Below are 113149 nucleotides of genomic sequence, written 5' to 3' on the forward strand. Positions count from 1 at the left end.
GCTGCGGCTGCGCCACCAGCTAAGACCGGGAACCGACGGTCTGCAGATCAGAGAGGAGAACAGTGCATGTTCATCGCCATGAACCGCTTCCAGGTCATCCGGGGAGAGGAAGAGGCTTTCGAGGCGGTCTGGAAGACCCGCGAAAGCTATCTGGATGAAGTGCCCGGGTTCGTGGAGTTTCACCTCCTGCGCGGGCCGGAGGCGGAAGATCATACGCTGTTTGCCTCGCACACCGTCTGGCGTTCCAAGGCCGATTTCGAGGCGTGGACCACGTCGGAAGCGTTCCGCAAGGCCCATGCCGGGGCCGGGGACCGCAAGCCGCTCTATATCGGCCCGCCCCGGTTCGAAGGCTTTGAAGTGATCCAGACCGTCGGCGCATCGGCTCCGGCTGGTTGACGCGGGGCATGGCAACACCTGCCGGATGCGCCGCAGCGGCGCGGGCCTTTCGCTATTTCGTGACGTATTCGGGCGTCGATCTGCCGTTCAGGCTGACCGGGCCGATCGGCGAAGACCAGGTGGCTAATCGCAACACGTTTATCCGGGCCTGGTACGATAGGGACGAACGGCTGGCGGGTTTCGACAAGCTGGTCTACGGCGAAGTGGAACTGTCGCACCGCTATGACTACGGAGGCGACGGCAGGCTGGTGCGGGCGCTGATCACGATGAGCGATGAAGAGCCGGTCGAACTGACTTTCGAGGACGTGCCTTCCGAATGAGCGATACCGATGTGAGCATGTTTGAGCGGATCGGCGGTACCCACACCATCGACCGGCTTGTCGAATCTTTCTATCACCGGATGGATACCCTGCCCGAAGCGCGCGGTATCCGCGCCATGCACGATCCCGATCTGGAGCCGGTGAAGCGGGTGCTGAAACGCTATTTCACCGAATGGCTGGGCGGTCCCAAACTCTACTCGTCCGAACGCGGTCATCCGCGCCTGCGCCAGCGGCACATGGGCTTTCCCATCGGCAATGCCGCGCGCGACGAGTGGATGCTGTGCATGGACGGCGCGCTCGCCGAAACCATCGCGGACGAGGAGGCGCGGCAGAACATCCGCCAGTCCATCGCCAAGCTGGCCGACTGGATGCGCAACCGGCAGGACGGGGAGGAGGGCTGAGCCTCCTCCCGTAACCCGGCTCAGTCCGAGGTGATCATCACTTCGGGATGCGCATCCGGCTCGTCGATGTGCATGCCGTCCTCGTCGGTCAGCGTATCGTCGATAATGCAGATGTCGCCATCGTCGATGATCAGGTCGATCGGCTTGAGGCTCTGGCCCTTGGCCGGGCCGATGAAGCACTTGCCGTCATCGAGATCGAACAAGTCGCCGTGAACGCTGCACTTGAGGAAATTGCCTTCCTCGTCGAGAAATTCGCCGGTGCCGGTGTCGAGCCGCTCGCCGCCATGGGGGCAGGCGTTCTCGAAGGCGAGGAACTTGCTGCCCCGGCGCGTGACGAAGATGGGCCAGGGCTCCATTTTCCCGTCGATCATGCGGGCCAGCACGAAGCTGCGCACGTCCTCTTCCTGCACTTCCAGCGTTTCGCAGATGACGAACAGTTCACTCATGGTAGTCCTCCATTTCAGAGGTTTGGGAAATCGGTGAGGGGTATCAAGCCGCCTTGCCCAGCTTGCCGGGATCGTATCCTTCCTCGCGCAGCACGCGGTAGACGGCATCGCGGCCCAGCATGAGCCGGTAGTGATCGAGCAGGCGCGGCGGCAGCGGCACGTCGGTCATGTCCGCCCAGAACTCGACGTAGAACAGGATCGGATCGGCAACGCTGAAGGCGCCCAGCGCATAGCCTTCGGGATCGAGCATCAGCGCGGCCTCGCTCAGCATCTTGCCGGCGATACGGCGGCCTTCCGACATCGTCTGCGCCGCCTCTTCAGGATCGTAACTATAGGCTTCGGGCACGAAGATCCGGGAAAAGCCCTGTCCATGGACGTTCCCGACGACATGCCGCATGATGTTGCGGGCCCGATCCTGCAACACCGGATCGGCGGGCCAGTAGCGGCCGCGGCGGCAATTGCGGCCCAGCCATTCGGCGATGGAGATCAGGTCCGTCAGCACGCTGCCGTCCTTCAGGCGCAGGCTGGGGATCGTGCCGTTCGGATTGATCGCGAGATATTCGGGCCTGCGATTTTCGCCTGCGGGGATGTTGATCACCGCGACTTCGAACACCTCTTCCACTTCCTCCAGGATGATATTCGCGGCAGTGGAACAGGAGCCCGGGGCCATGAAGAGACACATGTGCGCCATCACGCTGCCCCCGCGCTGGCATCATCGCCATGGCTGCCGAGCAGCAGCAGATTGGCATCCTGCGAAAATTCCACCCAGGCGGCTGCGACATCGCGCAGCATAGCATTCACATAGTCTCGCGGCGGTTTGTGTTCGTCCGGGAAGTTGGAGAGCGCGCAGGAGGCCGCGTTGAATTCCAGGACTTCACCCAGAAGCCCGTCCAGGAAGGGCTTGAACGGGGCCTGCACGGCCGGGAGCAGGCTGGAGCGGCCCTCGATAACGGAGGCCCCGGTCCCGTCGAAGGTCAGCCCGCCAAGCGCCGTTAGCGCCTTGGCGAAGACCTCTTCCGCTGCCGCCAGCAGGGCGCGCTGGGTAAGCTGTTCGCGTTCCTGCCGCATCAGGCTGCGGGACAGGGTGGCGCGGTAGGTGGAGAAACCTGTCGTGCGCTGTTCAGCCATCCACTGGCCGAAGCTTTCGAGCGCGGCGGCATTGGCGGGGCGGGCCAGCAGGTCCTCGCGCTCGTGCGCTTCACGGATAGCTCGTGCGACACGGTGCGCGGAATCGAGGGCGCCTTCCAGATAACCGGGATCGTGCGCGGCGGTTTCAGCTCCGGCAAAGTAGAGCTTCTCCCCCCAATGCGCGCCGCGCAGAACGCTGTCCGCGATGGGAGGGTGATCGTCGGGCTCTTGCGCGAGATCGGCCGGCGCGCAGGTGTATCCTTCGCTGGCCCAGTCTTGGTAGTATGACGCGCGCGCTTCCAGTTCGGGGCCGTAAAGTTGGGTCAACTGGCTTTCGATTAGTATCGGCAGCCCTTCCGCGAAGTCCCGCCGCAGCGCGGGAGACAGGCTTAGGAACCCGCCGAGCCCGGCGCGATCGCCCGTGGCGTCGCAGGCGTCCCAGGTCTCGGCCAGAACGGCCTGTTCGTGGGTGACGAAGGCGGAACCGGACAGGCCCTTGTCCCGCCAGACCGGGCTGGAACAGGTCGTGCCTGCTTTCGCGGAGGTGGCCATCCATGTCTGGGTATGTTGCAGAGCCGACAGGGTTGCCCAGTCCAGAGCGGGAGAAAATGTCAGGGACCCGACAAGGCGTGGGGGCAGGGCCATGACACAATGGCGGGCCAGAACCTCGCCATCGCCCTGATCGGAGCACCATGTCAGACGCACATGAGGGCCTTCGTCGGACACTGCCTGAATGACATGACCCAACCGCACTTCGGTGCGGGACAGGCGTGTGGCAAGGGCTTTCGTCAGTTGTGCCATGCCTCCGATCAGCCTGTGCGCGTTGTCGTGAAGGGATATCGGCGGGGTTTGCTGCGGTTCCTTGCCTGCATCGGCCAGAGACAGGTTCTCGCCCTCATCCCTCTGCGAAAACGAGGGAATTTCAAGGTGTTGGGTAAGCGCGGCCATCAATGGCTGGCGGTGCGGCCAGAACCACGTGGGGCCGAGATCGACAGCGAGCCCGCTATCGGGATCGATCTCGGTGAGCACGCGGCCGCCCAGCCGCCCGCGCGCTTCCAGAATGAGGACCGACAGTCCCTGGGCTTCCAGTATCTCGGCAAGGGCAAGCCCGCTCAGGCCCGCCCCGGCAATGGCGACATCGTACATGGCTTACTCCCCGGCGCTTTTCGTGTCGGAGCACGCCAAGCAAGAACCGGGCAATTTGCCGCCGTGGCATGAAACTTGTTTGCAAAAACATATTTGGACGGCCCGTTTTCAGGAGGCGAAGCGCTTATGCTCGATGTCGCGGTGGGGGATTTTCAGGCACGGGCAGAGGCGGTTCTAGCCTATCACCGCCGGACCAAGCACCGGCAGGACGGCTATGCGGCAGGGCCGGAAACGCTCGACTGGGATGCCCAGCCTTCGCCCTACCGGCACTACACGGGGGCGCCCATTTCGCTGCTGCCGCTGGTATCCGATGCCATTGATACGCCTTACGCGGCTTTGACCAGCCAGCATGATGTGCCGCCGGTTACGCCTGATATCCGCAGCATCGGGGCTTTACTGGAACTGTCTCTCGGTCTGGCCGCGATCAAGGAATATGGGCCGGACAGTTGGGCGCTGCGGTGCAATCCTTCCAGCGGAAACCTGCACCCGACCGAGGCCTACCTCATTGCGCGCGGCATCAACGGCATCTCTGATGGCATGCATCACTACCGGCCCGGAGATCACGGACTGGAACTGCGCTGTTCGTCGATCCTTGAACGGCCTGGGCTCTGGATCGGCCTGAGTTCGATCCTGTGGCGCGAGGCCTGGAAATATGGCGAACGGGCGTTCCGCTACTGCCAACTTGATACCGGGCACGCTATCGGCGCGATTTCGGCAGCGTGCAGTGTGCTGGGCTGGCGTGCCCAAGTGGTGCCGGGGATCGGCACGGACGGGATCGCCCACTTGCTGGGGCTGGACCGGATGCAAGACTTCGGCCGCGCGGAGCGGGAGGCGCCGGAAGTCTTGCTCCACATTGAAACCGGCGCGCCGGAAGACGTTGCCGGTGTCCCGGTTCCGGTTTGCGTGGGTGAAGAACGCTGGTCGGGCACTGCAAGTCTGCTCGATCCCCGTCCGATGTACCGCTGGCCGGTGATCGGCGCGGTGGCCGAAGCCAGCGAAGGGATGGTGGAGGGCCTGGGGGTTTACGGAAAGGCCCCGGCATCGCCGCCTCCACAGGTGCGCGCGGCGGATGCCATTCTCACCCGGCGAAGCGCCCAGCGCTATGCCCGCGATCATGTTCTGCCTGTGGGTGTCTTTTCCCGGGTGCTCGATTCCGTTTCGCAATTGCTGCGCGAAAGCAGTCTTCATCTGCTGGCCTTCGTGCACAATGTGGAAGGGCTGGAACGGGGGCTCTATGCTTTGCTGCGCGATGCAGAGGATGAGCCTCGTCTGTGTGCGGCGATGGATGGGGATCTTCTTTGGCAGGATGTCCCCGAGGTTCCGCGCATTCCCGCCTTCAGGCTGCTAGCCAAGGGGGATTTCCGGAAGCTGGTGCGCGCGCTCTGCTGCCACCAGCCGATCGCCGCGGATTCCTGCGTCACGTTCTGCATGCTGGCCGAGTTTGGCGAGGCGGTGGAGGCTGATCCCTGGCGCTATCGCCAGTTGCACTGGCAGGCCGGTTTGATTGGCCACCGCCTCTATCTGGAGGCCGAAGCCTCGGGTCATGCGGGAACCGGGATCGGCTGCTTTCTCGACGACGAGATCCATCGCGTTCTGGGCCTCTCCGGAGAGACGTTCCAGGCACTCTATCACTTCGCGATGGGGCGGGCGCTGACCGATGAACGCATCAGTTCCACGCCCGCTTATCCTGGCCGCTTCCGTCTGGAAGCGCGGTTGTAGAAAGGTTCAGGGCTGCTTGCGGCCCTTCATGCTCAACCGCCAGTCGGGCGGGAACTGCCGGTCGTTGTCCTTCACCGCGTTGGCGAGGCCTTTTTCGAAGGTTTCGGCATCGACGCCGATCCCGGTGTCCGGATCGGGCTGCACCATCGGCAGCATCGATTCCAGCCAGCCGGACATGATCGATCCCATGTATTCGCCCTGCTGCTGCTTGAAGACCTCGAAGAACATCTTCTGCATCACCACGGTATCGACTGGCCGGTTGCGGGCGCAGGCGAGGGCGTATTTCATCGTCTCCTCCTCCAGCTTTTCGCGCGGAACGACGGAATTGACGAAGTGCAGTTCCTTCATTTCCTGCGCCGTGAAAGGGCGGCCGGTGAAGACCATCTCCATGAAGGGTCTGAGCCCCATCATCAGCGCCCACTGCCACATGCGGGCAGCCCAGCCGACGTAGCGGAAGGCCGAATGGCCGAACAGCGCATCGTCAGCCGAGACGATGATGTCCGCATCGGCGCACTGGTAGAAGTGCCAGCCGTAGCAATAGCCCTTGCACTCGACGATCGAGATCTTCTTGAAATCCTGCAGGCTGCGCAGGCCCGCGTTGGAATTGGCGTAAAGATTGGTGATGTTGGCGAGATAACGGAACGAGCCCTTGGGCGGGTAATTCACGCCTTCGTCCTCGCCTATGCGGAATTCGGGCAGGCAGGAATAGTCGGGATCGTCGTTCCACATCCCATCCATCTCGGGCAGGTCCGCCCCGCTGCCCAGGTGATTGCCCACGCCGCGCACGATCAGCACTTTCACATCGTCATCGACATTGGCCCGCATGACGAGATCGGCGAAACGCTGGCGTGCGGCAATGGTCGGCGCGTTGAGGGCATCGGGCCGGTTCAGCGTGATTGTGGCGATCTTGGTTGCCGGGTCTTTCTCGTAAAGAACGATGTCCTGCGCCGGGGGGCGTTTCGGTGTTTCTGTTCCCATCGGCGCAATCTCCTTGATCTTTTATGTCGGTGCGGGAGCTAAAACATGGCGCCTTGCATCGCAAATGCGATTGTCTGGAACGAACCTCAGTTTTGTTCGGCGCGGCCATTGCCCTTGCATGGAAACGGACAAGGGCACAAAATCTCATTCATCGCGCCGCGTTCCGGGCATCCGGAAACAAAAATACAGGTTGCGGCGAGGAGGAGAGAACTGGCCAATGGCAACCCCGATTGCAACGGCAGCGGCAAGCGTTCCGGTGTCCATACCCGTCATATTCGATCCGTGCCAGCCGGTCGCGCGCATGGCGGCGCCCGGCGGCCGGGTGCGCACGCCCGGTTACAACCAGCGCCAGCGCCGTTCGACCATTCTCGCCACGATCCGGCGCCTGCTGATGGAGGACGGGCTGGAAGGCGTAACGGTGCGGCGCATCGCGGAACAGTCCGGCCATGCGGTGCAGACGATCTACAACCTTGTCGGGCCCCGCGATCATGCGATCGGGGAAGCAATCAACGAATATGCGATTTACGTGAACCTGACGGCCACGCCCGACCCCTTCGATCCGGAAGTGCCCGCCGCGATGCTGGACCGGGAACTGGCCTCGATCCGCATCAACCCCGAATTCAGCCGGAACGTGTGCCGGATCTATTTTTCGGACGCACGGCAGATTTTCTATGATTTCCGCGAACAGCAGATCAAAACGATGCACCGTTTCCTGATGCAGCAGCAGCGCTCGGGCGTGGTACGCAGCGATATCAGCGCACGGTTCCTGGCCGAGCAGCTCATGCTGTTTCTGGGGGCGACATGCGTGGAATGGGCCGATCGCGGGCTGGATTTCGAAGAACTGCGCGAACGGCTCTGCGGCGGTTACGAAACGATCATGGCAAGCGCCCTGTGCCGGGGCGATCTGCGCTTTGGGCGCGGCGATGCCGGAGCATTGCCGACGGTGCCTGACAGCCGTTACGCCTGATCAGGCTGGAACAAGCGGCGGGAACGTTCTTGCATTGGCCTGAGCATCCCCGGGGGCGCGGTTGAGCCGTTTTGCAAGCGGGTGATACGCGAAAGGCCATGCCCATTCGCAAGGAAGCCTGATGCTGCCTGTTCCTCCGATCCGATGCCGCAGTGACATCCGCGCATGAATGCTCCTTTGCGCTTCGATGGCCGGGTGGCCGTGGTGACGGGGGCGGGCGGCAATCCCAGTCTGGGCCGGGCTCATGCGCTGCTGCTGGCCGCGCGCGGCGCCAGTGTCGTCGTCAACGATATCGGCCATGATCCTGGCGTGCCAGGCTATACCCGCCGTGCTGACGCGCAGGCGGTTGCCCGCGAAATTCGAGAGACTGGGGGCAGGGCGGTTGCCAGCACGGATTCGGTCACCAGCGCGGAGGAGGCCGCCGCGATCATCGATACCGCGCTGGATGCCTTCGGGCGTATCGACATTCTGGTGAACAATGCCGGGATCTCGATCGGCGCGCCGTTCGAGGTCATGACTGCACGTGATTTCGAGCGGCATATCGCGGTCAATCTGATGGGAACCTATTATTGCTGCCACGCGGCATGGCCGCACATGAAGGCGCAAGGGTACGGGCGGATCGTGAACACGGCATCGTCCTCGATGACCGGCTTTGCCAATCAGGCCGCCTATGCGGCCAGCAAGGGCGGGGTGTGGTCGCTGACCCGCGCGCTGGCAGCGGAAGGGGCGGCGCTGGGCGTTCATGTTAATGCGCTGAGCCCGGGCGGATATACGCGCATGGTGCAGGCCATGCTGCAGGAAGATTCGCCGATGCTCCAGCATTCGCGCACGAACCTGCCGCCGGAGCTGTGCTCTCCTGCGCTTGGCTGGCTGTGCCATGAAGATTGCGAGGCAAACGGTGAGTGCATCGATGCCGTGGGCGGCACCGTGCAGCGGACTTTCATGTGCCGCACGCGCGGCATCGCCATGCCCGCACTGACCATCGAGGACGTGGCGGCGCAGTGGGATGCCATTGTCGCCGAAGAGGGGGCGCAGACTTTGGGCGTGGCCCTGCTCGATACTTCTGAGTGGAAGATCCGGCCCTATGCAGCGGAGAGAGACAATGCCTGATATCGCTGAAGCCCCTGCCACAGGGACGGAGAGCCGGCTCGATCCGGCGATCCGCAACAACCCTTTTCCGTTTTATGCGGCGCTGCGTGAGGAGCGGCCGGTCTATTATGATCCCGGCCTCGATGTCTATCTGGTCACACGGTACGATGACGCCAGGCAAGTGCTGGGTGACGCAGAAACCTTCTCGCTCGAACACGGTTATCAGGACCGGTACGCCAATGGGCATGTGGAGGAGTTCGCGGAGATCCTCGACCGTGAAGGCGGCGGGTTCATACGCGATCTGGCCATTGATCCGCCCGCGCATACCCGGCTGCGGCGGCTGACCGAAAAGGCCTTTACCGCGCACCGCGTGAAGGATCTGGAGCCGCGCATTCGCCAGATCGTCGCTGATCTGATCGAGCAGGTTGCGGACAAGGGTGCATGCGATGGCATGCGCGATATCGGTGCGCCGCTGACCGCGCATCTGATCTGCGAACAGCTCGGGCTCGATTTCGCGAAGATCGGGACCGAAAAGATCGCCTGGTGGACCACGGCGATCCTTGCGCAGATCGGCCGGATGCAGACGCGTGAGGAGATGGTGGTCAATGCCCGCACCATCTGCGATCTGCAGAACACGATCATTGCCGAAGTCCGCGACCGGCAGGCCAACCCGCGCGAGGACATGATCTCCGATCTCGTCAATGCCCAGCTTGCCGACGAGGACAATCCCCGGCTCTCGTTCACGGAACTGGTGGCGACCGTGCGGGCCTTCCTGATCGCCGGGAACGATACGACGGCGGCCGGAATTACCAATGTGCTGCACGTATTGGCCACGCATGAAGGGCTGGCCGGGGAACTCTATCCGCAAGTCGATGACGACAGGGTGATGAGCCGTTTCGTGGAGGAAGTGCTGCGCTTGCAGCCGCCGGTCCACGGACTGTTCCGCACCGCGATGAAAGACGTTGAAGTTGGCGGTACGGTGATCCCGGCGATGTCTCAGGTCTGCGTGATGTTTGCGTCCGCCAACTATGATGAGAACCGTTTTCCCGATGCCGCCCATCTCGACATCGCGCGGCCCAATGTCGGGGCGAACCTGACGTTCGGGGCGGGCATTCACAAGTGCGTCGGCATCGCGCTGGCCCGGATGGAAGTGAAAGTCGCCGCGCAGGAATTCATTCGCCGTCTTACGGACATCCGGCTTGCCATACCCGAAAGCGAGCTGACTTATCTGCCGACGCTGGCGACGCATACGCTGGAGCGCCTGCCGCTGACGTTCCGGCGGCGGCAGGCTTAGGCCATGTTTGGTACGGCGCATGGCACCGTTCTAAGTTTGCCTGTGTCTGCCATGGCCGTGCCGCAGCCTGCAGCATAGGCTCCCTGCATGACGATCACATTCACCAATGCGCGGGTGTTTGACGGCACATCGATGCTGCCGGAAACGCAAACCGTTTCGCTCGATGGCGATCGCATCGTCTCGATTGCTGCGGGCCATGCTGTACCGGGAGCCGAGGTGATCGACCTGGGCGGCATGACGCTGATGCCCGGCCTCATCACCTGCCATTTCCATCCCGACTTCTACCGCTTCACGCTGGCGCAGGGGCTGGCTGGCGATCCGCTGGGCAAGGAGTTCCCGCCCGGCGTAATGATGGCCATGGCCATCCGCAATGGACGCGTGCTGCTGGACAGCGGCTTTACCGGCTACATCGGTGCAAGCTGCAGCAACGATGTTGACGCGCAGCTCAAGATCGCGATTGCGGAGGGCATCGTCGAAGGACCGCGCCTGCGTGCCTGCAGCCCGCACATCGGCACCACCGGCGATCTCAACGACAGCAAGCTGTGGTGGCGCAAGCAGGTAACGCCGGGCACGGACGTGTTCTTCGACGGGCCGGACGCGATGCGCAGGATCGTGCGCGAATACATCCGGCGCGGATCGCAGACGATCAAGATTTTCGCCAGCCAGGGACACGGCTTCCCGAGCCGCGTATCGCGCAACATGGACCGGGATGAGATCGCGGCCATTGCGCAAGCGGCGCACGGCCGGGGCGCCAAGGTGCGTGCGCACGTTGCCGACAAGGCGATGATCATGGAGTGCATCGAACTGGGCGTCGATATCCTTGACCACGGGGATGAAATCGATGCCGAGGCGATTGCCGCCATGGCCGAAAAGGGCACCTTCTGGGTACCGAGCCTGATCTATCCGAAATGCCTGCTGCAACTGGGGTGGGGCAATGCGGATATGCAGCGCCTTTACGATCACGTGCGCGATACCCTGCCTGCGGCACAGGCCGCCGGTGTGCGCATTCTGGCGGGCGATGATTACTCGGGCGTCTTTCGCGAAGTGATCGAGGACGATCCGCTGGATCATCAGGTGGGCAACTATGGGCGCGAGTTTGGCTACTACGCCGCCATTCCCGGCCTGAATGCGGCTCAGGTTCTGAGCTGGGGCACGAAGAACGCGGGCGAGGCATTGCTTGACGGGGAAGACCGGCTTGGAGTGATCGCGTCCGGGGTGCTGGCAGACCTGATCGTCATCGATGGCGATCCGGTCGCCGACCCCGCCATTCTGGCTCATCCGCAGCAGGCGTTGAAGGCCGTCATACAGAGCGGGGCTTTCACCATCGACCGTTTGCCTCCCGGCGCGCGGCGGACTGCCGGGACGGGACAGGGAATGCGTGCAGCATGATCGCTCCTTCGGATCGTAACAAGGATATCATGCAGCTGTGCTGGGTCGTGCCCGATCTGGAAGCCGCGGTCGATCATTGGGTCCGGACCGCAGGCGCGGGGCCGTTCTTCCTGTTCGAGGATGTGCATTTCGAGGATGGGGTCTATCGCGGCACACCATCCGATATCGCCCCGCACCGGGCCGCGATCGGCCAATGCGGCGCCACCCAGATCGAACTGGTGCAGCCGCTGGACGGCCGTCCCGGCGTGTGGAGCGACGTGGTGCCGTTCGGCAAGGCAGGCTTCCACCATGCCGGGTTCTATTGCGAGGACTACGCCGCCGAGCGGGAAGCCTACCTTTCCAGTGGTGCCGCGATGGCTTTCGAAGGCCTGATGATGGGCGCGCGCACTTGCTACATCGATACCGTTCCGCAGCTTGGCTACCTGACCGAGTTGATCACGGCCAATCCCATTGCCGCGCAAGTCTTCGGTGCCTTTCGGGCCGCCGCCGAGGGCTGGGACGGCAACGAACCGATCCGCACGCTCGGTTGAACAAGGACACAACCATCATGGCTACCACAGTGCACATGGCGCCTTGCCGCACGATCACGCCGGAAGAAGTGGCGCATTATCAGGAAAAGGGTTGGGTGCTGCTCAAGCGCTTCATCGATCCCGATACGATCGCGACGCTGCTGCGCAAGGCGCAGGGTATCATGGGCGAGGATGGTGACAGCAATCCGCCCTACGGGATCGACCAGCCCTATTTCAATGCACAGGCCGCGAGCGGTTACCACGATCCGCAAGTGCGGCCGATGCTGCACGGGATCGGGGATGCAGCAAAAGCGCTGATGGCGCGCAAGGCGAATGTCCCGGTGCGCCTGTTCAACGACTTCTTCGCGCCGAAACTGCCTGCCGCCAGAAAGACGCGCAACCAGGGCAATGGCGCGACCAGCTTCCATCAGGACTTCATCACTTTTGCCGTGGACCGCACCGGCGGGATGACGTTCTGGATTCCGCTGGAGGGATATGGCCCGGACGCGGGAACGATGTCCTTCATCGAAGGATCGCACAAGCTGGGCGTTCTGGGAAATTACACAAGCTACGACGGCAAGGATATCCGCGAGGTCTATCCCGAACTCGAAGACCTGCCGATGACCGAGCAGGTTACATACGAGCCGGGCGATGTCACCGCGCACAGCCATCTTACCGTGCACGGCGCGGGGCAGAACAGCCTCGATCGGCCACGCTGGGCCTATCTGGTGCTGCCGCAACCGGCCGACGCCCGTTGGAACGGTGCACCTCCGGAGGCCTTCGTACCCGATGCGCATGGCATGGTGCCTTACGGAATGTTTCCGGATGCGGCTTTTCCGATCATCGCCGAATAGAACAGCCTCCGGGGAGAGAAGACCGACATGAGTGAAGCCGATGGGCGCAAGGTTGCCTTTGTCACAGGGGCAGCATCGGGTATTGGCCGGGCGACCGCCGAAGCGTTCGTCAAGGCAGGCTATGCCGTGGCATTGGCAGACAGGGATCCCGTTGCAGGCGCCCGGGCGCAAAGCGATCTCGAAGCATTCGGAGCCTGCCGTTTTATCGCCTGCGATGTGACGGACGACGCTTCTGTTGCAGCCGCCGTGGGTGCAGCATTGTCCGGCTTCGGGGGGCTCGATGCGGCCTTCAATGCGGCGGGTATTGACGGAGAACATGGCAAGCGCACGGCCGAATGCACGCTGGAAAACTGGAACCGGGTGCTGAGCGTCGATCTGACCGGCACGTTCCATTGTATGCGCCACCAGATTCCCGCGATGCTGGAATCGGGGGGCGGGGCCGTGGTCAATTGCGCTTCAGTGGCCGGACTGGTTGGCGCGGCGACATTCGCGGCTTACACCGCCGCCAAGCATGGCGTGGTGGGGCTCACGAAAACCGCCGCGCTCGAATATGCGCGCGCAGGGATTACTGTGAATGCGATCTGCCCGGGCACGATCAATACACAGATGAACCAGAACCTGCCGCAGGATCTGCTGAAAGGGCTGCTGGATGCCAGCCCGATGGGGCGGCTTGGCGAACCGTCGGAAATCGCCGCCACGGCGCTGTTCCTGTGCAGTGAGGGCGGGCGGTTCCTCAACGGCCAGGCCATCGCGGTCGATGGCGGCTGGACGACACAATAGCACATTAGGGAGATACCGGATGACACGCATACCCGCGCTCGATCCCGCAGCATTCAGCGAAGAGCAGAAAGCCCTTGTGGGCGAATGGACGCATCTCGAATTCAGCAGGGTGCTGATCAACAGCCCGCGCATGTACGGCACTTTCGTGCCCTGGCTGAAGGAGCTGATAGCCGGGACGGCCTTGCCCGCGCGGGACCGCCAGATCGTTTGCCTGCGGATGCTGGAGCTGTGCGGGGAGGTCTACGAAAAGACGCACCATGCCGTCATCTCGCGCAAGTGCGGGCTGAACGATGAAGAGATCAACGCGTTCATCTGCGGGGAGGGCGATGCGCTGACCGCCGATGATCGTGATGTGCTGACCGCTTGCGACGAGCTTTACCGGGATCAGCGCATCGGCGATGCAACATGGGCGCGCCTGTCCCGCCGCTATTCGCAGGAACAGATGATGGAGATCGTGTTCCTTGCGGGCTGCTATCAGACCATGGCTCTGCTGACGAAAAGCTTCGGCATCCAGCTCGAACCCGATCTTGAAAGTTTCAATGCCTTGCGCGACTACGCCGATCAGGCCTGATCGGCGGCGAAGAGGCCGGCAAGCTGATCCAGCTTGAGCTTGCCGGTCGCCGTGCGCGGAATGTCCGTTTCCCGCACGAACGCGAAGCGGCGCGGCACTTTGTAGCTGGAAAGGCTTTTGCGCAGCATCTTGCGCAGCATTTCCGCATCGGGTTCGATACCTTCCGCAAGAACCACTGCTGCCGCGACAATCTGGCCATATTCCGCATCGGGCAATCCGGTTACGGCGCAATTGGCGACGCCGGGCAATTCACGCAGCGCCGCTTCCACTTCCAGACGGGAGACATTGGCCGCGCGGGTCTTGATCATGTCGTTGCGGCGCGCGACGAAGGTGAGATAGCCGTCGGCATCGATCCGCACGAGATCGCCAGTTGGGTAATAGCCGTCTGGCGTAAAGACCTCGCAGCGGCGTTTGCCATAGAAGCCAGTCATCAGCGCGCCGCCCCGCAATTGCAGTTCGCCGATTTCCCCGGCCGCAACCAGAGCGCCTGTATCGGGATCGGCCACGCGGCGTTCGTAATTGTTGACGGTCCGGCCCGAGGCGCCCTGTTTGTCATCTGGCAGGCGGACATTGATCGGTTCGGCGCTGTGCGGGGCGAAAGTCTCGCTCATGCCGAGCATGTTCGATTGCAGGTGGGGCGGGATCAGCTCTCCGGCAGCATCGCGAAACGGGCCGAGACCAACGATGGCATCGGTATCGATGCCGTGATCCTGCGCCAGCGCGCGCAGCCGCAACAAGCCATCTCCCCAGCCGTTGACCCGGTTGACGCGGCACCGCTGGATCGTCTCAAGTATGGCTGCGGTATCGGGGGAAGGGGGATAGACCAGCGTAGCGCCTTGGCTGATTACCTGCATCGCCATGGCCATGCCGCCAAGCCAGAACGCAGGCAGCATCGGCAGCATCCGGTCTCCGGGCTTCACGAGAAACAGTTTGGCCAGTTCGGGGGGATGGCGCGTTACGTTCCATTGCGAGTGCACGACCGCTTTCGGCAGCGAGGTGCTGCCCGACGTGTAGACGATCACGGCATCGTCGGAGGGCGAAACCTGGGTTTCTGCTGCGGCCAGCAGCTCGGGTGAGGGGGCCTCCGGTTCGGCAGCGAGTGCCAGCAGGCTTTCAACAGGCTCGCACCATCCCAGCCCTTCCGCATCGTCCATCCAGACATGCCGCAGGTATGGCGCACTGGTTATCCGGAGCCTGCCGGGTTCCATCGCGCCAAGGTCCGGGAAAGCTGCTTGCAGCTTTTCGCCATAGTCGTGGCCAAGAAACCGGCGCGCGGCGAGCAGATACTGCACGTCGCTGTTGCGCAGCATATGGCCCAGTTCCTTCGGGCTGGCGAGCGTGCTGACGCATGTGAGCAAAGCGCCGATGCGCAGGCTTGCGAGAAAGGCCGTGACCCAGAAAATGCCGTCCGGAGCGAGCAATGCAATGCGGGAGCCCTTGCCCGCGCCTGCTGCGAGCAAAGCCCGGGCGAGCCGCGCACTGCGCTCATCCAGCTCACGATAGCTGACGGTTTCAGAGACCGTGGCAATGGCATCGGCATCCCCCCGGCGGGCAACGGCTGACGCAAGCATAGCCGGTATCGTGGAGGGCAATTCCCCGGGAGATGTAGCGGCAGCAGAGATATTCGTTTCAGGCATGCGCTATCCTTGCCTTGGCAGGCCGGGCCGGTCACCGGCGTTGCGTGGAACAGCCAGTGACTTCGTTCCAAGCAGGCGCTGTGCAGTGCGGAAACGACAGCGGGCGGATCCCGTTACCCAGGCCCGCCCGCTTCCCCCCGTTGCCCCGCGTTCTGCCTACTGGAACAGGCCCATCGGGCGCAGCGTCAGTTTCAGGAACACGCTCCGGCCGGGCTCGACCACGCAGGCGACATCGTCGATCTTGCCGGTCGGGTTGGCGGCCTGGCCGGTCACTTGCGCGAAGCGGCTGAATACGGTCGTGTTCTGCAGGTCGGTGTTGGCGCAATACCCGGCGCGCAGAACGTCGTTCAGGTTGTTTCCGATCAGCGAGAGTTCCCAGCGCTCATTCGCATCCTTCAGTGTGATATAGGCATTGAGCTTGGTGTATCCGCGCTGCCAGTAATCGTCGCGGTTGCCGATGACGGCCTTGTATTTGGACGAGACTTGCGCCGAACCGCCGAAAATCAGGTCCATGCCTTCGGCTATCGAGGTGTCGTAGTCGAAACCGCCGATTGCTTGCCAGACTGGGGCCTTTTCCAGCGGTTCGCCGCTGGCATCGGATGCCGTGAATGTTTGCGGATCGGAACCCGGGATTTCGGATTCGTTGCAGCCCAGGGCGATTGTCTGGCCGCCGTAGCAAGGCACGCCGTGCAGGCTCAGGAACTTGGCCCTGTTCCAGTTGATCGAGAGATTGAGCGCCAGCCCCGGGATTGCGTCAGGGCGGTAATTCGCATCGAAATCGATACCGTAAGTGCGCGATGATCCCGCGTTGAGCGTCCGCAGTTCCGGGATGCCGTTTTCCGCCGCCGGTTGCGAGACGCCGACCTGCAGGCCCTTGTACTTGTAATAGTAAAACGCTGCGTTGAGGTTCAGGGCGCGGTCCGCGGTCCGCGCCTTGATGCCGATCTCGCCGCCTTGCACCTTTTCATCGCCGAACGAGTTGTCCTTGTCGGGACTGGCAGGCGTGGTGATCGAGAACGAGCCCGATTTGTATCCCTGCTTGAGCGCGCCGAATACGGTGAAGTTGTCCGTGGGGGTATATGTGACGGTCAGTTCCGGCGACCAGTTCTTCGAATTGATCTTGGGGGTGATCAGATCGACTGGAGAATAGGTATTGGTGGCGGCGCTGGACAAGGTCGTGGCCGCATCCTTGCGGGTCTCGTCGGTCCAGCGCACACCCGCTGCGATTTCGAGCACATCCACCGGTTTCCAGCGTAGCTGGCCGAAGAGCGATGCGGATTTGATGTCTACGTCATGCGTGCCCGCGGTGAGCGTGGCGGGCAGGCCCAGCGCGGCGTTACTCCCGACGTAGATGCGGTTCGTCATCCGCGCGTCCTGATAATAGCCGCCCGCAAGGAAGTTCAGCGACGAACCGGAAAAGTCGGATTCAAGACGCAATTCCTGCGTGGTGTCGCGCCTGGTGAAATGGTTGTCCGCAAAGATGGTAGGTCCTGCGGCGCCGGAATAGACGCCGTTCGCCATCGTATCGGTGGTGTTGTGGTAGTACGTGGTGGTTGAGGTCAGCGCGATGTCCGGCGTGACGTTGTAGTCCATTTCCAGCACGCCGAAATGCTGCTTGATGTCGGTAAAAGGCACGCCGCCGTTGCGAAGGGCTGGCGAACCGTCCGGGAACACGCCCCCGAAATAGGCCGGGTCCATGCCGACGTATTCCACCTCGCCGTCCTCGCGGCAGGGATGGGTGCCGCCGATGAACTGAATTCCCAAGGCGCCCGGCCCGGTTCCGCTGGGGCAGGATACCCCTTGCAGCGCGGTGGGGCTGTCGCTGTTGTCGCGTGTGATGTTGGCTTTCAGGCGCGCCTTGAAGTCATCGCTGGGCTGCCAGACGAGCGTACCCCGGACGATCCAGTTCTCGTTGGCTCCATTGCGGCCGCCAAGCGTTACACCGCCCAGACCGGGAAGCGCGGTCGCCGTATTCTTGAAGTATCCCTTGCGGTCCGACCATGTCCCGGCAAGGCGCGCGCCCAGTGTGCCGGAAAGCGGGCCGGACAGGATGAGTTCAGTGCGCGGCTCACGCGCTTCGAATTCGTAGCTGGCGCGGGCGATCACTTCGACTTCGTTGCCCGGGTCCGCAGTCGTCAGGGCAATCACGCCGCCGGGGCTGTTCTTGCCGAAGAACAGCGCCTGCGGGCCTTTGAGCACTTCGGCCTGCGCCAGATCGAACAGGCCGCTCTTGAACGTCAGGCCCTGGCTGAACTGCTGCCCGTCGATGTTGAGCGACACCGACTGATCGATGCCTGCATCGAGCGCGCTGGTACCCACGCCGCGCAGCGAGATCTGCGATCCGATGGCCAGCACCGAGGTGCCGACGAAAAGCCCGGGCACTTTGCTGGTGACGGCCTGCATGTCGGTGATCTGCGATTGCTGCAGAACCTCGGAATCGATAACGCTTTCGATCACCGGCACCTTGAGGATCGATTCCTGACGCTTGCGCGCGGTAACGATGATCTCACGTGCGTCGATATCGCCGATGCGGCTGTCCGCCTGTTCGTCTGCGGTTTGCGCCAGCGCAGCGGACCACGGCCCGGCCAAGACAAGCGCGCTTGCCGCCAGCAAGGGAATCTTCCTGTTCATTGTTGCCCTCTCCCCATAGGGGACAGGCACCCTGGCTCAGGGCACCGGTCCGCTGATGCCCCGATACACATGGGGTCATCAGTCCATGTTCTCCCATCCGGCTATGGATGCCGGTTTGCACGGTGACATTAGACGGCGTGCAAGGCGCCTCAATTGGCCGTCCACCGCAATGCTGGAACAGAAGATGGCATCGTTCTCGTCATTCCGCGGCCTGTCCGGGAAAGAGGGGAGAACCGGTCTCCGGGCATTTTACGCGATAGTGAACAAGGAGGCGGTCAGAGACGGGCGATACAGCCTGCGGTATCGTGATCCAGCATCGCCATGGCCGAGCGTACGGCGTTGACGGTGTTCACCGCTTCGGCCTGATAGTGGGATTCGGTCGAGGCCCAGATGAAGTACCCGTAGAGCTGGAAGACGGCGTATTGATGCATGGCTTCGTCGAAGCCCGGAGCAGGGGCCCCGGCGCGTGCCAGTTCGTCCAGGTAGTGGCGAACGAGAGCACCTTCCCACCTCGGCCTGTCAGCAACGTCGATCGATCCCGAAATGTGATAGGCGACTTCGAGCATGCCCGGACCACGGCTCGCGAGCGTGTCGAGGAAACCTGGAGTGCCGTCCGGCTCGATGTAGAGATTGCCCAGGTGGATGTCTCCGTGCAGCACGCAGTGCGGCAGGTCCGCTGCATAAGCCAGCATCCGGGGCCACGCGCTCACCAACCATTCGCGGTCCTGGAACTGCTGCGGAGTGGCGGCCCCGCGCGGGGCCGCCATGAAACGCGCCCAGTTTTCCGGAGAGCTTTTTTCATCGAAGAAGTGCTGCATCACGGGGAAGAATTCGGGCAGGGCGCCCCAGCGCTCTCCGGGAGCGAGTTCGGGGCTGGCCCACGTCGCGGCGTGGAAGCGGGCGAGGTATTCCAGACGGCGGGCAACCTGTTCATGTGTATGGGGCCGCGTCGCGTGACAGAAGGCCACGTCTTTCGTGACGAGGTCCTCCATGACGATGATCCCCTGCTTTTCCTCGTCGTCGTATTCCGCGAAGTAACAGGCGGGGTGGGGAAGCGGCACATGCGGGTACACGTCGCGATAGCCGCGCACTTCGCGTTCGTGCATCTGGTGATAGAGCCGTCCGTGTTCCTCGAATCCTCCTTTTACGATGATCCGTTCGGGTATCCCCGCGGCGATGGCGGTCTCGTCGCGTTTCAGTTGCAGGCGTATCTTGCTGCAAGTGGAGAACACCGTGTCGACCACTTCGCAGGCCCGGATCGTTACGCCGGGGGTCCGGGTCCGCAAAGCGGCGGTCAGCCAGGCGGCCGTGACGTCTTCGACTTTGACAGGCAGCGGGAACGGGCTGATTCCGGGCATGATCTCTCCATCTGGCAGCCGCGGCGCGGTCTGTTTTGCTGCGCCGATTAGAGCGCGAAAACATCGCGATGCGACCCGTCAGCCTTAGGACAAAGGCGCGCGCCGTTCTTCACTTGCAGGTTGCGCTTGGTAGTCTGACGGGTTTGTGACAGACTGCCCCCCGGCTTGATCGCCATCGTCGGCAACAGTAGCCGGACCGCAAGGTTCGGCGGACAAATCCGGGGGTGTTACTGTCATGCGCAAAGGGTTATTCCGGACGACGTTGCCGGGCCTTGGCGAGTGTGCGCGGGTCGATATGAGTGCGGGCGATGCCGCCCCCTATCTTGAGCGTGACATGTATGTTCTGTTGGGCTTCCAGCCCGGGTTCGAGCAGCTTCCCGAACAGACGCAGGAACGTGCGCAGGCGTCGCGGCCATTGTGGCCGGAGTGGCGCTGATCCCGACTGGTAAGTGTCCGGTCAGGCAGCCCAGCGTTGGGTGCGCACAGTGGCGGCATAAGCGGCGAACAGATCCTGGAAATGCTCTTCCATTGAACGCGCGCGCGCTGACGGGCGTGGCCGGGTGATTGCGATTTCGCGGATGGCCTGTGCCGCCGAGACCGGATCGCAAGCGGTATAAGTCCGCCCGGCGCCGTCCTGCGCATGATCCAGAGCGCCGCCTGCATCGGGCACGATCACCGGCACACCGCTGGCCCGGGCTTCCGCTGCGACCATGCAGAAGGTTTCAGCTTCGCAGCCGTGAACGAGCGCATCGGCGCTGGCCAGAATGCGGGCGAAGACCTGCCGGTTGCGTTCCGGAGCTAGCAGGCGGATGTGCGGATTTCCTGCGATGTGGCGCAGGATCGTGCGCTGCTCGCGCCCTTCGCCGAGCATGACCAGCCCGATCGGCACATTCCGGCTCGCTGCATTGACGGCCTCGATCACCATCGGCCAGCGCTTTTCCGGCGCAAGGCGCCCAACGGCAAGCAGCAGGGTGGCGCTTTCCGGCATTTCGCAGGCTTCCAGCAGGCGTGCGCGCAGGGCCGGGTCGCGGTGAGCGGGCGAAAAATAGCCCGGCTCCACCCCCATCGGGATCGTGATCGTGTTGGCGACGCCGCCTTCCCGGAGCCGCCGGGACAAGTCTCCGTTCGCGCACACGACATGATCGAACATCCGGCTGTTGCGGCGCAGGTGTTCCCAGAACATGGAGAACTGCCAGTCGATGGTCTGGCGCGGGAAGATTGAGCCGAACCAGCGGTAGGCATAGGCGGAAAGGGGATCCGCGTGCATCACCAGGCTGCGCGGCGCAGGGCCTTTCCATTCAGCGACGAGGCTTGCGCTGCGCCATGGCGATGTGGCTTCCACGAAGTCCGGCGCTTCGGCATCCAGCACTGCATGAAGCCGCTCGGGCTCGTTGAAATACCAGTATTTGCGGTCCAGCGGAAAGCGCGGGCTGCGGACAAAGACGATGCGGGCGCCAGGGCCGCGTTCTATCACGGCATCCTCATCGCCAGGGGCAACGATCACGATCTCGTGGCCGAGTTTCGGCCCGGTCTTGAGCTTCTGCTCGACATATGTGCGGACACCACCGCCATGCGGGGAATAGAAGGCGCAGACGTCGACGATCTTCATCGGTTCACTTCTTCCGTTTCAGCGGCGCCACGCCCAGGCCGTGGCGGTAGTTGAGAACGATGGTTATCGGCGTCAGCCCGGCCCCTGCTTTCGCGCTCGCCTTGCGGGCCTTGGGCTTGCCCCAGCCCAGCTTCGGGTTGCCCGCAAAGCCGATGCCGTCGATCGTCCAGTTGAACTTGCGGTCTTCGTTGCGGTCATGGAGCAGGCTGACGGCATAAGTGCCGGGGCCGGGCAGGCGCACGCAAAGCTGCGGCGTGCCGGAAGCCGGGACCGGCACTTCCACGCGGCGGAAGGTTTTCCCGGCGTTGATGAGGACGTTGTCGTCCTCCAGGAAGTCATCATTGTTGTCCGGATAGACTTCCAGCTTGAGGTTCCCTTGCCGGTCCTTGAGACCATCGACCGTAACGAGAAAGGCTGGCCCCTTTTCATTCGGGCGGCATTGGCCTTCGGCCTTTCCGAGATCTGGCGTGGAAGGGATTGTCGCCGCGGTCAGCAGCGGCAGGACCAGAAGGGCAGGAACGGCAGTGGCAGCGATGGGCGCGGGGGCGGTCATCCACGTTTCTCCGGATTGACGAGGTCGTTGATGGCAATGGCGGCGCCCAGAACGAGGTGCGTTGCGAGGATCAGCCCGGCCATCAGCGTCATCAGCGCGCCGATGTCGCGTTCGTGGCCCAGCACGACGACGGCAATGCCAGCGAACAGCAAGTCCTTGTTGGGCATCAGCGGCAGGCGTGAGACCAGCAGACGCAAGGTCGAAAGATAGAGCCACCAGGTGAGCGGCACTTGCGGCAAGGCCAAATGCCACAGCACCGCCAGGAACACCGTGGACAGGACAATGCGGGCCAGATGGACCTGGGTAATCATGCCCAGTTCACCGCGCGCCAGCGAAAACACCCGGCGCCGGAACACCATCGCGAACAGGGAAATCGCCAGGATCACGCCCAGCGAGAGCGTGAGCATGCGGGTGTCGAGGCCGAGCTGGGTCGCGCCCAGCATCGGGAAGGCCACGATCAGCAGGGCCATGGTAACGGCATTGCCCGTCATCGCGGAGAGGATCGCCACGTCCTTCACGGCACCGAACGGGGCCGCTTCGAGTGAGACGCGGCGGCGGGCCCAGGTGTAGAAATAGGCCTCGCCGAGGTAGCCGAGCAGAAGCTCGTTATAGACCTTCTTGCGCAGCAGCGCGAGAAAACCGGCGGGAGGGATCTGCCAGAGGCGGCGGAAGATATACCACTCGCTGGCAGGCGTTATCAGGTAGTACCCCGCGAAAACCATCCAGAACGCCGGATTGGCCGGAACCATGGCGGCGAGGCGGGGAATATTCACGCCGCCCATTTCCAGGACGACTGCGGTGATCACGGCCAGCGAAAGCAGGATCGAAAAGATCGCATTGCGCCGCCGGTGTGCGGGCCGGTCCTGCGGGATCAGTTCGATGGCGGGGGCCCCGTTCATGACCGGCATCTCTGAAGCCAGGGCTGCTAAGGGTTTTGACACGATGTTCTCCGGAAGGCTTCGCGGATCAGCGCAAGGGATGGCGGCCGGCGCGCGGAGACATGACGTCGAGGGCACGCTGATGGTGGGTTTCGTGGCGGCGGCTGCGGCTGAGTTCGCGCATCATATCGAGGTAGCGGTGGGCGGCGTTCTCGACCTCGTAAGTCGCCGCGATGGCGCGGGCCCGCCCGTGGTCTGGCTGGAACTGGCGGATGCGAACGAGCCCTTCCGCAAATTGGTCTTCGTTTGCGCGCTCCACGAGAAGGCCGGTGCGGCCCCGGTCCAGCAGGCACGGCATGCTGACGCAGCAATCGGTGGCGAGCACCGGCAGTCCTGCCGCCAGCGCTTCCACGATCACGCCGGGCAAGCCTTCGTAGTCCGAACTCAGCACGAAGGCGTCCGCTTCGGCCAGCAGCGGGTCTATGCTGGCGAGATGGCCGGGAAACCGCACGCGACCGGCAATGCCCAGCGTCGCGGCAAGTTCTTCCAGCGCGGGCCGCTCGGCGCCTTCGCCTGCAATCGTCAGCGTGTCGTGAGGGCGGGCAACGCGCGCGAAGGCCCGCAGCAGCATGGGAAAGTTCTTCTGAGGCGCCAGGCGCCCGGCCGCGAGATAGCTGGTGCTCCACGCTGCCTTCGGCCTGGGTTCGAGCTTGGCCAGGTTGCGCAATCTCTTGCGGGTGATCACGGGATTGGCGATGACCGGCACTTGCTGGGGACGGGCCAGAGTGGTGCGGCAGATCTCCTGCCGCATCGGTTCGGACAGGCTTACGAGGCGGTCGAACAGGGCGCCTTGTATCCGCAGCCAGCGGGAATAGCCGCGCCGCATGACGGGGGCCATGTCCGGCCGGTCGAGCGCATTGCTGACCTTGAGAACCATCGGCGGCGCATGTTCGCCCAGCAGGACTTTCATGGCCGCGGCGACAACGGCATAAGTATTGCCCGGGCAGAACAGAACGTCGCTGCCGTTCTTCAACAGGTAGCTGAACAGGCAGTGGATCATCCAGGGCGTTTCCCAGGATGCGGTCGGAAAGCGGGTGGGAATGCGCCAGTAGTCGAGCGCCGGGGCGCTGCACAAGTTGGGGCTGCCCGAACGCCCCAGAACCACAGTTACCTCGTGTCCGGCCCGGTCCCATTCGGACGCGAGCCCGAGCGCGACGCGTTCGACGCCGCCGGGATCGAGACTATGGATCGGGATTGTGATCCTGAGTGGTCCTTGCATGATCGATCAGACGTCGCCGCCCCTGGCTATCCGCAGTATGCGAAAGGAAGTTTTTTGATGTTCGCGGCCGGGCTCTATGGATCGTGCATGTCGGGTTCGTGACGGCGGCCTTGCCTGTCATCCAGGTGACGTGCCCGCGCCTTCAAAGTGCCATTATTGGCGCCAGGTTATTGAATTTCCGCGTACTTCGATGGCGTGTGAGAGGCCGCGAAGCGGCGCAGCGTCCTATCGATGCTGGAAAGCAAGGACTCTTTCGTGACATCGCCGGGGTGAACAGCGATGCGAACGGTGCGGGTGAGGGGCAGCGTCTGCCGGGCCAGCGCGGCGAAAGCGAGCGAAGAGGCCGTGCGCATCGGCGAGCGGCTGGCCCAGGTGATCACCGGGCCTTTGGCCAGCGTGTTTCCGGTTGCCGCGTTCCAGACTTTCCAGTGATCTTCGGCCAGCGCGAACCCGGCCTTTGCAAGCGCCGAACGCGCGCCCTCGCCATAGAGCCAGGCCGGGGCGATGAACCCGGCGGTTTCGCGGCCGGTGATGTCTTCGATCAGTGCCTTGCCATCGCGCATGCGCTGCAAGGCGGTGGCTTCGTCAAGGCCGAGGAACTCGCCTTCGCCCGCGGTCATGTGGCGGGCCTTGAACTGTGCCGTGCCGCTGCTGTGCGTGGCGCTGTCGCGGTGGAACCAGCCATGCACGAACATTTCGATCCCGGCATCGGCCCAGCCGCGCAGCCTGGCCTGGAACGCCGGATTGGCGCGCAGCGGATGCTGGCCCCAGTGATCCGGCACGACCAGCATGGCGAACCGCGGTCCGCCCAGCCGCGCTTCCAGCAGGCCGTAAAGCTGCTCGACCTGCCGTTCCGAACCCGGACCGACATCGTGAATGGACGCAAGAAGGCGTTTACGGACGGAAGGCTGGGAGGCAGGCTGGGACATGGCACGCATCTAGAGTTGAACGATGACGACGCCGCGACACGACTCCCTCCGCAGTGCCTTATGCAGAATTTTCAGCCGCCCATGACCGCTTCCAGCGCCTCGCTGGCGTCGAGCCAGGCCAGTTCGGCCTCTTCCAGACTGGCGGTCGTCTCCGCGTGGCGCTTGCCGATCTCACCGATGGCGAGGTCTTTGAGATCGCCCTTGGCCGCGGCCGGATCGAGCAGTGCGGCATCGAGCGCTGCGATCTGCTGTTGCAGCCGGGTCATCCGGGTTTCTGCTTCGGTGACTTTGCGGCGCAGGGCCTTCAGTTCCTCGCGGGAGAGCGTGGGTGTTTTGCGGGCGGGTTTGTCTTCGCGCTTGCCGGGCTTGTCCTCGGCCTTGGGCTGGTTGCGGCCCAGAACGAAATCGACGTAATCGGCCATCGATCCGTCATAGGGCTTTGCCGTGCCCTGATCGACGAGGACCAGACGGTCTGCGGCCAGTTCCACCATGTGCCGGTCGTGGCTGACGAGGATGACTGCGCCTTCGAAGGCATTGAGCGCCTGCACCAGAGCTTCGCGCGCATCGACATCGAGGTGGTTGGTCGGCTCGTCGAGGATGAGCATGTGCGGGGCATCGCGCGTAACCAGCGCCAGCGCCAGCCGCGCCCGCTCGCCGCCGGACAATGTGCGGGTTTCGGCGGTGGCCCGGTCGCCCGAAAAGCCGAAGCGGCCAAGCTGGCCGCGCACGGCGACCGGCGGCTTGCCCGGCATGGCCCGCGTCATCAGTTCCAGCGGCGTGGAATCGGCAGGCAGTTCCTCCACCTGATACTGCGTGAAATAGCCGATGCGGATCTTGGGCGAGAAGCTGAGCGATCCTTCCATCGGCTCCATCTGGCGGGCCAGAAGCCGGGCCAGCGTCGTCTTGCCGTTGCCGTTGCGGCCGAGCAGGGCGATGCGGTCTTCCGGATCGATGCGCAAGTTCAGCCGCCGCAGCACGGGCTCTCCGGGGGTGTAGCCAACGGCGGCGAGGTCCATCGTGACGAGCGGCGGGCGCAACTCGTCCGGACTGGGAAAATCGAAGCTCATCGAGGGATCTTCGCTCATCGCCGCGATCGGCTGCATTCTTGCCAGCATCTTGGCGCGCGACTGTGCCTGTTTGGCGGTGGAGGCGCGCGCCGAATTGCGGGCCACATAGTCCGCCAGCTTTTTGCGCTGCGCGTCCTGATTGGCGCGGGCAGCGGCGGCCTGTGCGGCGCGTTCGGCGCGCAGGCGCTCGAAACTGTCGTAAGAACCGGGATAGAGCGTCAGCTTGCCGCCCTGCAGGTGCAGGATGTGATCGGCCACGGTGTTGAGCAGGTCGCGCTCGTGGCTGATGATCAGCAAGGTGCCGGGATAGCTTTGCAGGAAGTTTTCCAGCCACAGTGTTGCTTCGAGGTCGAGGTGGTTGGACGGTTCGTCCAGCAGCAGCACGTCGGGCTGGGAAAACAGCAGCGCGGCCAGCGCCACGCGCATCTTCCACCCGCCGGAAAAGCTGTCCAGCGGCTGCGCCTGCATCGCCTCATCGAAACCCAGGCCAACGAGAATGCGCGCGGCGCGGGCGGGCGCGGCATAGGCATCGATCGCGATCAGCCGCTCGTGGACGTCGCCCAGGCGGTTGGGGTCGGTGCAGGTCTCGGACTCCGCCAGCAGGGCGGTGCGCTCTGCGTCCGCTTCCAGCACCGCCTCGAACGGGGTGCGGGTGCCGCTGGGCGCTTCCTGCGCGATATAGCCCAGGCGCGCGCGCTTGGGCATCTCGATGGCGCCGCCGTCGGGCTCCAGTTCGCCGATGATCGTCTTGACCAGAGTCGACTTGCCCGCGCCGTTCCGGCCGATGAGGCCGGTCTTGCCGGATTGGGGCAGCGTTGCGCTGGCTCCGTCCAGGATGGTTCGTCCGCCCAGCCGCACTGTGATATCTCTGATCGTCAACATGCCGGGGCGCCTAGCAGGCCATGCGTGGAAAGCAAAACGGCCTTGCGTTTGCCCGTGTTTGGATTGATCTGCTGCAATGCAGTGACATGATGGTGTAAGCACAAGCCGTCAGGTAATCCCCCCGGCCCGGCGAAGGAGTGCCGATGAAAAAATCCGTGATCGGCGCCGCCTTGCTGGCGGTGCTTGTTGGCGCCACAGCGATCTGGCTGGTGTCACGCAGTGGCCGCGATGCCAATACGCTGGTCCTGCAAGGCAATGTCGATTTGCGCCAGGTTTCGCTCGCCTTCGATGGCAACGGCCGCATCGAGGCGCTCCATGCCGAAGAGGGGGACAGGGTCAAGGCAGGGGCCTTGCTCGCCGAACTCGATACGCAAACGCTCTCGCTTCAGGCGGAGCAGGCGAAGGCGAAAATGGCGGCCGACCGGCAGACCTTGCTGCGCATGGAGCACGGTTCCCGTCCCGAGGAAATCACTCAGGCCCGCGATCGTCTTGATGCCGCCGAAGCCGATGCGGCGCGGGCCGCAGCCGATCTTTCCCGTTTGCGGCAGGTTGCCGCGAGCACGGGCGGGAAAGGCGTCAGCGCACAGGAAATCGACCGCGCCGCCGCCGCGGCCAAGGCTTCTGAGGCGCAGGCGGGGCAAGCGGGGGAAGCCTTGCAGCTTGCGATCAAAGGGCCGCGTGCGGAAGATATCGAAGCGGCAAAGGCGCAGCTCAAGGCAGCGCAGGCCGCCTTCGCGCTCTATCGCCACCGGATCGATCAGGGCGAATTGCACGCACCGGAAGATGCCGTGGTGCGCTCGCGCCTCGCGGAAGTGGGAGATATGGCCTCGCCGCAGCGGCCCGTGTTCGAACTGGCGCTGACCAGCCCGAAATGGGTCCGCGTCTATGTCAACGAAGCCGATCTCGGCCGGGTCAAGCCGGGCATGGCGGCTGAAGTCACGACCGATACCGCTCCGGACAAGCCGGTTCCTGGCACGGTCGGCTATATTTCCTCGGTCGCCGAATTCACGCCCAAGGCGGTCGAGACCGAAGATCTGCGCACGGCGCTGGTCTATGAAGTGCGGGTGAGGGTGAAGGACAAGGACGGGGCCCTGCGCCTTGGCCAGCCGGTCACAGTCAAGCTGCAGACCGGGCCGGAGGCGTGAGCGATACGCCGCCCAGCGTTGTCATCGAAGGGTTGAGTAAGCGGTTTGACGGCCCCGATGGCAAACCTTTTGAGGCGATCGGCGGTATCTCGCTGTCGATCCGTCCGGGCACGCTGACGGCTTTCGTCGGCCCCGACGGGGCGGGCAAGACGACGCTGATGCGGATGATGGCCGGCTTGCTGAGGCCGGACGGGGGGCGGCTGCAGGTGCTGGGAATAGACCTGTCTGTCGATCCGCAGGAAGTGCAGAACCGGATCAGCTACATGCCGCAGCGCTTCGGTCTGTATGAAGATCTTTCGGTGCAGGAAAACCTCGATCTCTATGCGGATCTGCATGGCGTGGCTGCGGATGTGCGCAAGGAGCGTTTTGCCCGCTTGCTGGCGATGACCGATCTGGCGCGGTTCACCGGGCGCCCGGCGGGCAAGCTTTCGGGTGGCATGAAGCAGAAGCTGGGGCTGGCCTGCACGCTGGTGCGAGTTCCGGACCTGCTCCTCCTCGATGAACCCAGCGTTGGTGTCGATCCGTTGTCCCGGCGGGACTTGTGGGAGATCATTGACCAGATCATCGCGGCCGAAGGGCTCAGCGTGATCGTGAGCACGGCCTATATGGATGAGGCGGAGCACTGCGGCCACGTGTTCGTGCTCAATCAGGGCAAGCTGCTCGCGGAAGGGAGCCCAGCGGAGCTTCGGGATAGAGCCAAGGGGCTGACCCATGTCGTCACGCCCGAACCCGGTGTCCCTGCGCGCGATCTTCAGGCGCGCATGATCGATGCGCCAGATCTTGTCGCCGATGCCGTGCCCAGCGGCGGGCAAGTGCGTTTCATCTGCCAGCCCGGGTGCGACACGGCCGCCTTGAAGAGCTTGCTGCACGGTTGCGATTGCCAGCCGCGCAAGGAGGAGCTGGAAGATGCTTTCATGCTCCTGCTTCACCAGAACAAGGGATCAGAAGAGGGCGGCGCAGCTTCTCCGCCGCCGTTGGCATCGGAAGCGCCTGTCACCGAGATCAATGGCAACGGCGATGGCCCGGTGATCGCGGTGCGGGATCTCGTGCGCCGGTTTGGCGATTTTACCGCTGTCGCCAACACCAGTTTCGAGGTGAAGCGGGGGGAGATCTTCGGCCTTCTCGGACCCAACGGTGCGGGCAAGACCACAACGTTCCGGATGCTCTGCGGCCTGCTGCCCGCCACTAGCGGAGAGCTGCAGGTGGCGGGTGTCAATTTGCGCAAGGCGCGGGCTGCCGCGCGGGCGCGCATCGGCTATGTCGCGCAGAAGTTTTCGCTCTATTCGAACCTTTCGGTTTACGAGAACCTGGATTTCTTCGGGGGCGCCTATGGGCTGCGGGGCAAGGCGCGGCAGGACCGCGTGAACGAAATCATTCGCCAGTTCGATCTCGATCCCGATGCGCAGAGCGGCAATCTGCCGCTGGGTTACAAGCAGCGCCTCGCCATGGCGGCCGGGCTGCTGCACGAGCCGGAAATCCTGTTTCTGGACGAACCCACCAGCGGCATCGATCCGCTGGCCCGCCGTGCGTTCTGGCGCACCATCACGGCCCTGTCTCAGGCAGGCGTGACGGTGGTGGTGACGACGCACTTCATGGAAGAAGCGGAATATTGCGACCGCATCGCGATCCAGGATGCCGGACGCCTGCTGGCACTCGGCACGCCGCGCGAAGTGCGTGAGCGCTCCGGCATCACCGAAGGGAATATGAACGAGGCTTTCATCGCGATTGTCGAACAGGCGCGCGCCGCTGGAACGAATGGGCGCGAGGCGGCATGAGCGGGGCGGCGTTCAAGATCCGGCTCGCCGCTCTGGTGCGAAAGGAGGCGCGGCAGATGCTGCGCGACCGCGCCAATCTTTTGGTCGGCCTGCTCTTGCCCGTCGTTCTTATCCTGCTGTTCGGTTACGGTCTTTCGTTCGATGTGAAGAATGCACCAGTGGCATTGGTCATGGACAGCAATTCGGCTGCCGCGCGGGAAGCCGTCTCGGGGATTGGCGGATCGCGCTATCTGGTGCCGGTGCGGGTGGGCAGCATGGCGCAGGCCGAGACGCTGATGCGTGCGGGCAAGGTCGATGCGATCGTGCGGGTTCCGATCGATTTCGCCGAGCAGCAGGCGCGCGGCCACGCGCAAATCCAGCTCATCCTGAACGGCATCGATTCGACGACGGCAACGACACTGGAAGCCTATATCGGCGGTGCCTTGGGGACCGTCGCGCTGCGCCGGATTGATCGCGGCACGGGTGGTGCTGACGGTGCGGGCGGCGTGTCGGTGGTGCAGCGGACGTGGTTCAATGAAGCCGGGATCAGCGCATGGTATCTCGTGCCCGGCCTCGTCGCGCTGATCATGACTTTGGTGGGGGCGTTCCTCACTTCTCTTCTGATCGCGCGCGAATGGGAACGCGGCACGCTGGAGGCTCTGTTTGTCACGCCGGTGCGGCCGCTCGAACTCGTGCTGGCCAAGGTTGCGCCGTACCTTGTCATCGGTCTGATCGATCTGGTCATGTGTATCGTCGCAGCCCGTATCCTGTTCGAAGTGCCGATACGCGGTTCGCTGCTGGCTATCCTGCTCTCGTCGATGGCCTATCTGATCGTCTCTCTGCTCCTGGGGCTGTTCATCTCCGGCGTGACCCGCAACCAGTTCGCGGCCAGCCAGATGGCGTTGCTGACCAGCTTCATGCCCGCCATGATGCTGTCCGGCTTCGTGTTCGATCTGCGCAATGTTCCGCTGGCCGTAAAGGTGGTCAGCCAGATCGTGCCTGCAACGCATTTCATGGGCGTGATCAAGAGCCTGTTCCTGGCCGGAACCGATTGGGGCATGGTGCTGCGGGGATGCGCGATCATGATGGGCTATTCGCTGGTGCTTCTGGCCCTGACCTGGCGCACCGTGCGCAAGAAACTGGATTAGGGCCATGGACCATCTGATCAGCACTCTTGCCCAGATCCTGGCGCTTTGCCGCAAGGAAATCCTCGCGATCGTCAAGGACCCGGCGAACCGGGTGATCCTGATCGGGCCGGCGCTGATCCAGACGATGCTGTTCGGCTATGCAGCAACTTTCGATCTCAAACACGTTCCCTATGCGGTGTTCGATCAAAGCCACAGCGCGGCATCGACCGAACTTCTTGCCCGTCTGGACGGCACGGGGATCTTCGAACGCGAAGCAACGCTGACCAGTACCGCGCAGATAGCCGGAGTGATCGAAGGCGGCAGCGCGCTGATGGCCGTCACCATTCCTGCCGATTTCGCCACACGCCTTGCCGATGGTAGGCAGGCCCCGGTGCAGGTCATATTCGATGGCCGCAATTCAACGACGGCAGGGGCAGCGGCCGGTTATGTCAATTCGGTGGTGACCGGTTACAACCGGGCGCGTGAGGGGCTGCCGCCGATTACGGTCGTGCGGCGGGCCTGGTTCAATCCCAATCTCGATTCCCGCTGGCAGATCCTGCCCGCCATGATCGCGACGCTGTCCATGCTGCAGACGATGTTGCTGGCCGCCCTGTCGGTTGCGCGCGAGCGCGAACAGGGCACGTTCGATCAATTGCTGGTCACGCCATTGACGCCGCTGCAGATCCTGATCGGCAAGGCCGTGCCGTCGGTGCTGGTCGGCATCATGCAGTCCACAATAGTTCTGCTGATCACGCTGTTCTGGTTCCAGATTCCCATGACCGGTTCGCCGTGGCTGCTCTATCTCGGCCTGGCCGGGTTCACGGGGGCTTCGGTGGGGATCGGCATGTCGATCTCCGCGCTGGCGCTGAACATGCAGCAGGCGATGCTCTATACCTTCCTGCTTATCATGCCGCTCACGCTGCTGTCCGGCCTGGTTACGCCGATCCGGAACATGCCTGAAGTGCTTCAGATCCTGACGCATGCCAACCCGCTGCGTTTCGGTGTCGATCTGGTGCGGCGTGTCTATCTCGAAGGGGCCGGCCTGTCCGATATCGCTTTCGACTTTTTGCCCTTGTTCGTGGTGGCGAGCATCACGATGCCGTTGTCCGCCTGGCTGTTCCGCAACCGCCTGGCCTGATGAAGATGGATACCCTGACATGAAATCCGCCCGCATCCTTCCGCTTCTTGCCCTCGGTCTTGCCGTTGCGCCGCTTGCCGGATGCGTGGTTGGTCCCGACTTCAAAGCACCGCAGGCGGGGGCTCCGGGCGACTGGTCGAGCTGGCGCAGCGGCGATCCCTCGCTGATTTCGCCGGAAGCGGCAGGCGATCCGATCCCGGCAGATTGGTGGACGCTGTTCGGCGATCCCGTGCTGAACCGCCTCGAACAAGAGGCCCTGTCCGCCAGTCCGGACATTGAGACCGCAGCATTGCACTATGCCCAGGCGCGCGTTCAATTGCAGGGGGCCGGGGCAGGCGGGCGCCCGCAGGTAAACGCTGGCGCGAGCGTGGGCCGCAACCGCCAGAGCGAATACGGTGCCTCGACGCGGCTGTTCGATGTCATCGGCACAGACCGGGATACGCTCGCCAAGTTTCTGGCTGAGCCTTTTACGCTCTACCAGGGCGGGTTTGATGCCGTCTGGGAACTGGATCTGTGGGGCAAGGTCCGTCGGCAGGTCGAACAGGCAGGTGCCAGAGCCTCGCAACAGGAAGCGCTGCTTGATCTCACGCGGCTCAGCATCGTCAGCGAAGTGGCGCAGGCCTACTTCGACATGCGCACCACGCAGCGGCAGATCGCCATTGCGCAGGACGACATTGCCTTGCTGCAAGAGCGGGTTTCGATCGTTTCCGCCCGGGTGAAAGGCGGCTTGGAGGATCATCGAAGCCTTGAGCAGGAGCAGGCCCAGCTCAGTGCGCTGCGGGCATCGCTGCCTGCGTTGAGAGCGGGCGAGGCCATGCAGATCAATCGCATTGCCCTGTTGCTGGGCAAGCACCCGGGAGAACTGAACGGAGACCTGCAGGCGCGGGGCAGCTCTCCTGCTGGACACCTGCCGGACCTGTCGCTCGGTATGCCGTCGCAAGTGGCGCTGCGCCGTCCCGATGTTCGGGCTGCCGTTGCTCAGCTCCATGCCGCCACGGCCGGGATCGGTGTGGCGACGGCGGATCTCTATCCCAGCATTCGCCTTGGCGGGAGCTTCAATCTCGAATCCTATCGCAGCCAGAACCTGTTCGACTGGGCCAGCCGGACGTGGTCGATCGGCCCTAGCCTGGATCTGCCCCTGTTCGACGGCGGACGCCGCCGCACGGTGGTGAAGCTGCGCAAGCTCGAAACGCGCGAGGCGGCAGTCGGGTACGAGAAGACCGTCTTGAAAGCCTGGCAGGAAATCGATGACGCGTTGAGCGGCTATACGGCAGACCGCCAGCGGGACCGCACGCTGGCAGCGCGCGAAACCCATACGGCTAATGCGCTGGGACTGGTGGAAGCGCGCTACCGGGCCGGGACAGTCAATTATTTGCCCGTGATCGATGCGAAGCGGGCGCGCCTGCAAGTCCAGCGCGAGCGGACGGATCTGGATGGCCAGCTGAAAGTGCGTTTTGTCGCGCTCAACAAGGCGATCGGAAACGCCCCTCCGGGCAAGTTCTAGCGGGGAAATGGCCCCTGGAAAAAGTTATCAACACTTATCGTTCCCTGGATGCGGCGGAGCGAATGGCGCGTTAATGGGCCAAAGTGGTGCAAACCGCTAAGGAATTTGGCTTGCAAGGCCGAATCACTTGTGATTCTATCGTTTCCATGAGGACCATGCGGCAAGATCCGGGCATCGTGAAAGAAAGACTCGTTCAGGGGCTGGCGCTCGCCGTGCTGCTTCTGATGGGGCTTTATGCCGTTGCGGGGCCGAGCGGGCTGATCGCGTGGGGCGAAAACCAGCGCCTTCTCGAACAGCGGCAGGAAAAGCTGGCCGTGATGAAGAGCGAGCGGAAACGCTGGCAGAACCGCGTGAAACTGGTCGATCCCAAGAACGTCGATCCCGACCTTGCCGGGGAATTGCTGCGCAGCAATCTCAACGTCGCCCGGTCCGACGAGATGGTGATGCTGCTGCACTGATAGCCTTGCGCGGTGCGATAATATTTTCTGCAATGTGAGCAATTTCCTGTCACGCTGCTTCCGCTTTGCGCCCGGCTTCCCTATATCGCGCGTGAATCGATCGCACCAACGATTGGGAGCACGCTTTGCCCAAAGCCAAGAATGCCGCAGACAGCGGTAATGAACCTGCCGTAGCCGCTGAGGAAGGCGAAGATTTCGCGCTTCGCAGCCTCCAGCAAGCCCATGCAGCCGATCGCCGTTACAAGGCGAGTAAGGAAGAATTGCTGCACTTCTATGAGCAGATGCTGCTGATCCGGCGCTTCGAAGAGAAGGCCGGCCAGCTTTACGGCCTCGGGCTGATCGGTGGTTTCTGCCATCTCTATATCGGTCAGGAAGCCGTCGCCGTCGGTCTGCAGTCTTCGCTCAAGGGCGGTCTCGACTCGGTCATTACCGGCTACCGCGATCACGGGCACATGCTGGCCTATGGTATCGACCCCAAGGTTATCATGGCCGAACTGACCGGCCGCCATTCGGGCATCTCGAAAGGCAAGGGCGGATCGATGCATATGTTCAGCGTCGATCACAAGTTCTACGGCGGCCACGGCATCGTCGGCGCTCAAGTGCCGCTCGGCACCGGTCTCGCCTTCTCGCACAAGTACAACGAGGACGGCGGCGTGACCGTGGCCTACTTCGGTGACGGCGCGGCCAACCAGGGCCAGGTCTACGAGAGCTTCAACATGGCCTCGCTGTGGAACCTGCCGATCGTGTTCGTGGTGGAAAACAACCAGTACGCCATGGGCACTGCCGTCAAGCGCGGTTCGGCCGAGACGCACTTCTACCGCCGCGGCACCGCGTTCCGCATCCCCGGCATGCAGGTGGACGGGATGGACGTTCTCGAAGTGCGCAAGGCGGCCGAGATCGCGCTGGAGCATGTACGCGGCGGCAACGGGCCGGTTCTCATGGAGCTGAGCACTTATCGCTATCGCGGGCACTCGATGTCCGACCCGGCCAAATACCGCAGCCGTGAGGAAGTGCAGGACGTGCGCCAGAAGCGCGATCCGATTGAGCATGCCAAGGCCGAACTTATGGAAATGGGTGTGAGCGAAGCCAGCCTGAAGGACATCGACAAGCGCATGCGCGCGCTGGTGACGGAGGCGGCGGATTTCGCGGAAAGCTCGCCCGAACCCGAAATGTCCGAACTCTATACTGACGTGCTGGTGGAGCGCTACTGATGGCGATCGAACTCAAGATGCCCGCGCTCTCTCCGACGATGGAAGAGGGCAAACTGGCCAAGTGGCTGGTCAAGGAAGGCGACGAAGTCACCTCCGGCGACATCCTGGCCGAAATCGAAACCGACAAGGCAACGATGGAATTCGAGGCCGTCGATGAAGGCACGGTCGGCAAGATCGTCGTCCCCGAAGGCACCGAAGGCGTGAAAGTTGGCACTGTCATTGCGATGCTGGCTGGCGAGGGCGAGGATGCCTCCGCGGTAGAGGCGCCGCAGCCGGTTGTCGAAGCCCAGCAGGTCAAATCCGACGTGACGCAGGAAACTCCGGCCGAGAGCGGCACGGCGCAGCTTGCCAGCGAAGCCCGGCCGAAGGTTTCCGATCCAGAGGTCCCGCATGGCACCAACATGAAGACCTCGACCGTGCGCGAAGCCCTGCGCGATGCCATGGCCGAGGAAATGCGCCGTGACGAACGCGTCTTCGTGATGGGTGAGGAAGTCGCCGAATATCAGGGCGCCTACAAGGTCACGCAGGGACTGCTTGAAGAATTCGGCGCCAAGCGGGTGATCGATACGCCGATCACCGAGTATGGCTTTGCCGGTATCGGCACCGGCGCCGCGATGGGCGGCCTGCGCCCGATCGTCGAATTCATGACGTTCAACTTCGCCATGCAGGCGATTGACCACATCATCAACTCGGCGGCCAAGACCAACTACATGTCCGGCGGCCAGATGCGCTGCCCGGTGGTGTTCCGCGGCCCGAACGGTGCAGCCTCGCGTGTCGGCGCGCAGCACTCGCAGAACTACGGCCCCTGGTATGCCCAGGTGCCGGGTCTGGTGGTGATCGCGCCGTATGACGCTTCGGATGCCAAGGGCCTGCTCAAGGCGGCCATCCGCTGCGAGGATCCGGTCGTCTTCCTCGAAAACGAGCTGGTCTATGGCCGCACGTTCGAACTGCCCGAACTTGACGATCACGTCCTGCCGATCGGCAAGGCGCGGATCATGCGTGAGGGCAAGGACGTGACCATCGTGTCCTACTCGATCGGCGTGGGCGTTGCGCTGGAAGCGGCCGAAGCGCTCGCGGCCGAAGGCATCGATGCCGAAGTGATCGACCTGCGCACGCTGCGCCCGCTCGACAAGGAAACGGTGCTCGAAAGTCTGGCCAAGACCAATCGCATGGTCGTGGCCGAGGAAGGCTTCCCGGTCTGTTCGATCGCCTCGGAAATCGCGGCGATCTGCATGGAAGAAGGCTTCGACGATCTCGACGCCCCGGTCGTGCGCGTCTGCAACGAAGACGTGCCGCTGCCTTACGCCGCCAATCTCGAAAAGGCGGCGCTGATCGACGCGCCGCGCGTGATCGAGGCGGTGAAGAAGGTCTGCTACCGCTGATACGGGCGAGGGCCGGGCACCAGTGCGGCCCGGCCCTCGCGCTGTCTCCCGGCCGTTGATAGTGGCACGGATTTGGAAGCGATCGCGGGGCACCCGCCGGTAGACTGAGAGTATAGTGCGGCTGCGGCAATGCTTGCATGCCCGCGTTTGCTCCCTAGAGAGGCGCTGTGTCTGACAATATTCCTTCCGTCAAAGTGGCCGCAGATGGGCACGAGGATGCCCTAATCCAGTCGCTGCCTGCCGTTTCGCGTCTGGCACTGGCCTATGCACCGGCTTCCGCCCGGCTTCCCACACTGGCGCTGTTCGCGCTGGACACCCGGCTTGCCGGGCTGCTGCGCCATTCGCGCGAGCCGATGCTGGCACAGCTGCGGCTGTCCTGGTGGCGGGAATCGCTGGGCCGGGAGCATAACGAATGGCCCGAAGGCGAACCTCTGCTGGCCGCGTTGCGCAGCTGGAACGGCAAGCACAAGGCCCTGACGGCGCTGGTCGATGGCTGGGAGGCCCTGACGGGGCCTGCTCCGCTGCCCGGCGATGCGCTGCGAACGATGGCGCAAGGGCGGGCGGAAGCGTTTGCCGGGCTTGCCCATGCGCTGGATCGCGAAAAGGAATCGCGCGCCGCCTACCGTCTGGGGCAGCAATGGGGGCTTGCCGATCTCGCCGTGCGTCTGGGCAATGCGCAGGAACGCGAAGCCGCTCTGACCCTGGCAGGCGCGGAAAACAGCGGGGGACGCCCGCGCGTATCGCGTGCCTTGCGGCCCTTGCTGGTCCTTCAGGGACTGGCCCGGCGCCGTCTGGACAAGGGCAGTGAAGCGGCCGCGTTGTCACCGGCGGCCATGCTCAAGGCCTTGCGGCTCGGGCTGCTTGGCGTCTGACCGGCTCTGGTGAAAGATATGTAATTTCAGCCCCATGATGCCGGCGGCCTATCCAGCCAGCGGTTAACGGGGATCTTTCATGAATCGCTTCCTGCTTGGCGGCCTTGCCGCGCTTGTTATGGCCGGTGTCGGCCTGTTCTGGTGGCAGGGCAGGGCCGAAGTGGAAAAGGCCGCGCCGCCGCCCGAAGCGATGGCGTCGTTCGATCCGGAAGAGCTGCCCAGCGCGGACCCCGGCGAGATCATGGGGCCGGAGCCTCCGGCGGCCACGAAACTGACGCGCGAGCAGCGCCGTTTTGGACGTTACGACCGGAACAGTGACGGGCGCATCAGCCGCAACGAGATGCTCTCGACGCGCACCGCCGCGTTCCGCAAGCTCGACAAGGACGGCAACAACTTGCTCTCGTTCGAGGAGTGGGCCGTCACCACCGTCGACAAGTTCGATCACGCCGACGTTAATCGCGACGATGAGTTGACGCCGGAGGAGTTTGCCCGCACCGCGCCGCCGCCCCGGCGAAAGCCGAAGTGCGGCTGCTGATCAGGCGGCGGTTGATCAGGCCGCGGGAGCCAGTGTGGCCAGCCAGCCGCCGATGTCTTCCTTGGCGCGGGAGGTGTAGGCCTCCTTGCGCTGTTTCTTCTTCACGTCGTGAAGCGGCGGGAACAGTCCGAAATTGACGTTCATCGGCTGATAGCTCTCGGCCTCGGCATCGCCGGTGATGTGCGCAAGCAGGGCGCCCAGTGCCGTTGTGCGGGGCGGGGCCTGCCAGTCGCGCCCTGCCAGCTCTGCCGCTGTCATCAGGCCGGTCATCAGCCCCACGGCCGCGCTTTCGACATAGCCCTCGCAGCCGGTGATCTGCCCCGCAAATCGCACGTGCGGCGCGCTCTTGAGCCGCAATTGCCGGTCGAGCAGGACTGGCGAATTGAGGAACGTGTTGCGGTGCAGGCCGCCAAGGCGCGCGAATTCGGCCTTTTCCAGCCCCGGAATCGTGCGGAACAGGCGGACCTGCTCGGCATGCTTCAGCTTGGTCTGGAAGCCGACCATGTTCCACAGCGTGCCCAGCTTGTTGTCCTGCCGCAGCTGCACCACTGCATAAGGCCAGCGGCCATTGGGGTGTTCGGGCGTCGCCCAATGGGGGTTGTCGAGCCCCACCGGCTTCATCGGCCCGAAACGCAGCGTTTCGACGCCGCGTTCGGCCATGACCTCGATCGGCATGCAGCCGTCGAAATAGGGGGTGTTCGCCTCCCACTCCTTGAACGCGGTTTTCTCGCCATCGATCAGGCCCTGATGGAAGGCCAGGTACTGGTCCTTGTCCATCGGGCAATTGATGTAGTCCTTGGCCTCGCCGCCGAACTTTGACGGTTTGTCCCAGCGCGAGGCCATCCAGCAGATGTCCATGTCGATTGTCTCGCGGTAGACAATGGGCGCGATGGCATCGAAGAAAGCCAGCGAATCCGCGCCTGTCGCCTGCGCGATCGATCCGGCCAGCGCTTGCGCGGTGAGCGGGCCGGTCGCTACGACCGTCATGCCGCTGCCGGGCAGGGTATCGACCCGTTCCCGCACGATTTCGACATTGGGCAGGGCGCCCAGCCGCGCTTCGACTTCGGCGGAAAAGACATCCCGGTCGACGGCGAGCGCCGATCCGGCAGGCACTTGCGCCTTGGCGGCCGCGCCCATGATCAGCGAATCGCAGAGCCGCATTTCGTGGTGCAGCAGGCCGACGGCGTTCTTCTCGTCGTCGTCCGAACGGAAGGAGTTCGAACAGACGAGCTCGGCCAGCCCGTCGGTCTGGTGCGCGGGGGAGCGCTCTCCGGTTCCGCGCATTTCGGACAGGCGAACCTTGAAACCGCGGCGGCCGAGCTGCCAGGCGGTCTCGCTGCCTGCCAGGCCGCCGCCGATAATGTGGACATCGTAATGCATGCCCGCGCGCCTAGCTTGTCTCGGCTCGACGGGAAAGGGCAAGTGCTGCCATAGGGGCTTGGCACGTGCATTATGCAGAAGGATTTGGCCGGATCATGCCCAGGCGAGCTCTCATCGAACGCAGGCCATGGCTTCTGACCAGCATCCTGCTCGCGCTGGCTGTTGTGTGGCTGCAGGACAGCCGCCTGCCCGGCGTTTATCTCATGACACTGAAAGCCGCACCGCTGGCGCTGCTCGCGGTCTATGCCATGCTGCGCCACAAGGGGCGCGATAGCCAGTTGCTGGCGGCGATGCTGGTGTTTCAGGGCGTGGGAGCGGCCTTGTCCGGTCTGGCTGAAACGCTTGCTGCCGTGATGGTGGCAGTGGGCTTCACGCTGGGCATCGGTCTGTTCCTGATGCACCGGAGGGAGCGCCTTTCTGTCAGCCAGATGAGCCTTGCCGTGACGTTGCTGCTTCTTACGCCCGTGATTTGCCAACTGGCCGTGCAACCGGCGGTAGGAGCCGGATGGGCGCCGGTGTACTTTGGCGCGGCACTGGGCGGAATGGCGGCCTGTGCATGGACAAGCCGATTCCCGCGCTACCGCGTGGGATTGGGGGCACTGGTGATTGTTGCAGGCAATATCGCCGCGCTGTCATCGCTGCATGTGATCAATGGGCCGGGGCTTGGTGAAACCCTGGGATGGCCGCTGTTCTATCTTGGAAACCTCATCCTGGCGACAGGCGTAACCGGCGAACTTCGGGCCCGTGCGGCGGCTTGGCGGCAGGGTTTCTAAGCGGCAGGAAGCGCTAAATCGCCGCTCTCGTCATAAGCGACAGGGCCATGCGCCAAGACGGCCGATAGCGGCAGTTCGGCGTAGATATGCGGAAACAACGCGCCGCCGCGTGAGACTTCCCACTTCACCGCATCGCCGAGCCGGGTCAGATCGACGGCAGCGATATGCAGATCGCTTTGCCCGGCGAAGTGCTTTTCCAGCGTTTCCTGCGTCTGTCCTGCGGTGGACATATGGATGTACCCGTCGGCCAGATCGATCGGGGCACCTTGAAATGTCCCGGCGGAGAGCAACTGCTGCAGCTGCTCTCCGGTTAGGATCTTGTACGCAACCGGGCCGGGCTGGCTCACGCTTCGCCTTCCGGTGCTTCGCTTTCGGGTGTTTTGGGCGCAGGTGCATCACCGGCGGCTTCCGCCTCGATGACTTCCTCTTCGGCCTCTTCGTCGAGGCGCACGGCGCTGACTACGTGTTCGTCCGCCGATACGTTGAACAGGCGCACACCGGCCGAACCGCGCCCGATGACGCGCAGGCTCTCCAGCGGCAGGCGGATCAGTTTGGCCTGATCGGTCACCAGCAGCAGTTGCTGGGCCTGCGTCGCGGGGAAGCTGGCGACAACCGGGCCGTTACGCTCGATGTTGTCGATATTGGTGATCCCCTGTCCGCCGCGTCCGGTGCGCCGGTACTCGTAGGCCGAGGACATCTTGCCGTAGCCGTTGGCGCAAACGGTAAGAATGAACTGCTCGCTCTCGGTCAGTTCGGCCATGCGTTCGGGAGACAGCGAGGGGGCGCCTTCCTTTTCGCCCTTCCAGGGCGCGAACTTGAGATAAGCCTCGCGTTCCTCCGGCGTGGTGCCGACACGGTGAAGGATCGAAAGCGAGATCACCTCGTCCATCTCGCCCTTGTCGTTGGTTTTCAGGTTCATGCCGCGCACGCCGGTGGAGGTGCGGCTTGTGAACTCGCGCACATCGTCACCTGCAAAGCGGATTGCCTTGCCCTGACGGCTTGCCAGCAGCACGTCGTCGGTAGATTCGAGCAGGGCGACGCCGATCAGGTGGTCGTCCGAGCCTTCGTCGAACTTCATCGCGAACTTGCCGTTGGAAGGGATGTTCGCGAAGGCGTCCATGGCGTTGCGGCGCACATTGCCCCTGGCCGTGGCGAAGACGACCGAGAGCTTGCTCCATTCGGTCTCGTCTTCGGGCAGGGCGAGCACGGTCTGGATCGTCTCGTCCTTGTCCAGGGCGGGCAGGAGATTGACGATCGGACGGCCGCGCGTGGTGGGGCCGCCTTCGGGCAGCTTGTAGACCTTGAGGCGGTAGACCTTTCCGGCGGTCGAGAAGAACAGCACCGGGTTGTGCGTGGAGGTGACGAACATCGTCGTCACGGCATCCTCTTCCTTCGTCGCCATACCGGCGCGGCCCTTGCCGCCGCGGGCCTGGGCACGGAAGGTGGAGAGGGCGGTGCGCTTGATGTAGCCGTCCATGGTGACAGTCACCACCATGTCCTCGCGCTCGATCAGGTCTTCGTCCTCGATGCCGTCGAAGGCGGCGGTAATCTCGGACATGCGCGGCGTGGCATAAAGATCGCGCACGGCCTGCAGTTCCTCGCGCATGACGCCGTAGAGCTTCACGCGGTCGGCCAGGATCGCCAGATATTCCTCGATGGCGACCGCGAGCTCCTTGAGCTCATCACCGATCTCGTCGCGGCCCAGTGCGGTCAGGCGGTGGAGACGCAGATCCAGAATGGCCTTAACCTGCGCTTCGGAAAGCCGGTAGGTGCCGCCGGTTTCTTCGGCCGTGGGCTCGATCGCCTCGACCAGACGGATATAGGGCGCAATTTCGCCGATCGGCCACTCCTTGGCGAGCAGCTTGGCGCGGGCGTCGGCCGGGTTCGAGGAACCGCGGATGATCGTCACGACTTCGTCCATGTTGGACACTGCGACCACGAGGCCAAGCAGGATATGGGCCCGGTCGCGCGCCTTGTTCAGTTCGAACTTGGTGCGGCGGGTGATGACCTCTTCGCGGAACTGGATGAACGACTGGAGAATGTCGCGCAGCGACAGGATTTCCGGCCGCCCGCCGCGGATCGCCAGCATGTTGGCCGGGAAGTTAGACTGCGCGGGCGTGTTGCGCCAGAGCTGGTTGAGCACGACTTCCGGCGAGGCGTCGCGCTTGAGGTCGATGACCACCCGCACGCCTTCGCGGTTGGATTCGTCGCGGATGTCGGAGACACCCTCGATCCGCTTGTCCTTGGCGGCTTCGGCGATTTTCTCGACGAGGCCGGACTTGCCGACCTGATAGGGCATCGAGGTTAGGACGATCGAGCGGCGGTCGCCCCGGCCTTCCTCGATCTCGTGACGGCAGCGCTGGACGATCGAGCCGCGCCCCTGTGTATAGGCCGCGCGCGAACCGCTGGAGCCCAGGATCAGCGGTGCGGTCGGGAAATCCGGGCCCGGAATGATCTCGAACAGTTCCTCCGAGGAGATCCCCGGATTGTCCATCATCGCAAAGCAACCGTCGATCACTTCGCCCAGATTGTGCGGCGGAATGTTGGTCGCCATGCCGACCGCGATGCCGCCCGCGCCGTTGACCAGCAGGTTCGGGAAGCGTGCGGGCAGGACGGTCGGCTCCTGCCGCGAACCGTCGTAGTTGTCGGCGAAATCGACGGTGTTCTTGTCGAGATCGTCCATCAGCGAGTTGGCAACGCGGGCCAGACGCGCTTCGGTGTAACGCATGGAGGCCGGGGGGTCCGGGTCCATCGAGCCGAAGTTGCCCTGACCGTCGATCAGCGGCAGCCGCATCGACCAGTCCTGCGTCATGCGCGCCAGGGCATCGTAGATCGCGCTGTCACCGTGCGGGTGATAATTACCCATCACGTCGCCGACGATCTTCGCCGATTTGCGGTAGGGCCGTCCGGCGACGAAGCCGCCTTCCTGGCTGGCGAAGAGAATACGCCGGTGGACGGGTTTCAAGCCGTCGCGCACGTCGGGAAGCGCGCGGCTCACGATCACGCTCATCGCGTAATCGAGATAGCTCGTCTTCATCTCATCGACGATGTCGACGCGCGTGTATTCGCCTTCGGGGCCGGTGTGCTCGTTGTTCTCGGTGTCGTCGCTCACGCGGTTCTATCGCTGTTGTTGCGGAAAAAGGGTGATGAACTGCCCTAGGACAAGCGCCGGACGATTGCCACAGCAAGGGGCACCCAGCCGGGGAAAACATCGCTGCGTTTTCCACACTTAAGAGCGCTTTTGCGGGCAATCGGGCCCTGGCGCTGTCATCGCGGGCCCATATCTGCGGCAAACTGCATTCAATAAGCGTTCAGTGGCGCGCGGGTAACAGGAGCGAAAGGTTGCCAAGCCGCCAATTCGGCGGCACACCGGCGCCGGTGAGTTACAGGTGCCCGTTTCCGGGCATGTATTGTTTTGTCTTGAGAGGAGTGGCCTTGATGGCTCGCAAATTCCTGGTTTCCCGTTTTGCTCTCGCGCTCGCGCTGTCGAGTGGCATGGCCGTGGCGGTGGCGCCTCCGGCGATGGCCAAGAAGAAGGAAAAGGAAAAGGCGCCCGCCGCCAATTTCTCCGACGATTTCCGCAAGGCAGCAGGCCCGATCGAAAAGGCGATGACCGAGGCGACGTCGAAACTGCCTGCCGGTGCCGGTCCGGCCGACTTTGCAGCGGCCAAGACGCAGATCGATGCGGCGCTGGGCGGTGACGGCAAGGCGGCTTTCGAGGCCGCGATCCCGACCGCGACCACGCCGGACGACAAGCATGCCTTGGGTTCGATGCTCCGCAACTACGGCATCCTGTCCAAGGATTTGGCCTTCAAGCAGAAGGGTACGCTCCTTATGCTCGACAGCGGCAAGCTGGCGGCGGACAAAGTGGGCCAGATGGACTACGATGCCGGCGTAACGGCCTATCAGCTCAAGGACTGGACCAGCGCGGCGACCTACCTCAAGGCCGCGAAGGACGCTGGTTTTCAGGATCCGAACAACCAGCTCGAACTGATCCTTGCCGATGCCTACAAGCGCAGCGGCAACACCGAAGCCGTGCTGCAGATGGCCAAGGAGGATATTGCCGCCGCCGAGGCCAATGGCACGGCTCCGGCCGAAACCTCGCTGCGCACCGTGCTGCAGCAGACGTATTCGGCCAAGCAGCTTGGGCCGTCGACCGAATACGCGGCCCTGCTGGGGCAGTACTATCCGAAGTCCTGGAACATCGCGATCTCGGTCGTCGGCCAGCTCGCCGCGCTCCCGCGTGAGCAGGATGTGGACTTGATGCGCCTGAAGTTCCTGACCAATTCGATGACGGAAAAGCGCGACTACTTCACGTATCTGGAAGATGTCGATCCGCGCGCCTATCCGGGCGAAGCGATGAAGGTGATCAATGACGGTCTTGCCAAGGGCAAGCTGACCGAAGCTGAAATCGCCGCGGACAAGTCCAATACGCAATCGCGCGTCGCCAGCGACAAGGCATCGCTGCCGTCGGTGGCAAGCGATGCCATGAAGCCCGGCGCCAAGGCAGGCACTGTGGTCGGCGCCGGCGACGTTTTCCTGAGCTATGATCAGCCTGCCAAGGCGGAAACCTTCTACGCCAAGGCGCTCGGAATGCCAGGTGTCGATGCGGACAAGGTCGCGCTGCGTCTCGGCATGACCCAGGCGTTGCAGGGCAAGTACGCCGATGCGGAGAGCAACTTCGCCAAGGTGAACGGGCCGCGCGCCACTGTTGCGAAAATGTGGAGCGCTTACGCCAAGGGCAAGGCGGCTTCCCCCGCCAGCTGACGGAAATCTGCGCTAGGCGCGAAAGAAAAAGGGCGGTGGGACTATCCCGCCGCCCTTTTTCGTTTGCCCTGGCGGGCGCCGCTGTCCAGCGATGGACAGGCTGTTTGTCCCTCAGGTCACAGGTGCGAATTCACCGCTGGAATCTTCCATCAGATGGAGGACACCGTCGGAGATCGCGAAGAACGCGCCGCGCAGCCGCAGGTCGCCATCGCGCACCTTGCGGCGAATGCAAGGGAACGTCATCAGGTTCTCAAGGCTGACTTTGACGGCGGCCTGTTCCATCTGGCGTTCCGCCGGGCGGCCTTCGGTGCCGTATTGCGCCGCGACTGGTTCGCGCGCATCGTCAAGCAGCGCGATCCAGTCGGCAATGAAGCCGCCTTCGCCCGGTTCCGTGCCGTGCAGTTCCTGTGTCAGCGCAGCCTTGCAGCCGCCGCACATGCCATGGCCCATGACCACGATTTCCTTCACCTTCAGCACCTGAACCGCGAATTCGAGCGCGGCGGAGACGCCGTGATGGCCGGGCGCGGTCTCAAACGGCGGCACCAGCGCGGCGACATTGCGCACGACGAATATCTCGCCTGGATCGGTATCGAAAATCTGTGTGGGATCGACGCGGCTGTCAGAGCAGGCGATGATCATCACTTCGGGCTGCTGCCCTTCCTGCAGGTGGGCCCAGCGCTCGCGGTGCGGGGTCCATCCCGTGTCACGAAAACGGCGATAACCGTCGAGGAGGTGATCCAGGGCGTTGCTTCCGTTTTCCGGCATTGTGAGAGCACTCCATAAGGGGGATTGAGGCCGTGGCCCGTCCTTAACCGGGATATTCGTACTGGCAAGGGCGCAAGCATATGACTATCTGGGCCCCATGAACGATCTTTCCTCTGCACCGAGCCCCGAGAACAAACCGGAACGTCAGCGCAAACCGGACTGGATCCGCGTAAAGGCGCCAACAACCAAGGGATACGGCGAGACGCGCAAGCTTATGCGCGATCTCAAGCTCAATACGGTGTGCGAAGAGGCGGCTTGCCCGAACATCGGCGAGTGCTGGACGAAGAAGCACGCCACGGTGATGATTCTCGGCGACACCTGCACGCGCGCCTGCGCTTTTTGCAATGTGAAGACCGGGATGCCCGGCCGGGTGGATGCGGACGAGCCTGCCCATGTGGCGGAAGCCGCTGCCCAGATGGGGCTGGAGCACATTGTTATCACTTCGGTGGACCGCGACGATCTGCCCGATGGCGGTGCGAGTCAGTTCGTGAAGGTGATCGAGGAACTGCGCCGCAACGCGCCGCAGACCACGATCGAGATTCTCACTCCCGACTTCCGTGGCAAGATGCGCGCGGCGATCGAGGCGATCGCCGCTGCCCGGCCCGATGTCTACAATCACAATCTGGAAACGGTTCCGCGGCTTTACCCAACGATCCGCCCCGGTGCGCGCTACTATGCCTCCCTGCGGCTGCTGGAGGAGGTAAAGGCTCACGATCCTTCCATTTTCACCAAGTCCGGGGTCATGCTCGGGCTGGGGGAAGAGCGGCTCGAAGTGCATCAGGTGATGGACGACATGCGCTGTGCGGACATCGATTTCCTGACCATGGGCCAGTATCTGCGCCCGACGCCCAAGCATACCGAGGTCAAGGAGTTCGTGACGCCTCAGGCTTTCGCGGCCTACGGCGCGATTGCCCGCGCGAAGGGCTTCCTGCAGGTGGCTTCGACGCCGCTGACCCGCTCAAGCTATCACGCGGGCGAGGATTTCGCGGAAATGCGCGCGGCTCGCGAAGCCAAGCTGGCGCGGGGGCAGCGTTGATGTCCACCGGTGTACATTACATGGCCCGCAAGCCGGTGAAACAGGCCTGAACATGACGGGAATCCACGAAGTCCACCGCTTGCCCTACAGCGCCGAACAAATGTTCGACCTGGTGGCTGATGTCGGCCGTTATCAGGAGTTTCTGCCCTGGGTCGTGGCCACGCGCGTGAAGTCCGACAACGGGCACGAGATGATCGCGGACATGCTCGTCGGCTTCAAGGCGCTGCGGGAAAAGTTCACCTCGCGCGTTGAGAGGCAGCGCCCGCGTGAAATCCGGGTTCACTATGTCGATGGACCGATGCGCGACCTTGATAACGTCTGGACGTTTCACCCGGTCAGCAGCACGGCCTGCGATGTCGAATTCGACGTGCAGTTCTCCTTTCGCAATGTGCTGTTCGAAAAGCTGGCAGGGCAGTATTTCGACAAGGCCTTCCGCAAAATGGTCGCGGCTTTCGAAACGCGCGCTGCGGAGCTTTACGGCGTTCAGCAAGAGCCTTGAGATGTGATAGTAACATTATGCAACCTAATCGAGTTACATAATGTAATCTGGAAGGCGTGGCGCGTGCGGTAAGCTCGCCTAAAAGTTACCTTTTTATACCTCGCGGTGTTCTGTGGTGTAAAAAGGTAACCTTCATTCGATATACACTTGATTTACATCACTTATTCTGCGTCGAGGCGCAAAAGCTCCAAGGCGGCGAGGGCGGCTTGATGCCGGATTTCGGCGCGGTTCGCGCCGTCGATCTGCCTCTGCTCGGCGTTCACCTCGTCGTCGCCGCGGATGGCCAGGGCGAACACGACTGTGCCTACGGGCTTCATCTCGGTTCCGCCTTCGGGGCCTGCGATGCCGCTTACCGCCACGGCCACATCGGCGTTGCTGTTCCGGATTGCGCCTTGTGCCATAGCCCAGGCGGTTGCCGGAGATACCGCGCCGAAAGCGTCGAGCAGGTCTTGCGGAACCCCGAGAAGTTCCTGTTTCGCTTCGTTCGAATATGTCACGAACCCGCGGTCGAGCACGGCCGATGATCCGGGAATCTCGGTAAGCGCGGCGCAGACAAGGCCGCCGGTGCAACTCTCAGCCAGAGCAATCTTGCGGCCGGCAATCTTGTTGTCGGCAATTACCCGCTCTGCGAGTGAAACAAGGTCTTCGGGAAAAAACAATGTCTTGGCCATGACGATCCTTGAGGATTCAATCCTTGCAAAGGGCGATCTTGCCCACTTTCGGCTCGGCTTTGCTCGCGGCTTCCATGGTAAGCGCGATCAGCCCAGCCGTGTTCTCCGGAGGCAAGGGAGACAGCAGATCGATCGCAATGTCCAGCTTGGTGCAGGATTTGAGGGCGATCTGCTGCGAAACGAAGCCTTCGACGAACGTGTCCGCAAGCTGCCGGGCAGTATCGTCGGGCAGGTTGCCGACAGTGCTCGCCGCATCCGGGCCGAGTGCTTTCATGAAGGCTGGTTTGGCATCGGGCCAGTACTTGGCCTTTTGCGTGGCGTAGCGCGCGGCGAGGGCGCCGCCATGCTGACGCAGAAATGCAGACGCGGGCAAGACAGGAGCGCAGCGCTTGACGGTTCCATTGATCGCTTCTGGCAGGGCATAGGCGACCAGAGAAGTTGCCTCCGTGCGGCTCAGGCAAACCGGTTCCGCCGCTGCGGCCAGCCCGGGAGCAAGAGCGAGCAGGCAGGAAGCCGCTCCGATCAATCCTTTCATGCCGGTAACTCCTGATTCTTAGAGTCTAAATTCGGACAAGGCTGACGGCTGCCTGCGCGGCAATGCCTTCGCCCCGTCCGGTAAAACCCAGTTTCTCGGTCGTTGTTGCCTTCACGCTGATGGCTGAAACGTCAGCCTGGAGAATTTCCGCCAGCCGCGCGCGCATGGCATCACGATGCGGGCCGATCTTCGGCCGTTCGCATATGATCGTCACGTCCGCATTGCCAAGAACGTAACCGGCCTCTTGCACAAGTGTTCCGGCGTGGGAGAGAAACTGATGGGAAGCCGCGCCTTTCCATTGCGGATCGCTGGGTGGAAAATGCTGCCCGATGTCGCCTGCGCCGATGGCGCCAAGCAGCGCATCGACCAGTGCATGGATGGCAACGTCTGCGTCGCTATGTCCGGCAAGACCGTGCGTGTGTTCGATCCGGACGCCGCAAAGCCAGAGTTCCCCGCCTTCGGACAACCGGTGGACATCGTACCCTGTCCCGACGCGGACAGCGGGAAGCGCAGCGGCAAAATCGGATGCAAATGTCAGCTTGTGCAGGGCTTCGTCCCCCTCGACCATGGCGATTTCCATTCCCCGGGCTTGCGCGACCTGGGCATCGTCTCCGGCATTCATGTCACCTGGCCAGCTTCGGTGCGCGGCGAGAATGTCCGCAAAATGAAAAGCCTGCGGCGTCTGTACCCGGCGCAGGCTCTCGCGCCGTGCGGCCGGGCCCATGACGTCGCCGGATGGCCTGTGTGCGGCGTGGGCCAGGCTATCGACCATTGGCAGAACCGGGATGGCCCCCTGAAACTGCGTCAGGGCGTTGAGCAGCCGAGCGATTACGGTTTGCGGCAGAACCGGCCGGGCAGCGTCGTGAATCAGCACATAGCCGGGCCCGGCATCCATCAGGGCTTCGAGCCCGAGGCGGACCGACTCCTGCCGCGTCTTGCCGCCATCCACAAAGCGCAGGCCGGGAATGCCGCTGAGGGCCTCGCCCACGATCGTTTCGGCGCCTGGCGGGATCATGACCGCGATGGGCGCAATTCCGGCACTGGCCAGTGCCTCGACCGAATGCCTGACCACCGGTTTACCACGCCATCGCGCGAATTGCTTGGGAAGCGGCTGTCCGGCCCGCAGCCCCTGGCCCGCGGCGACCACCACGGCGGCAGCCGGGGGGGCGCCAAAGCCAGTGCCGGGCGTGCCTTGCTCTTGTGCTGATACGATACACGACATTACCGCCGCCGGTAATCGCTTGCCGGAGCGAGGGCAATCCACTATGCGCTGCCTGTTTTTTAGGCAACGTTGCACATATTATGATCGAACTGCCCGCTCCTCCCGCGCTAAAGCCCATTCATGTCGGTCCGGTGACGATCGACTGCCCGGTCGTGCTCGCACCGATGACGGGCGTTTCGGATTTGCCGTTCCGCCGGATGGTGCGCAGCTTCGGTTCCGGCCTGAACGTTACCGAAATGATCGCAAGCCCGGCGGCGATCCGCGAAACCCGCGTTTCGCTGCAGAAAGCGATGTGGGACCAGATCGAGGATCCGGTCTCCATGCAGCTTGTGGGCTGCGAGCCCGATCAGATGGCCGAGGCGGCCAAGCTGGTGGAAGACCGCGGCGCGGCGATCATCGACATCAATATGGGGTGCCCGGTCCGCAAGGTCGTCAATGGCGATGCCGGTTCGGCATTGATGCGCGATGTTCCGCTGGCGACGCAATTGATCGAGGCAACGGTCAAGGCCGTGAACGTGCCCGTCACTGTGAAAATGCGCATGGGCTGGTGCCATGACAGCCTTAATGCACCGGAACTGGCGCGCATCGCCGAAGATCTGGGCGCCAGGATGATCACGGTCCATGGCCGCACCCGCAACCAGATGTACAAGGGAGAAGCTGATTGGAGCTTCGTCCGCAAGGTTAAAGATGCGGTTTCGATCCCCGTTATCGTCAATGGCGATATCTGCGGCATTGACGACGCGGCGAAAGCTTTGGAGCAGTCTGGCGCGGACGGGCTGATGATCGGGCGCGGCGCTTACGGCAAGCCCTGGATTCTCGCGCAAGTCATGCGCTGGTGGCGCGGCGGCGGGCTGATGGCCGATCCCGGCTTCGGTGAGCAGTACGAGATCATCCGCGAACACTACGAAGCCATGCTCTCGCACTATGGGCGCGAAACCGGCGTGAAGATGGCGCGCAAGCACCTGGGCTGGTACGTCAAGGGGCTGAAGGGCTCGGCCGAATTCCGTAACCGCGTGAACTTCATCGACGATGCGGACGAAGTGCTGCGCTCGCTCGCGGAGTTCTATGCGCCTTACCGGTCCACCGGTGGACAGTTACGGGCCGCATGAGCATCGCGGTCCGGACTGCTCTTCCCGAAGCCCACCGGCTGCTGGCTAGCCTGCCCCATGCCGTTGTCCTTCTGGAATCGGGCTTGCTGATCGCTTCCGTCAATCCGGCGGGCGAACAGTTTTTCGGACAATCGCTGCGCCGTCTGGCTGGGTGCCGCCTGGCCGATGTCATGAGTTTCCCCGATCAGCGCCTGCTCGAACGTCTGCAGGACTATGAAACGCCGGTTTCCGCGCGCGAAGTGGCGGTTTCGCTCAAGGGGAAAGGCGCAAGACGCATCGATATCAACATTGCCCCGGTCGCCGATACGCCGGGCTGGCAGGTTCTCACGATCCACGACAACAGCGCCGCCGAAGCATTGGGCGACGATTCCGGCGGCGCGGATACCGCCGTGCTGCGCGGTCCGGAGATCATGGCGCATGAGATCAAGAACCCGCTTGCCGGGATTCGCGGCGCGGCGCAGCTTCTCGCCCGCAAGATCGATGAGCGGGACCGGCCGCTGACCGATCTGATTACGTCGGAAGTCGATCGTATCGCCGGGCTTATTGAACGCATGCAGAAACTGAGCGGCCGCACTGCGCCTCCGGTGGAGCCCTGCAATCTCCATGAAGCTGCACGCCGGGCGATCGACGTGATCAAGGCCGCCAATGCCGATGGTTCCGCAGCGCGCAGCTACCGGCTGCAGGAAGAGTTCGATCCGTCGCTGCCGCCGGTGCTGGGCAGTCCGGACGGGCTGGTGCAGGTGATCATCAATCTGCTGTCGAACGCGATCGAGGCCAGTCAGGAGGCCGAAGAGCCGCGGGTGGTGATCCGCACGCGCTTTGCCAGCGGCCTGCAACTGCATACCACCGATTCCGGCAAGCCCGTGCGTCTGCCCATTGAATTGCGCATCAGCGACAATGGGCAGGGTGTAGACCCGGCCATGCGCGAACACATTTTCGAACCGTTCGTCACGACCAAGAAGTCCGGACAGGGGCTGGGATTGCCGCTCGTCCGCAAGCTGGTGCGTGATATGAACGGGCGCATCACGCACGAGCGCGACGAGGAAGCGGGCCTTACCCACTTTCGTATCCATCTTCCCCTTGCGAAGGAAACGCGGGGAAGGGGGCTTCTCAGAAGGAAGCTGTTCTCATGAGCGTTCTTCTTGTCGAAGACGACATGTCGATCGCCATCGTCATCACCGCGGCGCTGGAGGACGAGGGATTTTCGGTCGTGCACTGCCAGACCATCGCCGAGCGTGACGGCCTGCTGGGTGAGCGCTGCTTCCAGGCGCTGGTGACCGACGTGATGCTGCCCGACGGCGACGGCATCGAGACGCTGGACCGCGCCCGGGCGCTCCATCCCGACATGCCGATCATTATCCTGTCGGCGCAGAACACGCTCGATACGGCCGTTCGCGCCACGGATACCGGCGCGTTCGAGTACTTCCCCAAGCCTTTCGACATCGACGAACTGGCACGCACCGTCCGGCAGGCCGCCGGGAACGCGCAGGGCAACGTGCTGCGCGGGGATGAGCCGCTTGGCGATGGCCTGCCGCTGGTCGGCCGCAGTCCGGCGATGCAGTCCGTGTTCCGCATGATCACGCGCGTGCTGCGCAACGATCTGACCGTATTGATCCTGGGGGAATCCGGAACCGGCAAGGAACTGGTGGCGGAAGCCATTCACCAGCTTGGCAATCGGCGCAGCGGGCCGTTCGTTGCCGTCAACACCGCCGCGATCCCGGCGGAGCTTATCGAAAGCGAACTGTTCGGGCACGAAAAGGGCGCCTTTACCGGCGCCGTGGCGCGCCATGCCGGCAAGTTCGAGCAAGCAGCGGGCGGCACTTTGTTCCTCGATGAAATCGGCGATATGCCGATGCAGGCGCAAACCCGGCTGCTGCGCGCGCTGCAGTCCGGCACGGTCCGCCGTGTGGGCGGCAACGAGGAAATCCGGCTCGACACGCGCATTATCGCGGCGACCAACAAGGATCTTGAGCCTGAAATCGCTGCAGGCCGGTTTCGCGAGGATCTCTATTATCGCCTCAACGTGGTGCCGATCCACATGCCGCCGCTGCGCGACCGCAGCGACGACATCGAGGTGCTGGCAAAGCACTTTCTTCAGCATGCCGCTAACGAGGGCTTGCCGCGCCGCCAGCTTACTCATGAAGCGGCGGCGCTGCTGAGCCGCCAGCCCTGGCGCGGCAATGTGCGGGAACTGAAGAACTTCGTCTATCGCATGGCACTTCTGGCACGCGAGGACACGATCGATGCGGACAGCATTCAGCCGCTGTTGGCGCAGGAACCTGTCGGCGCACCGCAGCCGGCCAAGGGCGAGGCGTGTGACATTGCCGGTGCCGTGACCCGCTGGCTCACGGCGGAACGGCCTGCCACCGGGACCATCTACGAAAGTGCCATCGCGGCGTTCGAACGCCCGCTGTTCGCGGAAGTGCTGCGCGAAACCGGAGGCAACCAATTGCGTGCGGCCCAGGCGCTGGGGATCAATCGCAACACCTTGCGCAAACGGCTGAGCGAGCTTGCGCTGGATCCGGAAGAATTCGTTCGTCGATCGTGACGCGGGTTTTGTGGAATTCTTCTTGCAAGGCAGCAACAGTGCTGTTGTAACAAGGCAACGATGACGAACGTTTTGACCCATAAGCGCAGCTGGCCGCGCTGGTGGCGGCGCATGCAGGTGGCCGCGCGCCGGGCGAATTTCTTTGCCGTCATCGAAGTACTTTCGGTCCTTGCCTTCCTCGCCATGACGGTGACGACGTGGATCGCGCTCAACAGCGGTGGCGGCAAGGGCGACCTGTTGCCTTCCGACCTCACCGCGACGCTGCTGGTGGGCACGCTTGTGCCGGCAATGACTATTCTCGTCCTGTTCGGGCGGCGGATGGCTTTGCGCCGGGCGGCAGAGAACATTGGCGGAACCGGGCGGATGCACGTGCGCCTGGTGTTCATCTTCTCGCTGATTTCCGCCATTCCGACATTGCTGGTGGTGGTTTTCGCATCGTGGCTGTTTCAGTCCGGCGTGGAGTTCTGGTTTTCGGACAGTTCGCGTGGATTGCTGGAGAACGCCAACAAGCTGGCGCGCGGGTACTATGAGCAGACCTTGCGCGATGTCGGGTATGAATCGGTGGCGATGGCGCAGGATTCGCGGGTGCCGCTGGCCGAATATCCCGTCGCCAGTCCCGAGTTTCAGGCGTTTCTGGCGGATCAGGTGCTGCGCCGGAACCTGAGTGTTGCTGCGATCATCCAGATCGATGCAAACGGAGATCAGCGCACGCCGATCATTGTCGATCCCGACAACAAGTTCGAGAATAACCGGATTTCCAAGGAGTCTCTGGAAAAGCTCAGCAAGGGCGAGCCTTACGATGTAACCTCGCGGGCGGATCGTATTGTCGCCGCAGCGCCTATCGAACGGTCCGCCGGAGTCTATCTGCTGGTGGCGCGAAGTAACGACCTGCTCTCGCTCAGTCAGGGGCAGAGCGCGGAGAACATCGTCAAAGCCTATGAAGTCCTGACGAACCGTGCCCGCGTTCTGCAATTGCGGTTCAATGTTGCCCTGTTCGTGGCTTCACTCGTGCTGGTGGGCACCTCGGTCTGGCTGGCCCTGCGGTTTGCGGACCGTCAGGTGAAGCCGCTCTATGAACTCGTGGATGCTGCGCGGCGCGTCGGTGCGGGTAACTATGCGCTGCGGATCGAAGGGCGCACCGGTGCCGACGAAATCGGGCTCCTCAACCGCGCCTTCAATCGCATGACCGGGCAGATCGACAAGCAGACGCAAGCCTTGCTGGGCGCCAACCGCCAGCTCCATGAGCGACGCCTGTTCATCGAGGCGGTGCTGGAATCGGTTACGTCCGGAATTATTTCGCTCGACGAGAACGGGCACATCCTGCTGATGAACAACACAGCCCAGCACTTGCTGAGCGAACGCGGCAGTGAGCTTCCCGAAGATCTGACGATCGGCGAATTGGCCCCATCGATCGCGGCGCTGGTTGAGCAGGGGACGGCAAGCGGCATTGTCCAGTACAGCCGCGGCGGGGAACTGCTGACCCTTGCCGTCAAGGCCAGCCGCGATGCTACAGGGCACGTCATCACGTTTGAGGACATTACCCGCCAGCTCCTCGATCAGCGCACGGCGGCGTGGTCCGATGTCGCGCGGCGCATTGCGCATGAAATCAAGAATCCGCTGACGCCGATACAGCTGGCGACCGAGCGCCTGAGCCGCCGCTACCGCAAGCAGATCACCGACAATCCCGAACTGTTCGAGGATCTGACGCGGACTATCATTCGCCAGGTCGGCGATCTGCGCAAGATGGTGGACGAATTCTCCTCCTTCGCGCGTCTGCCCAAGCCGGTATTCCGGGCGGAAGACCCGGTGGCGCTGACCCGCCAGGCTCTGTTCCTGCAGGAAGTGGCACGGCCGGACATTGATTTCAGTTTCTCGGCCGATACCGGCATCGCCAGCATAGATTGCGACCGGCACCAGTTCGGGCAGGCCATGACTAACGTGCTCAAGAATGCGGTGGAGGCAATAGAGAGCCGCGCCAAGGATGCCGATGAGGCGGCTTACAAGGGCGCTGTTGCGGTCGAGGTCGCCGATGAGGAAGACGCCATCATCGTGCGGATCACCGACAACGGCATCGGCCTCTCGCAGGATCGCGAGCGCATTGTCGAACCCTACGTCACGACGCGCGAAAAGGGCACCGGGCTCGGCCTCGCGATCGTCAACAAGATCGTTGAGGAGCACGGCGGTGAAATGATGTTCACACCTGCGCCCGGCGGCGGCACGACCGTATCGATGCGTTTTGCGCGCGATCCTCTGGCGCAAGGACGAAAGTCCGAGGCAGCCGAATAGCCCGACATGATGATGACCAAGATATTCTCCCCCCTTGATCTGCAAGCGAAGAAGACACTGCCATGGCTCTCGAAATCCTGATCGTTGACGACGAACGCGATATCCGCGAACTGGTCGCTGGCGTCCTGAGCGACGAGGGCTATGAGTGCCGAACCGCAGGCGATAGCGAAGCCGCGCTGGCTGCTATCGACGCGCGCCGTCCCTCGCTGGTTTTGCTCGACGTGTGGTTGCATGGCAGCCCGATGGACGGGCTCGAAGTGCTCGATGCGATCAAGGCGCGCGAGCCCGAACTGCCCGTCATCATTTTCTCAGGGCACGGCAATATCGACACTGCAGTCGCTGCCATCAGCCGGGGCGCGGTCGATTTCATCGAAAAGCCGTTCGAGGCCGAGAAGCTGCTCCACCTCGTCGGCCGGGCGACGGAAACCGAGCGACTGCGGCGTGAGAATGCGCAGCTCAAGCAGGATTTTACTACGGGCGAGGAATTCACCGGTTCGAGCGGTGCAATCAACCAGGTTCGCGCCACGCTCAAGCGTGTGGCCAATACCGGCAGCCGCCTGCTGATCACCGGGCCCGCCGGTTCGGGCAAGGAGGTGGCGGCGAGGCTGCTCCACGCCTGGAGCCCGCGGGCCGGAAATGCTTTCGTCAGCGTCAATTCGGCGCGCATTACGCCCGAGCGTTTCGAACAGGAACTGTTTGGTGAGGAAGCGGAAGGGGCTTTGGTCCGTCCCGGGCTTCTCGAAATGGCGGATGGCGGCACGCTCTACTTCGATGAAGTGGCAGACATGCCGATCTCGACCCAGGCGCGCATCCTGCGGGTGCTGACCGATCAGGCTTTCGTGCGCGTGGGCGGCACCCGGCAGATCCGTGTCGATGTACGCGTGGTGTCTTCCACGTCGCGCGATCTGGAAAAGGAAATCGCCGAGCGGCGTTTCCGCGAGGATCTGTTCTATCGCCTCAATGTGGTGCCGGTTTCAATTCCCGCGCTGCGCGAACGGCGCGAGGACATTCCCGCGCTCGTCGATCACTTTTTCGCCCGCTATGCGAATGAGCAGGGGGTGCAGCCGCCGCATGTGGGCAATGAAGCCATGACCGCGCTTCAGGCCTACGAATGGCCGGGCAATGTCCGCCAGCTCCGCAACGTCGTGGAACGCACGGTGATCATGGCCCCGCGCGAAAAGCTGGGCAAAATCGAAGCCGACATGCTGCCTCCGGAAATCTTCAACAGCCAGGGGGAGGGTGAGGCTGGCGTTTCGGTGATGATGAGCGCGCCCTTGCGGGAAGCGCGCGAAAGCTTCGAACGCGAATATCTGCGCATCCAGATCCGGCGGTTTTCCGGAAACATTTCCAAGACCGCAGCCTTTATCGGCATGGAACGCTCTGCCTTGCACCGTAAACTCAAGCTGCTGGGGATGTCTGAACGGCGTGAGGGCGAAGAGAGCGAATAGCCCGGCTTTCCAGCGATTACAGCTACTCGAAAGCCCTGATTTCTGCGCCTTGCAGTGCCTGATCGGGCTTTGTTGCGCACCCGCTGCAATTCTCGTGTTTACTGCAATGCAGCAAGCGGATAGATTTTGATTCGAGAACGGCACCGGAAACAGTCCAGTGCCAGATCGCGGACCGCAATCACGGCCGCCAAAAAGAAGGAGCATTGTATGGCTGGTCGAACGCTTTCAGCGCGACCGAAACCCGCAGCCGAACCGGAAACTGCCGCTGCGCCGTCACCGGAAGCACCACCGGTCAATTCCGGGAATTCAGCGGGGAAGGGGCAGAACCTTCAGGATCAGTTTCTCAATCTCCTGCGCAAGAACAAGACTCCTGTCACCATGTTCCTGGTCAAGGGCGTGAAGTTGCAGGGCATTGTTACCTGGTTTGACAATTTTTCCATCCTGCTGCGCCGTGATGGCCAGTCGCAGCTTGTCTACAAGCATGCGATTTCCACCATCATGCCTTCGACCCCGGTCGATGCGCGCCAGTTCGCCAATGGTTCGGATTCGAACAAGAAAACGCGGCTGCTGCAAGACGTGTTCCTTTCCAGCATCCGCAATGCCGGCGTGCAGGTGACGATGTTCCTGATCAACGGCGTCATGCTGCAGGGCCGCGTTGCTGCCTATGACCTGTTCTGCATGCTGCTGGAACGCGAAGGCTATGTGCAGCTGGCCTACAAGCATGCGGTTTCGACGATTCAGCCCGTGACTCCGGTCGATCTGCAGGCGCATGAAGAAACCGGCGACTGAGTCGAAACGGACCTGACTTGAACGAAGAACTGAAGGGCGAGGTCACGCGCGGTGCGCGTGCCCTCGTCGTCTATCCGCAAATGCGCGGGAGAGGTGATCTCGATACCGGCGCACGCCTCGAAGAGGCAAAAGGCCTTGCCTTGGCGATCGGCCTTGAGGTGGCGGACGCCATAGCGATCCCGATCCGCGAACCGCGTGCCGGCACGCTGTTCGGCGAAGGCCAGATCCAGAATATCGGCGTCGCCTGCGAGCTGAACGAGGCTGAGCTTGTCGTTGTTGATGGTTCGCTTTCGGCAATCCAGCAGCGCAACCTGGAAGAAAAGCTCAAGCGCAAGGTCATCGACCGCACCGGGCTGATTCTCGAAATCTTTGGCGAGCGCGCCGCGACGGCGGAAGGCCGCTTGCAGGTGGAACTGGCCCATCTCGATTATCAGGCTGGGCGTCTGGTGCGCAGCTGGACTCACCTCGAACGGCAGCGCGGCGGTTTCGGCTTCCTCGGTGGCCCGGGTGAAACGCAGATCGAGGCCGACCGCCGGATGATCCGCGACCGCATGGCCAAGATCCGCCGCGAACTGGAGCAGGTGCGGCGAACCCGCGGGCTCCACCGGGAGCGCCGGGAAAAGGCGCCATGGCCGATCGTTGCGCTGGTGGGGTATACGAACGCGGGCAAGTCCACGCTGTTCAACCGGCTGACGGGCGCGGACGTGATGGCGCAGGATCTGCTGTTCGCCACGCTCGATCCCACCATGCGGGCGATCCGCTTGCCCGGCGTCGAAAAGGCCATCCTGTCGGACACGGTGGGCTTCATTTCGGACTTGCCGACGCAGCTTGTCGCCGCTTTCCGCGCAACGCTGGAAGAGGTCACGGCGGCGGATGTGATCGTGCATGTGCGCGATATCGCCAATCCGGATACCGAATCCCAGAAGCGCCAGGTTCTCGAAGTGCTCTCTGGTCTTGGCGTGCTCACTGGCGATGAGGAGAGTGACGAGGACCGTCTTGCCATTCCCATCGTCGAAGTCTGGAACAAGTGGGATCTTCTCGGCACCGCTCATGCGGCCGAACTGCGCGAAGCCATTGCGCACCGCGAAGGTGAGACAATCGTGCCGCTTTCCGCCATGACCGGCATGGACTGTGACGGTCTGCTCGAAGCTGTTGGCAGCAAACTGACAGAGGATTCGAAGCTCTACACGTTCATCATCCCCGCTGCGGATGGTCAGCGGATCGCTTTCCTGCATGCGCGCGGCGATGTGGTGAGCGAAGAGGATGCCGGGGAAGGGGCTGGCGGGCCGCAACTGCGGCTGCAAGTGCGCCTGACCGGCCGCGAGCTAGGCCGTTTCTCCGCGCTCTGACGCCTTGACCGCTTGCCAGTAACTCTCCTGCTCGTCGAGCGGGAGAGCCGCAAAATCTTTGCCATTGCTCGATGCGAATTCTTCCATGGTGCGGAAACGGCGCTCGAACTTCGCATTGGCCGCTCGCAAGGCGTCTTCCGGAGCAATGCCGTTCAGGCGCACGAGGTTGACGGCCGCGAAGAGCAGATCGCCTGCTTCCTCCAACCTGCCGGCGTCATCCGCCTCGGCCAGTTCGGTCATCTCTTCCTCAACCTTGTCCGCCGCGCCGGACGGATCGGGCCAGTCGAAGCCGACGCGCGCGGCGCGTTTCTGCAGCTTTTCGGCCCGCATCAGCGCGGGCAGCGACAAGGCAACACCGTCGATGGCGCTCGTGGCGCCCTTGGCAGCCCGTTCTTTCGCTTTGAGTTTTTCCCAGCGTTCGGTCTGCGCATCGCCCGAGGTATCCTCACCGAAGATATGAGGGTGACGGGCCTCCAGCTTGTCGGAAATCGAGGCGGCGACATCGGCGAAGGCGAAGTGCCCGGCTTCCTCGGCCATGCGGGCATGGAAAACGACTTGCAGCAGCAGATCGCCGAGTTCGTCGCGCAGCGCATCCATGTCTTCGCGTTCGATCGCATCGGCCACTTCATAGGCCTCTTCGATCGTATAGGGCGCGATCGTCGCGAAATTCTGCGCGCGGTCCCATTCGCAGCCGTTCTGCGGGTCGCGCAGGCGCGCCATGATCGCGAGAATGCGGTCGATCTGCTGGTGACGGTGATCGGTCATGTCCGGGGCTTTCACCATGATCGGAAGAGGACGGGCTTACGCGTCGATCAGATCGCGGTCGATCTCGCCGGCCCGGTTCTGGATGAATTCGAAACGGTGCTCGGGATTGCGGCCCATCAGGCGGTCGACGAGCCCTTTCACCGCGGCGCGGTCTTCGTATTCGGGCGGCAGGGTGATGCGGATCAGCGAGCGGGTGGCCGGGGCCATCGTCGTTTCGCGCAATTGCTGCGGGTTCATTTCACCAAGGCCCTTGAAGCGGCCGACTTCCACCTTCTTGCCCTTGAAGCGGGTGGCTTCCAGTTCAGCACGGTGTTCATCGTCGCGCGCATAGGCGGAAGTGGAACCCGAAGTCAGGCGGTAAAGCGGCGGCTGCGCAAGATAGAGATGGCCGCGCCGCACGATGTCCGGCATTTCCTGAAAGAAGAAGGTCATCAGCAGCGTTGCGATATGGGCGCCATCCACATCGGCATCGGTCATGATGATGATGCGGTCATAGCGCAGCGCGTCCGCATTGCAGTCCTTGCGGGTGCCGCAGCCGAGCGCGAGGCCGAGGTCGGCGATTTCCGCGTTGCTGCGGATCTTGTCCGCCGTGGCGCTGGCGACGTTGAGGATCTTGCCGCGGATCGGCAGGATCGCCTGCGTCTTGCGGTCGCGCGCCTGCTTGGCCGAGCCGCCCGCGCTATCGCCTTCGACGATGAACAGTTCGGTCTCGCCGTCGCCTTCGCCAGAACAATCGGTGAGCTTGCCGGGCAGGCGCAGCTTCTTGGCATTGGTCGCGGTCTTGCGCTTGACGTCGCGCTCGGCCTTGCGGCGCAGGCGCTCGTCCATGCGCTCCATGATCGAGCCGAGCAGGGCCTTGCCGCGTTCGAGATTGTCGGTGAGGAAGTGATCGAAGTGATCGCGCACTGCGTTTTCGACCAGACGCGCCGCTTCCGGGCTGGTGAGGCGGTCCTTGGTCTGGCTCTGGAACTGCGGATCGCGGACGAAGACCGAAAGCATCACTTCCGAACCCGTCACCACGTCGTCCGGGGTGATGTCCTTGGCCTTCTTCTGCTGCCCCACCAGTTCGGCGAAAGCGCGGATGCCCTTGGTCAGCGCGGCGCGCAGGCCCTGTTCGTGGGTGCCGCCATCGGGCGTCGGGATCGTGTTGCAGTACCAGGAATAGGAACCGTCCGAGTAAAGCGGCCAGGCAATCGCCCATTCGACGCGGCCCTGTTCGGAACCGTCTTCTCCCGCTGGAAACTCCTGCGAGCCGGAGAAGAACTGGCTGGTCACGCATTCGCGGGTGCCGATCTGCTCGCCGAGGTGATCGGCAAGGCCGCCGGGGAACTGGAAGGTGGCTTCGGCAGGCACCTCTTCGCTGGCAAGTGCAGGCGAACACTTCCAGCGGATTTCGACGCCCGCGAAAAGATAGGCCTTGGACCGCACCAGCTTGAACAGCCGCGCGGGCTTGAATTTCTGATCGCCGAAGATTTCGGTGTCCGGCGTGAACGTCACGGCAGTGCCGCGCCGGTTGGGCGCCGCGCCGACTTTCTGGATCGGGCCCAGCGTCACGCCGCGCGAGAATTCCTGCGCGTAGAGTTCCTTGTTGCGCGCCACTTCCACGCGCGTCTTCACCGAAAGCGCATTGACCACCGAAATGCCCACGCCGTGCAGGCCGCCCGATGTCGCATAGGCCTTGCCCGAGAACTTGCCGCCCGAGTGCAGCGTGGAAAGGATCACTTCGAGCGCGGATTTGCCCGGATATTTCGGGTGCTCGTCAACCGGGATGCCGCGCCCGTTGTCGGTGATCGTGATCCGCCCGGCCGTGCCCGGTTCCTCTTCGAGCGTGACTTCGATGCGGTTGGCGTGGCCCGCCACCGCTTCGTCCATCGCGTTGTCCAGCACTTCGGCGGCGAGGTGGTGCAGCGCGCGCTCGTCGGTGCCACCGATGTACATGCCGGGGCGCCGCCGGACGGGCTCCAGCCCCTCCAGCACCTCGATCGCGGAGCCATCGTAGGTTTCCCCGCCCGCAGCGGGAAGCTTGTCGAACAGGTCATCGGACATGGCCGCGACTATAGGCAGCGCCTGAATCCGCGATCAAGCACGCTTTTCCGCTTATCCGCAGGCATGAGCGCCGCGAAACCGGGTAAAACGGATCAGCCGCCGAACTTCGCCGGCGCCGGGCTGACCACCTTGACCGCGCCGGGCTGCACCTCGCGCACTTCCAGTGCCCGTTCCACAACGCCGCCACGGGTGAAACGGAAAGGTCCGTCGAGCCCCAGGAATCCTCCGCTTTCCATCATCTGTGCCGTCGGGAAGTTCTTGCCCACCTTCCAGTCACGCGAGACGCGCAGGGTCAGGAGAACGGCGTCATACCCCAGCGTGGCAATCCGGAACGGCGCGGCACCGAAGCGTGAGCGGTAACTCTTCGAGAACTGGCCGAACCGCTGGTCGGAAACCGTCGAGTACCAGGCACCGGCCAGGGCAGGAGTGCGGGACAGTTCGCGTTCTCCTCCCCACAGTTCGGTCCCGAGCAGGCGAACCTTGCTATCGTCGTTTCCGGTGCGGAAAGTGGTTGCCGCGCGGGCCGACAGGCTGCCGCTATCGGCAATGAGCAGAGCGCCGTAGCCGGTCTTGTTCTTGATCCGCGTGGCGGCTGCGCTGATCGAGGCGGCTGTGCGGTCGTAAGGCTCCATGGCAATCACGGCGCCGCCATTGGCCCGGACCGACGAGAGCAGGGCGTCGCTTGCGCGGTCTCCGTACTCACCGCGCGGGATCAGGGCGGCAAACGCGGAAATGCCCTGCGCACGGGCATATTTCACCGTGCGGGAAATCGACTGTCCGGGCAGATTGCCCATGATGAAGACATCCTTGCCCGCTGCCGCTTCGTCGTTCGAGAAGGAGATCAGCGGCACGTTTGCCGGGCGGGCAACGGACGCGACGGCCGGGATGTTATCCGACAGCAGCGGGCCGAGAATCAGGCGGTTGCCGTCCGCCAGGGCGCGCCGGGCGGCATCGGCGGGGTTGGTGGCGGTGTCGTAAGCCGTTACGCGCAGGTTCTTTGCCCCGGTGTCGAGCAGTGCCATGTTCGCGGCATTGGCAATCGATTGGCCGACAGCAGCGTTCTTGCCGGTAACGGGCACCAGCAGAGCGATCCGGTGGTGCTCGGTGTCGCTCGGAATGACGCTTTCCGAGGGCTTGGGAGTGGGGGCCGGGCCTGACGGCGCGGGCGCCTTAGGCACCACGGCGCAACCGGCGAGCAGCGCCATGGCGCCCGCGGTCACGAAGTTTCTCCGGTCTATCCGTGAAATAATGCGGAAATTCAGTGGCTTGTCATTCATCTCTTGCCGCTCCCAAGGTCCTTGGCCATGAGTTCCGCGATGGAACACTCTCTTGCGCCGGGGCTCTATATAGTCGCCACTCCGATTGGCAACCTGAGCGATATAACGTTGCGGGCTGTCGATGTGTTGCGTGGTGTCGATGCCGTTGCCTGCGAGGACACGCGCGTCACGGGAAAACTGCTGCATCATCTGGGGCTCAAGAAGAAGCTGATCCGGTATAACGATCATGCCGGGGAAAACGATCGCGAGCGGCTGCTGGCGCTGATGGAGAGCCAGCCCGTGGCGCTGGTCAGCGATGCGGGAACGCCGCTGATCTCCGATCCCGGCTATCGTCTTGTGCGCACGGCGCGCGAGCGGGGCATTGCCGTTACCAGCCTGCCGGGACCGAGTGCCGCTGTCGTTGCCATGACGCTTTCGGGCTTGCCCAATGACCGCTTTCTGTTCGCGGGCTTTCTGCCGAACAAGGCCAAGGCCCGGCAGGAGATGCTGGCCGAACTCGGCGCGGTGCCAGCCACGCTGATATTCTACGAGACCGCACCGCGCCTCGATGCATCGTTGCAGGCGATCGGCGCGGTACTGCCCGACCGCGAGGTGGCGGTCGCGCGCGAGCTTACCAAGAAGTTCGAGGAATGCCGCAGCGGAACGCCCGATGATCTCATTGCACACTATGCTGCACATCCGCCCAAGGGCGAGATCGTGCTGCTGGTAGCGCCGCCTTCGGACGAGCCCGATGCCGATATCGATGTGGATGCCTTGCTGCGCCAGGAACTCGCCGAAGCCAAGCCTTCGCAAGCGGCGGCCAAAGTCGCCAAGGCCACCGGGCTGGACCGCAAGGAACTCTATGCGCGGGCCATGGAACTGAAGTGACCCGGAACCGCGCCGGAGCCGAAAAAGCGGGACGGCGCGGCGAGGGCCTTGCCGCACTTTACCTTAGGCTCGGCGGATGGCGTATTCTTGCCCGCAGGGTGCGCACGGCGCGAGGCGAAGTCGACATTGTCGCCCGGCGAGGCCGGACCTTGTGTTTTGTCGAAGTGAAGTGGCGTGCCTCGGGGAGCGCACTGGATCATGCGGTGACGGTGGCGAATTTGCGGCGCATCGCGGCTGCGGCCGAGACGATTGCGCCGCGTTTCGCCAGGCCGGGTGACAGCCAGAGGATCGACGTTTTGCTGATGGCGCCGGGCCGCTGGCCGCGCCGTCTGGTGAATGTCTGGCAGCCGGGCGCTTGAAACGGAGCGCGCCGGGCCCCAATACGGGCTAGGCCGTGCTCGGCGGCTATCAGACAGGACTTTATTTCATGGCCTTACGCATCGCCGTCCAGATGGACCCGCTCGAAAGCATCAACATCGCCGGGGACTCGTCGTTCGCGCTGATGCTGGCGGCGCAGGCGCGCGGACACACATTGTTTCATTACGATGTGCGCACGCTGGCCTACGATACGTCCGAAGGCGCGGGCGGGCGGCTCACCTGCTGGGGCGCGCCGGTCACGGTGCAGCCCGTGGAAGGCGCGCACTTCACGCGCGGGGAATACCGGCTGATCGATCTCGTCGCGGATATCGACGTGGTGCTGATGCGCCAGGATCCGCCGTTCGATCTCGGCTATATCACCGCGACGCACTTGCTGGAGCGGCTTGCGGGGCAAACGCTGGTGGTCAACGATCCGGCTTCGGTTCGCAATGCGCCGGAAAAGGTCTTCGTTCTGGATTTTGCCCGCTTCATGCCGCCCACGTTCATTGCCCGCCGGATCGAGGATGTGAAGGCGTTCCAGCAGCGGATGGCCGGGCGCGGTCTGGCAGGTGATCTTGTCGTCAAGCCGCTTCACGGCAATGGCGGCAAGGCGGTGTTCCGCGTGCCTGCGGACGGCAGCAATCTGGGCGCGCTGGTCGAGATGTTCCAGAACGCGTGGGTGGAACCCTTCATGGTGCAGCCGTTCCTTCCCGATGTCTCTTCGGGCGACAAGCGAATCGTGCTGGTGGACGGCGAATTCGCAGGCGCCATCAACCGCAAGCCGGGCGAGGGGGAGTTCCGTTCCAACCTCGCCGTGGGCGGTTCGGCCGAGGCCAGCGGGCTGACGGTCGCCGAAGAGGAAATCTGCGCGGCGCTAGGGCCCGAACTGAAAGCCCGGGGACTGGTCTTCGTGGGGATCGATGTGATCGGCGGCAAGTGGCTGACCGAGATCAACGTTACGTCCCCCACCGGTATCGTTGCGATCGACCGGTTCAATGGAACCGATACGAGCGCGAAGATCTGGGATGCGATCGAGGTCCGCCACGCCGCCATGTAAGCGGGCGATGCGGCGCTTGCCGTTCCGGATATCACCACGGAAAACTGTGTGCACAGTTGCACATAATGCGCCTCGGGTTAGTTTACCTCGCTTAACCTGAGGGAGTGGTGATATGGGAAGGAAGCTTGCGGCCGAACTGTTCGGAACGTTCTGGCTGGTGTTCGGTGGTTGCGGATCGGCGGTGCTGGCCGCGGCGTTTCCCGAGCTTGGCATTGGCTTTGCCGGTGTCGCGCTGGCGTTTGGCCTTACCGTTCTGACCATGGCCTATGCGGTGGGCGGCATTTCGGGCGGGCATTTCAATCCTGCTGTCTCGCTGGGACTGGCGGTTGGCGGCCGGTTTTCGTGGAAGGATCTGGTGCCGTACTGGGTTGCCCAGGTGATCGGTGCCGTGGTGGCGGCCTCCGCGCTCTATGCCATCGCTTCGGGCAAGGCCGGGTTCACGCCCGGCGGCTTTGCGTCGAACGGCTATGGCGACTTGTCGCCCGGCGGTTATTCGATGCAGGCTGCACTGCTGATCGAAGTGATCCTGACCGCAGGTTTCCTGATCGTGATTCTGGGATCGACATCGAAGCTGGTGCCCGCCGGTTTCGCGCCGGTTGCGATTGGCCTTGCGCTTACTCTGATCCATTTGGTTGCCATTCCGGTGACCAACACGTCGGTGAACCCGGCCCGTTCCACGGGCGTGGCGTTGTTCGCGGAGACGGCAGCGCTCGGCCAGCTCTGGCTGTTCTGGGCGGCGCCGCTGGCGGGCGGGGCGCTTGGCGGCCTGATCTGGAAATATCTGCTGGCAGGCGAAGATACCGAGGGCTGAGGCGGATCAATCGCGTTCGCGCGGGTGGGCGCTGCGATAGACATCCAGCAAGGTCGCCGCGTCCACTTTGGTATAGATCTGGGTCGAGCCAAGCGAGGCATGGCCCAGCAGTTCCTGCAGCGATCGTAAATCGGCCCCGGCGCCCAACAGGTGCGTGGCAAAGCTGTGCCGCAGCGCGTGCGGGGTTGCCGTCGCGGGCAGCCCCAGCGCGATGCGGGCGCGGGCCATGGCCTTTTGCACCATGCCCTGCGACAGCGGCCCGCCCTTGGCGCCCCGGAACAGGGCGCTGCCGCGTTCGAGCGGCCAGGGGCATTTGGCGATATAGTCGGCAACGCCTTCGCGGATGATGGGCAGGAGCGGAACGACGCGCTGCTTATTGCCCTTGCCCGTGACGGTAAGCGTTTCGCCCAAGGGGATACAAGCGCCCGTTAATGACAGCGCCTCGGCAATGCGCAGCCCGGCGCCGTAGAGCAGCAGGAGCACTGCGCGGTCGCGCGCGCCGATCCACGGCTCGGCGGCATCTTCTTCCACACCGGCGGCAAGGTTCACGGCCTCGTCGGGCGTGACGGGGCGGGGCAGGCCTTTCTTGATGCGCGGCCCCCGCAGTCGGGGCGGCATGGCATCGGCTATCCCCGCCTGTTCGCGCGCGAAGGCAAGGAAGCCCTTGAGCGCGGACAGTTCGCGCGCGGCGGAGACATTGCCGATCCCGTCCTGCCGCCGCGATGCCAGTTGCCGGCGCAAGTCCTGCGCTTCCAGACGGGCCAGGGCATTCCAGTCGGTCTCGCCCAGACTATCGAGCAGGCGGGCGGCCGTGGCGATATAGGCGCGCACGGTATGCGGGCTGCGGCGGCGCCCCTGCGCCAGATGCGAGCCCCAGGCTTCGAGGATATCGGCCCGGGTCATCCGTCCACAAGCGCGGCGGGGACCAGCTCCGAAAGCAGGCCGTCGAGCAGCGGCATGCCTTCGCCGGTTACGCCAAGGCATGCGCCCTGCCGCCAGACAAGACCCTGATTTTCGTAGAAACGGGCCTTGTTCTCGTCCAGCAAATCGGCGGGGTCGAGCGCAAAGCGGGCGGCAAGACCAGCCAGATCGACACCCTCGCGCAGGCGCAAGCCCATCAGCATGGCCTCGCTCGCCTGTTCGCGTGGAGGCAGCGGGCGCACTTCGCAGATGCCGTTGCCGGAGCGGTCCAGCGCTTCCAGCCAGTTTTCCGGCTTGCGGTGGCGCACGGTTGCCACGCCCATGCGCCGTCCATGCGCGCCGGGGCCGATCCCACAATAGTCCTGATAGCGCCAATAGGTGAGGTTATGGCGGCTTTCCTCACCGGGGCGGGCATGGTTGCTGACTTCGTAGGCGGGCAGCCCCACCGTGGCCGTCATCTCGCGGGTGAGGGCGAACATGTCGGCGCAGGCGTCTTCGTCCAGCGGTTCGAACTGCCCTTTGCGCACCATCGTTTCGAACCGCGTGCCCGGTTCTATGGTAAGCTGATAGAGCGAGAGGTGCCCCGTGCCGAACGACAGGGCCCGTGACAGTTCGGCCTGCCATTGCTCCGGCGTCTGGCCGGGCCGGGCATAGATCAGATCGAAACTGACACGCGTGAAATTCCGCTGCGCGACATTCAGTGCGGCGAGACCTTCCGCAGCATTGTGAAGCCGTCCCAGAAACCGCAGCGTTTCATCGTCCAGCGCCTGAAGGCCAAGCGATACCCGGTTCACCCCGGCCTGTGCCAGCGCCGCGTAATTGGCTGCTTCCACCGAGGAGGGATTGCCCTCTAGCGTCACCTCGATGCCGGGAGTGAAGCCCCACAGATCTTCTGCTTCGCGCAGCAGCCGTTCTACCAGCGCGGGCGGCATCAGGGAGGGCGTGCCACCGCCGAAAAATATGCTCTCCAGCGGCTCGTCGCTCACCATCACGCGCTCGTGGCGCATTTCCGTAAGCAGCGCCTGTTCCCAGCGGGCATGGTCCACTGTCTCGCGGACATGGCTGTTGAAGTCGCAATAGGGGCACTTTGCGAGGCAGAACGGCCAGTGGATGTAGAGCGCGCGGGCCATGTTGACAGCTTAGCTGCCGAACTGCTCCGCGACCAGCTTGGCGAATGCATCCGCGCGATGGCTGATCTTGTGCTTCTCTTCCGGATCGAGCTGGGCGAACGTCACGTCACGGTCTTCGGGCACGAACACGGGATCATAGCCGAAGCCCATCGTCCCGCGTGGCGGCCACGAAAATGCGCCGTTGGCCCGTCCCTCGTAGACGGCCTCTTCGCCATCGGGCCAGGCGAGCGCGAGCGTGCAGGAGAACCAGCAGGACCGGTCCACGTCTGGCCCCTGTTCGCACAGCAGGCCTTCGACTTTGCCCATGGCCATGAACCAGTCGCGGCCCGGTTCGCCTTCGAACCACTGCCGCTCGGCCCAGTCGGCGGTATAGACCCCGGGCTTGCCGCCCAGCGCCGTCACCGAAAGGCCGCTGTCGTCGGCCAGCGCGGGAAGCTGCGCGGCCTTGGCGGCGGCATGGGCCTTGATCAGCGCGTTCTCGGCGAACGTCGTGCCGGTCTCTTCCGGTTCGGGCAGGCCGAGCTGTCCGGCGGAGAGGCACTCGATCCCGAAAGGCGCGAGCAAGGCGGAGATTTCGCGCAGTTTGCCTGCATTGTGCGTGGCGATGACGAGGCGCTTGCTGTCGAGTTTGCGGGTCATCTCACGATCCTCACGCTGGATTTAGTAAAATTAAGTTACCATGAATCTCCGGGTGAAAATTCATGGTAACTTAAAGTGATTTCTGGTCAGCGGCCGACGGCTTCGGCCTGTGCCGCATAGATGCGGTCGCAGCCGATGCGGGCAAGGCGCAGCAGGCGCAGCAGGCCTTCCTCGTCATAAGTCGCGCCTTCGGCAGTGGCCTGCGCTTCGGCGATCTTGCCGCCCTCGATCAGGACGAAGTTGGCATCGGCATCGGCCGAGCTGTCCTCGATATAATCGAGGTCAAGCACGGGCGTGCCATCATAGATGCCGCAGGAAATCGCAGCGACGCGCGCCTCGATCGGATCTTCGGTGATCTTGCCGGAGGCCATCAGCTTGTCGACCGCCATGCGCAGCGCCACCCAGGCGCCGGAGATCGAAGCGGTGCGGGTGCCGCCGTCGGCCTGGATCACGTCGCAGTCGAGCACGATCTGGCGCTCGCCCAGCTTCTTCATGTCCACGACAGCGCGCAGCGAGCGGCCGATCAGGCGCTGGATTTCCTGCGTGCGGCCGGACTGCTTGCCCTTGGCGGCCTCCCGCGAGCCGCGCGTGTGGGTGGCGCGGGGCAGCATCGAATATTCCGCCGTCACCCAGCCTTCGCCCTTGCCGCGCAGGAACGAGGGCACTTTCTCCTCGACACTGGCGGTCACCAGCACACGGGTGTCGCCGAAGGAGATCAGCACCGAACCTTCGGCATGCTTGGTGAAGCCGGTCTGGATTTCGATGGCACGCATTTCGTCTGGGGCACGGCCGGAAGGGCGCATTGGAATGTCCTTATCGTGGATTATGCGCCGCCCCTTCGCGCATAAGGCTTGAGGCTGCAAGCCCATTGCCTAAATTGAAGGTGAAATGCCCACACCGCCCATCACCGAACTGACCACCCGTGCGCGCGAGATCTTCCGTCTCGTGGTGGAGGGGTATTTGTCTACCGGCACGCCGGTCGGCTCGAAGGCGCTGGCCGGGCAGGGGAGTGTGAACCTCTCCTCCGCCTCGATCCGCTCGGTGCTGGCCGATCTGGAAGGGCTGGGCCTGCTCGCCGCGCCGCATACCAGCGCCGGGCGCCTGCCGACCGAGGCGGGGCTGAGGCTGTTCGTGGACGGCATCATGCAGGTGGCGGAGCCGACGGCGGAAGAGCGCGCCGTCATTGAAAGCCGGATCGCCGCACCCGGGCCGATCGAGGCCGCGCTGGAGGCGACCAGCGCACTCCTCTCCAATCTTTCATCCGGTGCGGGCGTCGTCATGGTGCCCAAGCGGGAGCCGCGGCTGATGAACCTGCAGCTTGTGCCCTTGTCGCCCGGGCGGGCGCTGGCCGTGCTGGTGGGCGAGGATGGCGCCGTGGAGAACCGTGTGCTGGATTTGCCGCCCAGTCTGCCGCCCGGCGCGCTGGAGGAAGCGTCCAACTATATCTCCGCCCGCCTGAGCGGCCGGACGCTGGGAGAAGCGGCGCGGGCGATGCGGGCGGAAATCACCTCGGGCCAGTCGGCGCTCGATGCGGCGAGCCGCGATCTTGTCGAGCGCGGCCTTGCCGTGTGGAGCGAGGACGCGATGCAGCGCCCGGTGCTGATCGTGCGCGGGCAGGCCAATCTGCTGGACGACAGCGCCATTTCGGATCTGGAGCGCGTGCGCTCGCTGCTCGACGATCTGGAAAACAAGCAATCTGTGGCCGATCTGCTCGATGTCGCGCGCGAGGCGAAGTCCACGCGCATTTTTATCGGTTCGGAAAACCGGCTTTTCGCGCTGTCCGGTTCCTCGGTGATCGCATCGCCGTACCGGGATCGTGAAGGGCGCGTGGTCGGTGTGGTGGGGGTTATCGGCCCGACGCGGTTGAATTATGCACGGGTCGTCCCCATGGTGGATTTTACCGCCCAGAGCCTGGGCAAGCTTATCGGATAGCTGGAACCTGAATAAAATGAACGAAGACAAGACCCAGTCGCCAGAAGACGCGGCCGTGGCCGAAGAACTCAAGGGTGTGCCTGAGGATATGCTCGACAACGAGGGCGAAAACGACGAACTCGCCAAGCTGCGTGAGGAACTCGAAGTCGCGAAGCAGGATGTGCTTTATGCGCGGGCGGAAACACAGAACGTGCGCCGCCGCCTGGAAAAGGACATAGCCGATACGCGGGCCTATGCCGCGACGGGCTTTGCACGCGATATCCTTTCGGTGGCGGACAATCTCTCCCGCGCTTTGACGGCCATCCCGGAAGAAATGCGTGACGACGAGAAGATGAAAGGCCTGGTGGCCGGGATCGAGGCGACCTCGCGCGAGATCGACAAGGTCTTTTCCACCCACGGCATCAGCCGGATCGCCGCGATGGGCCTGCCGCTCGATCCCAACCAGCATCAGGCAATGCTGGAAGTGCCCTCGGCCGATGCCGAGCCGGGCACGGTCGTGCAGGAACTGCAGGCCGGATACATGATCAAGGACCGGCTTCTGCGCCCCGCCATGGTGGCCGTGGCAAAAAAAGCAGACTGAACCTATCGGGACAGGTCCGCCGTAACATGCGGCGAAGGCCTGTCCCTCTCCCTTCATTTCAGCACCTACGGGCCGCATGGCGCGTTCAGGCGAGCGGCATCTGCGTCCGGCCGAAGCAGGCAGGGGAACCACACGCAAGGTCACACGGTTGGTTCGGCATACCCTCGAACTTCCCGGAGATTGACCATGCGAAGACTGATCCTGCCCATTCTTGCCGCCGGGGCATTCACCATGGCGGCGTGCACCAGCAACTATGCGGGCGAAGGCGCCCTTGCCGGGGGCGCGCTAGGCGCAGGCGTTGGCGCTGCGACGGGCGGCGATGCCGGTACGGGGGCAGCCATTGGAGCTGCCGCCGGGGCCGTTGCCGGTTCCCAGGTGAAGAAGAAAGACAAGGACGGCTGCTACCGTTACGACCGTCACGGCAACCGCTATTGGGACCGCGATTGCTGATCTCGTCTCGGGGCGTGCAGCCCGCTCAGGCGGAAGCGAACGGTAATACGCCGCGATAGCGTTCCAGCGGCTGCGCTCCGCGAACCAGAAAGCCGCGCGATAGCAGAAAGACGTGGCTTACGATTTCGGCCTGTTGCTCGATGCCATAGCGTTCGAGTTTCCAGCCCGGCTGCAGCGTGTAGTCGTAGCGGCAGAAGGGATGGCGCATCAGGGGCAGGTACCAGCGCCCCTTCGTCTGGGTTTGCCAGACATGCGTCATTTCATGGATGAACAATCCCTGCAGCCCGGGCGCGCTTTGCGAAAAATCGTCGCAATAGTATTCCGCGCGCGGATGAAAGTGCAGATGGCCGCAAGGCGCCATGACTGTGCTTGCGGGCTGAAACGGGAACCAGCGCCGCCGTCGCACCTGCACCGGGGCGCAGTCTATCGCGGCGCCGAAGACGGACTGAACCAGCTCTATTTCGCCGGTGGTCAGCGATCGTCCGGCGCCGGGCGGGCAGGTGTGCTGGATGGCGGAAGGCCTCAGTGGGCCATGCCTTCCATGCCGCCGCCCATCTTTTCGATATGAAGCGGCAAGGGCGTCTTGTCCCTGTCCGAGAACGTCAGTGTTAGTTCGGTGGTTTCGCCTGCCTTCAGGCCGCCGGAAAGATCGAAGGCCATCACATGATATCCGCCAGGGGCGAACTGGATCGTTGCGCCGGGAGTGATCTCCACCGTTTCTACCGGGCTCATCTTGCCGCCTTCGGTCTTGTGCATTTCCGCCTTGGCAGCACCCGCAACATGGACGCCTGCAAGCGTGGCGGTGTCAGGCCCGTTGTTATGGATCGAGAAATAGACGGCGGCAGGACGGCCGGCCACCACTGGCAGAACAAGACGCCCTTCGCTTGCCGTGATGCCCGGTTTTGCATTCGGCCCAGTGGATGCGGCGCTGGATACGGCTGCGGTTTCCTCAGGCGCGGGCGCGCTGGCCTGCTGGCACCCGGCTAGCGTTGCGAAGGCCGCGGCGGTGCAGAGAAAAGCGAATGTGCGGAACGGTTTCACGGGGGAAATGCCTCTGTTTCATGCCTTGATGAATTTCGCAGGGGTAATGCCACCATGGCGCTCTTGTTCCAAGCGAAACCGCTCCTATATCGCGCTGCGACGACTTGGAACGTCATCGAGCCGCGCAAGCCGCTTTGCCTTTCGAGGGAGGTGATCCGCGCGGTGTCAACCACTGACGTGAGGAATGGGGTAAATGGCAAAAGTAATCGGTATCGACCTTGGCACCACCAACAGCTGTGTCTCCGTGATGGACGGCGGCAAGCCCAAGGTAATTGAAAACTCCGAAGGCGCGCGCACGACGCCCTCGATCGTGGCCTTCACCAAGGACGGTGAGCGTCTGATCGGGCAGCCCGCGAAGCGCCAGGCCGTGACCAACGGCGACAACACGATCTTCGCGGTGAAGCGCCTTATCGGCCGCCGTTTCGACGATCCGGTGACCAAGAAGGATACCGAACTCGTCCCCTACACCATCGTGAAGGGCAAGAACGGCGATGCCTGGGTCAATGCGGGCGGCGAGGACTACAGCCCGTCGCAGATCTCGGCTTTCATCCTGCAGAAGATGAAGGAAACCGCCGAGAGCTATCTGGGCGAAACCGTGACGCAGGCGGTGATCACCGTTCCCGCCTACTTCAACGACGCGCAGCGCCAGGCGACCAAGGATGCCGGCCAGATCGCGGGCCTTGAAGTGCTGCGCATCATCAACGAGCCGACCGCGGCCGCGCTGGCCTATGGCCTTGAGAAGCAGGACGGCAAGACCATCGCGGTCTACGACCTTGGCGGCGGCACTTTCGACGTCTCGATCCTTGAGATCGGCGACGGTGTGTTCGAGGTGAAGTCCACCAACGGCGACACGTTCCTGGGCGGTGAAGACTTCGACACCAAGCTGGTCGAATGGCTGGCCGACAAGTTCAAGGCCAAGGAAAACATGGACCTGCGGACCGACAAGCTCGCTCTGCAGCGCCTGAAGGAAGCGGCCGAAAAGGCGAAGATCGAGCTGTCGAGCACGGCTTCGACCGAAGTCAACCTGCCCTTCATCACCGCGCGCATGGAAGGCGGCGCGACGACCCCGCTTCACCTCGTCGAGACGGTTACCCGCGCCGATCTGGAGAAGATGGTTTCCGACCTCATCAAGCGCACGATCGAGCCCTGCAAGAAGGCGCTCGCCGATGCCGGCGTGACCGCTGCGGAAGTCGATGAAGTGGTGCTCGTGGGTGGTATGACCCGCATGCCCAAGGTCCGCGAGACGGTGAAGGAATTCTTCGGCAAGGAACCGCACACCGGCGTGAACCCGGACGAAGTCGTGGCCATGGGCGCTGCGATCCAGGCCGGCGTGCTGCAGGGCGACGTCAAGGACGTGCTGCTGCTCGACGTGACCCCGCTGTCGCTGGGTATCGAGACGCTGGGCGGCATCATGACCAAGATGATCGACCGCAACACGACGATCCCGACCAAGAAGAGCCAGGTCTACTCGACTGCCGAGGACAACCAGCAGGCGGTGACGATCCGTGTGTTCCAGGGCGAGCGCGAAATGGCGCAGGACAACAAGCTCCTCGGCCAGTTCGACCTCGTGGGCATCCCGCCCGCGCGCCGCGGCGTGCCGCAGATCGAAGTGACCTTCGACATCGACGCCAACGGCATCGTCAACGTGTCCGCCAAGGACAAGGGCACCGGCAAGGAACAGCAGATCCGCATCCAGGCATCGGGCGGCCTGTCCGACACCGATATCGACCAGATGGTCAAGGATGCCGAGCAGTTTGCCGAAGAGGACAAGAAGCGCCGCGAAGCCGCAGAGGCCCGCAACAACGCGGATAGCCTCGTCCATGCGACCGAGCAGCAGCTTGCCGAGAACGGCGACAAGATCGACGCTTCGCTCAAGGGTGAAGTCGAGGCCGCCATCGCGGCTGCCAAGACCGCGCTCGAAGGCGACGATGCTGCCGAGATCACGGCCAAGGCGCAGGCGCTGACCGAAGTGGCCATGAAGATGGGCCAGGCGATTTATGAGAAGGAGCAGGCCGAAGGCGCTGCGCCGGGCGCCGAGGCTGCGGCCGCTGGCGACGAAGACGTGGTCGACGCCGAGTTCTCGGAAGTCGACGAAAACAAGGGCTGAACGTCCTGATGAAAACCATGACCGCCACCGGTGCAAGCCGCGCCGGTGGCGGTTAGGTTATCTGCGGGGGATACACCTTGTCAGCTACTGAGATAGACTACTACGAACTGCTCGAAGTTTCGCGCGACGCCGACGACAAGACGCTGAAGTCGGCCTACCGCAAGCTTGCCATGCGTTATCACCCGGACAAGAACCCGGGATGTGCGGATTCCGAAGCGCGCTTCAAGCAGATCAACGAGGCGTATGACGTCCTCAAGGACCCGCAGAAGCGGGCCGCTTACGACCAGTACGGCCACGCCGCGTTCCAGCAGGGCATGGGCGGCGGCGGTCCCGGCGGGATGGGCGCCGAGTTCGGCGATATCGGCGATATTTTCGAATCGATCTTCGGCAGCGCCTTCGGCGGCGGTGCGGGCGGCGGACGCCAGCAGGCGCGCCGAGGTGCCGATCTGCGTTACGACATGGAAGTCAGCCTCGACGAGGCGTTCCGCGGCAAGCAGACCGAGATCACCATCGAAGTCTCGCAGGCCTGCGAACCCTGCTCGGGCTCGGGCGCCGAGCCGGGCACCGGAAAGCGCACCTGCCAGATGTGCGCAGGCCACGGCAAAGTCCGCGCGCAGCAGGGCTTCTTCGTGGTCGAACGCACGTGCCCGACCTGCCATGGCCGGGGCGAAGTGATCGAAAAACCATGCCGCGCCTGCCGGGGCGAGGGCCGTGTCGACATGCCGCAGACGCTGGAGGTGGATATTCCGCCGGGCGTCGATTCCGGCACGCGCATCCGCCTGTCTGGCAAGGGCGAGGCGGGACCGTTCGGTGCGCCGCCGGGCGACCTCTACATCTTCCTGCACGTCAAGCGGCACAAAATGTTCGAACGCGACGGGACGACGCTGATCACACGCGTGCCGATCACGTTCACGACCGCCGCACTGGGCGGTTCGATCGAAATTCCGGGGATCGACGGCGAGATGATCGCGCTCGATATTCCCGCCGGGATTCAGTCGGGCAAGCAGCTTCGCAAGCGCGGCGCCGGTATGCCGGTGCTGCAGGGCCGGGGGCGCGGCGATCTCGTCATCGAGATCACCGTGGAAACGCCGACCAAGCTTACCGCCCGGCAGAAGGAACTGCTGTGCGAATTGCAGGAAACCGAAACCGGAGAGGAGTGCCCGCAGTCGAAGGGCTTCTTCGACCGGATCAAGGACGCCTGGAACGACCTGACCGAATAATGAAAAGGGCAGGCTAAGGGCCCAAATCTACAGTGCCATGACCTCGCGCCTGATCCCTTCGATCAGGCCAGGGTCCGCCTGGAGCCTGCCCTTTTCTTCATCGAGGATCGCAAGAAAGGCTTCGCGCCGGAACTGGTGCAGGTCCCGTTGGGGCAGGGCATGTTCAGCGCTCAGCGTCGAGGCGATCAGATCGATGACCCGCTCGGCGCCATGGAGGCGGCCCCAGAGGTAATCGTTTTCCCGGTAGGCCCGGCTGAAAAACGCCCCGAAATTGTAGAATTCCGTGCCGCGCAGGGTCTCGCGCGAACCGCCCCGGCGGATGGCGTTGCAATCCTCGGGCGAGATGCGGTCCACCAGCACCGGATCGAATTCGGTCAGCCCTTCGCCCCGCAGCAGCGGCAGCGTTACCGTGTCGTAAAACGGGAACCCCAGATAGGCGAGCAGCATCCGGCGGCGCAGGGCATGCGGCATGGCGGCGAGCGCATCTGCCAACAGTTCGTCCACCCGGTTGTCGGTTTCCATCAGCCCGTGCTGCCGCCCGACATGATCGAGCACGGCCTGCGGGTCTTCGAAGACCGCGCGGGCCAGTTCCGGAAATTCCGGCCCCAGAGCGTCCATCGGCTCGCGCTCGATATAGAGCGCCAGCGCCTTGTAGATCGCGGTGCGGGCATGGTCGCGATCCTGCTCGGTCACATCGATCTCATCTTCCCATTCCTGCGTTACGCGCCGCGCGAGCAGGCGCAGGCGGCGGATGCGGAAGGCGAGATCGTGCGTGCGGAAAAACGAGATCATCGCGGGCGATTTGGTGTCACGCAGCGAGGTCATGCGGTCCAAGCCGCTCGCTTCGAGGTGGGCGAACAGACGTTCGCGGATCGGCGCGGCGTTGGGCAGGCCGAGTTCAGGCGCTGCCTCCAGGATCAGGCGGCCGAGCGTGACGACAATTCCGCTGAACTTGATCTGCGCATAGCCATGGTAGGCAAAACCCGCCTGGTTGAAGGCAGCCTGCTGGGCCCGAATCCGCCAGTTAGCAAGGCGCTTCGGAGTAGGGCGGTCCAGAAACAGCGTGTGGCCGAACAGCTTGTCCACCGCTTCCTCGATCTCCGGTCGCAGCGCTCTGACGACATCGCGCAGCGCGCTCTTTTCCCGCGAATCGCGTTCGAGTGCTTCGAGGTTGTCGCGGATCGGCTGCTCGCGCGGGATGGAGGACAGCGAGCCGAAGATGACCGGGAAGAAACCTGGAACGCGGTTGTCGCTGCGGGCACCGGGGCCGGCCGGATCGGGCGTGGGATCGATATAGACAAAGCGCCGGTCGATCTCGCGCGCCGCGGGGCGGTCACGAAGCACCGACATGGCATCGGCGAACGGCGCATTGACCAGCACCGATCCATCGATGAGCGAGACGGAATCGATTTCGCCGCGCCGCATGTGTTCGGGCATGACGCGGTGAAGGAACGCATCGCGTTCCGGCCACACGCCGTGCTTCTCGCGCATCAGGCGATCGATTTCCGCCATCTGCATCGGCGGGAAGGCGCCGGGGAAGCTGGCGGTGGACCGTGCTGCCAGCACGAGTTCGGGGATCGGCGCCAGCGTCTGGCCGCCTTCGGCCGGAGTCTTGGCGTGAAAGTCGATGGTCAGGCGGTGTTCGCTTTCCAGCACCAGTTCGGGCGAGTGCAAGTGCAGCGTTTCAAGGCGGCCCTTGAAGTCGGTTGCAGTCACGAACAGGTCCAGCGGATGGCGTTCGGGCAGCAGCGGCTGTCCTGCAGGCGTGCTTTCCATCGCCATCATCGCGCGGCACAGCAGGCGTGAAAAACCAATGCCGCTGAAAGGCGGCTCGAACCAGCGCGAGCGGATCAGGCGGGAGAGTTTCTCGCGCACTTCCTCGCGCGTTTCCGGTGCGACGCTGGCGCTTACGGCATTGCCCGGCCGGTGCAGCAGATAGGAAACCAGCGGCGTGGCCCAGAACTTCGCCGCGCGTGACCAGGGCCGGGCTTCGGGATCGAGCAAAACGTCCACGTCGGCACATTCCAGCCACAGATCGGTAAGCGGCTCCAGCGAGCGCCCCGAATGGATGGCTTGAGCGAGAAAGACGGAATTGATGCCGCCTGCCGAGGCCCCGGCGACAATGTCGGTCAGCACCCGCAGGCGCAAGTTGCTGCCATGCTCCAGGCGGCGCAGCAATCGCAGATAGACCCCGGCACTGCCCGGCTGATCTGCATCGCCGGACCATAAGCTGCGGCTGGCCTGCATGGCCTTCCACAATTCTTTCGTTACGCCATGCATATAGACGGCGAGGCTGACGCCTCCGTAGCAAACCAGTGCTATCCGCAGTTCTTTCTGCCGCATGGCGCCATGCTTGGCGCAGGCGCGCGCCGAAAGCAATTGCGTTCTCATTCCGTTCCTATTAGGCCGCCTTCATGGCCAAACCGAAACGCCGATATGTCTGCCAGGCCTGCGGCAGCGTCGCTGCCCGCTGGCAAGGGCAATGCGCCGATTGCGGCGAATGGAACACGCTGGCGGAGGATGCGCCGAAAACGGTGTTTTCCGCCAAGCACGATCTGTCTTCCGGCGGCCGGACGATTGCGTTCACGCCGCTCGATCAGCCCGGCGAAATGCCCCGGCGCCGCGCCAGCGGGCTGGCAGAGTTCGACCGCGCGCTGGGCGGCGGGCTGGTGCCCGGCTCGGCGATCCTGATGGGCGGCGATCCCGGCATCGGCAAGTCCACTTTGCTGCTGCAAGTCTCTGCCCATATCGCCAATCACGGCGGGCTTGCGGTCTATGTCAGCGGGGAGGAAGCGGCCGGGCAAGTGCGGCTGCGCGCCGAGCGGCTCGGGCTGTCCAAGGCGCCGATCCAGATGGCGGCGGCCACCTCCGTGCGCGATATCCTGACGACGCTGGGAACGATGGACCCGCCATCGATGCTGGTCATCGATTCGATCCAGACGATGCATTCGGACCAGATCGAAGGGGCGCCGGGCACGGTCAGCCAGGTGCGCGGCTGCGCGTTCGAACTGATCCGCTATGCCAAGGAAAACGGCGTCACGCTGATCCTCGTTGGCCACGTCACCAAGGACGGCACGATCGCGGGCCCGCGCGTGCTGGAGCACATGGTCGATGTGGTGATGAGTTTCGAGGGCGAGCGCAGCCACCAGTACCGCATCCTGCGCAGCCTCAAGAACCGTTTCGGCCCGGTCGACGAAATCGGCGTTTTCGCCATGGAGGGCGACGGCCTTGCCGAAGTCGGCAATCCCTCGATGCTGTTCCTTTCGGGCCGTGAGGAACCGATGGCGGGCAGCGCGGTGTTCCCCGCCATGGAAGGCACGCGGCCGGTTCTGGTCGAGATACAGGCGCTGATCGTGCGGTTGCAAAGCGGAGCGACGCCGCGCCGTGCCGTCGTGGGCTGGGACAACGGGCGCATGGCTATGCTGCTGGCCGTGCTGGAAGCCCGCTGCGGCCTCAATTTTTCCAGCGCGGAAGTCTATCTCAATGTGGCGGGCGGATACCGTCTTTCAGACCCGGCGGCGGATTTGGCGGTCGCGGCTGCGCTGGTTTCGGCTCTGGGTGACAAACCGCTGTCCAACAATGCCGTGTGGTTCGGAGAAGTCTCGCTCGCCGGAGAAATCCGTCCGGTCGCGCATTCATCGATCCGACAGCGCGAATCGGCAAAGCTGGGCTTCGAGCGGGGATTCGGCCCTGCGGGAGGCCCCGGCGCGGAGAAGGGCATGAAATTCACCGGCCTTGCGATGCTGCCCAACCTCGTTGACCGCATTCTTTCGGACGCATAATTCGCATGCCTATGACAGGCTTTGACATCGCCGTTCTGCTCTTCGTCGGGCTGGGCGCTATTACCGGCTTCCTGCGCGGGTTCGTGCAGGAGATTCTGGCGCTGGGCGCCTGGGTCTTCGCGATCCTGGCCATCCGCATGCTGCACACGCCGCTGACCTATTGGCTGACGGAGCATATCGGCACCGAATCGGGGGCAGGCGTGCTCGCCTTCGTCCTGCTGCTGCTGGTGCCTTACGTGGCGGTCAAAGTGGTGGCCGGATGGGCGGGCAAGGCAAGCCGGGCTTCGGTGCTCGGGCCGATCGACCGCGTGCTGGGTTTGGGCTTCGGCGCGGTGAAGGGCGTGGTGATCATCGTGCTGGGCTTTTCGGTGCTGGTGCTGGGATATGACACGATCTGGGGCCCCGAGGGGCGGCCGGACTGGATCACAAAGTCGCGCACTTATCCGTTCATCAATGCCAGCAGTGAAGCGCTGGTGCAGCTTATCGCCGAACGCCGCCGTGAGGCGGTGGCACAAGACAAGGAGGCCTGAGGCATGTCCGCCACGGTCCTCTATACGCCCGAAGTGCTCGGTCTTGCCGTTGAACTCGCGCGTGTGCCGCTGACGGACGATCTGCCGCTGCGGGGCGAGGCGCGCTCCAAGAGCTGCGGCAGCACGATCGTGCTGGGGTTGGATACCGCCGCTGACGGCACGGTCTCGAAAATCGGCGTGCGCAGTCAGGCCTGCGCGATCGGGCAGGCCGCCGCCGCCATATTCGTGCAGGGCGCGCCTGGCCGGGACGGCGGCGCCATCCACGCTGCGGGGAAGGCCATTGCCGCGTGGCTCGCGGGAGAGGCGGACATGCCGGACTGGCCCGGCCTTTCCACGATTGCCGCCGCGCGGGACTATCCCGCACGGCACGGTGCGGTCATGCTGCCGTGGAACGCAGCGATGCAGGTGCTTCCCAGCGGGTCTGTGGACGTCTAGAGCCCAAGCTCCGGGGTAGGAAACGGGGGAGAACGTATGGCAGACCTGCACCAGCATCCGCACGGGCCAGAGCCCAGCGCATCCGACATCCGGATGGTGATTGCGGCATCCTCCGCCGGCACAATCTTCGAGTGGTACGATTTCTTTATCTACGGCACGCTCGCCAGTTTTGTTGGCAAGGCGTTCTTTCCCTCGGTTGGCCCGACGTTGCAGATCCTGCTGGTCTGGGCCGGTTTCGCGGTCGGCTTCGGGTTCCGGCCGCTGGGCGCTATCCTGTTCGGCTATTTCGGCGACAAGCTCGGCCGCAAGTACACTTTCCTCGTAACGGTGACGCTGATGGGCATTTCGACGGCCGGTGTCGGCCTCACCCCGTCGGCGGAAACGATCGGGCTGTGGGCGCCGTTCATCGTCATCCTGCTGCGCATCCTGCAAGGCCTTGCACTGGGCGGGGAGTATGGCGGCGCCGCGATCTATGTGTCGGAACATTCGCCGCCCGGCAGGCGCGGCTATTTCACCGGCTTCATCCAGAGCAGCGTGGTCGGCGGGTTCGTGCTCTCGATCATCGTCGTCCTGCTCAACCAGGCGGCGTTTTCGGAGGATACGCTGGCGGACTGGGGCTGGCGCGTGCCGTTCCTGCTGTCGCTCGCGCTGCTGGCGATCTCGCTGTGGATGCGCCTCAAGCTTTCCGAAAGCCCCGTCTTCCTCGCCATGCGCGAAGAGGGCGAAATTTCGGGCAATCCCTTTGCCGAGAGCTTCACCTATCCCGGCAACAAGAAGCGGATCTTCGTCGCGCTGTTCGGGGTGACGGGTATCCTGACGACGATCTGGTACACGGCGTTCTTTTCGTCGCTGTCGTTCCTCAAGGGGCCGATGCGGGTCGATGCCACGGTGGTGGAAGTGGTCATCGGCCTGACCGCACTGGTCTCCATGAGCTTTTACGTCATGGTCGGCGCATGGTCGGACAAAGTGGGGCGCAAGCGGCCGCTGGTGATCGGCGCCGCCCTGGCGCTGGCGCTGCTGTTTCCGCTGTTCTGGGGGCTGGGCTCGCTTGCCAATCCCGGGCTGCAGGCCAGCGCCAGAGCCAACCCGGTGGTGGTTTCGGGCCGGGCGTGCAGCACTGACCCCTTTGCGGACCTCACCGGCAGCAAGCCGAGCGACTGCGGCAAGCTTCTGGAAACGCTGACGGCCAGCGGCGTGCCCTATTCGGTCAGGACTGCGGACGCACTTTCGCTGACCGTGGGCGGCCACGCCGTGGCGATCGCTCCCGAATGGCTCGCTGGCGATGCTGCGCACAAACAGGAAGCCGCAAAGGCGCGCAAGGCCGGGATAGAGGCGGCGCTTGCCGCCCGCGGTTTCGATTTCAGCGTGCAGCGCCCGGCGCTTCCGGCGCTGCTGGGGATCGCCGGTATCCTGCTGGTGCTCGGCGGCCTTTCGGCGCTGACATACGGCGGCGTGGCGGCGCAACTCACCGAAATGTTCCCGGCGCCGATCCGCTACAGCTCGATGTCTATTCCCTATCATATCGGCGCGGGCTATCTGGGCGGCTTCCTTCCGTTGATCGCCAGCTACATCAATGCGCGGACGGGCGATGCCTATGCAGGCCTGTGGTACACATGGGGCGTGGTGGCGTTCGGTCTGATAGTGGCGATCTGGGGCCTGCGCGGCGGGCCGCCTCGTGATTATGGTGACGATGCTTCTTGACGTACCCCGCCCGGCTCTGAGGCTTGGCTTCGATCCTGATGCTCTGCGTGCGAACTGGCAGGCGCTTGACCGGCTTTCCGGCGATGCGCGCGCCGGGGCCGCGGTCAAGGCGGATGGATACGGGCTCGGGGCCCGGCAGGTCGTGCCCGTTCTTCACGCCGCCGGATGCCACGATTTCTTCGTGGCCCACTGGTCCGAAGCCGATGCCTTGCTGGACATAGCCGCGCCTGGATCGATTTCCGTTCTGCACGGCCCGCTGACCGATGCCGATGTGGCCTTTGCTTTGGCGAGCGGCGCCACGCCGGTCATCAACTCGCTGGAGCAGGCACGGCGCTGGCTTGCGGCGGGCGGCGGGCGGTGTCACCTCATGGTCGATACCGGCATGAACCGTCTGGGCCTGCCGATGGCCGATCTGGGGGATGAAAGCGTTGCCGCGCTGGATGTGGACGTGCTGCTTTCGCACTTGGTTTCCGCAGAGGAGGAGACCCCGTTCAATGCCGTCCAGCGCGATCGCTGGGAGGAGGCCCGCAGGGCTGTGCTGCACCAGCGGGCGAGCCTTGCCAACAGTGCGGGCATAGCGCTCGGCAGTGGCTATCACGGCGACCTTACCCGTCCGGGGATTGCCCTTTATGGCGGTGTGCCGCGCGCGGAGATGGCCGGAGACTTGCGGCAGGTGGTGCGCCCGCAAGTGGCCATTTTGCAAGTGCGAAATGTCGCGGCCGGAGAGACGGTCGGCTACAATGCCACATTTACCGCGAAGACGGCGATGCGTACCGGCACGATCGCGCTGGGCTATGCCGATGGGTATCTGCGGTGCTGGTCCGGCAAGGGGCGGTTCCTCGCCGGCGGGCAGGTTCTGCCGGTGCTGGGCCGGGTGAGCATGGATATGACGGTCATCGACCTCAGCAGCGCGCCTGGCTTGCGTGAAGGGGATTGGGTTACGGCGGACTATGCACTGCCGGAAGCCTCCGCTGCGACAGGGCTTACCCAATACGAACTGCTGACCGTGCTCGGGCAGCGTTTCGCCCGTTAAAGTGCGTTAATTCCGTCTTTTGCTGCGCAGCAATTTGTGTTGCATTGCGACATCCCTGAATGGTAACGTATCCGCACAAGCACAATGGGGATTGGTAATGGCTGACAAGGCGTCGAACGACGACAACACGGTTATCATCAAGAAGTACGCCAACCGGCGGCTCTACAACACGCGCTCGTCGAGCTACATCACGCTCGATCATCTTGCGAAGATGACCCGTGAAGGCGTGGACTACAAGGTCCTCGACGCCAAGTCCGGTGCCGATATCACGCATACCATCCTGACCCAGATCATCATGGAAGAGGAAACCAACGGGGAGCAGATGCTGCCCGTGAATTTCCTGCGCGAGCTGATCGGCATGTACGGCAATTCGATGCAGTCGCTGATCCCGCACTACCTCGAAGCCTCGATGGAAAATTTCCGCGCCAACCAGAGCAAGCTGGCCAAGGCGTTCGAGGATAGTCTGGGCAACAATCCGCTCGCCAAGCTGGCCGAGCAGAACATGGCGATGTTCCGCGCAGCATCGGCGGCCTTCATGCCCGGCGCCGAAAAGGCGGAGGACAAACCCGCGGCCCCTGCCGAAGAGGGCGGAGACCTCTCCGCGCTCAAGGAACAGATGGCCGCGATGCAGAAGAAGCTTGACGCGCTGGGCAAATAAGGGCCAGCGGGTGCGCGCCGGGGGATGAACCTCCGGCCGTAACACCAAGTCAGGAAGAAGCACCCGTGTCTGCCATTCGCCACGCCCTCTCGACCAAGCGCGAGGACGATTTCGCCCAGTGGTATCAGGAAGTCATTTCCGAGGCTGAAATGGCCGAGGAATCCGGTGTTCGCGGCTGCATGGTCATCAAGCCGTGGGGCTGGGGCATCTGGGAGCGCATCCAGCGCCTTATGGATGACCGGATCAAGGCTGCCGGTGTCCAGAACTGCTACTTCCCGCTGTTCATTCCGCTGTCCTACTTCGCCAAGGAAGCCGAGCACGTCGAAGGCTTTGCCAAGGAAATGGCGGTCGTCACGCACCACCGTCTGATTTCGGATGGGCAGGGCGGGCTCGTGCCCGATCCCGAAGCGAAGCTGGAAGAGCCGCTGATCGTGCGTCCGACATCGGAAACAGTGATTGGCGCGGCGATGTCGCGCTGGATCCAGTCCTGGCGCGATCTGCCGCTGCTCACCAACCAGTGGGCCAATGTCGTGCGCTGGGAAATGCGCACCCGCATGTTCCTGCGCACCAGCGAATTCCTCTGGCAGGAAGGCCACACCGCGCACGCCAATCGCGACGATGCGATGGAAGAGACGCTGCGCGCGCTCGAAATGTACCGCGATTTTGTCGAGACTGAGCTGGCGATGCCGGTGATCACTGGCGAAAAGCCCGAGAACGAACGCTTCCCGGGTGCTGTCGCAACCTATTCGATCGAAGCGATGATGCAGGACGGCAAGGCGCTTCAGGCCGGCACCTCGCACTATCTCGGCACTGGTTTCGCACATGCTGCAGGCATTCAGTATCAGGACGCGGAAGGCGCGCAGCAATATTGCCATACCACCTCGTGGGGCACTTCCACCCGCATGGTCGGCGGCATGATCATGACGCATGGCGACGACGACGGGTTGCGCGTGCCGCCTGCGGTGGCGCCGCACCAGATCGTCATCCTGCCGATGCTGCGCGATAAGCCCGAGGACGCCGAACTGCTCGCGTACTGCGAAGCGCTGCGCAAGGATCTCTCCGCGCTGTCCGCGCTGGGCGAGCCGGTGCGCGTGCAGCTTGATAAGCGCCCGGGCAAGGCCACGCAGAAGCGCTGGGCCTGGGTCAAGAAGGGCGTGCCGCTGATCCTTGAGATCGGCGGACGCGATGCGGCAGGCGGTCAGGTTTCCATGCTGCGCCGTGACAAGCTGTGGAACGAGGCCGCCAAGGCCAACTTCGTGGGCATGCCCAAGGAACACTTCGTCGCCATGGCAGGAGCCGAGCTGGAGAACATCCAGTCCGCGCTCTTTGCAGAGGCGGAAAGCCGGCGCGATGCGCAGATCACCCGCGTTTCCAGCTTCGCCGAAGTCGAAGCCTTCTTCTCGGAAGACAAGCGCTATCCGGGATGGGTGGAAGCCGGCTGGGCGCGCCCGACGGGTGATGAACTTGAAGCCGTCGTCCAGAAGCTCAAGGCGCTCAAGCTCACCATCCGCAATACCCCGCTCAAGGCGGAGCCGGTCAGCGGTGCGTGCATTTTCACGGGACAGCCCGCCGTTGAAAGCATATACATCGCAAGGTCTTACTGACACGAACGCAGCAAGGGGAATGCGATGATCGAGGCTGTCCGGCATAATCTGTCGAACCTGACGAACTTTTCCGGCCGGGATTCGCGCTCCACCTTCTGGTTCTACATCCTGTTTCTGGTCATCATCCAGATCGTGCTCTACATCGGGTTTACGGTCTTCATGGGCGGCGCGATGATGGTCGATGCGGTCCAGTCCGCCCGCGACGGGGCCAATGAAGCCGCCGTACAGCATCAGGTCGTCCTGAAGATGGCCGGAATGATGCGAACGACGATGTGGATGTCCGTCACATTGTCCGCCGTCATGACGGCGATGACGGCGGCATCGTTCACCCGGCGGCTCCACGATTCGGGCAAGAGCGGATGGATCATGGGCCTGGCAGTGGTGTTGCAACTGCTCACGATCGTGCTGAGCATCGGCATGATCGGGGATCTCGTCACTTACATGTCATCGTTGAAGTTTGACGATCCGGCCGCGATGCAGGCCGCGGCGCGGGCCCAGCAGGGCAAGACCATGCTGCCCAATCTGGCAGGCTGGGCATCCTATCTCATCGTGATCGTGTTCGGCGTCTGGCCCTCCAGCGATGGCGACAACCGCTACGGGCCCGAACCCGAACACCTCTGATACCGCACGCCGCGCTTGCCAAGACAAGATCCCCGGCCGAAAGTCGCGCCATGATCAGACCCGCACCTATTTTTGCAGCAGGCCTGAGCGCCTTGTTCGCAGCCGCCTCGCCTGCAGGCGCCGGTACGCCTGAACAGGCAGAGGTATCGCAGGCCCGGCTGCAGGCCGAGGTTGAAACTCTGGTAGGGTTCGGCACCCGCCACACGCTTTCTTCGCAGACCGATCCGCACCGCGGCATCGGCGCTGCCCGGCGCTGGGCCGAGGCGCAGTTTCGCGCAAGCTCCAGGGCCTGCGGCGATTGCCTTGAAATCGTTACGCCCGAAACCATGGTGAGCGGAACGCGCATTCCCGCGCCTGTGCGTCTGGTAGATGTCGTCGCGATCCAGCGGGGCACTCAGCGGCCCGGCGAAGTGGTTATCGTGCAGGGACATATCGATAGCCGCGTATCCGATGTCATGGACGCTGCGAGCGATGCGCCCGGCGCCAATGACGATGGCTCCGGCACTGCGCTGGTGCTGGAGGCCGCGCGCGTCCTGTCCAGGCACAAGTTTCCCGCCACGATCGTCTATGCCGTGCTTTCGGGCGAGGAGCAGGGGCTCTACGGCGGCAAGCTGCTGGCCGACTATGCCGCGCGGCAGGGCTGGACGGTCAAGGCCGTGCTCAACAACGATATCGTCGGCGGATCGTGCGGATCGGACGGTTATTGCGACGATACCCATGTCCGCGTGTTCTCCGAAGGCCCGCGTGCCGATGCGACGGACAAGACGCGCGCCGCCGCCCGGCGTTTCGGCGGTGAGAATGACAGCCCGGGGCGCAACATATCCCGCTATATCGCCACAATGGCAGGCGATGTGCAGTCCGGGCTCGCCGTTCGTCAGATCTGGCGGGCCGATCGCATGGGGCGCGGCGGAGACCAGACGCCGTTTCTTGAAATGGGTTATCCGGCGGTGCGTTTCACCGTCGCGGTGGAGGACTATAATCGCCAGCATCAGGACCTGCGCACGCGGGACGGCGTGACCTATGGCGACACGGTGGCAGGGATGGATTTCCCTTATCTCGCCAAAGTCACGCGGTTGAATGTCGCCGCGCTGGCGGCGCTGGCCAGCGCGCCCATGCCGCCTGCGCCCGTAGCCGATGCCGCGGTGAAGACATGGACGGACGTGACATGGCAGCCGGTTCCGGGCGCAGCGGCCTACAACGTGTGGCGGCGCGCGACCGATGCTGCGCAATGGGAAGCGGGGCCCATCGTGACTGGCACCGGCCAGACCAGCGTCCGGCTTGAGGGGCTGCGCGGGGATGACTGGATTCTCGGCGTCAGCTCTCTTGCGGCGGACGGCAGCGAAAGCCCGGTGGCAGCGGCCGTGCCCGGCGGTGCGTTCGGGCCGCTCGCCGCGCAGCCATGACTGTGCGCGGATAGGCAGGCGCCATTGCATTCGGGCGTGTGAGGCCCCATGGCTGCGCGATGGCTCCCAGAAAACGGCCCGCGCCGGGCCTGCCGACGCGCAAGCAGATCCTCGACTTCATCCAGAACTCGCCGGTGCCCGCCGGCAAGCGCGAGATCGCGCGTGAGTTCGGCCTCAAGGGGCAGGAGAAGATCCAGCTCAAGGCGCTGCTCAAGGACATGGCCGAGGAAGGCCTGATCGACGGCAAGCGCACGGCCTTCCACAAGATGGGCGGACTGCCGAAAGTCACGGTGCTGCGCGTTGTCGATATCGAGGAAGGCGAGGCCATCGCCGTACCCGATAATTGGCAGCCCGAAGACGCCACGCCGCCGCCGCGCATCCGGCTGATCGAAAAGGGCCGGGGATCGGCGCTTAAGAAGGGCGACCGGGTGCTCTCGCGCACCGAAGAGAGCCACTCGGGCTGGCGCGCCTTCCCGATGAAGAAATTGACGCTGCGCTCCGAGCAGTTCCTCGGCGTCGTCGAGATCGACGGGGCGGGCAAGCCCTGGCTGGCGCCGGTCGACAAGCGCATTCGCAATTCCTCGCCGATTTCCGATCTGGGCGGGGCCGAGGCGGGCGAACTGGTGCTGGCGGAACCGGTGGGCCGCTCGGCCCGCGCTTCGGTGAAAGTCACCGAAGTGCTGGGCGAGCCGCTGGCGCCCAAGGCCTTCAGCCTGATCGCGATCCACAAGCACGGCATTCCCAATGTCTTTGGCGAAGAGACGCTGGAGGAAGCGCAGCGCGTGGCGAAGCTGCCGCTCAGCCCGGACATGCGCGAAGACCTGCGGCACTTGCCGATCGTCGCCATCGATCCGAGCGACGCGCGCGACCATGACGATGCGATCTGGGCCGAGCCGGACGGGGAAGGGGGCTTTCATGCCCTGATCGCGATTGCCGACGTTTCGTTCTATGTGCGTCCGGGCGGTGCCATCGACCGCGAGGCGCGGCGGCGCGGCAATTCGGTCTATTTTCCGGACCGGGTCGTGCCGATGCTGCCCGAAGTGCTTTCCGCCGATGTCTGCTCGCTGCGTTCGGGCGAGGACCGGGCGGCCATGGCCTGCCATCTGCACGTCGATTCGCACGGCAAGGTCCGCGACTGGCGCTTTACCCGCGCCACCGTGCGTATTCACGAAGTGATCGCTTATGAGGATGCGCAAGCGCGGATTGATAGCGGAGAGGCGGGGGAGAACCTGCAGAACCTCTGGGCCTGCTGGAAAGCTCTCGCCCATGCCCGCGAGCAGCGCGATCCGCTCGAACTGGAACTGCCCGAACGCCGGGTGAAGCTGGACGATCAGGGCCGCATTGCGGAGATCGCCATTCGCGAACGGCTCGATGCGCACCGCGTCGTCGAGGATTTCATGATCGCGGCGAACGTCGCGGCGGCCAAGGCGCTGGAGGCCAAGGTGGCGCCGGTCGTCTACCGCGTCCACGAAACGCCGAGCCGGGAAAAGCTGGTCGCGCTCAAGGACTATCTGGCAACGTTCGGCAAGAAGCTGGCGCTGGGGCAGGTGATCACGCCGGGCCTGTTCAACCGCATGCTCAAGGACATTGCCGACGAGAGCGAGAAGGCGCTGATCATGGAGGCCGTGCTGCGCAGCCAGACGCAGGCCTATTACGGCCCGCGCAACGAAGGGCACTTCGGTCTGGCGCTGGGCTCCTACGCCCACTTCACCTCGCCGATCCGCCGCTATGCCGACTTGCTGGTGCACCGCGCGCTGGTGGATGCCTATCACCTGGAGCAGCCCAAGCCGCAGAGCGATATCCCCGCGACTTCCGGCCTTTCGGACCGCGACCGGGACGATCTGGGCAAGGTTACCGAGGCCATCAGCCAGGCCGAGCGCCGCGCCATGGAGGCCGAGCGCGAAACGATCGACCGCTACGTTGCTGCATGGCTGTCCTCACGCGTGGGCGAGGTGTTCGATACCCGCATCACCGGCGTGCAGAAATTCGGTTTTTTCGCCACGATCATCGGCCTTGGCGGTGACGGGCTGGTGCCGGTTTCGACGCTGGGGGACGAACGCTTCGCCTATGACGAAAAAGCGCAAGTGCTTTCCGGCGAGGATAGCGGCACCAGCTATGCCGTCGGCCAGATCCTGCGGCTGCGCCTTGCCGAAGCGAATCCGCTGACCGGGGCGCTCAAGTTCGAACTGGAAGAAGGCGGCGGGCGCGTCGAGCCGCGCGGCAGGCCGATGGCGCTCAAGAAACGCGGCAAGCATATGGTGGGCAAGCGCGGGCGGCCCGGCAATATCCGCCATCAGGGGCGTGGCAAGCGGTAGGAGGCGTTTGGCTCCATGCTTCGACAAGCTCAGCATGAGCGGAAGTGCTGGAGTGTGTAGGGTGGTGATACGAACCGCTCACCCTGAGCTTGTCGAAGGGTGATGGAAGCAGGGCGCCTGCTGTCCGATTAACTCAGCTTTTCGATAGCGGCGGCATCGAGCCCGCCGGGCACCACGAACACCGGGCAGGTCATATGCGCCATGCCCGCGCCGGTGAAGTGCGCCACCAGCGGCCCGGGGCCGCCTTCCTTCGCCGCGCCGAGCACGAGGGCGGACACTTCGGGATGCTCTTTCAGATACTGGCGAACGACCTTGATATCCTCGCCCACGCGTACCGAAATCACCGGCATCTTCGCGCCTTGCGAAAGCAGGTTTCCGGCCGCGGCCGTCACCATGGTTTCGGCGCGGGCGCGGGCTTCCTCCTCGATCGTGGCCTGCACCCCGGCAAAAGCATTGAACTCCTGCGGCGGAACCAGCGCCAGCAGGTGCAGCACGCCGTCCGTTTTCGCAGCACGGCGCGCAGCAAACTGCAGCGCGATCAGCGCTTCCTCGGTTTCGTCGACAATGACCAGATAGACACGCATCGCTGTTCCTCTCCGAGGGGCTTATCAGATTATTCCAGATGCAGCGCAAGCCATCACCGGTGCGAAAAAAGGAACCGCTAGACGCTTGTGCGCGAAGCCCAACTTGTCCAAGGAGAAAACCAGCCCAAAACCTCCCCAGGATCACAAGGGACGATACTGCTTCCATGCCTATCGAAATCAAGATGCCCGCGCTTTCCCCGACGATGGAAGAAGGGAAACTGGCCAAATGGCTGGTGAAGGAAGGCGATACCGTCAGTTCCGGTGACATCATGGCCGAGATCGAGACGGACAAGGCCACCATGGAATTCGAAGCCGTGGACGAAGGCACGATCGGCAAGATCACAGTGCCCGAAGGGACCGAGGGTGTGAAGGTCGGCACGGTCATCGCGCTTCTGGCCGGTGAGGACGAAGACGCTTCCGCCGTGGCGGCTGCGCCTGCCGCATCCGAAGCGCCCAAGGAAGAGCCTGCCAAGGCTGACTCCAAACCCGCTGAACCCGCTGCTCCGGCGCCTGCCGCCCCGGCCGCGCCGCAAACCACCAACCGTTCGAAGGAGGACCGCGTGATCGCATCTCCGCTTGCCAAGCGTCTTGCCGCCGCCAAGGGCGTCGATCTCGACAGCCTGACCGGCTCGGGCCCGCGCGGCCGTATCGTCAAGGCCGATGTCGAGGCGGCGCAGCCCGGCACTGCCAAGCCCAAGGCCGCCGCTCCGGCACCCGCAAACGATGCTGCGCCCGCTGCCAAGCCCGCTACCGTGGAAATGGCCGCAGAAACCCGCGCGTTGCTGGACGACCGTATCCCGCACAGCGTGGAAAAGCTTTCGGGCATGCGCAAGACGATCGCACGCCGCCTTACCCAGTCCATGCAGGACGCGCCGCATATCTACCTCACGGTCGATATCTGCCTCGACAAGCTGATGGCGATGCGCGGCGAACTCAATGCCGCGCTGGAAAAGCAGGGCGTGAAAGTCTCGGTCAACGACATGCTGGTGAAAGCGCTGGGCAAGGCGCTGATCGACGTGCCTGAGTGCAACGTCAGCTTCGCCGGTGCCGAACTGATCCGCTACGAGCGGGCTGACGTTTCGGTCGCTGTCTCGATCCCCGGCGGTCTCATTACCCCGATCGTGCAGGATGCCAACGGCAAGTCCTTCTCCGAAATCGCCAAGGCGACCAAGGATCTCGGCAAGCGCGCCAAGGAAGGCAAGCTGCAGCCGCTGGAGTATCAGGGCGGCACCGCCTCGATCTCCAACATGGGCATGATGGGCATCAAGCACTTCACCGCCGTGATCAACCCGCCGCAGGCAACGATCATCGCCATCGGCGCGGGCGAGAAGCGCCCCTGGGTCATGCCCGACGGCTCGCTGGGCGTTGCCACGGTGATGACCGCCACCGGCAGCTTCGACCACCGCGCGGTGGACGGGGCCGACGGCGCGCGTCTGATGGCCGCGTTCAAGGAATACGTCGAAAATCCGCTGGGGATGGTCGCCTAAACAAACCTTATGCCAACCGAAGCCGCACCCAATTTAGTTGATTGGTTGACGTTGGCCGTTGCTGCGTTCGGCTCAGCCGCTGCCACATTTAGCGCGATTTGGATAGCAAGTAGGGAAGATCGTGAGGTCTTTGATCTTCATATTTCTTGGCAATGGTTTGGTGGCGGGAAATATGCGGAGTTACCTTTTGTATATATAAGCAACAGATCAAAGCAGTCGATAATTATCGTCGACATAGAATGGCTTCACGGGGCACTTAAAAGGTGTCCGGATCGAGGGACTGCGCTGTTTTATGAAGACCCCGGAGACCTTAATTTTCCCTATGAAGTACCAGCCGGTTCAACGGAAAAGCTTTTTCTGGATGAGGATGGTGCGCGCAACGCGTTTGAGAAGGCATCAAAATTCGCAAATTGGTTTGGTTGGCTTGGTAGGTCGTCCATGTGGCTCCGAGTCACTACAGTTAGGGGGACTAAAAAATTCATTGGTGGGGAGACAGCTCTCCGATGGGCAGATCGACCGCGTTGGGTGACTGGGGAGAAGTAGGTGGCCGATTCAATACTAACTGACGGCGAACTGGTCATCCGCGTGACGGCCATGCCCACCGACCTCAATCCCTACGGCGGTGTGTTCGGGGGCTGGCTGATGTGCCAGCTCGCGCTGGGCGCCGCGTCCTTCGTGACCCGGCGGACCGGCCTCAAGGCGCTGGTCGTCGGGGCGACGGACTTTGCCTTTCCCGGTGCCATGGTGGTGGGCGATGAACTCAACGTCTATGCCCGAATCGAACGGGTGGGCCGCACTTCCATGACGATTGCGACCCGCGGCGTCGGCCGGGCGCGCGCCAGCGAAGCCCACACCGATGTGGCGAGCGGGCAATTCACCTTCGTGGTGCTCGACGGGGAAGACCGTCCATGTGCCATCGCCGATGCGCTGGGAACCAACGTGGCATGACGAAAGAAATTCGCGAACCTGTCATCCGGATCACGGCCATGCCCGCCGATGCCAATGCCTATGGCGACATCTTCGGCGGCTGGCTGATGAGCCTGATGGACATGGGCGCCGGGCTGATCGCCGCGCGGCGCTCGCACGGCCGGGCTGTGACGGTGGCGATGGATGGCATGCAGTTCCACCTTCCGGTCAAGGTGGGAGACGAGGTTTCGGTCTATGGCACGCTGCTGCGCGCGGGCCGCACCTCGATGACGATCGCCATCGAGGCCTGGCGCAGACATCGCCACGAGGAAGAAGAAGTCAAAGTAACACAAGCCCAGTTCACCTTTGTTGCGGTGGACGGTAGTGGCAAGCCCAGAGCTATCGAGCAGGGCACAATCGATCAGGAGTATTGAAGCAGTGGCAGATTCCTACGACGTCATCGTTCTCGGTTCCGGCCCCGGCGGATATGTGTCGGCGATCCGCTGTGCGCAGCTTGGCCTTAAGACGGCTATCGTTGAGCGCGAGCTGCTCGGCGGGATCTGCCTCAACTGGGGCTGCATCCCGACCAAGGCGCTGCTGCGCTCGGCCGAAGTGTTCCACCAGATGCAGCATGCCAAGGACTATGGCCTGGCGGCGGAAAACATCACGGCCGATCTGGAAGCCGTGGTGAAGCGTTCGCGCGGCGTTGCCAAGCAGCTCAATCAGGGCGTCACGCACCTGATGAAGAAGAACAAGATCGCCGTGCACATGGGCACCGGCAAGCTGGTGGCGCCGGGCAAGCTGGAAGTGACCGGCGAGAAGGGCACCGAGACGCTGGAGGCCAAGCACATCATCCTGGCCGTGGGCGCCCGGGCCCGCGAATTGCCCAAGGCCAAGGCGGATGGCGAGCGCATCTGGACGTACCGCCATGCGATGACGCCCAAGGAAATGCCGAGCAAGCTGTTGGTCATCGGCTCGGGCGCGATCGGAATCGAGTTCGCCAGCTTCTACAATGATATGGGCGTTGACGTGACGGTCGTTGAGATGATGGACCGCATCGTTCCGGTCGAGGACAAGGACGTTTCGGCCTTCCTCGAAAAGCAGCTGGTCAAGCAGGGCATGAAGATCATGACCAAGGCGAACATCGGCACGATCGAGAAGACCGGCTCCGGCGTGAAGGTCGCGATCAAGGACAAGGCAGGCAAGGAAGAAACCACCGAGTTCAGCCACGTCATCGTCGCCATCGGCATTGTGCCGAATGTCGAGAATATCGGGCTTGAAGACCTCGCCATCGAGCCGGACAAGCGCTTCCACATCAAGGTGGATGGCTATGGCCGCACCAATGTGCCGGGCGTGTGGGCGCTGGGCGATTGCGTCGAAGGCCCCTGGCTGGCGCACAAGGCGAGCCACGAAGGCGTCACCACCGCCGAAGCCATCGCGCAGGAGCTGGGCAACAAGGAGGTGCATCCGCACCCGCTCGACCGCAGCAATATTCCGGGCTGCACCTACTGCCACCCGCAGATCGCCTCCGTCGGCATGACCGAGGCCAAGGCCAAGGAAGCCGGGTACGAGCTGAAGGTCGGCATGTTCCCCTTCATCGGCAACGGCAAGGCGATTGCCCTGGGCGAGCCGGAAGGTTTCGTGAAGACAGTGTTCGATGCCAAGACCGGCGAACTGCTCGGCGCGCACATGATCGGTGCCGAAGTGACCGAGATGATCCAGGGCTATGTCGTCGGCAAGACGCTGGAAACCTCGGAAGCCGAACTGATGAACACGGTCTTTCCGCACCCGACCATTTCGGAAACGATGCACGAAGCGACGCTCGCCGCGTTCGGGCGTGCGCTGCACATCTAAAGCGCAGCGATTTCGCGGTATTCAGGAAAGGGCGTGCCGGAAGGCGCGCCCTTTTCGTTTTACTGGATCAGGCCTGTTTGCCCGAGCGGGCAATGTGTTCGAAAACCGCGACATGGAGCGGCTCGGCGAATTCGCAGCCTACTGCATTACCCCGGGCCCAGCAGATTCGCGCCGTCAGCAATTGCATGCCGGGAATGCGGATGCGCAGCGGGATTTCCGGCCGGGCATCGGGCAGCCAGGCGATCCGGAAACCGCCGGGAGACAGATCCTCAAGCCGCGCCATCTTCCACGGACGGGTTCCCTGCCGCACTTCGCACAGCATCGCGACGCCCACCCGCTGCGAATCCTGCGCACGCTGGCCGTCGCTTTGGGTGGTCCGTTCGTAGTCCAAGGCTCTCTCCGTGACTGGAAAGGCAGCCTTGCCGCGGCAGCGTTACCATAGCGTTAGCGATAGCATGCGCCGGGGCATTGAACAGTGGATAACCCGAGAATTCCGGGCGGTGCAGCACCGCCACAGTGGCCGGGCGCCGCACCCCGTTTGCGGTATTCTAGCGGAACGTCTTGGACAGGACGACCAGCGTGGGATCGCCATCGAAGGGTTCGGGCGTGAATCCCTTTTCGCGCTCCAGTTCGATCGCGGCATGGTTGTCCCGGCTTTCGATGGAGATGACCCGGCGGCAGCCGCGGCCTTCGGCCTGCCTGGCGAGGAAATCGAGCATGCTCCAGCCCACCCCCTTGCCGCGATGGTTGCCGCAAACCGAAATGGCGATTTCGCACGTATCCAGCGGACCGTCGCAGGCGAGCAGCCCGGAAGCGACGATCTGGCCGCTCGCCTTGTTGACGGCGAGCCACGATTCGGTGCGGAAATGATCGGTGTGGACCAGCGGCGCGAGCTGCTCGTGCGTCACATGTTCTGCCGCGGCCAGAAAGCGGAACCGGCGGTCCTCGTCGGATACACGATCAAAGAATGCGGCCAGTTCCGGCTCGTCAGCCTCAGTAACGGGACGAACGTCGAGTTCGATTCCAGACCGCGTGGCCAGCGTGATGGTGTCGGAAAGAGACATGGAAGAAGAACTCCGATGAGAGGGTAGCTGCTCCCTAGTTCGCTATCGGGCCTCTTGCCTTGATCAAGATCAGCCCTTGTCCTGCGCCCAGGCACAATACCAGACGGCGGCAGCACAGGGAACGGAAAGTAGAAAGGCCCTCCATCGCCCAAAGGCGGGCACTACCCGCCAATCCATCCCGCCACACCAAGGCGCTGGATCTGCTGGTCCAGGAGCCGTTCGATCATGGCGCCATCGGCAGTCTTGCATCCCATTTTATAGCGCAGGACCGTGCGCTGCCCATCTTCCCCAACCCATTCCAAAGTCAGGTCCGATGTGTCCATGGGATGGTTCTCGCAAGGCCAGTCCCGCACGCTGCCTGACGGCGGGCGTATGGGGGCTACGGCTCTGCTCACGTCTCCGTATGTCTTTCGGGAAACCGCGCGGGAACGCGAGCCGGCCAAGGCGGTGTGCTGCAGTCCCTCGAAACGGACCAGACCGCCCGGTGTCACGCTGACCTGATAGACGGGGCAAAAGCCGTGACACGGGCCCTGCGAGATAACGATTTCCTCCCGTTGCGCCGCTGTTTTTCTGCTGCCCGGCGCCACGGTGCATCCCCCTGCCATAAGCAGGAGAATGCACGCTGCACCGACGCAAGCGAAGGTCTTTACCATTTGACAGTCACGCTGCCGCGCAAAGCGAGATTGACTTCGCCGTGGCGCTCATCGGCCGACAGTTCGCCTCCCATGATGAAACCAGCGGGACCGCCATAGGCCCGCAGCCGGGCGAACCAGCCGCTGGTCGAACCATCGGGGGAAAGCGTGAAGGCATTGCCCTGCGTTACTTCGCCGGTACCAAAGCGGGCCGTCGTGGCGCCCAGATCGCCGCTCAGCACTTCGCGCCAGCCGCCTTCGGTTTCGATGCGCATCCAGTTTTCGTCGCGTGCGTGCATGCCCATGAGATCGAAACCTACGGTCATGCCCGCGTTGAGGCCCATTTCGTCGCTGGTGCGGCCGTCTACGGTCAGATCGAGCGCATCGTCGCCGGTTTCGGCGTAACCGTCTTCCTTCAGGCGGACGTAATCTAGCGACACCTGGGGGCGGAAAAAGAAGAACTGGCTGCCGCCTTCTGCCGAGGCACCGGCAATGAAGCTGACGAAGTTGCCGTTCCAGCTTCCGTCGATGGTGCGCTTCACATCTCCGTCCGCAGTGACGCCGGAGAACGTGCGCTCGCTGTCGAAATCGGAATGCCCGATCGAAGCGCGGGCGAAACCGCCGAAAGCGCCCCAGTGGCCGCGCCAGTGCACGGCCCCTTCCAGTGAGCCGGATTTCACTTCGCTTGCCGCACCGATCGTGTGACGGTTCCACAAGTAGGATATCGTTGCGCCGAAGTAGCCAAGGCCAGTCTTGTATTCACCGGTAAGCGACCAGGCATAGCCGCTGAGATCGTAGGCCGCCGTCTGCTTGGCGTCCTTGTCGCTGCCCCAGAATGCGAGGTTCACAGACGTGGCGATCTTGTTCTCGCTTTCAATCGGGTTCGGCGGATCCTGCAACTGCCGGGCAAGCGTGCGGACGCCAAGGCTGATCCCTTCGAACGCGCCGCCGGCATGGTCGGGCAGCATCTGGCCAACGGTGTCGCGGAAAGTATCGCCATCCGTGATCGCCAGGAACACGTCCTCGGCCTCGTCGTCGTTCGAAAGCGCGGCGAAAACCGCATCGTAGGCACTCGCCTGCGACCGGTTGAGCCCCAGTTCGGCAACCGAACGCCGCGCAACATCGACGACGATCGTATTGGCAGCGGCGTCTTCGTCGAGCTCTGCCTTGAACATGAAGGGGACGAGATCGGTTGCCGTTTCCAGGTTGTCCAGCCCGCTAATCGCTCCGGCTGTCAGGACCTGATAGCTTCCTTCCGCGGTGGAAACGTCGGCCAGGCGGAGCGCCAGTTTCGATCCTTCGGCAAAGCTTGCAGTGCCGGAGACGGTATAGGCGGTTCCCTGACCGGACGCGGCGTCGAGCGTTGCCACCAGGATGCCGTTCTCGCCGACATCCAGCGAGCCGATCTGGGCAGGGCTGCGCACATCGAGAATGCCGCTGTTGACTTTCACCGAGGCCTGGGCCGCGTTCAGCAGGCTGCCGGTAAAGGCAGAGCTTCCCGCCAGCGTCAGCATGTCTGCGCCGCCGCCAAAGTCCAGCGTTCCCGAGAAGGCCGAACTGCCTTCCAGCATCATCGTATCGGCCCCGCCGCCAAAGCTGACCGTGCCGCTCTGGACCGCATCGCCCGACAGTGCGAGCGTATCGTTGCCGCCGCCGAATGTGACATCCCCGTTCACGGTCCCATCGGCGATGGAAAACGTGTCGTCTCCGCTGCCGAAACGGACATCGCCGGTGATCGACGGGGCGTCGTACCCGGATGCCACCTGGGTCTGGCGCACGGTTGCGCCCTGGGTGTTGGCGGACAAGTCGATGGCAATGTTGCGGCCGGAACCGGCCTCGGCGCCGCTTGCGCTGATGGCTCCGCTGTTTTCCAGCAAGGCTACAGTGCCGCTTTCGTCCAGAACGGCCGTGGCGGTGCCATCCTCGCCAGCGGTTGCCTTGATCGTGCCGCTGTTGCCGATGGCCGGCAGGCTGGCGCCCGCCTCGATATGGATCGCAGTCGTCCTGGCGGTTTGCGCATTGCCTCCGTTGGCACTGATCGTGCCGGAGTTCTTCAGTTCGGGCACCTGGACGCCCGCACCGATGCGAATGGCCGTTGCGCTGCCGCCGTTGGACACTGCCGTTACCGTGCCGCCGATCCCGATACCGTTGGCGATCGAGACGGCGCCGCCGCGGCCGCCAATGGCCAGAGCCGTGGCATCGATACCGGAATAGAGGCCGCGCCCTTCGATCGTACCGTCGATCTGCAGGCCATAACCGTTCGCCGTTCCCGCAACCGGCCCAATCGCGATGTCACGATCGGTGGCGCCGACCACCATGGCCGGGGCGGCTCCATAGGAAACGACCTTGGCGGAGCCTTCCTCCGCATCGGGAATGCCGTCGGCGTCTTCATCGGCGTTGTCCGGATCGCTGTCCGCCGGGGGAACCGCGAGAATAATGCCGCCGGACACGTTGCCTTCGACGATGAGCGCCGATCCGCCCTGCAACAGATCGTCCTCGTCGAGCTTGGAGGTGCCGGCGGGCACTGTCGTGTAGCGATAGCCGGTTGCCGAGACGGTTCCCTGCACCACCATGGCACCGCTGACATCCCCCGCGAAGCGGGCCCCGATGGCGTCCTCGCCCACGGCCTTTACCGAACCGGCGAGCCTCACATCGCCGTCGATCGCACCGGCTTCGATCGCGGTCGAGCGGTCTCCGGTCACGGCCGTTTCGCCATTGTGGACGAAGTCGCCCGTCAGCGTGCCGCCCAGTGAGATCCCGGCGGAATCGTTACCCTGCACCGTGATCTTGCCGGTGTTGGAAACATTGCCTGTATGCGCTCCTTCGGTGCGAATGCCGTAGCGATTGGAGCCCAGGGCATAGGGACCATCGAGATCGCCATCGTTGTCTTCGTCCTCCGGGGCATAGGGCTCGTCGACAGTGATCGTGCCGCCATTCGTGATGTCTCCGCTGGTGCCGGAAAGGGCGGCGATGCCCGCAGAGCCGTTTGTCACCGTTACTGCTCCGGCATTGGTCACGGCGTGGTCGCTATCCATGGTGACGGCTGTGCCGCCGGTCAGCACCACCGAACCGTCTCCGGTGATGTTGATCGTGTCCGCGGCGCCATCCTTGATCGTGGAGGTCCGCAGCGGTGTGGTCTTCTGGGTGGTGATATCCTCCGCGCCTGCCGAGTGCGCACCGGCGGCAAGAGCGAGGAGGGCGGTGGAAGCAAGCAAGTAACGCGACATCTCAATCCCTTCAGGTCGGTATCGACCGGATGGACGGAGCGGATCGCGCGCAGCCTTGAAAAAAGTTTCCGGGGCGGAATCGAATTCACACGGCAGCGTGCCGGAAAGGCACTATTCGCAGCGCTCGGAGCTGCATTCCCGCAGCCCTCAGAATGTGGTGTCGATCCCGATGCGCAAGGTGCGGGGCCTCAGCGGGGTGACTTGTTCGCGCCCGGTGCCGAAGGGGGTTCCGAGCGAGAAACGGTTGCCGCGTTCATCGGTGATGTTGGTGATACCCAGCGTCACGCCCAGTCTGCGGTTGCCGATCCGTGCGCTGATACCCGTGTCGAGATAATCGCCTTGCGAAGCCCCGAGCTCAGGCCCGACACCAAGCCTGGACCGGCCGACATAGCTGGCCCAGCCTTGCGCCTGAAGCCGTATGTCCCCTTTGATTTCCCGATCCCAGGCAAAGCCCAGGCGGGCGGCCACATGGGCGATGTTGGGAACCTGCATGGCCCTGGCATTGAGCAGCGCCAGCGGCAGCACGGGCTTGTCCACTTTGCTCTGGTTCCACGCCACGCCGGCTTCCAGGCGCAGCCCCGGCAGAACCAGCGCGCCACCGGACAGACTGACAGTCCAGATCCGGCCATCGCCGATATTGGCCGTGCTGGGCAGTCCAGTGGTATCGATGAAGTCGGCCTGGATATCCTGCCAGCGCGTATAGGACAGGCTCATGGCCATATCGAAAGCACCATGACCGCGGCGGCCATGGCGGGCTCCGATCTCGAACGTCTGGGTGCTGTCGTTGCGGAACCGGCGCACATAGTCGCTTTCTATGGCGAGGCCGCCGGGCCGGAACCCTTCCTGATAGCGCAGATAGAGCGCTGAACGCGGCGCAAGTTCCAGATGCAGTGCAAGCGAGGGCAGCGCTTTCGTATACGTCCGGCTGGCGGTGATCCCGCTGCCGGCAAAGGCCATGATGATCTCCGGCCGGATATCTTCGCCTTCGCCATCGAGCCATGACCAGGTGATGCGCCCTCCCGCCGTCGCTACGAGCGGCGGTGCGAGCCGCACGCTGGCTTCGCCGTAGAGCGTGGCCTCGTCTATCGCGTTGCGCACACCTGCCGTTGTGCTTCTGAGCCCGGCGGCACTGAACAAGCGTTTCAGCTCGGTCTTGTTGTGCGTAAAGCTCACCCCGGCAAGCCAGCCGAAGCCATGGCGTTCAGGCATCCAAACGCGGGTTTCGTTCGCCACCATCCGGGTGCGGTTGGTTTGCGTGAAGAGCCGGGGCGCCCCTTCCGGCAGCGAAGCATCGTAATTCTCACGCAGCGACTGATGCACCAGTCCCGTGGTCGAACGCAGGCGGACCGCACCGATCTGTCCCGATACGACGAACTGCCCCATTGCATAGTCTGCGTGCGCCGTTTCCGGAACGCGGGCGGAGTTTTCGAGCGGCGCGCCATCGCGGTCTGCATATTGGCTTCCTGCCGTGTCGGTCGTCTGGCCCAGCGCCAGAACCTCCACGGACCAGCCCGGCGCTGGGTCAAACCGCAGCGTGGCACGGCCGCCGAGAATATCGGTGCGGTTGACATCGCGGCGCCCCAGCAGCGGCTTGTCGATATATCCGCCCATCCGCATGGCATCGGCAGTTGCCCGCAGAGCCGCCTTGCCTTCGGCCAGCGGCAGATTGACGACTGCCGCGGCGTCTCCGCCCGGGTTGCCATGCTGTGTCAGCGCCCCGCCCAGCACGCCGGAGAAGCTGGCCGTATCGAGTTGCGGTCTGTTGGGGACGAGGCGAATGATGCCTCCCAGCGAACCGGCGCCATAGAGCGTGCCCTGCGGCCCTTCGAGCACTTCGACCCGGGCCATGTCGGACAGGCGAAGATCCGGATCGGGCGCGTTGTAGGTCAGGCGCAAGTCACCCAGGTATTGCCCCACCGTGGCCTGCGTCGGCCCGGTGAAGCTCGAATCCGCAATGCCGCGGATAAACAGCTTGTTCCGCCCGCTGCCAAGGTGCGTGGAAGCGACTGTCGCCAGTTGCTGCGTGATCTTCTCGGTCCCGCCGGTTCCCCCTGCGTTCAGCACTTTGCCGTCGAGCACGGCGACCTGGCCGGGGACCTGATCGATCGTCAGGCCGCGCTTGGAGGCCACTACGACAATCGGCTCCGGCGGCGGGCCAGCCATCGCTGGGGCAGGGGCGTGCCTGTGCGGTCTGGCCCTATTCCTGCCTGCGCGCGCCGGAACGGGTTCGATGCGCCAGGCCGCTGGTCCCGTGGGCACCGCGCGTCCCCCCGCGGCCCGGGCAAGGCGCCGCACCGCCTCGGCCGTATCGAAACGCCCCCGGATCTCCGGCACGGGCCGGGCCGCCAGTGCCGGATCGAGAATGACGATGCTGGTTCGGGTCTGGCGTGCGATCTCGATGGCAACGGTTCCGGCCTGGCCTGGACGGGCCGCAATTTCGGCCTGCCCCGCCAGTGCGGGCGTGGGCACTGTCAGCGCCGCTGCAAGAAGATACCGCCCCGTGCGCATATTCAGGGAGTGCCGATGACCCAGCCTTGACCGCGGGGGGTGACGTTCAGCCCTAGCAGACTGCCCAGCACGCCCGGGTCCTTGCGAATAGGATCGATCAGGACCGAACCGGAAACGGTGCCCGCGTTTTTGGCGCCGCGCACTGAAAAGGGAATGCCGGTCGTTCGCGTCAGTTCTGCCGCCACCTGATCCAGCGAGGCGCCTTCGAAGGTAAGGCGGCCCTCGCGCCATTCGCCGATCCGGTCCATGGCGATGGGAGAGAGAACGTAGCGGTTCGAACCCGCCGCCCGCGCGAGGATCTGACCGGGAGAAATCCGCACATCCTCCGCCTCCGGATTGAATTGCACCGCCCCTTCCGAAACGGCAACGCTCATGCCGTGGCGGTCATGGCGCACGTCGAAGACAGTGCCGATGTCGACAAGCCGGTCTTCGCCCACGGCAACCTGGAACGGGGCCTTTGGATCATGCCGGACGGTGAACAGCGCTTCCCCGCGTTCAAGCCGCGCCCGCCGCGCATCGTTGTGATCGAGTTCGATCCGCGTACCGCCGGACAGGGCAATCGAAGTGCCATTCTCCAGTTTCACCGTGCGCGTTTCACCGGGGGCCGTGACAATCACAAAAGGGGCAGGGCGTTCGCGCTGCCAGAACCCGATGCCGAGCACCAGTGCGGCCGACGCGGCCAGAGCTCCACCGAGCCACCTGCGGCGCGTGGCAGCGGCTGGAGTGAGCCGTGTTTCCTCCGCCGGTGAACCGTCATTGGCCGGGCCTGCGGACCGCAGCAGGTCAGCGCCATCCAGCACGGCTGCGCAAACGGCATCATAGGCCTCGGCATGTGCAGGCTCCGCTTCGAGCCAGGCCGTAAACGCCGCCCATTCGGTGAAACCGGGATCGTTCGTGCGCACGGCCCAGCCGAGGGCCTGCTCGCGGATTGTCTCGTCGCGATTAGTCTCGCCACTGGCCATTGCGGGCTCCTTTCCCAAACGAGACGGAATCGATTGGCCGCAGCCTCATTGTGCCTCCCCTCCGGCCCGCGCTTTCCACTCCGCCAAAGCGCGATAGGCGGTGCGTAAATCACTTTCCACCGTGCTCAGGCTCACGCCGAGTTCGGCGGCCACGGCCTTTTGCGCGATACCGTCGATCCGGTGGCGGCGAAAGGCCATGGCGACCCGGGGGCCCAGGCCATTGAGCATGGCCAGAACCTGCGCGGCCTCCTGCATGGCGGCCAGCCGCCGTTCCGCCGACGGTTCGGGTGACGTTTCGCTGTCGGCGTCATGAACACCGCTCCAGTCCCGCTCGCGCTTTTCCGCCTGGCGCTGCGAGCGGTACCGGTCGATCATCGCCGCGTTCACCGCGCTGTGCAGATAGGCGAGGGGGGCCGAAACCGGACCGGTGCCGCTGGTGGCAATACGGATCCAGACTTCGTGCAGGATATCCTCGGCGGCATCGCCCGCACCTCTGGCCTGCAGGAAGCGCAAAAGCTGCTGCCGGTGTGCAAGAAAGGCGGCTTCAAGGCCGGAGTTGGGCGGCGGGGCAGACACGGGCGTTCGGATTCATTGCGGTTGTGCCGCTGGTTAGTGCGTTTCGGCGCACAGATAAAGCGAGGACCTCGTTCTGTGTGCAGAGACATGCTCTGCAAGTTCTTCGCGGAGCGCCTTATCAGTGGCCAAACCAAGGGACCTTTTGTTGAGTGAGATCGACTGGTGTTCCGATTGTTCGATCTGCTTCAGCGGAGTTTGGCGCCGTTCAGGAACAGGCGCACCGCAAAACGCACCCTGCGGTCGATATCTTCCGGGGAAAGTTCGTTGCCTGACAGGATGAACCGCACTGGGCCACTCACGACCATGCTCATGAACACGTTGGCGGCGAGAAGCGGGTCGTCGATAGCCAGGCGCATTGCTGCGGTTTCTCCTTCCAGAATGCCGACGAGGAACTGCACGGTCGGCAAGGCGGCGATGTCGTAATAGGTTTGGAAGATGTCCGGAAAACGGTAGGATTCTGTGTTGATCAACCGCTGCAGCTTGGTTCCTTCGGGCGTCGAGACCAGGGCGATACGCAGCTTGGCGATATTGACCAGCGTCTCTTCCAGATTGTCCGCCCGGGTTGCGGCAATGACCTCCGGCGTTGCCGCCAGCCGTTCGGTGCTGCGGCGAATTGCGGCGCGGAAGAGGGCGGTTTTGTCTGCATAGCGGGCATAGACCGTGCGCTTGGTCATGTTCACATTCGCAGCGATCGCCTCAATCGTCGCGGCCTCGAACCCCTTCTCCAGAAAGTGCGACAACGCGCATTCGAGCAAGGCCTCTTGCCGCGCGCGGGCCTGTTCGCGCGTCGGACGTCCGGCACGCGCCGGAGCAGGCGTGGTCTTGGGCGGGGAGGGCTTGCGGTGCGTACGCTCGTGCATGGCCTGACTGATACCGATTTTGCTTGCTCCGCCAATAGAACCACGTTTAATGAAACGAATGAAGTGCTATTAATAGAGTCGCACCGGGCTGTCCAGAACCGCCGGGCTGCGACCGGACAAGGAGAGATGCAGGTGGGCGCAGCAGCCGACAAACTCATGGCCCTTGCGGCCAAGCCCGATCGCTTCACGTTTTCGCATGACGAACTGCGTGAGACACAGGTTGCCGCGCTCGATGAGCGGTTTCAGGAACGCAAGGACCAGATCAAGCTCCTCTCGTTGCGCGCCTGCGATGCCGGGATAACGAAAATCGGGCAGATCGCAGATGTGGTGCCGGTCCTGTTCCCGCACACCGCCTACAAGTCCTACCCGGAAAGCTATCTGATGGACGAGCGCTGGGACCGGCTGACCAAATGGCTCGGAACCATCTCGCCCTATCCGATCGAAGGGGTTTCGCTCGAAAACATCGAGGGTATCGACGACTGGATCGGCCGGCTGGCCGCGAAAGGCCATTTCATTTCCTGTTCCAGCGGCACCACCGGCAAGTCCGCCATGCTGATCGCCTCGCAGAAGGACATGGACTGGTCGAAGATCGACACGGTCAACGTGTTTTCGTGGGGATCGGGAGTGAAGCCAGCGCAGGACCGGCTGATCGTCGGCTGCGCACCGGTGGCGACAGTGCCCAAGAATGCGACGATCGCGCAGGCGCAGTACGAGGCTTTCGCCAATCCGGACTGGCCGCGCTGGACTTATCCGGTGCCGCCGATCACCGTGGGCTCGCTCACGACCATGGTGGTGATGCGCAAGAAGATTGCCGAAGGCACGGCCCGCCCGGATGAAATCGCGGCATTCGAAGAGACTTCGGCGATGCGTGCCAAAGCCATCGAGGATGCCATCCCTGCCACGGCGCAGTTCATCATCGAGAGCCGGCACAGGAAGCTGCAGCTCTCCGGTCTTTGGAGCGGCCTGTGGCAAGTGGCCAAGGCCGTGCGGGATGCCGGTTACGGCCGCGAGGATTTCGACCCTGACAATTCGATCTATGTCGGCGGCGGCCTGAAGCGGGCGCAGCTTCCGGCGGACTATCAGGAATACGTCTTCGAGACGTTCAACATTCCGGCGGACCGGCATTTCCAGAACTATTCGATGCAGGAGCTCAACTCTGGCATGCCCAGGTGCCGCGAGGGCGGCCGTTACCATGTGCCGCCATGGATGGTTCCGGTATTGCTCGACAAATCGGGCGATGCTGCGCTTGATCACACGAACGGAGAGAGGGAAGGCCGTGCGGCGTTCTTCGATCTCTCGCTTGACGGGCGATGGGGCGGCGTGATCACCGGCGACAGGATCTCGCTCGATTTCAGCCCCTGCAAATGCGGCAATCACGGGCCGTCCGTGCGCGACAACATCGTGCGCTACGCCGATCTTGAGGGGGACGACAAGATCGGCTGCGCGGGCACGGTCGATGCCTATGTGCGAGGTGTGGCATGAACGGCCTGACCGGAGCCCGCTCGGCAGAGGAACTCGTCCCGGCCCCGTTCTTCCTTCGCGGGGAAGTGCTGCACGGCACCGATGTGATCCAGACATCGCGCGACCTCGGTGTCACCTTCGCGACGCCGCGCATCCCGTTCGACCGGGCCGTGCCGCCGCGCACCGAAGTGCCGCCGCTGCTCAACGTGCCGCTGGCCGAGATCGTCGATTTCCTTGTCGAGACCGGGCCGCGGCTGGTGGCAAAGGACAACGATCACATGCAGGAGTGCATCGAGCGGATGTGCCGAACGCATATCTTGCCGCGCGCCGTGGTCGAGAACACTGCCCGCCATGCCGCTGCCTATCTGGACAGGCGCACGTTGATGGCGGAAGTCGAACAGAACTTCCCCGATCCCCGGGCGCTGGACACGTGGGTACCCAAACAGGACTATACCGGCCGCAAGAGCTTCGTGCGCGCCTTCGCCCCGCGCCTGATCCATGTGCTGCCGGGAAACTCGCCGGGCGTGGCGGTGAAATCCGTGGCACAGGGATCGATGGTCAAGGCGGTGAACCTGTTCAAGATGAGCAGCGCCGATCCCTTCACCATGGTCGCGATCCTGCGCACCATGGCGGATATCGATCCGCAGCATCCCATCGTGAAATCGATGTCCGCCGTCTATTGGCGCGGCGGCGACGATGCGACCGAGCGGGTGCTCTACCGGCCGCAGTATTTCGACAAGATCGTGGCCTGGGGCGGGGGCGATGCGATCAACAATGTGATCAAGTATCTCGGGCCCGGTTTCCAGCTCGTCTCGTTCGATCCCAAGACCTCGATCTCGATGGTGGGCCGGGAGGCCTTCGCCGATGACGAGACCCTGGACCGCGTCGCGGACTTGTGTTCGGCCGACGTCATGACGCTTAACCAGGAAGCCTGCGTCGCCAGCCGTTACCAGTTCGTGGAAGGTCCGCAGGACGACGTCGACCGCTTCTGCGAGCGCCTGCACTTCCACATCGCCCGCCGGGCCGCCGACAGCGGAGACGCGCGCAAGCTCGACCAGGACATGCGCGAGGCGGTTGAGATGATGATCATGATGGACGATGAGTTCGGCGTCTGGGGACGTACCGACGGCAAGGGGCTGGTTATCCGCTCCAGCGAGCCTGTCGATTTTCACCCTATCAACAAGACGGCCAATGTCGTCCGCGTCGATAGCCTCGACGATGTCGTGAAATGGATCAACGTGGCGACCCAGACAGTGGGCTTCTATCCTTTCGACCGCATGGCCGATTACCGTGACCGGCTAGCCGCAGGCGGCGCGCAGCGGATCGTCCGCCTGGGCGAGGCGGGCCCCTCGACGATCGGCAATCCGCATGATGCCATGTACGCCCTGCATCGCTTTGTGCACTGGATGGCGCATGAAGACGGCACGGCGGAGGTTTAGGGTTCAAGCAGAACGAATGCAGCCGTATCTCTTCCAGCATTTCGCTAAGGATATGAGAAGGTGAGCTGTTGGCGGACAGGGTGGGATTCGAACCCACGGTGAGCGTGAACCCACGGCGGTTTTCAAGACCGCTGCCTTAAACCACTCGGCCACCTGTCCGCTTGCTTTCCGCGCATAGCCCAATGCGGCGCTGGCGCAAGAGGGTCTGGCTCGGTAAATGGCATTGCACGTGCGCCGGACTGTCCACCGGACAGATCGCCAGGCGGTTTGCAAGCCGCTCTGTTTGTGCGAAATTCGGCTCGATGACTTCCCTCTCAAAGTTCAGCCCCCTGCGCATTCCCGCCCTGGCCATTTGTCTTGCCGCCTTGCCTTTGCCCGCGACGCGGGCGGATGCGCAGCAGGAGAGTTTTTCGGCCTATCTTCAAACCGTGGCCGTACACGCGCGGAAGGAGGGGGTGAGCGAATCGACGATCGCCGGAGTCCTGGCCGGGCTGACACCCAACCAGCGGGTGATCGATCTCGACACGTCGCAGCCGGGCAGCCGGGGCGGGCCGCCGCCGATGGCGCCTTACATCGCCCGGCATGTCGGCAGTTCGATCATCAGCCGCGGGCGGGCCCGCTATGCCTCGCTCTCTGCGGTGCTGCCGGGAATCGAGCAGCGCTATGGCGTGCCAGGGCCGATTCTCTTTGCGATCTGGGGGCATGAAACCAACTACGGCGGCTATACCGGCAATTTCGATCTGGCCCGCTCTCTGGCGACGCTGGCCTGGGAAGGGCGCAGGCGCGAGCTGTTCGAGGGCGAACTGGTGGCGCTGATGAAGATGATTGACCGCGGGGTGCCGCGCAGCACGCTCAAGGGCAGCTGGGCCGGAGCTTTCGGCTATCCGCAGTTCCTGCCCAGCGTCTATCTGCGGCTTGCCGTGGATGGGGACGGAAACGGCCGGACCGATATTTTTAGCCCCGTCGATGCGATTGCCTCGATCGCCAATTACTTTCGCGATGCCGGATGGCGGACCGGTGAGCCGTGGGGGGTGAAAGCCTCCGTTCCTGCCGGGTTCGACGTTGGTGCTTATGCCACCAAGCTTGCCGCCCCCAGCTGCGAAAAAGTGCATGCGCGCCATTCGCAATGGAAGACCGTGTCCGAATGGCGTGCATTGGGCGTATCGCCGCGCGGGGCCATCGGCAACGATGTGCTGACATCGCTGTTCCAGCCGGACGGGCCAGGCACGCCCGCCTATCTGTTAACCGGGAATTATCGGGTTATCCTTCAGTACAATTGCTCGAATTACTACGCCATGTCCGTGGGATTGCTTGCTGATGAGATTGCCCGTTAACCACATTCTGCCGTTCGCGGCCCTGATCCTGCTCGGCGCGGGCACCGCGGGAGCAAAGGATCGTCACGACGGGCCGCCCGCGCCGGTTACCGGCCCCGCTGCCGACTATCCGGTGGTGGTGGGCAAACCCTTCACGATCGGTGACACGGTATGGACCCCGTCCGATCAGCTCAATTACGATGCGGTGGGATATGCCTCGGTAGGGGGCGAGGGCCTTGCTGGCGTGACCGGCGCGCATAAGACCTTGCCCTTGCCCAGCTATGTCGAAGTGACTTCGCTGGCGAGCGGGAAGACCATTCTCCTGCGGCTTGAGCGGCGCGGGCCGATGGTCAACGATGTGCTGATCGAACTTTCGCCGATGGCAGCGGAGCAGCTGGGCATCGTGCCGGGCAGTCATGCGCCGGTCCGGGTGCGGCGGGTCAATCCGCCCGAGCAGGAACGCGCCATGTTGCGCAGCGGCGGGCGGGCGCCCGAACGGATGGCCACCCCCGAGGGGTTGCTCAAAGTGCTGCGCCGCAAGCTCACCGATAGGGCTCCGCTGTTGCCGCCGCCTTCGGCGCCTTCGGTCATGCCTGCGGCGGCGGGGAAGACGGCTATCTCACCCGTTCCGGCCAAGCTGCCTGTAAAGCCGGACGTTGTAAAAACAGACGCCGTAAAGCCGGCCGCGGTGAAGTCAGTCACTCCGGCCCCGGTTCCGGCGCCGGCGGTAACCGGCAAACCGGCCGCCGAGGGCGCGTTTGTGGTGCAGGCGGCGGCTTTTTCGATCGAAGCAAATGCGCGGAAGGCCGCGAAACAGCTCGGTGCCGATGTCACGCATACCGGCAAGTACTGGATGGTGCGCCTGGGGCCGTTCGCAAACCGTGCACAAGCCGCGCCAGCGCTGGAGAAAGCCAGGCACGCTGGCTATAAGGATGCTCGAATCCAGTCAGCGGATTGACCGGAACCACCGGCTCCGCGCGCATATGGCGCCCTTGCGGGCCTGCGGGAGAAGTCGGGTCTTGAAGTCTATCGTTTCGTTCGGGCTTGCGGCCGCCATGACCGCAAGCGCCGCGCACAGTGCCGCTCCTGCACCTCCGGCGGAATTGGCTCCGATTCCGGTAAGCCTGCTGGCCGATCTCGGTTCGGGTCAGATACTGGAACAGCGCCATCCGGATACGCCGTTTTTGCCCGCCTCGGTCACCAAGGTGATGACAGCTTATGTTGCCTTCGAGGAAATCGGCGCCGGGCGGCTGCCGCTGGACAGGGTCTTCGTGGAGCGCCCCGAAACCGAGAAGGAATGGTTCGCCAAGGGCTCCAACATGTACCTGACCGTGCATGACCGCCCGACCACGCGCGATCTGCTCCACGGCATCATGACCCAGTCCGCAAACGATGCCTGCGTGGTTCTTGCGGAAGGTTATGCAGGCAGCGTGCAGGCCTGGACTGCGAAAATGAACGATGCCGCGCGGCGTCTGGGCATGACGGGCAGTCATTACCACACGCCGAACGGCTGGATGGACGAAGGGCACACGTATGTGACCGCCCGCGACATGGTGAAGCTCGCCGATGCCATGATAACGCGTCATCCGGCGTTGTACCGCGAATTTTCGGGAAAGAAGCGCTGGTACTGGCATGGCCAGGCCGGTGATGTCGCCATGTTCAGCCACGATCCGACGGTGGGCGTCGTGCCGGGCGCGGACGGTATCAAGACGGGCTATACCCGCGAGGCGGGCTACAATTTCGTCGGCACGGCGCAGAGGGAAGGGCGCAGGCTGGTGATGGTCCTGGCCGGGTCTCCCACCGGGCGCGTGCGCGATGCGGCCGCGCGGGCATTGCTGGAATGGGGCTTTTCCGCCTGGGATGCACGCCACCTGTTCGATCAGGGGCAGCCGGTTACCCGTGCCAAAGTGCAGGGCGGTGCGGACCTCAGCGTTCCGCTGGTCGCCAAGCGTGAAGTGCACGCAGCGCTTCCCAAAGGCAGCAAGGCCAGGATCACGCTATCCGTCCGTTACCGGGGGCCGTTGCAAGCGCCGGTGCGCAAGGGAGAGCGGGTTGGGGATCTTGAGATCCAGGTTCAGGGGCTCGCGCCCGGCCATGTGCCGCTTTATGCCGGGCACGATGTTGCCAAGGCCGGCCCGCTGGACAGGCTGCGCAACGGCCTTATCAACCTGTTCTCATGACGAGCGGGCGATTCATAGCACTCGAAGGCGGCGAAGGGGCGGGTAAGTCTACGCAGGCCCGCCTGCTTGCCGATGCCTTGCGCGCACGCGGTATCGACGCCGTCGTCACGCGGGAGCCGGGCGGCACGCCGGGCGCCGAAGCGATCCGCAAGCTTCTGCTCGAAGGGGCGCCCGGCGATGGCGGAGCGGGCTGGAATCCCCGGGCCGAAGCGCTGCTGTTCGCCGCGGCCCGTTCCGACCATGTCGAGCAGTTGATTCGCCCGGCCATGGCGCGGGGCGCCTGGGTGGTGTGTGACCGGTTTCTCGATTCGAGCCGCGCCTATCAGGGCGGCGGCGGCGGCCTGTCCGATGCGGATATCCTGACGCTACACGCCATCGGCAGCCGGGGGTTTCTGCCCGATCTGACACTGCTGATCGAAGTCGCCCCCGCAATCGCGGCCGAGCGGCTGGCGCTGCGTGATACCGATGGCACGGACCGGATCGGCGGGCGGGACACGGCCTATCATGAACGGGTGGCCAAAGCCTTCTCCACTTTCGCGGATAACGAACCGCACCGGTTTGCCCGCGTGGACGGCAACGGCACGCCTGATGAAACGCACGCCCGCGTTCTTGCCGCGCTTGCCCCTTTGCTAGGCCCGGCATGAACGGCGTGACGCCTTGCATCGGACAGGATGCCGCCTGGCAGGAATGGCTCTCGGCCATGGACTCCGAGCGCATGCATCACGCCTGGCTGCTTTCTGGCGCGAAAGGCCTGGGCAAGCGGGCCTTTGCCCGCGCCGCCGCCGCCGAACTGGTTCGCGAGGCGGGAAGCATACAGCCCGATCCAACATCGCACCCGGATATCTATATCCTGGAGCATCTGCCAGCGAACGACGACGAGGCCAAGAAAAAGGCCGACGGTAAGCCTTACCAGACCAAGCGCAACATCACGATCGACCAGATCCGCCAGATGCAGCACAAGCTCACCACGCGTCCGACGCTGGGCAGCCGCCGCGCGATCATCATCGATCCGGCGGACGATCTGGAAAAGAACGCGGTCAACGCGTTGCTCAAGAGCCTGGAAGAACCGCCGGTGGGCACGTATTTCCTGCTTGTTACGCATCAGCCCGGCCGCCTGCTGCCCACGGTGCGCTCGCGCTGCCGCGTCTTGCGCTTCGCGGCGCTGGGAGCAGACGAACTCGACGCGGCGATCCGGCGGGACATGCCGGAAGCCGATGCCGATGCCCGCGCGGCCGCCATCGCAGCTTCTCGCGGATCGCCCGGCGTGGCGCTCAGTTTTGTCGAGCACGATCTGGGCGGCATTCACCGGCTGATGATGCAGATCCTGCAGCAGGGCGATCCCGACTTTCACTTGCGCGGAGCCTTGGCCGGGGAAATGGGCGCCCGGCCGAAGCGGGACCGCCAGCTTGCCGCCCTGGAACTGGCCCGCAGCGTGCTCGTGGCCGAATTGCCCGATGCCCCGCGTGCCCGTCAGATGAAGATTATCGAGGCGCACAGCACGCTGACCACGCTCAGCATGCAGGCCCCGGTCTACAATTTCGATGCCGGGCTCCTCATAATGGAAATTGGCGGGTTGCTGGCCTCGGCGGCGATGCCTAGAGAGACGGCTCGCTAGACACACCTGAAGAGAAAGTGCGACCGCCGATGGGCGAGCCCTATTACATCACGACCGCGATCAGCTATCCCAACGGTAAGCCGCAT

104 protein-coding genes and 1 tRNA gene (1 of these 105 cut by a window edge) are annotated in these 113149 nt (G+C 63.8%); 65 read left to right on the forward strand and 40 right to left on the reverse strand.

Features of this window, described 5'->3' with window-relative positions; genetic code table 11:
* Positions 1-66: 66 nt before the first annotated feature.
* From MTR66_RS05505 to MTR66_RS05515, 3 genes are read left to right on the forward strand one after another with little or no spacing between them, the layout of a single operon-like run.
* Positions 67-396 carry an antibiotic biosynthesis monooxygenase family protein gene (locus MTR66_RS05505; RefSeq protein ID WP_243918570.1) on the forward strand — a complete coding sequence of 110 codons (330 nt, stop codon included), beginning with the start codon at positions 67-69 and terminating at the stop codon, positions 394-396.
* A gap of 8 nt (positions 397-404) precedes the next feature.
* Complete coding sequence (locus MTR66_RS05510; protein ID WP_243918571.1) at positions 405-716, forward strand: DUF6156 family protein; 312 nt, start codon at positions 405-407, stop codon at positions 714-716.
* Positions 713-1117, forward strand: a complete 405-nt coding sequence (locus MTR66_RS05515; protein ID WP_243918573.1) for a group II truncated hemoglobin — start codon at positions 713-715, stop codon at positions 1115-1117. Before MTR66_RS05510 ends, MTR66_RS05515 begins: the two co-directional genes overlap by 4 nt.
* Positions 1118-1137: 20 nt before the next feature.
* Here MTR66_RS05515 and MTR66_RS05520 read toward each other — a convergent pair whose 3' ends face one another.
* Genes MTR66_RS05520 through MTR66_RS05530 form a run of 3 tightly spaced genes read right to left on the reverse strand, consistent with a single transcriptional unit; the run spans position 1138 to position 3837 of the window.
* Positions 1138-1563, reverse strand: a complete 426-nt coding sequence (locus tag MTR66_RS05520; RefSeq protein WP_243918576.1) for a Rieske (2Fe-2S) protein — start codon at positions 1561-1563, stop codon at positions 1138-1140.
* Between the two features lie 43 nt (positions 1564-1606).
* Positions 1607-2254: a glutathione S-transferase family protein gene (locus MTR66_RS05525; RefSeq protein WP_243918578.1), complete on the reverse strand. Its 648-nt coding sequence runs from the start codon at positions 2252-2254 to the stop codon at positions 1607-1609.
* Positions 2254-3837, reverse strand: a complete 1584-nt coding sequence (locus MTR66_RS05530; RefSeq protein ID WP_243918580.1) for a flavin monoamine oxidase family protein — start codon at positions 3835-3837, stop codon at positions 2254-2256. Before MTR66_RS05530 ends, MTR66_RS05525 begins: the two co-directional genes overlap by 1 nt.
* Positions 3838-3963: 126 nt before the next feature.
* Between MTR66_RS05530 and MTR66_RS05535 the strand changes: the two genes are divergently transcribed.
* A complete protein-coding gene (locus MTR66_RS05535) occupies positions 3964-5556 on the forward strand; it encodes a nitroreductase family protein (protein ID WP_243918582.1) in 1593 nt (530 codons plus the stop codon).
* A 6-nt stretch (positions 5557-5562) separates the two neighbouring features.
* On the opposite strand, the gene MTR66_RS05540 is transcribed toward MTR66_RS05535, so the two are convergent.
* Entirely contained in the window at positions 5563-6534 is a 972-nt protein-coding gene (locus tag MTR66_RS05540) for an enoyl-CoA hydratase/isomerase family protein (protein ID WP_243918584.1), read from the reverse strand.
* A gap of 256 nt (positions 6535-6790) precedes the next feature.
* On the opposite strand from MTR66_RS05540, the gene MTR66_RS05545 reads away from it, so the two are divergent.
* The 8 genes from MTR66_RS05545 (at position 6791) to MTR66_RS05580 (ending at position 13987) form a co-directional block, all read left to right on the forward strand.
* The gene (locus MTR66_RS05545) at positions 6791-7501 is read left to right on the forward strand and encodes a TetR/AcrR family transcriptional regulator (protein WP_243918586.1); all 711 of its coding nucleotides are present in this window, start codon (positions 6791-6793) and stop codon (positions 7499-7501) included.
* 165 nt (positions 7502-7666) lie between these two features.
* Positions 7667-8611: an SDR family NAD(P)-dependent oxidoreductase gene (locus tag MTR66_RS05550; protein ID WP_243918588.1), complete on the forward strand. Its 945-nt coding sequence runs from the start codon at positions 7667-7669 to the stop codon at positions 8609-8611.
* The gene (locus MTR66_RS05555; RefSeq protein WP_243918590.1) at positions 8604-9884 is read left to right on the forward strand and encodes a cytochrome P450; all 1281 of its coding nucleotides are present in this window, start codon (positions 8604-8606) and stop codon (positions 9882-9884) included. The genes MTR66_RS05550 and MTR66_RS05555 overlap by 8 nt, the downstream gene beginning before the upstream one ends.
* Positions 9885-9971: 87 nt before the next feature.
* Positions 9972-11273: an amidohydrolase family protein gene (locus MTR66_RS05560; RefSeq protein WP_243918592.1), complete on the forward strand. Its 1302-nt coding sequence runs from the start codon at positions 9972-9974 to the stop codon at positions 11271-11273.
* Complete coding sequence (locus tag MTR66_RS05565; RefSeq protein WP_243918594.1) at positions 11270-11803, forward strand: VOC family protein; 534 nt, start codon at positions 11270-11272, stop codon at positions 11801-11803. Before MTR66_RS05560 ends, MTR66_RS05565 begins: the two co-directional genes overlap by 4 nt.
* Before the next feature lie 17 nt (positions 11804-11820).
* The gene (locus MTR66_RS05570) at positions 11821-12636 is read left to right on the forward strand and encodes a phytanoyl-CoA dioxygenase family protein (RefSeq protein WP_243918595.1); all 816 of its coding nucleotides are present in this window, start codon (positions 11821-11823) and stop codon (positions 12634-12636) included.
* 27 nt (positions 12637-12663) lie between these two features.
* Positions 12664-13416, forward strand: coding sequence for an SDR family NAD(P)-dependent oxidoreductase (locus MTR66_RS05575; RefSeq protein ID WP_243918596.1), 753 nt, complete (start codon positions 12664-12666; stop codon positions 13414-13416).
* A 19-nt stretch (positions 13417-13435) separates the two neighbouring features.
* Positions 13436-13987 (forward strand): carboxymuconolactone decarboxylase family protein, encoded by a 552-nt coding sequence (locus MTR66_RS05580; protein WP_243918597.1) that lies wholly within the window; start codon positions 13436-13438, stop codon positions 13985-13987.
* Here the strand turns inward: MTR66_RS05580 and MTR66_RS05585 are convergent.
* The 9 genes from MTR66_RS05585 to MTR66_RS05625 all read right to left on the reverse strand — a co-directional run bounded on the left by MTR66_RS05585 (position 13978) and on the right by MTR66_RS05625 (position 26810).
* On the reverse strand, positions 13978-15558 hold the full coding sequence (locus MTR66_RS05585; RefSeq protein ID WP_243918598.1) for a class I adenylate-forming enzyme family protein: 1581 nt from the start codon (positions 15556-15558) through the stop codon (positions 13978-13980). The two genes, MTR66_RS05580 and MTR66_RS05585, sit on opposite strands and share 10 nt — an antisense overlap.
* A gap of 222 nt (positions 15559-15780) precedes the next feature.
* Positions 15781-18255 (reverse strand): TonB-dependent receptor, encoded by a 2475-nt coding sequence (locus MTR66_RS05590; RefSeq protein ID WP_243918599.1) that lies wholly within the window; start codon positions 18253-18255, stop codon positions 15781-15783.
* Positions 18256-18530: 275 nt separating this feature from the next.
* Positions 18531-19613, reverse strand: a complete 1083-nt coding sequence (locus MTR66_RS05595) for a phosphotransferase family protein (RefSeq protein ID WP_243918600.1) — start codon at positions 19611-19613, stop codon at positions 18531-18533.
* Between the two features lie 457 nt (positions 19614-20070).
* Complete coding sequence (locus MTR66_RS05600; RefSeq protein WP_243918602.1) at positions 20071-21222, reverse strand: glycosyltransferase; 1152 nt, start codon at positions 21220-21222, stop codon at positions 20071-20073.
* A gap of 4 nt (positions 21223-21226) precedes the next feature.
* The gene (locus MTR66_RS05605; protein WP_243918604.1) at positions 21227-21775 is read right to left on the reverse strand and encodes a DUF2141 domain-containing protein; all 549 of its coding nucleotides are present in this window, start codon (positions 21773-21775) and stop codon (positions 21227-21229) included.
* Positions 21772-22674 carry a hypothetical protein gene (locus tag MTR66_RS05610; RefSeq protein WP_243918606.1) on the reverse strand — a complete coding sequence of 301 codons (903 nt, stop codon included), beginning with the start codon at positions 22672-22674 and terminating at the stop codon, positions 21772-21774. The genes MTR66_RS05605 and MTR66_RS05610 overlap by 4 nt, the downstream gene beginning before the upstream one ends.
* A 67-nt stretch (positions 22675-22741) precedes the next feature.
* Complete coding sequence (locus tag MTR66_RS05615; protein ID WP_243918608.1) at positions 22742-23932, reverse strand: glycosyltransferase; 1191 nt, start codon at positions 23930-23932, stop codon at positions 22742-22744.
* 167 nt (positions 23933-24099) lie between these two features.
* The gene (locus MTR66_RS05620) at positions 24100-24861 is read right to left on the reverse strand and encodes a DUF2334 domain-containing protein (protein WP_243918610.1); all 762 of its coding nucleotides are present in this window, start codon (positions 24859-24861) and stop codon (positions 24100-24102) included.
* 71 nt (positions 24862-24932) lie between these two features.
* Positions 24933-26810: an ABC-F family ATP-binding cassette domain-containing protein gene (locus tag MTR66_RS05625; RefSeq protein WP_243918612.1), complete on the reverse strand. Its 1878-nt coding sequence runs from the start codon at positions 26808-26810 to the stop codon at positions 24933-24935.
* Positions 26811-26953: 143 nt separating this feature from the next.
* Between MTR66_RS05625 and MTR66_RS05630 the strand changes: the two genes are divergently transcribed.
* The 10 genes from MTR66_RS05630 to MTR66_RS05675 all read left to right on the forward strand — a co-directional run bounded on the left by MTR66_RS05630 (position 26954) and on the right by MTR66_RS05675 (position 37936).
* Positions 26954-27955, forward strand: coding sequence for an efflux RND transporter periplasmic adaptor subunit (locus tag MTR66_RS05630; protein WP_243918614.1), 1002 nt, complete (start codon positions 26954-26956; stop codon positions 27953-27955).
* Positions 27952-29730 carry an ATP-binding cassette domain-containing protein gene (locus tag MTR66_RS05635; RefSeq protein ID WP_243918616.1) on the forward strand — a complete coding sequence of 593 codons (1779 nt, stop codon included), beginning with the start codon at positions 27952-27954 and terminating at the stop codon, positions 29728-29730. Before MTR66_RS05630 ends, MTR66_RS05635 begins: the two co-directional genes overlap by 4 nt.
* A complete protein-coding gene (locus MTR66_RS05640) occupies positions 29727-30857 on the forward strand; it encodes an ABC transporter permease (RefSeq protein ID WP_243918618.1) in 1131 nt (376 codons plus the stop codon). The genes MTR66_RS05635 and MTR66_RS05640 overlap by 4 nt, the downstream gene beginning before the upstream one ends.
* A gap of 4 nt (positions 30858-30861) precedes the next feature.
* The gene (locus tag MTR66_RS05645) at positions 30862-31974 is read left to right on the forward strand and encodes an ABC transporter permease (RefSeq protein WP_243918620.1); all 1113 of its coding nucleotides are present in this window, start codon (positions 30862-30864) and stop codon (positions 31972-31974) included.
* 19 nt (positions 31975-31993) lie between these two features.
* On the forward strand, positions 31994-33478 hold the full coding sequence (locus MTR66_RS05650) for an efflux transporter outer membrane subunit (RefSeq protein ID WP_243918622.1): 1485 nt from the start codon (positions 31994-31996) through the stop codon (positions 33476-33478).
* 146 nt (positions 33479-33624) lie between these two features.
* Complete coding sequence (locus tag MTR66_RS05655) at positions 33625-33936, forward strand: FtsB family cell division protein (RefSeq protein ID WP_243918624.1); 312 nt, start codon at positions 33625-33627, stop codon at positions 33934-33936.
* A gap of 125 nt (positions 33937-34061) precedes the next feature.
* Entirely contained in the window at positions 34062-35147 is a 1086-nt protein-coding gene (pdhA, locus tag MTR66_RS05660; RefSeq protein ID WP_243918625.1) for a pyruvate dehydrogenase (acetyl-transferring) E1 component subunit alpha, read from the forward strand.
* Positions 35147-36529, forward strand: coding sequence for a pyruvate dehydrogenase complex E1 component subunit beta (locus MTR66_RS05665; protein ID WP_243918627.1), 1383 nt, complete (start codon positions 35147-35149; stop codon positions 36527-36529). Before pdhA ends, MTR66_RS05665 begins: the two co-directional genes overlap by 1 nt.
* Positions 36530-36696: 167 nt before the next feature.
* Positions 36697-37401, forward strand: a complete 705-nt coding sequence (locus tag MTR66_RS05670) for a hypothetical protein (RefSeq protein WP_243918629.1) — start codon at positions 36697-36699, stop codon at positions 37399-37401.
* A 79-nt stretch (positions 37402-37480) separates the two neighbouring features.
* Positions 37481-37936: an EF-hand domain-containing protein gene (locus MTR66_RS05675; protein WP_243918631.1), complete on the forward strand. Its 456-nt coding sequence runs from the start codon at positions 37481-37483 to the stop codon at positions 37934-37936.
* A 15-nt stretch (positions 37937-37951) separates the two neighbouring features.
* On the opposite strand, the gene trmFO is transcribed toward MTR66_RS05675, so the two are convergent.
* Complete coding sequence (trmFO, locus tag MTR66_RS05680) at positions 37952-39316, reverse strand: methylenetetrahydrofolate--tRNA-(uracil(54)-C(5))-methyltransferase (FADH(2)-oxidizing) TrmFO (protein ID WP_243918633.1); 1365 nt, start codon at positions 39314-39316, stop codon at positions 37952-37954.
* A gap of 95 nt (positions 39317-39411) precedes the next feature.
* Between trmFO and MTR66_RS05685 the strand changes: the two genes are divergently transcribed.
* Positions 39412-40089, forward strand: coding sequence for a hypothetical protein (locus MTR66_RS05685; RefSeq protein ID WP_243918635.1), 678 nt, complete (start codon positions 39412-39414; stop codon positions 40087-40089).
* Here the strand turns inward: MTR66_RS05685 and MTR66_RS05690 are convergent.
* Together MTR66_RS05690 and gyrA are read right to left on the reverse strand one after the other, a co-directional pair.
* Positions 40086-40436, reverse strand: a complete 351-nt coding sequence (locus tag MTR66_RS05690; protein WP_243918637.1) for a DUF952 domain-containing protein — start codon at positions 40434-40436, stop codon at positions 40086-40088. The genes MTR66_RS05685 and MTR66_RS05690 overlap by 4 nt on opposite strands.
* Complete coding sequence (gene gyrA / locus MTR66_RS05695) at positions 40433-43126, reverse strand: DNA gyrase subunit A (RefSeq protein ID WP_407673025.1); 2694 nt, start codon at positions 43124-43126, stop codon at positions 40433-40435. The genes MTR66_RS05690 and gyrA overlap by 4 nt, the downstream gene beginning before the upstream one ends.
* 401 nt (positions 43127-43527) lie before the next feature.
* Between gyrA and MTR66_RS05700 the strand changes: the two genes are divergently transcribed.
* Positions 43528-44856, forward strand: a complete 1329-nt coding sequence (locus MTR66_RS05700) for a hypothetical protein (RefSeq protein WP_243918641.1) — start codon at positions 43528-43530, stop codon at positions 44854-44856.
* Between the two features lie 111 nt (positions 44857-44967).
* Here MTR66_RS05700 and MTR66_RS05705 read toward each other — a convergent pair whose 3' ends face one another.
* A complete protein-coding gene (locus MTR66_RS05705; RefSeq protein ID WP_243918643.1) occupies positions 44968-45621 on the reverse strand; it encodes a carbonic anhydrase in 654 nt (217 codons plus the stop codon).
* A gap of 97 nt (positions 45622-45718) precedes the next feature.
* On the opposite strand from MTR66_RS05705, the gene lipA reads away from it, so the two are divergent.
* Positions 45719-46657 carry a lipoyl synthase gene (gene lipA, locus MTR66_RS05710; protein WP_243918645.1) on the forward strand — a complete coding sequence of 313 codons (939 nt, stop codon included), beginning with the start codon at positions 45719-45721 and terminating at the stop codon, positions 46655-46657.
* Between the two features lie 52 nt (positions 46658-46709).
* Positions 46710-47156: a type II toxin-antitoxin system RatA family toxin gene (locus MTR66_RS05715; RefSeq protein ID WP_243918647.1), complete on the forward strand. Its 447-nt coding sequence runs from the start codon at positions 46710-46712 to the stop codon at positions 47154-47156.
* Positions 47157-47317: 161 nt separating this feature from the next.
* On the opposite strand, the gene MTR66_RS05720 is transcribed toward MTR66_RS05715, so the two are convergent.
* From MTR66_RS05720 to MTR66_RS05730, 3 genes are read right to left on the reverse strand one after another with little or no spacing between them, the layout of a single operon-like run.
* Positions 47318-47827, reverse strand: coding sequence for a CinA family protein (locus tag MTR66_RS05720; protein ID WP_243918649.1), 510 nt, complete (start codon positions 47825-47827; stop codon positions 47318-47320).
* Positions 47828-47843: 16 nt separating this feature from the next.
* Complete coding sequence (locus tag MTR66_RS05725) at positions 47844-48362, reverse strand: hypothetical protein (protein ID WP_243918651.1); 519 nt, start codon at positions 48360-48362, stop codon at positions 47844-47846.
* Between the two features lie 25 nt (positions 48363-48387).
* Positions 48388-49584 carry a bifunctional 2-C-methyl-D-erythritol 4-phosphate cytidylyltransferase/2-C-methyl-D-erythritol 2,4-cyclodiphosphate synthase gene (locus tag MTR66_RS05730; RefSeq protein WP_243918653.1) on the reverse strand — a complete coding sequence of 399 codons (1197 nt, stop codon included), beginning with the start codon at positions 49582-49584 and terminating at the stop codon, positions 48388-48390.
* A gap of 80 nt (positions 49585-49664) precedes the next feature.
* Between MTR66_RS05730 and dusB the strand changes: the two genes are divergently transcribed.
* From dusB to hflX, 7 genes are all read left to right on the forward strand, one after another.
* Positions 49665-50693: a tRNA dihydrouridine synthase DusB gene (gene dusB / locus MTR66_RS05735; RefSeq protein ID WP_243918655.1), complete on the forward strand. Its 1029-nt coding sequence runs from the start codon at positions 49665-49667 to the stop codon at positions 50691-50693.
* Complete coding sequence (locus MTR66_RS05740; protein WP_243918656.1) at positions 50690-51826, forward strand: two-component system sensor histidine kinase NtrB; 1137 nt, start codon at positions 50690-50692, stop codon at positions 51824-51826. Before dusB ends, MTR66_RS05740 begins: the two co-directional genes overlap by 4 nt.
* Complete coding sequence (locus tag MTR66_RS05745) at positions 51823-53241, forward strand: sigma-54-dependent transcriptional regulator (RefSeq protein WP_243918657.1); 1419 nt, start codon at positions 51823-51825, stop codon at positions 53239-53241. The genes MTR66_RS05740 and MTR66_RS05745 overlap by 4 nt, the downstream gene beginning before the upstream one ends.
* A 111-nt stretch (positions 53242-53352) precedes the next feature.
* Positions 53353-55527 carry a sensor histidine kinase gene (locus MTR66_RS05750; protein ID WP_243918986.1) on the forward strand — a complete coding sequence of 725 codons (2175 nt, stop codon included), beginning with the start codon at positions 53353-53355 and terminating at the stop codon, positions 55525-55527.
* Between the two features lie 62 nt (positions 55528-55589).
* The gene (ntrX, locus tag MTR66_RS05755) at positions 55590-56975 is read left to right on the forward strand and encodes a nitrogen assimilation response regulator NtrX (protein ID WP_243918658.1); all 1386 of its coding nucleotides are present in this window, start codon (positions 55590-55592) and stop codon (positions 56973-56975) included.
* A 207-nt stretch (positions 56976-57182) separates the two neighbouring features.
* Positions 57183-57764 carry an RNA chaperone Hfq gene (gene hfq / locus MTR66_RS05760; protein WP_243918659.1) on the forward strand — a complete coding sequence of 194 codons (582 nt, stop codon included), beginning with the start codon at positions 57183-57185 and terminating at the stop codon, positions 57762-57764.
* A gap of 17 nt (positions 57765-57781) precedes the next feature.
* Positions 57782-59113: a GTPase HflX gene (gene hflX / locus MTR66_RS05765; RefSeq protein ID WP_243918660.1), complete on the forward strand. Its 1332-nt coding sequence runs from the start codon at positions 57782-57784 to the stop codon at positions 59111-59113.
* Here hflX and mazG read toward each other — a convergent pair.
* The 3 genes from mazG to MTR66_RS05780 all read right to left on the reverse strand — a co-directional run bounded on the left by mazG (position 59090) and on the right by MTR66_RS05780 (position 63201).
* On the reverse strand, positions 59090-59878 hold the full coding sequence (gene mazG / locus MTR66_RS05770) for a nucleoside triphosphate pyrophosphohydrolase (RefSeq protein WP_243918661.1): 789 nt from the start codon (positions 59876-59878) through the stop codon (positions 59090-59092). The two genes, hflX and mazG, sit on opposite strands and share 24 nt — an antisense overlap.
* A gap of 36 nt (positions 59879-59914) precedes the next feature.
* Positions 59915-61924, reverse strand: a complete 2010-nt coding sequence (gene parE / locus MTR66_RS05775) for a DNA topoisomerase IV subunit B (protein WP_243918663.1) — start codon at positions 61922-61924, stop codon at positions 59915-59917.
* Between the two features lie 92 nt (positions 61925-62016).
* The gene (locus tag MTR66_RS05780; RefSeq protein ID WP_243918665.1) at positions 62017-63201 is read right to left on the reverse strand and encodes a penicillin-binding protein activator; all 1185 of its coding nucleotides are present in this window, start codon (positions 63199-63201) and stop codon (positions 62017-62019) included.
* A 39-nt stretch (positions 63202-63240) separates the two neighbouring features.
* On the opposite strand from MTR66_RS05780, the gene rsmI reads away from it, so the two are divergent.
* The 4 genes from rsmI (at position 63241) to aqpZ (ending at position 66293) form a co-directional block, all read left to right on the forward strand.
* Complete coding sequence (gene rsmI, locus MTR66_RS05785; protein ID WP_243918667.1) at positions 63241-64068, forward strand: 16S rRNA (cytidine(1402)-2'-O)-methyltransferase; 828 nt, start codon at positions 63241-63243, stop codon at positions 64066-64068.
* Entirely contained in the window at positions 64065-64427 is a 363-nt protein-coding gene (locus MTR66_RS05790) for a YraN family protein (protein WP_243918669.1), read from the forward strand. Before rsmI ends, MTR66_RS05790 begins: the two co-directional genes overlap by 4 nt.
* Before the next feature lie 68 nt (positions 64428-64495).
* Positions 64496-65482 (forward strand): glutathione synthase, encoded by a 987-nt coding sequence (gene gshB / locus MTR66_RS05795; RefSeq protein WP_243918671.1) that lies wholly within the window; start codon positions 64496-64498, stop codon positions 65480-65482.
* Between the two features lie 112 nt (positions 65483-65594).
* A complete protein-coding gene (gene aqpZ, locus MTR66_RS05800) occupies positions 65595-66293 on the forward strand; it encodes an aquaporin Z (protein WP_243918672.1) in 699 nt (232 codons plus the stop codon).
* 6 nt (positions 66294-66299) lie between these two features.
* Here the strand turns inward: aqpZ and MTR66_RS05805 are convergent, their stop codons facing one another.
* The 4 genes from MTR66_RS05805 to rph form a co-directional block, all read right to left on the reverse strand.
* Positions 66300-67196: a tyrosine recombinase XerC gene (locus MTR66_RS05805; protein WP_243918673.1), complete on the reverse strand. Its 897-nt coding sequence runs from the start codon at positions 67194-67196 to the stop codon at positions 66300-66302.
* Entirely contained in the window at positions 67193-68344 is a 1152-nt protein-coding gene (gene hemW, locus MTR66_RS05810) for a radical SAM family heme chaperone HemW (RefSeq protein WP_243918674.1), read from the reverse strand. The genes MTR66_RS05805 and hemW overlap by 4 nt, the downstream gene beginning before the upstream one ends.
* A gap of 9 nt (positions 68345-68353) precedes the next feature.
* Positions 68354-68983 (reverse strand): RdgB/HAM1 family non-canonical purine NTP pyrophosphatase, encoded by a 630-nt coding sequence (rdgB, locus tag MTR66_RS05815; RefSeq protein WP_243918675.1) that lies wholly within the window; start codon positions 68981-68983, stop codon positions 68354-68356.
* A gap of 86 nt (positions 68984-69069) precedes the next feature.
* Positions 69070-69786 (reverse strand): ribonuclease PH, encoded by a 717-nt coding sequence (gene rph, locus MTR66_RS05820; protein ID WP_243918676.1) that lies wholly within the window; start codon positions 69784-69786, stop codon positions 69070-69072.
* Positions 69787-69871: 85 nt separating this feature from the next.
* Here rph and hrcA point away from each other — a divergent pair, with 85 nt between their 5' ends.
* The 3 genes from hrcA (at position 69872) to MTR66_RS05835 (ending at position 71945) form a co-directional block, all read left to right on the forward strand.
* Complete coding sequence (hrcA, locus tag MTR66_RS05825) at positions 69872-70915, forward strand: heat-inducible transcriptional repressor HrcA (RefSeq protein WP_243918677.1); 1044 nt, start codon at positions 69872-69874, stop codon at positions 70913-70915.
* A gap of 16 nt (positions 70916-70931) precedes the next feature.
* A complete protein-coding gene (gene grpE, locus MTR66_RS05830; RefSeq protein WP_243918678.1) occupies positions 70932-71495 on the forward strand; it encodes a nucleotide exchange factor GrpE in 564 nt (187 codons plus the stop codon).
* A 186-nt stretch (positions 71496-71681) separates the two neighbouring features.
* The gene (locus MTR66_RS05835) at positions 71682-71945 is read left to right on the forward strand and encodes a glycine zipper domain-containing protein (protein ID WP_243918679.1); all 264 of its coding nucleotides are present in this window, start codon (positions 71682-71684) and stop codon (positions 71943-71945) included.
* Positions 71946-71970: 25 nt separating this feature from the next.
* Here the strand turns inward: MTR66_RS05835 and MTR66_RS05840 are convergent, their stop codons facing one another.
* Both MTR66_RS05840 and MTR66_RS05845 read right to left on the reverse strand, forming a co-directional pair.
* Positions 71971-72306 (reverse strand): hypothetical protein, encoded by a 336-nt coding sequence (locus MTR66_RS05840; protein WP_407673024.1) that lies wholly within the window; start codon positions 72304-72306, stop codon positions 71971-71973.
* A 161-nt stretch (positions 72307-72467) separates the two neighbouring features.
* The gene (locus tag MTR66_RS05845; RefSeq protein ID WP_243918680.1) at positions 72468-72986 is read right to left on the reverse strand and encodes a copper chaperone PCu(A)C; all 519 of its coding nucleotides are present in this window, start codon (positions 72984-72986) and stop codon (positions 72468-72470) included.
* A gap of 193 nt (positions 72987-73179) precedes the next feature.
* Here MTR66_RS05845 and dnaK point away from each other — a divergent pair, with 193 nt between their 5' ends.
* Together dnaK and dnaJ are read left to right on the forward strand one after the other, a co-directional pair.
* Entirely contained in the window at positions 73180-75093 is a 1914-nt protein-coding gene (gene dnaK, locus MTR66_RS05850; RefSeq protein WP_243918681.1) for a molecular chaperone DnaK, read from the forward strand.
* 77 nt (positions 75094-75170) lie between these two features.
* Entirely contained in the window at positions 75171-76313 is a 1143-nt protein-coding gene (dnaJ, locus tag MTR66_RS05855) for a molecular chaperone DnaJ (RefSeq protein ID WP_243918682.1), read from the forward strand.
* A gap of 27 nt (positions 76314-76340) precedes the next feature.
* On the opposite strand, the gene MTR66_RS05860 is transcribed toward dnaJ, so the two are convergent.
* The gene (locus tag MTR66_RS05860; RefSeq protein ID WP_243918990.1) at positions 76341-78656 is read right to left on the reverse strand and encodes a patatin-like protein; all 2316 of its coding nucleotides are present in this window, start codon (positions 78654-78656) and stop codon (positions 76341-76343) included.
* Between the two features lie 71 nt (positions 78657-78727).
* Between MTR66_RS05860 and radA the strand changes: the two genes are divergently transcribed.
* From radA to MTR66_RS05910, 10 genes are all read left to right on the forward strand, one after another.
* On the forward strand, positions 78728-80095 hold the full coding sequence (gene radA / locus MTR66_RS05865; protein ID WP_243918684.1) for a DNA repair protein RadA: 1368 nt from the start codon (positions 78728-78730) through the stop codon (positions 80093-80095).
* An 11-nt stretch (positions 80096-80106) separates the two neighbouring features.
* On the forward strand, positions 80107-80625 hold the full coding sequence (locus MTR66_RS05870) for a CvpA family protein (RefSeq protein ID WP_243918686.1): 519 nt from the start codon (positions 80107-80109) through the stop codon (positions 80623-80625).
* Positions 80626-80628: 3 nt separating this feature from the next.
* On the forward strand, positions 80629-81060 hold the full coding sequence (locus tag MTR66_RS05875) for an iron-sulfur cluster assembly scaffold protein (RefSeq protein ID WP_243918688.1): 432 nt from the start codon (positions 80629-80631) through the stop codon (positions 81058-81060).
* Positions 81061-81096: 36 nt separating this feature from the next.
* Entirely contained in the window at positions 81097-82761 is a 1665-nt protein-coding gene (locus MTR66_RS05880) for an MFS transporter (protein ID WP_243918690.1), read from the forward strand.
* Positions 82751-83794 carry an alanine racemase gene (alr, locus tag MTR66_RS05885; protein WP_243918693.1) on the forward strand — a complete coding sequence of 348 codons (1044 nt, stop codon included), beginning with the start codon at positions 82751-82753 and terminating at the stop codon, positions 83792-83794. Before MTR66_RS05880 ends, alr begins: the two co-directional genes overlap by 11 nt.
* A 97-nt stretch (positions 83795-83891) precedes the next feature.
* Positions 83892-84452: a polyhydroxyalkanoate synthesis repressor PhaR gene (phaR, locus tag MTR66_RS05890; RefSeq protein ID WP_243918695.1), complete on the forward strand. Its 561-nt coding sequence runs from the start codon at positions 83892-83894 to the stop codon at positions 84450-84452.
* 65 nt (positions 84453-84517) lie between these two features.
* Entirely contained in the window at positions 84518-86056 is a 1539-nt protein-coding gene (gene proS / locus MTR66_RS05895; RefSeq protein WP_243918697.1) for a proline--tRNA ligase, read from the forward strand.
* Between the two features lie 24 nt (positions 86057-86080).
* The gene (locus MTR66_RS05900; RefSeq protein WP_243918700.1) at positions 86081-86677 is read left to right on the forward strand and encodes a DUF805 domain-containing protein; all 597 of its coding nucleotides are present in this window, start codon (positions 86081-86083) and stop codon (positions 86675-86677) included.
* A 50-nt stretch (positions 86678-86727) separates the two neighbouring features.
* Complete coding sequence (locus tag MTR66_RS05905; RefSeq protein ID WP_243918702.1) at positions 86728-88080, forward strand: M28 family peptidase; 1353 nt, start codon at positions 86728-86730, stop codon at positions 88078-88080.
* Between the two features lie 59 nt (positions 88081-88139).
* A complete protein-coding gene (locus tag MTR66_RS05910) occupies positions 88140-90395 on the forward strand; it encodes a ribonuclease R family protein (protein WP_243918704.1) in 2256 nt (751 codons plus the stop codon).
* Positions 90396-90523: 128 nt separating this feature from the next.
* Here the strand turns inward: MTR66_RS05910 and MTR66_RS05915 are convergent, their stop codons facing one another.
* The gene (locus tag MTR66_RS05915; protein ID WP_243918706.1) at positions 90524-90979 is read right to left on the reverse strand and encodes a universal stress protein; all 456 of its coding nucleotides are present in this window, start codon (positions 90977-90979) and stop codon (positions 90524-90526) included.
* A 164-nt stretch (positions 90980-91143) separates the two neighbouring features.
* Here MTR66_RS05915 and MTR66_RS05920 point away from each other — a divergent pair, with 164 nt between their 5' ends.
* Genes MTR66_RS05920 through lpdA form a run of 5 tightly spaced genes read left to right on the forward strand, consistent with a single transcriptional unit; the run spans position 91144 to position 95226 of the window.
* Positions 91144-92466 carry a pyruvate dehydrogenase complex dihydrolipoamide acetyltransferase gene (locus MTR66_RS05920; protein ID WP_243918708.1) on the forward strand — a complete coding sequence of 441 codons (1323 nt, stop codon included), beginning with the start codon at positions 91144-91146 and terminating at the stop codon, positions 92464-92466.
* A gap of 9 nt (positions 92467-92475) precedes the next feature.
* Entirely contained in the window at positions 92476-93009 is a 534-nt protein-coding gene (locus MTR66_RS05925) for a hypothetical protein (protein ID WP_243918710.1), read from the forward strand.
* Between the two features lie 51 nt (positions 93010-93060).
* The gene (locus MTR66_RS05930; RefSeq protein ID WP_243918992.1) at positions 93061-93414 is read left to right on the forward strand and encodes an acyl-CoA thioesterase; all 354 of its coding nucleotides are present in this window, start codon (positions 93061-93063) and stop codon (positions 93412-93414) included.
* Positions 93411-93806: an acyl-CoA thioesterase gene (locus tag MTR66_RS05935; RefSeq protein WP_243918712.1), complete on the forward strand. Its 396-nt coding sequence runs from the start codon at positions 93411-93413 to the stop codon at positions 93804-93806. Before MTR66_RS05930 ends, MTR66_RS05935 begins: the two co-directional genes overlap by 4 nt.
* A 4-nt stretch (positions 93807-93810) precedes the next feature.
* A complete protein-coding gene (gene lpdA, locus MTR66_RS05940) occupies positions 93811-95226 on the forward strand; it encodes a dihydrolipoyl dehydrogenase (RefSeq protein ID WP_243918713.1) in 1416 nt (471 codons plus the stop codon).
* A 67-nt stretch (positions 95227-95293) separates the two neighbouring features.
* On the opposite strand, the gene MTR66_RS05945 is transcribed toward lpdA, so the two are convergent.
* The 8 genes from MTR66_RS05945 to MTR66_RS05985 form a co-directional block, all read right to left on the reverse strand.
* Positions 95294-95617 (reverse strand): PilZ domain-containing protein, encoded by a 324-nt coding sequence (locus MTR66_RS05945; protein ID WP_243918714.1) that lies wholly within the window; start codon positions 95615-95617, stop codon positions 95294-95296.
* 157 nt (positions 95618-95774) lie between these two features.
* Positions 95775-96290, reverse strand: coding sequence for a GNAT family N-acetyltransferase (locus MTR66_RS05950; RefSeq protein WP_243918715.1), 516 nt, complete (start codon positions 96288-96290; stop codon positions 95775-95777).
* 161 nt (positions 96291-96451) lie between these two features.
* Positions 96452-96943, reverse strand: coding sequence for a DUF6438 domain-containing protein (locus MTR66_RS21160; RefSeq protein ID WP_327194486.1), 492 nt, complete (start codon positions 96941-96943; stop codon positions 96452-96454).
* A complete protein-coding gene (locus MTR66_RS05965; protein WP_243918716.1) occupies positions 96937-100149 on the reverse strand; it encodes an autotransporter outer membrane beta-barrel domain-containing protein in 3213 nt (1070 codons plus the stop codon). Before MTR66_RS05965 ends, MTR66_RS21160 begins: the two co-directional genes overlap by 7 nt.
* Positions 100150-100296: 147 nt before the next feature.
* Entirely contained in the window at positions 100297-102618 is a 2322-nt protein-coding gene (locus MTR66_RS05970) for a TonB-dependent receptor (RefSeq protein ID WP_327194487.1), read from the reverse strand.
* A 41-nt stretch (positions 102619-102659) separates the two neighbouring features.
* Positions 102660-103619 (reverse strand): FecR family protein, encoded by a 960-nt coding sequence (locus MTR66_RS05975; RefSeq protein ID WP_243918718.1) that lies wholly within the window; start codon positions 103617-103619, stop codon positions 102660-102662.
* Between the two features lie 45 nt (positions 103620-103664).
* Positions 103665-104195 (reverse strand): RNA polymerase sigma factor, encoded by a 531-nt coding sequence (locus tag MTR66_RS05980; protein ID WP_327194488.1) that lies wholly within the window; start codon positions 104193-104195, stop codon positions 103665-103667.
* A gap of 185 nt (positions 104196-104380) precedes the next feature.
* Positions 104381-105055 (reverse strand): TetR/AcrR family transcriptional regulator C-terminal domain-containing protein, encoded by a 675-nt coding sequence (locus MTR66_RS05985; RefSeq protein ID WP_243918720.1) that lies wholly within the window; start codon positions 105053-105055, stop codon positions 104381-104383.
* Positions 105056-105181: 126 nt separating this feature from the next.
* On the opposite strand from MTR66_RS05985, the gene MTR66_RS05990 reads away from it, so the two are divergent.
* Both MTR66_RS05990 and MTR66_RS05995 read left to right on the forward strand, forming a co-directional pair.
* The gene (locus MTR66_RS05990) at positions 105182-106537 is read left to right on the forward strand and encodes a hypothetical protein (protein ID WP_243918722.1); all 1356 of its coding nucleotides are present in this window, start codon (positions 105182-105184) and stop codon (positions 106535-106537) included.
* Positions 106534-107955 (forward strand): acyl-CoA reductase, encoded by a 1422-nt coding sequence (locus tag MTR66_RS05995; RefSeq protein ID WP_243918724.1) that lies wholly within the window; start codon positions 106534-106536, stop codon positions 107953-107955. Before MTR66_RS05990 ends, MTR66_RS05995 begins: the two co-directional genes overlap by 4 nt.
* A 69-nt stretch (positions 107956-108024) precedes the next feature.
* On the opposite strand, the gene MTR66_RS06000 is transcribed toward MTR66_RS05995, so the two are convergent.
* Positions 108025-108114, reverse strand: a tRNA-Ser gene (locus tag MTR66_RS06000).
* 143 nt (positions 108115-108257) lie between these two features.
* On the opposite strand from MTR66_RS06000, the gene MTR66_RS06005 reads away from it, so the two are divergent.
* From MTR66_RS06005 to metG, 6 genes are all read left to right on the forward strand, one after another.
* Positions 108258-109289: a lytic murein transglycosylase gene (locus MTR66_RS06005; RefSeq protein ID WP_243918725.1), complete on the forward strand. Its 1032-nt coding sequence runs from the start codon at positions 108258-108260 to the stop codon at positions 109287-109289.
* The gene (locus tag MTR66_RS06010; RefSeq protein ID WP_243918726.1) at positions 109273-110226 is read left to right on the forward strand and encodes an SPOR domain-containing protein; all 954 of its coding nucleotides are present in this window, start codon (positions 109273-109275) and stop codon (positions 110224-110226) included. The genes MTR66_RS06005 and MTR66_RS06010 overlap by 17 nt, the downstream gene beginning before the upstream one ends.
* Before the next feature lie 97 nt (positions 110227-110323).
* Positions 110324-111448 (forward strand): D-alanyl-D-alanine carboxypeptidase family protein, encoded by a 1125-nt coding sequence (locus tag MTR66_RS06015; protein ID WP_243918727.1) that lies wholly within the window; start codon positions 110324-110326, stop codon positions 111446-111448.
* Positions 111445-112092: a dTMP kinase gene (tmk, locus tag MTR66_RS06020; RefSeq protein WP_243918728.1), complete on the forward strand. Its 648-nt coding sequence runs from the start codon at positions 111445-111447 to the stop codon at positions 112090-112092. Before MTR66_RS06015 ends, tmk begins: the two co-directional genes overlap by 4 nt.
* On the forward strand, positions 112089-113063 hold the full coding sequence (locus MTR66_RS06025) for a DNA polymerase III subunit delta' (protein WP_243918729.1): 975 nt from the start codon (positions 112089-112091) through the stop codon (positions 113061-113063). Before tmk ends, MTR66_RS06025 begins: the two co-directional genes overlap by 4 nt.
* Positions 113064-113092: 29 nt before the next feature.
* Positions 113093-113149, forward strand: partial view of a methionine--tRNA ligase gene (metG, locus tag MTR66_RS06030; RefSeq protein ID WP_243918731.1) — the 5' portion only. 1503 nt of this gene lie beyond the right edge of the window; the window shows 57 of its 1560 coding nt (coding positions 1-57); it begins with the start codon at positions 113093-113095; its stop codon lies beyond the right edge, outside the window.

It is taken from the genome of Novosphingobium beihaiense (genome assembly GCF_022832375.1).
GTDB lineage: Bacteria > Pseudomonadota > Alphaproteobacteria > Sphingomonadales > Sphingomonadaceae > Novosphingobium > Novosphingobium beihaiensis.

What these genes read in the sequence shown, in the direction of transcription:
- MTR66_RS05520 (WP_243918576.1), bottom strand. Translation starts at nt 1,563, where the DNA reads ATGAGTGAACTGTTCGTCATCTGCGAAACGCTGGAAGTGCAGGAAGAG.
- MTR66_RS05505 (WP_243918570.1), top strand. Translation starts at nt 67, where the DNA reads ATGTTCATCGCCATGAACCGCTTCCAGGTCATCCGGGGAGAGGAAGAG.
- MTR66_RS05930 (WP_243918992.1), top strand. Translation starts at nt 93,061, where the DNA reads ATGCCCACCGACCTCAATCCCTACGGCGGTGTGTTCGGGGGCTGGCTG.
- MTR66_RS05700 (WP_243918641.1), top strand. Translation starts at nt 43,528, where the DNA reads ATGGCTCGCAAATTCCTGGTTTCCCGTTTTGCTCTCGCGCTCGCGCTG.
- MTR66_RS05585 (WP_243918598.1), bottom strand. Translation starts at nt 15,558, where the DNA reads ATGCTTGCGTCAGCCGTTGCCCGCCGGGGGGATGCCGATGCCATTGCC.
- MTR66_RS05975 (WP_243918718.1), bottom strand. Translation starts at nt 103,619, where the DNA reads ATGGCCAGTGGCGAGACTAATCGCGACGAGACAATCCGCGAGCAGGCC.
- MTR66_RS05645 (WP_243918620.1), top strand. Translation starts at nt 30,862, where the DNA reads ATGGACCATCTGATCAGCACTCTTGCCCAGATCCTGGCGCTTTGCCGC.
- tmk (WP_243918728.1), top strand. Translation starts at nt 111,445, where the DNA reads ATGACGAGCGGGCGATTCATAGCACTCGAAGGCGGCGAAGGGGCGGGT.
- MTR66_RS05880 (WP_243918690.1), top strand. Translation starts at nt 81,097, where the DNA reads ATGGCAGACCTGCACCAGCATCCGCACGGGCCAGAGCCCAGCGCATCC.
- MTR66_RS05620 (WP_243918610.1), bottom strand. Translation starts at nt 24,861, where the DNA reads ATGTCCCAGCCTGCCTCCCAGCCTTCCGTCCGTAAACGCCTTCTTGCG.
- MTR66_RS05550 (WP_243918588.1), top strand. Translation starts at nt 7,667, where the DNA reads ATGAATGCTCCTTTGCGCTTCGATGGCCGGGTGGCCGTGGTGACGGGG.
- MTR66_RS05740 (WP_243918656.1), top strand. Translation starts at nt 50,690, where the DNA reads ATGAGCATCGCGGTCCGGACTGCTCTTCCCGAAGCCCACCGGCTGCTG.
- MTR66_RS05965 (WP_243918716.1), bottom strand. Translation starts at nt 100,149, where the DNA reads ATGTCGCGTTACTTGCTTGCTTCCACCGCCCTCCTCGCTCTTGCCGCC.
- hemW (WP_243918674.1), bottom strand. Translation starts at nt 68,344, where the DNA reads ATGGCCCGCGCGCTCTACATCCACTGGCCGTTCTGCCTCGCAAAGTGC.
- dnaK (WP_243918681.1), top strand. Translation starts at nt 73,180, where the DNA reads ATGGCAAAAGTAATCGGTATCGACCTTGGCACCACCAACAGCTGTGTC.
- aqpZ (WP_243918672.1), top strand. Translation starts at nt 65,595, where the DNA reads ATGGGAAGGAAGCTTGCGGCCGAACTGTTCGGAACGTTCTGGCTGGTG.
- MTR66_RS05745 (WP_243918657.1), top strand. Translation starts at nt 51,823, where the DNA reads ATGAGCGTTCTTCTTGTCGAAGACGACATGTCGATCGCCATCGTCATC.
- rsmI (WP_243918667.1), top strand. Translation starts at nt 63,241, where the DNA reads ATGGAACACTCTCTTGCGCCGGGGCTCTATATAGTCGCCACTCCGATT.
- MTR66_RS05870 (WP_243918686.1), top strand. Translation starts at nt 80,107, where the DNA reads ATGACAGGCTTTGACATCGCCGTTCTGCTCTTCGTCGGGCTGGGCGCT.
- MTR66_RS05905 (WP_243918702.1), top strand. Translation starts at nt 86,728, where the DNA reads ATGATCAGACCCGCACCTATTTTTGCAGCAGGCCTGAGCGCCTTGTTC.
- MTR66_RS05540 (WP_243918584.1), bottom strand. Translation starts at nt 6,534, where the DNA reads ATGGGAACAGAAACACCGAAACGCCCCCCGGCGCAGGACATCGTTCTT.
- MTR66_RS05950 (WP_243918715.1), bottom strand. Translation starts at nt 96,290, where the DNA reads ATGTCTCTTTCCGACACCATCACGCTGGCCACGCGGTCTGGAATCGAA.
- MTR66_RS05985 (WP_243918720.1), bottom strand. Translation starts at nt 105,055, where the DNA reads ATGCACGAGCGTACGCACCGCAAGCCCTCCCCGCCCAAGACCACGCCT.
- MTR66_RS05910 (WP_243918704.1), top strand. Translation starts at nt 88,140, where the DNA reads ATGGCTCCCAGAAAACGGCCCGCGCCGGGCCTGCCGACGCGCAAGCAG.
- MTR66_RS05840 (WP_407673024.1), bottom strand. Translation starts at nt 72,306, where the DNA reads ATGGCGCCTTGCGGCCATCTGCACTTTCATCCGCGCGCGGAATACTAT.
- mazG (WP_243918661.1), bottom strand. Translation starts at nt 59,878, where the DNA reads ATGACCGATCACCGTCACCAGCAGATCGACCGCATTCTCGCGATCATG.
- MTR66_RS05730 (WP_243918653.1), bottom strand. Translation starts at nt 49,584, where the DNA reads ATGTCGTGTATCGTATCAGCACAAGAGCAAGGCACGCCCGGCACTGGC.
- MTR66_RS05835 (WP_243918679.1), top strand. Translation starts at nt 71,682, where the DNA reads ATGCGAAGACTGATCCTGCCCATTCTTGCCGCCGGGGCATTCACCATG.
- MTR66_RS05575 (WP_243918596.1), top strand. Translation starts at nt 12,664, where the DNA reads ATGAGTGAAGCCGATGGGCGCAAGGTTGCCTTTGTCACAGGGGCAGCA.
- MTR66_RS05530 (WP_243918580.1), bottom strand. Translation starts at nt 3,837, where the DNA reads ATGTACGATGTCGCCATTGCCGGGGCGGGCCTGAGCGGGCTTGCCCTT.
- gyrA (WP_407673025.1), bottom strand. Translation starts at nt 43,126, where the DNA reads ATGAAGACGAGCTATCTCGATTACGCGATGAGCGTGATCGTGAGCCGC.
- MTR66_RS06005 (WP_243918725.1), top strand. Translation starts at nt 108,258, where the DNA reads ATGACTTCCCTCTCAAAGTTCAGCCCCCTGCGCATTCCCGCCCTGGCC.
- ntrX (WP_243918658.1), top strand. Translation starts at nt 55,590, where the DNA reads ATGGCTCTCGAAATCCTGATCGTTGACGACGAACGCGATATCCGCGAA.
- MTR66_RS06015 (WP_243918727.1), top strand. Translation starts at nt 110,324, where the DNA reads ATGACCGCAAGCGCCGCGCACAGTGCCGCTCCTGCACCTCCGGCGGAA.
- MTR66_RS05555 (WP_243918590.1), top strand. Translation starts at nt 8,604, where the DNA reads ATGCCTGATATCGCTGAAGCCCCTGCCACAGGGACGGAGAGCCGGCTC.
- MTR66_RS05640 (WP_243918618.1), top strand. Translation starts at nt 29,727, where the DNA reads ATGAGCGGGGCGGCGTTCAAGATCCGGCTCGCCGCTCTGGTGCGAAAG.
- MTR66_RS05935 (WP_243918712.1), top strand. Translation starts at nt 93,411, where the DNA reads ATGACGAAAGAAATTCGCGAACCTGTCATCCGGATCACGGCCATGCCC.
- phaR (WP_243918695.1), top strand. Translation starts at nt 83,892, where the DNA reads ATGGCTGACAAGGCGTCGAACGACGACAACACGGTTATCATCAAGAAG.
- parE (WP_243918663.1), bottom strand. Translation starts at nt 61,924, where the DNA reads ATGTCCGATGACCTGTTCGACAAGCTTCCCGCTGCGGGCGGGGAAACC.
- dusB (WP_243918655.1), top strand. Translation starts at nt 49,665, where the DNA reads ATGATCGAACTGCCCGCTCCTCCCGCGCTAAAGCCCATTCATGTCGGT.
- MTR66_RS05625 (WP_243918612.1), bottom strand. Translation starts at nt 26,810, where the DNA reads ATGTTGACGATCAGAGATATCACAGTGCGGCTGGGCGGACGAACCATC.
- MTR66_RS05805 (WP_243918673.1), bottom strand. Translation starts at nt 67,196, where the DNA reads ATGACCCGGGCCGATATCCTCGAAGCCTGGGGCTCGCATCTGGCGCAG.
- MTR66_RS05610 (WP_243918606.1), bottom strand. Translation starts at nt 22,674, where the DNA reads ATGAACGGGGCCCCCGCCATCGAACTGATCCCGCAGGACCGGCCCGCA.
- radA (WP_243918684.1), top strand. Translation starts at nt 78,728, where the DNA reads ATGGCCAAACCGAAACGCCGATATGTCTGCCAGGCCTGCGGCAGCGTC.
- MTR66_RS05925 (WP_243918710.1), top strand. Translation starts at nt 92,476, where the DNA reads ATGCCAACCGAAGCCGCACCCAATTTAGTTGATTGGTTGACGTTGGCC.
- MTR66_RS05590 (WP_243918599.1), bottom strand. Translation starts at nt 18,255, where the DNA reads ATGAACAGGAAGATTCCCTTGCTGGCGGCAAGCGCGCTTGTCTTGGCC.
- MTR66_RS05600 (WP_243918602.1), bottom strand. Translation starts at nt 21,222, where the DNA reads ATGAAGATCGTCGACGTCTGCGCCTTCTATTCCCCGCATGGCGGTGGT.
- MTR66_RS05780 (WP_243918665.1), bottom strand. Translation starts at nt 63,201, where the DNA reads ATGAATGACAAGCCACTGAATTTCCGCATTATTTCACGGATAGACCGG.
- MTR66_RS05615 (WP_243918608.1), bottom strand. Translation starts at nt 23,932, where the DNA reads ATGCAAGGACCACTCAGGATCACAATCCCGATCCATAGTCTCGATCCC.
- MTR66_RS05915 (WP_243918706.1), bottom strand. Translation starts at nt 90,979, where the DNA reads ATGCGTGTCTATCTGGTCATTGTCGACGAAACCGAGGAAGCGCTGATC.
- MTR66_RS05995 (WP_243918724.1), top strand. Translation starts at nt 106,534, where the DNA reads ATGAACGGCCTGACCGGAGCCCGCTCGGCAGAGGAACTCGTCCCGGCC.
- MTR66_RS05580 (WP_243918597.1), top strand. Translation starts at nt 13,436, where the DNA reads ATGACACGCATACCCGCGCTCGATCCCGCAGCATTCAGCGAAGAGCAG.
- MTR66_RS05605 (WP_243918604.1), bottom strand. Translation starts at nt 21,775, where the DNA reads ATGACCGCCCCCGCGCCCATCGCTGCCACTGCCGTTCCTGCCCTTCTG.
- lipA (WP_243918645.1), top strand. Translation starts at nt 45,719, where the DNA reads ATGAACGATCTTTCCTCTGCACCGAGCCCCGAGAACAAACCGGAACGT.
- MTR66_RS05860 (WP_243918990.1), bottom strand. Translation starts at nt 78,656, where the DNA reads ATGCGGCAGAAAGAACTGCGGATAGCACTGGTTTGCTACGGAGGCGTC.
- MTR66_RS05535 (WP_243918582.1), top strand. Translation starts at nt 3,964, where the DNA reads ATGCTCGATGTCGCGGTGGGGGATTTTCAGGCACGGGCAGAGGCGGTT.
- MTR66_RS05525 (WP_243918578.1), bottom strand. Translation starts at nt 2,254, where the DNA reads ATGGCGCACATGTGTCTCTTCATGGCCCCGGGCTCCTGTTCCACTGCC.
- MTR66_RS05630 (WP_243918614.1), top strand. Translation starts at nt 26,954, where the DNA reads ATGAAAAAATCCGTGATCGGCGCCGCCTTGCTGGCGGTGCTTGTTGGC.
- MTR66_RS06010 (WP_243918726.1), top strand. Translation starts at nt 109,273, where the DNA reads ATGAGATTGCCCGTTAACCACATTCTGCCGTTCGCGGCCCTGATCCTG.
- MTR66_RS05705 (WP_243918643.1), bottom strand. Translation starts at nt 45,621, where the DNA reads ATGCCGGAAAACGGAAGCAACGCCCTGGATCACCTCCTCGACGGTTAT.
- MTR66_RS05685 (WP_243918635.1), top strand. Translation starts at nt 39,412, where the DNA reads ATGCCCAGGCGAGCTCTCATCGAACGCAGGCCATGGCTTCTGACCAGC.
- MTR66_RS05565 (WP_243918594.1), top strand. Translation starts at nt 11,270, where the DNA reads ATGATCGCTCCTTCGGATCGTAACAAGGATATCATGCAGCTGTGCTGG.
- MTR66_RS21160 (WP_327194486.1), bottom strand. Translation starts at nt 96,943, where the DNA reads ATGGTAAAGACCTTCGCTTGCGTCGGTGCAGCGTGCATTCTCCTGCTT.
- MTR66_RS05750 (WP_243918986.1), top strand. Translation starts at nt 53,353, where the DNA reads ATGCAGGTGGCCGCGCGCCGGGCGAATTTCTTTGCCGTCATCGAAGTA.
- MTR66_RS05920 (WP_243918708.1), top strand. Translation starts at nt 91,144, where the DNA reads ATGCCTATCGAAATCAAGATGCCCGCGCTTTCCCCGACGATGGAAGAA.
- MTR66_RS05665 (WP_243918627.1), top strand. Translation starts at nt 35,147, where the DNA reads ATGGCGATCGAACTCAAGATGCCCGCGCTCTCTCCGACGATGGAAGAG.
- MTR66_RS05510 (WP_243918571.1), top strand. Translation starts at nt 405, where the DNA reads ATGGCAACACCTGCCGGATGCGCCGCAGCGGCGCGGGCCTTTCGCTAT.
- MTR66_RS05720 (WP_243918649.1), bottom strand. Translation starts at nt 47,827, where the DNA reads ATGGCCAAGACATTGTTTTTTCCCGAAGACCTTGTTTCACTCGCAGAG.
- rdgB (WP_243918675.1), bottom strand. Translation starts at nt 68,983, where the DNA reads ATGACCCGCAAACTCGACAGCAAGCGCCTCGTCATCGCCACGCACAAT.
- MTR66_RS06025 (WP_243918729.1), top strand. Translation starts at nt 112,089, where the DNA reads ATGAACGGCGTGACGCCTTGCATCGGACAGGATGCCGCCTGGCAGGAA.
- hfq (WP_243918659.1), top strand. Translation starts at nt 57,183, where the DNA reads ATGGCTGGTCGAACGCTTTCAGCGCGACCGAAACCCGCAGCCGAACCG.
- rph (WP_243918676.1), bottom strand. Translation starts at nt 69,786, where the DNA reads ATGCGCCCTTCCGGCCGTGCCCCAGACGAAATGCGTGCCATCGAAATC.
- MTR66_RS05725 (WP_243918651.1), bottom strand. Translation starts at nt 48,362, where the DNA reads ATGAAAGGATTGATCGGAGCGGCTTCCTGCCTGCTCGCTCTTGCTCCC.
- MTR66_RS05595 (WP_243918600.1), bottom strand. Translation starts at nt 19,613, where the DNA reads ATGCCCGGAATCAGCCCGTTCCCGCTGCCTGTCAAAGTCGAAGACGTC.
- hrcA (WP_243918677.1), top strand. Translation starts at nt 69,872, where the DNA reads ATGCCCACACCGCCCATCACCGAACTGACCACCCGTGCGCGCGAGATC.
- MTR66_RS05515 (WP_243918573.1), top strand. Translation starts at nt 713, where the DNA reads ATGAGCGATACCGATGTGAGCATGTTTGAGCGGATCGGCGGTACCCAC.
- MTR66_RS05675 (WP_243918631.1), top strand. Translation starts at nt 37,481, where the DNA reads ATGAATCGCTTCCTGCTTGGCGGCCTTGCCGCGCTTGTTATGGCCGGT.
- grpE (WP_243918678.1), top strand. Translation starts at nt 70,932, where the DNA reads ATGAACGAAGACAAGACCCAGTCGCCAGAAGACGCGGCCGTGGCCGAA.
- trmFO (WP_243918633.1), bottom strand. Translation starts at nt 39,316, where the DNA reads ATGCATTACGATGTCCACATTATCGGCGGCGGCCTGGCAGGCAGCGAG.
- MTR66_RS05715 (WP_243918647.1), top strand. Translation starts at nt 46,710, where the DNA reads ATGACGGGAATCCACGAAGTCCACCGCTTGCCCTACAGCGCCGAACAA.
- MTR66_RS05650 (WP_243918622.1), top strand. Translation starts at nt 31,994, where the DNA reads ATGAAATCCGCCCGCATCCTTCCGCTTCTTGCCCTCGGTCTTGCCGTT.
- MTR66_RS05655 (WP_243918624.1), top strand. Translation starts at nt 33,625, where the DNA reads ATGAGGACCATGCGGCAAGATCCGGGCATCGTGAAAGAAAGACTCGTT.
- MTR66_RS05990 (WP_243918722.1), top strand. Translation starts at nt 105,182, where the DNA reads ATGCAGGTGGGCGCAGCAGCCGACAAACTCATGGCCCTTGCGGCCAAG.
- gshB (WP_243918671.1), top strand. Translation starts at nt 64,496, where the DNA reads ATGGCCTTACGCATCGCCGTCCAGATGGACCCGCTCGAAAGCATCAAC.
- MTR66_RS05560 (WP_243918592.1), top strand. Translation starts at nt 9,972, where the DNA reads ATGACGATCACATTCACCAATGCGCGGGTGTTTGACGGCACATCGATG.
- MTR66_RS05900 (WP_243918700.1), top strand. Translation starts at nt 86,081, where the DNA reads ATGATCGAGGCTGTCCGGCATAATCTGTCGAACCTGACGAACTTTTCC.
- alr (WP_243918693.1), top strand. Translation starts at nt 82,751, where the DNA reads ATGCTTCTTGACGTACCCCGCCCGGCTCTGAGGCTTGGCTTCGATCCT.
- MTR66_RS05570 (WP_243918595.1), top strand. Translation starts at nt 11,821, where the DNA reads ATGGCTACCACAGTGCACATGGCGCCTTGCCGCACGATCACGCCGGAA.
- MTR66_RS05875 (WP_243918688.1), top strand. Translation starts at nt 80,629, where the DNA reads ATGTCCGCCACGGTCCTCTATACGCCCGAAGTGCTCGGTCTTGCCGTT.